Origin of the sequence: Kribbella sp. NBC_00889 (assembly GCF_045207705.1) — a bacterium.
Lineage (GTDB): Bacteria > Actinomycetota > Actinomycetes > Propionibacteriales > Kribbellaceae > Kribbella.
This window is the reverse complement of record NZ_CP108783.1, coordinates 7,484,533-7,597,809: the sequence shown is the minus strand read 5'-3', so window position 1 is coordinate 7,597,809 and position 113,277 is coordinate 7,484,533. Positions and strand designations below refer to the sequence as shown.

General features: G+C 68.9%; 106 protein-coding genes and 1 riboswitch (2 of these 107 cut by a window edge). Of the genes, 54 read left to right on the top strand and 52 right to left on the bottom strand.

Annotation, left to right across the window (positions count from 1 at the left end; all coding sequences use genetic code 11):
- From OG817_RS37245 to OG817_RS37200, 10 genes are all read right to left on the bottom strand, one after another.
- Window positions 1-1,189, bottom strand: partial view of an AMP-binding protein gene (locus OG817_RS37245; protein ID WP_406049641.1) — the 5' portion only. The gene continues 380 nt to the left of window position 1, outside the view; the window shows 1,189 of its 1,569 coding nt (coding positions 1-1,189); it begins with the start codon at window positions 1,187-1,189; its stop codon lies off the left edge, out of view.
- Window positions 1,190-1,238: 49 nt separating this feature from the next.
- Window positions 1,239-2,396, bottom strand: coding sequence for an acyl-CoA dehydrogenase family protein (locus tag OG817_RS37240; RefSeq protein WP_406049639.1), 1,158 nt, complete (start codon window positions 2,394-2,396; stop codon window positions 1,239-1,241).
- A complete protein-coding gene (locus OG817_RS37235; RefSeq protein ID WP_406049637.1) occupies window positions 2,393-4,363 on the bottom strand; it encodes a biotin carboxylase N-terminal domain-containing protein in 1,971 nt (656 codons plus the stop codon). Before OG817_RS37235 ends, OG817_RS37240 begins: the two co-directional genes overlap by 4 nt.
- A gap of 7 nt (window positions 4,364-4,370) precedes the next feature.
- A complete protein-coding gene (locus OG817_RS37230) occupies window positions 4,371-5,924 on the bottom strand; it encodes an acyl-CoA carboxylase subunit beta (protein ID WP_406049635.1) in 1,554 nt (517 codons plus the stop codon).
- Window positions 5,921-7,042, bottom strand: coding sequence for an acyl-CoA dehydrogenase family protein (locus tag OG817_RS37225; protein WP_406049633.1), 1,122 nt, complete (start codon window positions 7,040-7,042; stop codon window positions 5,921-5,923). Before OG817_RS37225 ends, OG817_RS37230 begins: the two co-directional genes overlap by 4 nt.
- Complete coding sequence (locus OG817_RS37220; RefSeq protein WP_406049631.1) at window positions 7,039-8,751, bottom strand: acyclic terpene utilization AtuA family protein; 1,713 nt, start codon at window positions 8,749-8,751, stop codon at window positions 7,039-7,041. Before OG817_RS37220 ends, OG817_RS37225 begins: the two co-directional genes overlap by 4 nt.
- The gene (locus OG817_RS37215; protein WP_396394381.1) at window positions 8,748-9,536 is read right to left on the bottom strand and encodes a TIGR03084 family metal-binding protein; all 789 of its coding nucleotides are present in this window, start codon (window positions 9,534-9,536) and stop codon (window positions 8,748-8,750) included. The genes OG817_RS37220 and OG817_RS37215 overlap by 4 nt, the downstream gene beginning before the upstream one ends.
- 74 nt (window positions 9,537-9,610) lie before the next feature.
- A complete protein-coding gene (locus tag OG817_RS37210; RefSeq protein WP_406049629.1) occupies window positions 9,611-10,723 on the bottom strand; it encodes an FAD-dependent monooxygenase in 1,113 nt (370 codons plus the stop codon).
- 124 nt (window positions 10,724-10,847) lie between these two features.
- Complete coding sequence (locus OG817_RS37205; protein ID WP_131511608.1) at window positions 10,848-11,588, bottom strand: GntR family transcriptional regulator; 741 nt, start codon at window positions 11,586-11,588, stop codon at window positions 10,848-10,850.
- A 360-nt stretch (window positions 11,589-11,948) separates the two neighbouring features.
- Window positions 11,949-13,040 carry an IS110 family transposase gene (locus OG817_RS37200; protein WP_406049628.1) on the bottom strand — a complete coding sequence of 364 codons (1,092 nt, stop codon included), beginning with the start codon at window positions 13,038-13,040 and terminating at the stop codon, window positions 11,949-11,951.
- 225 nt (window positions 13,041-13,265) lie between these two features.
- Between OG817_RS37200 and OG817_RS37195 the strand changes: the two genes are divergently transcribed.
- From OG817_RS37195 to OG817_RS37185, 3 genes are all read left to right on the top strand, one after another.
- The gene (locus OG817_RS37195) at window positions 13,266-13,580 is read left to right on the top strand and encodes a hypothetical protein (protein ID WP_406049626.1); all 315 of its coding nucleotides are present in this window, start codon (window positions 13,266-13,268) and stop codon (window positions 13,578-13,580) included.
- Window positions 13,580-14,161 carry a carboxymuconolactone decarboxylase family protein gene (locus OG817_RS37190; RefSeq protein WP_406049625.1) on the top strand — a complete coding sequence of 194 codons (582 nt, stop codon included), beginning with the start codon at window positions 13,580-13,582 and terminating at the stop codon, window positions 14,159-14,161. The genes OG817_RS37195 and OG817_RS37190 overlap by 1 nt, the downstream gene beginning before the upstream one ends.
- A gap of 67 nt (window positions 14,162-14,228) precedes the next feature.
- Window positions 14,229-14,870, top strand: coding sequence for a hypothetical protein (locus tag OG817_RS37185; RefSeq protein WP_406049623.1), 642 nt, complete (start codon window positions 14,229-14,231; stop codon window positions 14,868-14,870).
- Here the strand turns inward: OG817_RS37185 and OG817_RS37180 are convergent.
- Both OG817_RS37180 and OG817_RS37175 read right to left on the bottom strand, forming a co-directional pair.
- Entirely contained in the window at window positions 14,867-16,234 is a 1,368-nt protein-coding gene (locus tag OG817_RS37180) for an NAD(P)/FAD-dependent oxidoreductase (RefSeq protein ID WP_406049621.1), read from the bottom strand. The genes OG817_RS37185 and OG817_RS37180 overlap by 4 nt on opposite strands.
- Window positions 16,219-16,659, bottom strand: a complete 441-nt coding sequence (locus OG817_RS37175; protein WP_406057598.1) for an Lrp/AsnC family transcriptional regulator — start codon at window positions 16,657-16,659, stop codon at window positions 16,219-16,221. The genes OG817_RS37180 and OG817_RS37175 overlap by 16 nt, the downstream gene beginning before the upstream one ends.
- Before the next feature lie 189 nt (window positions 16,660-16,848).
- On the opposite strand from OG817_RS37175, the gene OG817_RS37170 reads away from it, so the two are divergent.
- From OG817_RS37170 to OG817_RS37150, 5 genes are read left to right on the top strand one after another with little or no spacing between them, the layout of a single operon-like run.
- The gene (locus OG817_RS37170; protein ID WP_406049620.1) at window positions 16,849-18,039 is read left to right on the top strand and encodes a spermidine/putrescine ABC transporter substrate-binding protein; all 1,191 of its coding nucleotides are present in this window, start codon (window positions 16,849-16,851) and stop codon (window positions 18,037-18,039) included.
- 2 nt (window positions 18,040-18,041) lie between these two features.
- The gene (locus OG817_RS37165) at window positions 18,042-19,175 is read left to right on the top strand and encodes an ABC transporter ATP-binding protein (protein WP_396394374.1); all 1,134 of its coding nucleotides are present in this window, start codon (window positions 18,042-18,044) and stop codon (window positions 19,173-19,175) included.
- Entirely contained in the window at window positions 19,172-20,080 is a 909-nt protein-coding gene (locus tag OG817_RS37160; protein WP_406049618.1) for an ABC transporter permease, read from the top strand. The genes OG817_RS37165 and OG817_RS37160 overlap by 4 nt, the downstream gene beginning before the upstream one ends.
- On the top strand, window positions 20,077-20,877 hold the full coding sequence (locus OG817_RS37155; protein ID WP_406049616.1) for an ABC transporter permease: 801 nt from the start codon (window positions 20,077-20,079) through the stop codon (window positions 20,875-20,877). Before OG817_RS37160 ends, OG817_RS37155 begins: the two co-directional genes overlap by 4 nt.
- Entirely contained in the window at window positions 20,874-22,241 is a 1,368-nt protein-coding gene (locus tag OG817_RS37150) for an NAD(P)/FAD-dependent oxidoreductase (RefSeq protein WP_406049614.1), read from the top strand. The genes OG817_RS37155 and OG817_RS37150 overlap by 4 nt, the downstream gene beginning before the upstream one ends.
- A 174-nt stretch (window positions 22,242-22,415) precedes the next feature.
- Here OG817_RS37150 and OG817_RS37145 read toward each other — a convergent pair whose 3' ends face one another.
- Window positions 22,416-23,795, bottom strand: coding sequence for an aspartate aminotransferase family protein (locus tag OG817_RS37145; RefSeq protein WP_406057596.1), 1,380 nt, complete (start codon window positions 23,793-23,795; stop codon window positions 22,416-22,418).
- 129 nt (window positions 23,796-23,924) lie between these two features.
- On the opposite strand from OG817_RS37145, the gene OG817_RS37140 reads away from it, so the two are divergent.
- A complete protein-coding gene (locus OG817_RS37140; protein WP_406049612.1) occupies window positions 23,925-25,583 on the top strand; it encodes an amidohydrolase in 1,659 nt (552 codons plus the stop codon).
- A gap of 9 nt (window positions 25,584-25,592) precedes the next feature.
- Window positions 25,593-27,023, top strand: coding sequence for a gamma-aminobutyraldehyde dehydrogenase (locus OG817_RS37135; protein WP_406049610.1), 1,431 nt, complete (start codon window positions 25,593-25,595; stop codon window positions 27,021-27,023).
- Window positions 27,024-27,142: 119 nt separating this feature from the next.
- Here the strand turns inward: OG817_RS37135 and OG817_RS37130 are convergent, their stop codons facing one another.
- On the bottom strand, window positions 27,143-28,228 hold the full coding sequence (locus OG817_RS37130; protein ID WP_406049608.1) for a glycoside hydrolase family 172 protein: 1,086 nt from the start codon (window positions 28,226-28,228) through the stop codon (window positions 27,143-27,145).
- A 137-nt stretch (window positions 28,229-28,365) separates the two neighbouring features.
- Between OG817_RS37130 and OG817_RS37125 the strand changes: the two genes are divergently transcribed.
- The 8 genes from OG817_RS37125 to OG817_RS37090 all read left to right on the top strand — a co-directional run bounded on the left by OG817_RS37125 (window position 28,366) and on the right by OG817_RS37090 (window position 38,380).
- Complete coding sequence (locus OG817_RS37125) at window positions 28,366-31,026, top strand: hypothetical protein (RefSeq protein WP_406049606.1); 2,661 nt, start codon at window positions 28,366-28,368, stop codon at window positions 31,024-31,026.
- Window positions 31,023-31,946 (top strand): N-acetylglucosamine kinase, encoded by a 924-nt coding sequence (locus OG817_RS37120; RefSeq protein ID WP_406049604.1) that lies wholly within the window; start codon window positions 31,023-31,025, stop codon window positions 31,944-31,946. Before OG817_RS37125 ends, OG817_RS37120 begins: the two co-directional genes overlap by 4 nt.
- A 9-nt stretch (window positions 31,947-31,955) precedes the next feature.
- A complete protein-coding gene (locus tag OG817_RS37115) occupies window positions 31,956-32,624 on the top strand; it encodes an N-acetylmannosamine-6-phosphate 2-epimerase (RefSeq protein ID WP_406049602.1) in 669 nt (222 codons plus the stop codon).
- Window positions 32,625-32,734: 110 nt separating this feature from the next.
- Window positions 32,735-34,114: an N-acetylglucosamine/diacetylchitobiose ABC transporter substrate-binding protein gene (gene ngcE, locus OG817_RS37110; protein ID WP_406049600.1), complete on the top strand. Its 1,380-nt coding sequence runs from the start codon at window positions 32,735-32,737 to the stop codon at window positions 34,112-34,114.
- Between the two features lies 1 nt (window position 34,115).
- On the top strand, window positions 34,116-35,006 hold the full coding sequence (locus OG817_RS37105; protein WP_406049598.1) for a carbohydrate ABC transporter permease: 891 nt from the start codon (window positions 34,116-34,118) through the stop codon (window positions 35,004-35,006).
- Window positions 35,007-35,015: 9 nt separating this feature from the next.
- Window positions 35,016-35,921 (top strand): carbohydrate ABC transporter permease, encoded by a 906-nt coding sequence (locus OG817_RS37100; protein ID WP_396394358.1) that lies wholly within the window; start codon window positions 35,016-35,018, stop codon window positions 35,919-35,921.
- Entirely contained in the window at window positions 35,918-37,162 is a 1,245-nt protein-coding gene (locus tag OG817_RS37095) for a hypothetical protein (RefSeq protein WP_406049596.1), read from the top strand. Before OG817_RS37100 ends, OG817_RS37095 begins: the two co-directional genes overlap by 4 nt.
- 234 nt (window positions 37,163-37,396) lie before the next feature.
- Window positions 37,397-38,380 carry a hypothetical protein gene (locus tag OG817_RS37090; protein WP_406049594.1) on the top strand — a complete coding sequence of 328 codons (984 nt, stop codon included), beginning with the start codon at window positions 37,397-37,399 and terminating at the stop codon, window positions 38,378-38,380.
- A 114-nt stretch (window positions 38,381-38,494) separates the two neighbouring features.
- On the opposite strand, the gene OG817_RS37085 is transcribed toward OG817_RS37090, so the two are convergent.
- Window positions 38,495-38,758: a hypothetical protein gene (locus OG817_RS37085; RefSeq protein WP_406049592.1), complete on the bottom strand. Its 264-nt coding sequence runs from the start codon at window positions 38,756-38,758 to the stop codon at window positions 38,495-38,497.
- A gap of 65 nt (window positions 38,759-38,823) precedes the next feature.
- Between OG817_RS37085 and OG817_RS37080 the strand changes: the two genes are divergently transcribed.
- Window positions 38,824-38,973 carry a hypothetical protein gene (locus OG817_RS37080; protein ID WP_406049590.1) on the top strand — a complete coding sequence of 50 codons (150 nt, stop codon included), beginning with the start codon at window positions 38,824-38,826 and terminating at the stop codon, window positions 38,971-38,973.
- Here the strand turns inward: OG817_RS37080 and OG817_RS37075 are convergent.
- The 4 genes from OG817_RS37075 to OG817_RS37060 form a co-directional block, all read right to left on the bottom strand.
- Window positions 38,970-40,532, bottom strand: a complete 1,563-nt coding sequence (locus OG817_RS37075; protein ID WP_406049588.1) for a molybdopterin-dependent oxidoreductase — start codon at window positions 40,530-40,532, stop codon at window positions 38,970-38,972. The two genes, OG817_RS37080 and OG817_RS37075, sit on opposite strands and share 4 nt — an antisense overlap.
- Window positions 40,533-40,630: 98 nt before the next feature.
- The gene (locus OG817_RS37070) at window positions 40,631-41,182 is read right to left on the bottom strand and encodes a MarR family winged helix-turn-helix transcriptional regulator (RefSeq protein WP_396394353.1); all 552 of its coding nucleotides are present in this window, start codon (window positions 41,180-41,182) and stop codon (window positions 40,631-40,633) included.
- Window positions 41,183-41,310: 128 nt separating this feature from the next.
- Window positions 41,311-42,573, bottom strand: coding sequence for a type IV secretion system protein (locus OG817_RS37065; RefSeq protein WP_406049586.1), 1,263 nt, complete (start codon window positions 42,571-42,573; stop codon window positions 41,311-41,313).
- Complete coding sequence (locus OG817_RS37060; RefSeq protein WP_406049584.1) at window positions 42,573-43,316, bottom strand: hypothetical protein; 744 nt, start codon at window positions 43,314-43,316, stop codon at window positions 42,573-42,575. The genes OG817_RS37065 and OG817_RS37060 overlap by 1 nt, the downstream gene beginning before the upstream one ends.
- Window positions 43,317-43,419: 103 nt before the next feature.
- Here OG817_RS37060 and OG817_RS37055 point away from each other — a divergent pair, with 103 nt between their 5' ends.
- Window positions 43,420-44,217, top strand: coding sequence for a metallophosphoesterase family protein (locus tag OG817_RS37055; protein ID WP_406049582.1), 798 nt, complete (start codon window positions 43,420-43,422; stop codon window positions 44,215-44,217).
- Between the two features lie 81 nt (window positions 44,218-44,298).
- On the opposite strand, the gene OG817_RS37050 is transcribed toward OG817_RS37055, so the two are convergent.
- The gene (locus OG817_RS37050; protein WP_406049580.1) at window positions 44,299-44,943 is read right to left on the bottom strand and encodes a GNAT family N-acetyltransferase; all 645 of its coding nucleotides are present in this window, start codon (window positions 44,941-44,943) and stop codon (window positions 44,299-44,301) included.
- 34 nt (window positions 44,944-44,977) lie between these two features.
- Here OG817_RS37050 and OG817_RS37045 point away from each other — a divergent pair, with 34 nt between their 5' ends.
- Window positions 44,978-45,904: a hydroxymethylglutaryl-CoA lyase gene (locus OG817_RS37045; RefSeq protein WP_406057594.1), complete on the top strand. Its 927-nt coding sequence runs from the start codon at window positions 44,978-44,980 to the stop codon at window positions 45,902-45,904.
- A 40-nt stretch (window positions 45,905-45,944) separates the two neighbouring features.
- The gene (locus tag OG817_RS37040) at window positions 45,945-46,784 is read left to right on the top strand and encodes a helix-turn-helix transcriptional regulator (protein WP_406049578.1); all 840 of its coding nucleotides are present in this window, start codon (window positions 45,945-45,947) and stop codon (window positions 46,782-46,784) included.
- A gap of 3 nt (window positions 46,785-46,787) precedes the next feature.
- On the opposite strand, the gene OG817_RS37035 is transcribed toward OG817_RS37040, so the two are convergent.
- Entirely contained in the window at window positions 46,788-47,174 is a 387-nt protein-coding gene (locus OG817_RS37035) for a VOC family protein (RefSeq protein WP_396394346.1), read from the bottom strand.
- A 5-nt stretch (window positions 47,175-47,179) separates the two neighbouring features.
- The gene (locus OG817_RS37030) at window positions 47,180-47,875 is read right to left on the bottom strand and encodes an EcsC family protein (RefSeq protein ID WP_406049576.1); all 696 of its coding nucleotides are present in this window, start codon (window positions 47,873-47,875) and stop codon (window positions 47,180-47,182) included.
- Window positions 47,876-48,015: 140 nt separating this feature from the next.
- Here OG817_RS37030 and aat point away from each other — a divergent pair, with 140 nt between their 5' ends.
- Window positions 48,016-48,681: a leucyl/phenylalanyl-tRNA--protein transferase gene (gene aat / locus OG817_RS37025; protein ID WP_396394344.1), complete on the top strand. Its 666-nt coding sequence runs from the start codon at window positions 48,016-48,018 to the stop codon at window positions 48,679-48,681.
- Here the strand turns inward: aat and OG817_RS37020 are convergent.
- A complete protein-coding gene (locus OG817_RS37020; protein ID WP_406049573.1) occupies window positions 48,674-49,366 on the bottom strand; it encodes a TetR/AcrR family transcriptional regulator in 693 nt (230 codons plus the stop codon). The two genes, aat and OG817_RS37020, sit on opposite strands and share 8 nt — an antisense overlap.
- A 112-nt stretch (window positions 49,367-49,478) precedes the next feature.
- Here OG817_RS37020 and OG817_RS37015 point away from each other — a divergent pair, with 112 nt between their 5' ends.
- Window positions 49,479-49,952 (top strand): nitroreductase family deazaflavin-dependent oxidoreductase, encoded by a 474-nt coding sequence (locus OG817_RS37015; protein WP_406049572.1) that lies wholly within the window; start codon window positions 49,479-49,481, stop codon window positions 49,950-49,952.
- 7 nt (window positions 49,953-49,959) lie between these two features.
- Here the strand turns inward: OG817_RS37015 and OG817_RS37010 are convergent, their stop codons facing one another.
- Both OG817_RS37010 and OG817_RS37005 read right to left on the bottom strand, forming a co-directional pair.
- On the bottom strand, window positions 49,960-51,753 hold the full coding sequence (locus tag OG817_RS37010) for an ABC transporter ATP-binding protein (RefSeq protein ID WP_406049570.1): 1,794 nt from the start codon (window positions 51,751-51,753) through the stop codon (window positions 49,960-49,962).
- Window positions 51,740-53,551 carry an ABC transporter ATP-binding protein gene (locus OG817_RS37005; RefSeq protein WP_406049569.1) on the bottom strand — a complete coding sequence of 604 codons (1,812 nt, stop codon included), beginning with the start codon at window positions 53,549-53,551 and terminating at the stop codon, window positions 51,740-51,742. Before OG817_RS37005 ends, OG817_RS37010 begins: the two co-directional genes overlap by 14 nt.
- Before the next feature lie 79 nt (window positions 53,552-53,630).
- On the opposite strand from OG817_RS37005, the gene OG817_RS37000 reads away from it, so the two are divergent.
- Window positions 53,631-54,710, top strand: a complete 1,080-nt coding sequence (locus tag OG817_RS37000) for an adenosine deaminase (protein ID WP_406049567.1) — start codon at window positions 53,631-53,633, stop codon at window positions 54,708-54,710.
- Here OG817_RS37000 and OG817_RS36995 read toward each other — a convergent pair.
- The 6 genes from OG817_RS36995 to OG817_RS36970 all read right to left on the bottom strand — a co-directional run bounded on the left by OG817_RS36995 (window position 54,693) and on the right by OG817_RS36970 (window position 59,765).
- Window positions 54,693-55,697, bottom strand: coding sequence for an L-idonate 5-dehydrogenase (locus OG817_RS36995; protein WP_406049566.1), 1,005 nt, complete (start codon window positions 55,695-55,697; stop codon window positions 54,693-54,695). The genes OG817_RS37000 and OG817_RS36995 overlap by 18 nt on opposite strands.
- A gap of 13 nt (window positions 55,698-55,710) precedes the next feature.
- Window positions 55,711-56,499: an ABC transporter permease gene (locus OG817_RS36990; RefSeq protein WP_406049565.1), complete on the bottom strand. Its 789-nt coding sequence runs from the start codon at window positions 56,497-56,499 to the stop codon at window positions 55,711-55,713.
- Entirely contained in the window at window positions 56,499-57,482 is a 984-nt protein-coding gene (locus tag OG817_RS36985) for an ATP-binding cassette domain-containing protein (protein ID WP_406049564.1), read from the bottom strand. The genes OG817_RS36990 and OG817_RS36985 overlap by 1 nt, the downstream gene beginning before the upstream one ends.
- A gap of 151 nt (window positions 57,483-57,633) precedes the next feature.
- On the bottom strand, window positions 57,634-58,329 hold the full coding sequence (locus OG817_RS36980; RefSeq protein ID WP_406049563.1) for a PadR family transcriptional regulator: 696 nt from the start codon (window positions 58,327-58,329) through the stop codon (window positions 57,634-57,636).
- A 57-nt stretch (window positions 58,330-58,386) separates the two neighbouring features.
- On the bottom strand, window positions 58,387-58,812 hold the full coding sequence (locus OG817_RS36975) for a GNAT family N-acetyltransferase (protein WP_406049561.1): 426 nt from the start codon (window positions 58,810-58,812) through the stop codon (window positions 58,387-58,389).
- Window positions 58,812-59,765 carry a GlxA family transcriptional regulator gene (locus OG817_RS36970; RefSeq protein ID WP_396394333.1) on the bottom strand — a complete coding sequence of 318 codons (954 nt, stop codon included), beginning with the start codon at window positions 59,763-59,765 and terminating at the stop codon, window positions 58,812-58,814. The genes OG817_RS36975 and OG817_RS36970 overlap by 1 nt, the downstream gene beginning before the upstream one ends.
- Before the next feature lie 82 nt (window positions 59,766-59,847).
- Here OG817_RS36970 and OG817_RS36965 point away from each other — a divergent pair, with 82 nt between their 5' ends.
- Complete coding sequence (locus OG817_RS36965; protein ID WP_360437623.1) at window positions 59,848-60,117, top strand: hypothetical protein; 270 nt, start codon at window positions 59,848-59,850, stop codon at window positions 60,115-60,117.
- A 71-nt stretch (window positions 60,118-60,188) separates the two neighbouring features.
- Here OG817_RS36965 and OG817_RS36960 read toward each other — a convergent pair whose 3' ends face one another.
- Both OG817_RS36960 and OG817_RS36955 read right to left on the bottom strand, forming a co-directional pair.
- On the bottom strand, window positions 60,189-61,367 hold the full coding sequence (locus OG817_RS36960) for a DUF418 domain-containing protein (RefSeq protein WP_406049560.1): 1,179 nt from the start codon (window positions 61,365-61,367) through the stop codon (window positions 60,189-60,191).
- 202 nt (window positions 61,368-61,569) lie between these two features.
- Window positions 61,570-61,710 (bottom strand): hypothetical protein, encoded by a 141-nt coding sequence (locus tag OG817_RS36955; protein ID WP_360437618.1) that lies wholly within the window; start codon window positions 61,708-61,710, stop codon window positions 61,570-61,572.
- 150 nt (window positions 61,711-61,860) lie between these two features.
- Here OG817_RS36955 and OG817_RS36950 point away from each other — a divergent pair, with 150 nt between their 5' ends.
- A complete protein-coding gene (locus OG817_RS36950) occupies window positions 61,861-62,718 on the top strand; it encodes a DNA-formamidopyrimidine glycosylase family protein (protein WP_406049558.1) in 858 nt (285 codons plus the stop codon).
- Window positions 62,719-62,764: 46 nt separating this feature from the next.
- Here OG817_RS36950 and OG817_RS36945 read toward each other — a convergent pair whose 3' ends face one another.
- Window positions 62,765-63,730, bottom strand: a complete 966-nt coding sequence (locus OG817_RS36945) for a trypsin-like serine peptidase (protein WP_406049557.1) — start codon at window positions 63,728-63,730, stop codon at window positions 62,765-62,767.
- Between the two features lie 72 nt (window positions 63,731-63,802).
- Window positions 63,803-64,612, bottom strand: a complete 810-nt coding sequence (locus tag OG817_RS36940) for a hypothetical protein (protein WP_406049556.1) — start codon at window positions 64,610-64,612, stop codon at window positions 63,803-63,805.
- 116 nt (window positions 64,613-64,728) lie between these two features.
- Here OG817_RS36940 and OG817_RS36935 point away from each other — a divergent pair, with 116 nt between their 5' ends.
- From OG817_RS36935 to OG817_RS36920, 4 genes are all read left to right on the top strand, one after another.
- The gene (locus OG817_RS36935) at window positions 64,729-65,052 is read left to right on the top strand and encodes a rhodanese-like domain-containing protein (RefSeq protein WP_396394328.1); all 324 of its coding nucleotides are present in this window, start codon (window positions 64,729-64,731) and stop codon (window positions 65,050-65,052) included.
- A gap of 148 nt (window positions 65,053-65,200) precedes the next feature.
- Window positions 65,201-68,572 (top strand): phosphodiester glycosidase family protein, encoded by a 3,372-nt coding sequence (locus tag OG817_RS36930; RefSeq protein ID WP_406049554.1) that lies wholly within the window; start codon window positions 65,201-65,203, stop codon window positions 68,570-68,572.
- A 330-nt stretch (window positions 68,573-68,902) separates the two neighbouring features.
- Window positions 68,903-70,178 (top strand): IS3 family transposase gene (locus OG817_RS36925; RefSeq protein WP_406049553.1). Its coding sequence is split into 2 segments (ribosomal slippage): window positions 68,903-69,186 and window positions 69,185-70,178, totalling 1,278 coding nucleotides; the frame shifts between segments, so codons are not numbered across the junction.
- 482 nt (window positions 70,179-70,660) lie between these two features.
- Entirely contained in the window at window positions 70,661-71,569 is a 909-nt protein-coding gene (locus OG817_RS36920; RefSeq protein WP_406049551.1) for an LD-carboxypeptidase, read from the top strand.
- Here OG817_RS36920 and OG817_RS36915 read toward each other — a convergent pair.
- The 3 genes from OG817_RS36915 to OG817_RS36905 form a co-directional block, all read right to left on the bottom strand.
- On the bottom strand, window positions 71,562-73,352 hold the full coding sequence (locus OG817_RS36915) for an alpha/beta fold hydrolase (RefSeq protein WP_406049550.1): 1,791 nt from the start codon (window positions 73,350-73,352) through the stop codon (window positions 71,562-71,564). The genes OG817_RS36920 and OG817_RS36915 overlap by 8 nt on opposite strands.
- Before the next feature lie 63 nt (window positions 73,353-73,415).
- Window positions 73,416-75,194, bottom strand: coding sequence for an ABC transporter ATP-binding protein (locus OG817_RS36910; protein ID WP_406049548.1), 1,779 nt, complete (start codon window positions 75,192-75,194; stop codon window positions 73,416-73,418).
- On the bottom strand, window positions 75,191-76,957 hold the full coding sequence (locus tag OG817_RS36905; protein WP_406049547.1) for an ABC transporter ATP-binding protein: 1,767 nt from the start codon (window positions 76,955-76,957) through the stop codon (window positions 75,191-75,193). The genes OG817_RS36910 and OG817_RS36905 overlap by 4 nt, the downstream gene beginning before the upstream one ends.
- 189 nt (window positions 76,958-77,146) lie before the next feature.
- On the opposite strand from OG817_RS36905, the gene OG817_RS36900 reads away from it, so the two are divergent.
- The gene (locus OG817_RS36900; RefSeq protein WP_406049546.1) at window positions 77,147-78,568 is read left to right on the top strand and encodes an MFS transporter; all 1,422 of its coding nucleotides are present in this window, start codon (window positions 77,147-77,149) and stop codon (window positions 78,566-78,568) included.
- Here the strand turns inward: OG817_RS36900 and OG817_RS36895 are convergent.
- Window positions 78,555-79,577 carry a (p)ppGpp synthetase gene (locus OG817_RS36895; RefSeq protein WP_360437587.1) on the bottom strand — a complete coding sequence of 341 codons (1,023 nt, stop codon included), beginning with the start codon at window positions 79,575-79,577 and terminating at the stop codon, window positions 78,555-78,557. The genes OG817_RS36900 and OG817_RS36895 overlap by 14 nt on opposite strands.
- A 50-nt stretch (window positions 79,578-79,627) precedes the next feature.
- Here OG817_RS36895 and OG817_RS36890 point away from each other — a divergent pair, with 50 nt between their 5' ends.
- The 7 genes from OG817_RS36890 (at window position 79,628) to OG817_RS36860 (ending at window position 86,267) form a co-directional block, all read left to right on the top strand.
- The gene (locus tag OG817_RS36890) at window positions 79,628-80,206 is read left to right on the top strand and encodes a class I SAM-dependent methyltransferase (RefSeq protein WP_406049545.1); all 579 of its coding nucleotides are present in this window, start codon (window positions 79,628-79,630) and stop codon (window positions 80,204-80,206) included.
- Between the two features lie 108 nt (window positions 80,207-80,314).
- Entirely contained in the window at window positions 80,315-81,508 is a 1,194-nt protein-coding gene (locus OG817_RS36885; RefSeq protein ID WP_131362408.1) for an ATP-binding protein, read from the top strand.
- A gap of 167 nt (window positions 81,509-81,675) precedes the next feature.
- Window positions 81,676-82,530 (top strand): DUF3152 domain-containing protein, encoded by an 855-nt coding sequence (locus tag OG817_RS36880; RefSeq protein ID WP_406049544.1) that lies wholly within the window; start codon window positions 81,676-81,678, stop codon window positions 82,528-82,530.
- A gap of 40 nt (window positions 82,531-82,570) precedes the next feature.
- Window positions 82,571-83,431 (top strand): hypothetical protein, encoded by an 861-nt coding sequence (locus tag OG817_RS36875; RefSeq protein WP_406049542.1) that lies wholly within the window; start codon window positions 82,571-82,573, stop codon window positions 83,429-83,431.
- Window positions 83,428-84,090, top strand: a complete 663-nt coding sequence (locus OG817_RS36870; protein ID WP_406049541.1) for an alpha/beta fold hydrolase — start codon at window positions 83,428-83,430, stop codon at window positions 84,088-84,090. Before OG817_RS36875 ends, OG817_RS36870 begins: the two co-directional genes overlap by 4 nt.
- A 20-nt stretch (window positions 84,091-84,110) precedes the next feature.
- A riboswitch (TPP riboswitch) is annotated at window positions 84,111-84,237 on the top strand.
- Entirely contained in the window at window positions 84,231-85,559 is a 1,329-nt protein-coding gene (locus tag OG817_RS36865) for a purine-cytosine permease family protein (protein ID WP_406049540.1), read from the top strand. It overlaps the preceding riboswitch by 7 nt.
- A gap of 27 nt (window positions 85,560-85,586) precedes the next feature.
- Window positions 85,587-86,267 (top strand): class I SAM-dependent methyltransferase, encoded by a 681-nt coding sequence (locus OG817_RS36860; protein ID WP_406049539.1) that lies wholly within the window; start codon window positions 85,587-85,589, stop codon window positions 86,265-86,267.
- 124 nt (window positions 86,268-86,391) lie between these two features.
- Here the strand turns inward: OG817_RS36860 and OG817_RS36855 are convergent, their stop codons facing one another.
- Window positions 86,392-86,958 (bottom strand): methylated-DNA--[protein]-cysteine S-methyltransferase, encoded by a 567-nt coding sequence (locus tag OG817_RS36855; RefSeq protein ID WP_396394312.1) that lies wholly within the window; start codon window positions 86,956-86,958, stop codon window positions 86,392-86,394.
- On the bottom strand, window positions 86,955-87,446 hold the full coding sequence (locus OG817_RS36850) for an RNA polymerase sigma factor (protein WP_406049538.1): 492 nt from the start codon (window positions 87,444-87,446) through the stop codon (window positions 86,955-86,957). The genes OG817_RS36855 and OG817_RS36850 overlap by 4 nt, the downstream gene beginning before the upstream one ends.
- Before the next feature lie 402 nt (window positions 87,447-87,848).
- On the opposite strand from OG817_RS36850, the gene OG817_RS36845 reads away from it, so the two are divergent.
- From OG817_RS36845 to OG817_RS36825, 5 genes are read left to right on the top strand one after another with little or no spacing between them, the layout of a single operon-like run.
- Window positions 87,849-88,409 carry a flavin reductase family protein gene (locus OG817_RS36845; RefSeq protein WP_393386372.1) on the top strand — a complete coding sequence of 187 codons (561 nt, stop codon included), beginning with the start codon at window positions 87,849-87,851 and terminating at the stop codon, window positions 88,407-88,409.
- Entirely contained in the window at window positions 88,402-89,451 is a 1,050-nt protein-coding gene (locus tag OG817_RS36840; RefSeq protein ID WP_406049536.1) for an ABC transporter substrate-binding protein, read from the top strand. Before OG817_RS36845 ends, OG817_RS36840 begins: the two co-directional genes overlap by 8 nt.
- The gene (locus OG817_RS36835) at window positions 89,448-90,284 is read left to right on the top strand and encodes an ABC transporter permease (RefSeq protein ID WP_406049534.1); all 837 of its coding nucleotides are present in this window, start codon (window positions 89,448-89,450) and stop codon (window positions 90,282-90,284) included. The genes OG817_RS36840 and OG817_RS36835 overlap by 4 nt, the downstream gene beginning before the upstream one ends.
- Complete coding sequence (locus OG817_RS36830; protein WP_406049533.1) at window positions 90,260-90,976, top strand: ABC transporter ATP-binding protein; 717 nt, start codon at window positions 90,260-90,262, stop codon at window positions 90,974-90,976. Before OG817_RS36835 ends, OG817_RS36830 begins: the two co-directional genes overlap by 25 nt.
- Window positions 90,973-92,298: an LLM class flavin-dependent oxidoreductase gene (locus tag OG817_RS36825; protein WP_406049531.1), complete on the top strand. Its 1,326-nt coding sequence runs from the start codon at window positions 90,973-90,975 to the stop codon at window positions 92,296-92,298. Before OG817_RS36830 ends, OG817_RS36825 begins: the two co-directional genes overlap by 4 nt.
- A 39-nt stretch (window positions 92,299-92,337) precedes the next feature.
- Here OG817_RS36825 and OG817_RS36820 read toward each other — a convergent pair whose 3' ends face one another.
- Window positions 92,338-93,315 (bottom strand): zinc-binding alcohol dehydrogenase family protein, encoded by a 978-nt coding sequence (locus OG817_RS36820; protein ID WP_406049530.1) that lies wholly within the window; start codon window positions 93,313-93,315, stop codon window positions 92,338-92,340.
- Window positions 93,316-93,445: 130 nt separating this feature from the next.
- Here OG817_RS36820 and OG817_RS36815 point away from each other — a divergent pair, with 130 nt between their 5' ends.
- From OG817_RS36815 to OG817_RS36805, 3 genes are all read left to right on the top strand, one after another.
- Window positions 93,446-94,306, top strand: a complete 861-nt coding sequence (locus OG817_RS36815) for a glycerophosphodiester phosphodiesterase (protein WP_406049529.1) — start codon at window positions 93,446-93,448, stop codon at window positions 94,304-94,306.
- 231 nt (window positions 94,307-94,537) lie between these two features.
- Entirely contained in the window at window positions 94,538-94,954 is a 417-nt protein-coding gene (locus OG817_RS36810) for an ATP-binding protein (protein ID WP_360437540.1), read from the top strand.
- A 60-nt stretch (window positions 94,955-95,014) separates the two neighbouring features.
- Window positions 95,015-95,983, top strand: a complete 969-nt coding sequence (locus OG817_RS36805; protein ID WP_406049528.1) for a DUF5926 family protein — start codon at window positions 95,015-95,017, stop codon at window positions 95,981-95,983.
- Between the two features lie 163 nt (window positions 95,984-96,146).
- Here the strand turns inward: OG817_RS36805 and OG817_RS36800 are convergent, their stop codons facing one another.
- Window positions 96,147-97,358 carry an arginine deiminase gene (locus OG817_RS36800; protein ID WP_396394300.1) on the bottom strand — a complete coding sequence of 404 codons (1,212 nt, stop codon included), beginning with the start codon at window positions 97,356-97,358 and terminating at the stop codon, window positions 96,147-96,149.
- Window positions 97,359-97,549: 191 nt separating this feature from the next.
- Between OG817_RS36800 and OG817_RS36795 the strand changes: the two genes are divergently transcribed.
- The 3 genes from OG817_RS36795 to OG817_RS36785 are packed head-to-tail and all read left to right on the top strand — an operon-like array spanning window position 97,550 to window position 100,238.
- The gene (locus tag OG817_RS36795) at window positions 97,550-98,341 is read left to right on the top strand and encodes a glycosyltransferase family 2 protein (RefSeq protein ID WP_396394299.1); all 792 of its coding nucleotides are present in this window, start codon (window positions 97,550-97,552) and stop codon (window positions 98,339-98,341) included.
- Window positions 98,338-99,924: a DUF2029 domain-containing protein gene (locus OG817_RS36790; protein ID WP_406049525.1), complete on the top strand. Its 1,587-nt coding sequence runs from the start codon at window positions 98,338-98,340 to the stop codon at window positions 99,922-99,924. The genes OG817_RS36795 and OG817_RS36790 overlap by 4 nt, the downstream gene beginning before the upstream one ends.
- Window positions 99,921-100,238 (top strand): cupin domain-containing protein, encoded by a 318-nt coding sequence (locus tag OG817_RS36785; RefSeq protein WP_393386406.1) that lies wholly within the window; start codon window positions 99,921-99,923, stop codon window positions 100,236-100,238. Before OG817_RS36790 ends, OG817_RS36785 begins: the two co-directional genes overlap by 4 nt.
- A gap of 3 nt (window positions 100,239-100,241) precedes the next feature.
- Here the strand turns inward: OG817_RS36785 and larC are convergent, their stop codons facing one another.
- Both larC and larB read right to left on the bottom strand, forming a co-directional pair.
- Complete coding sequence (larC, locus tag OG817_RS36780; protein WP_406049524.1) at window positions 100,242-101,492, bottom strand: nickel pincer cofactor biosynthesis protein LarC; 1,251 nt, start codon at window positions 101,490-101,492, stop codon at window positions 100,242-100,244.
- Window positions 101,489-102,208 (bottom strand): nickel pincer cofactor biosynthesis protein LarB, encoded by a 720-nt coding sequence (gene larB / locus OG817_RS36775; RefSeq protein WP_406049523.1) that lies wholly within the window; start codon window positions 102,206-102,208, stop codon window positions 101,489-101,491. Before larB ends, larC begins: the two co-directional genes overlap by 4 nt.
- 124 nt (window positions 102,209-102,332) lie before the next feature.
- Here larB and OG817_RS36770 point away from each other — a divergent pair, with 124 nt between their 5' ends.
- On the top strand, window positions 102,333-102,827 hold the full coding sequence (locus OG817_RS36770; protein ID WP_396394293.1) for a DUF4446 family protein: 495 nt from the start codon (window positions 102,333-102,335) through the stop codon (window positions 102,825-102,827).
- A gap of 466 nt (window positions 102,828-103,293) precedes the next feature.
- On the opposite strand, the gene OG817_RS36765 is transcribed toward OG817_RS36770, so the two are convergent.
- Complete coding sequence (locus tag OG817_RS36765; protein WP_406049521.1) at window positions 103,294-104,886, bottom strand: diacylglycerol kinase family protein; 1,593 nt, start codon at window positions 104,884-104,886, stop codon at window positions 103,294-103,296.
- A 94-nt stretch (window positions 104,887-104,980) separates the two neighbouring features.
- On the opposite strand from OG817_RS36765, the gene serS reads away from it, so the two are divergent.
- The gene (gene serS, locus OG817_RS36760) at window positions 104,981-106,255 is read left to right on the top strand and encodes a serine--tRNA ligase (protein ID WP_406049520.1); all 1,275 of its coding nucleotides are present in this window, start codon (window positions 104,981-104,983) and stop codon (window positions 106,253-106,255) included.
- Entirely contained in the window at window positions 106,252-107,061 is an 810-nt protein-coding gene (locus OG817_RS36755) for an HAD family hydrolase (RefSeq protein ID WP_406049519.1), read from the top strand. The genes serS and OG817_RS36755 overlap by 4 nt, the downstream gene beginning before the upstream one ends.
- A 138-nt stretch (window positions 107,062-107,199) precedes the next feature.
- On the opposite strand, the gene OG817_RS36750 is transcribed toward OG817_RS36755, so the two are convergent.
- The gene (locus OG817_RS36750; RefSeq protein WP_406049517.1) at window positions 107,200-107,709 is read right to left on the bottom strand and encodes a WhiB family transcriptional regulator; all 510 of its coding nucleotides are present in this window, start codon (window positions 107,707-107,709) and stop codon (window positions 107,200-107,202) included.
- A 612-nt stretch (window positions 107,710-108,321) separates the two neighbouring features.
- Between OG817_RS36750 and OG817_RS36745 the strand changes: the two genes are divergently transcribed.
- Window positions 108,322-109,134 (top strand): HAD family hydrolase, encoded by an 813-nt coding sequence (locus OG817_RS36745; RefSeq protein WP_406049516.1) that lies wholly within the window; start codon window positions 108,322-108,324, stop codon window positions 109,132-109,134.
- Window positions 109,135-109,160: 26 nt separating this feature from the next.
- Here the strand turns inward: OG817_RS36745 and OG817_RS36740 are convergent, their stop codons facing one another.
- The 5 genes from OG817_RS36740 to OG817_RS36720 form a co-directional block, all read right to left on the bottom strand.
- The gene (locus tag OG817_RS36740) at window positions 109,161-109,778 is read right to left on the bottom strand and encodes a bacterial proteasome activator family protein (protein WP_406049515.1); all 618 of its coding nucleotides are present in this window, start codon (window positions 109,776-109,778) and stop codon (window positions 109,161-109,163) included.
- Window positions 109,779-109,860: 82 nt separating this feature from the next.
- Window positions 109,861-110,391: a CGNR zinc finger domain-containing protein gene (locus OG817_RS36735; protein ID WP_406049513.1), complete on the bottom strand. Its 531-nt coding sequence runs from the start codon at window positions 110,389-110,391 to the stop codon at window positions 109,861-109,863.
- Between the two features lie 181 nt (window positions 110,392-110,572).
- On the bottom strand, window positions 110,573-111,628 hold the full coding sequence (locus OG817_RS36730; RefSeq protein WP_406049512.1) for an ABC transporter permease: 1,056 nt from the start codon (window positions 111,626-111,628) through the stop codon (window positions 110,573-110,575).
- A 5-nt stretch (window positions 111,629-111,633) separates the two neighbouring features.
- Window positions 111,634-112,617, bottom strand: coding sequence for an ABC transporter permease (locus tag OG817_RS36725; protein WP_406049511.1), 984 nt, complete (start codon window positions 112,615-112,617; stop codon window positions 111,634-111,636).
- A protein-coding gene (locus tag OG817_RS36720) for an ABC transporter ATP-binding protein (RefSeq protein ID WP_406049509.1) crosses the window boundary here: on the bottom strand, window positions 112,617-113,277 show its 3' portion. Its footprint extends 62 nt past the window's final position; 661 of the gene's 723 nt are visible here — the last part of the coding sequence; the start codon falls outside the window, past its right edge — the gene reads right to left on this strand; its stop codon occupies window positions 112,617-112,619. The genes OG817_RS36725 and OG817_RS36720 overlap by 1 nt, the downstream gene beginning before the upstream one ends.

The following is a 113,277-nucleotide window of genomic DNA, read 5'->3' as shown; positions in this document are numbered from 1 at the left end:
AACCGTCCTGGTCGACGGTCGCGTCGGTGTCCGCCAGGCGGCCCAGGTACCCCTTCATCACCTGCGGTCCGCGGATCCAGATCTCGCCGGTCTCGTCGTCTCCGACATCGTTGCCATCGGCACCGACCAGCCGCATCTCGGTGGACGGGAAGAGCTTGCCGACGGCACCGGGCGGCGGCTCCGGGTCGTCCTGCGGCACGGCATGCGTGCCCGGTGACAGCTCGGTCATGCCGTACGCCTGCAGCACCGCGTGCAGCCCGAGCCGTTTCGCGCAGGCCTCGGCCAGTTCGCCGTCCAGTGGTGCCGCCGCCGAGGTCACGTGCTTCAGCGCGGACAGATCGACTCCGTCGACCGCCGGGTGTTTCGCCAGCGCCAGCACGACCGGCGGAGCCACGAACGCCCGGGTGATCCGCTGCTGGTCGAGCGTGGTCAGGAACTGCTGCAGCTCGAACTTCGGCAGCACGACCACGGTCGCGCCGAGCCGCAGCGGCAGGTTCATCAGCACCGACAGGCCGTAGATGTGGAAGAACGGCAGGATCGCGATGATCCGCTCGTCCTCCCCGAGAGTGATCATCACCTCGGCCTGCGAGATGTTGGTGGCGATGTTCCGGTGCGTCAGCATCACGCCCTTGGCCACGCCGGTCGTCCCGCTCGAGTACGGCAGTACGGCGACGTCGTTCGCCGGATCGATCATCACCTCCGGCTCGGGTGCGGTCGACGCGAGCAGCTCCATCACCGAGCGGTACCCCTCGGCGCTGTCGCAGACGAAGATCTCGGTCACGTCGGTGCCCTCGATCGCCGCGGTCGCGTTCGGCAGGAACAGCGAGATCGTCACCAGCAGCTTCGCCTTCGAGTCGACCAGCTGCTTGTGCAGTTCGTCGGCGGTGTAGAGCGCGTTCACTGTGGTGACGGTCGCGCCGGCTCGAGTAGCGCCATAGAAGACGACGGGGTAGAGGATCGTGTTCGGGCTGTACAGCGCGATCACGTCGCCGTGCCGGATGCCGAGCTCGGCGAGACCGGCCGCCACCCGGCGGGTCATCGCATCCAGCTGGGCGTAGCTGAGCTCCTTGCCGGTGACGCCGTCGACCATGGCCGGCCGGTCGCCGTACTCCTGGGCCCGGCCGAGGACGGCGTCGTGGATGGGTACGTCGAGGACCTCGACGGGTGGGAACTGGCTCGTGATGATCATCGGCGGGGATCCTCTCCTGGCCCGGTGGGTGATCAGACTGTGGCGGACCTCAGTAGGACTTGGGTAGGCCCAGGGAGTGCTGGGCGACGAAGTTCAGGATCATCTCCCGGCTCACCGGCGCGATCCGGGTGGCACGTGCGGCCGCGACCAGCGAGGCGACGCCGTACTCCACCGTCATGCCGTTTCCGCCGAGTGACTGGACGGCCTGGTCGGTCGCGCGGACCGCGACTTCTCCAGCCGCGTACTTCGCCATGTTCGCGGCCTCGCCTGCGGCCAGGTCGTCCCCGGCGTCGTACAGGGCGGCCGCCTTCTGCATCATCAGCCTGGCCAGCTCGAGCTCGATCTTGATCTGCGCGAGCGGGTGCGCAAGTCCCTGGTGGACGCCGATCGGAGCCTTCCAGACCTGGCGCTCCTTGACGTACGCGGTCGCCTTGCCGAGCGCGTGCCGGGCGATGCCGACCGCGAACGCGGACGCCATGATCCGCTCGGGGTTGAGCCCGGCGAACAGCTGCATCAGGGCCGCATCCTCGGCGCCGACCAGTGCCTCCCGCGGCAGGCGTACGTCGTCGAGGAACAGCGAGAACTGCTTGTCCGGGCTGATCAGATCCATCTCGATCTGCTGGAACTCCACGCCCGGTGCGTCGACCGGGACGATGAACAGGGCCGGCTTGAGCTTGCCGGTCCGGGCGTCCTCGGTGCGGCCGACCACGAGGACCGCCTGCGCCACATCCAGGCCGGAGATGAAGACCTTCCGGCCGGACAGCGACCAGCCGTCGTCGGTACGGCGCGCCGTGGTGGTGATCTGGTGCGAGTTCGATCCGGCGTCCGGCTCAGTGATCGCGAACGCCATGATCGTCGTACCGTCCGCCAGGTCCGGGAGCCAGCGCTGCTTCTGCTCGTCGGTGCCGAAACGGGAGATCACCGTCCCGCAGATCGACGGTGAAACGACCATCATCAGCAGCGGGGAACCGGCCGCGCCGAGCTCCTCGAGCACGATCGACAGGTCGGCCATACCGCCGCCTCCGCCGCCGTACTCCTCGGGCAGGTTCACACCGAGGTAGCCGAGCTTGCCGGCCTCCAGCCAGAGCTCGGTGGTGTGCCCACCGGTCCGAGCCTGCTGGTTGAACCAGCCGTAGCCGTACTTCTTCCCGAGCTCACCCACCGCCTTGCGCAGCGCCTGGCGTTCCTCGGATTCCACGAAGCTCATGCTTCCTCCCCAACGACGGCCAGTACGGCGCCGACCTCGACTTGTTGACCTGCTTCGACCCTGAGCTCACTGAGTACGCCGTCGGCCGGGGCGGAGATGGTGTGTTCCATCTTCATCGCCTCCAACCAGAGCAGCGGCTGTCCCTGCTTCACCCCGTCACCCACCTGCACGCCGACTCGGATCACCGTCCCCGGCATCGGCGCCACCAACGATCCTGCGGAGATCTGCTGCGATGGGTCCACAAACCGCTCCACCGGCGTCAACGCCACCGATCCGAGCGACGAGTCCACACACACCAACCCGTCGTAGGCCGCCACGTCGAATAACCGGCGTACGCCGTCAACCTCCAGCACTACCCGCTCCGGCTGGGAGTCCACGAGCACTACGTTGCCCTCGACAACCAACCCGTCCCGGGTCAGCCGGTACTCGACCTCCACGGTCGCAGCACCGACGCGATAGGCCTTCCGCTGCGGTTGCGACGGCACGTTCCGCCACCCGCTGGGCACCCGCACCACCGGCATCCGCCCCGCTGCATCAGCCAGCGCAGCCGCCAACGCCGATGTCCTGACCACCCCGGCGTCGACCTCCGGCGAGATCCCGTGCCGGTCGAAGAACCCGGTGTCGGTGTCTCCGTTCAGGAACGCCGGATGCCGCAGGATCCACACCAGCAGGTCGCGGTTGGTCCCGACCCCGTGAATCCGAGCCCGCTCCAGTTCCCCCGCCAGCCGCCTGGCCACGACCGCCCGATCCGCCCCGAACGCGATCACCTTGGCCAGCATCGCGTCGTAGTACGGCGAAACCTCCGAACCATCCTCGACCCCGGAGTCCACCCGAAGCCGAGGCGACCCTCCTGCCCCGCTTTCCGGAACCTTCTCGCCACCAGGCGCCAACTTCTTTCCGGAAACCTCCCCGCCGACCGCGAACCGCCGAACCACCCCCGTCTGAGGCCGCCAGTCCTGCGCGGGGTCCTCGGCGTACAACCGCACCTCGATCGCGTGTCCGACCGTCGGGGGTGGCTCGGGTGGGAGGTGAGCGCCGGTCGCGACCGCGAACTGCAGTTCCACCAGGTCCAGCCCCGTGGTCTCCTCGGTGACCGGGTGCTCCACCTGGAGGCGGGTGTTCATCTCGAGGAAGTAGAACGCGCCACCCTCGTCCGCCAGGAACTCGACGGTGCCGGCGCCGACGTATCCGATCGCCGCCGCGGACTTCCGAGCCGCGTCGAAGAGCTCCGCCCGCAGGGACGGGATGCGTTCCACGAGCGGCGACGGGGCTTCCTCGATCACCTTCTGGTGGCGGCGCTGGATCGAGCATTCGCGTTCGCCGACCGCCCAGATCGTGCCGTGCTGATCGGCCATGATCTGCACCTCGATGTGCCGGCCGGCCGTGAGGTACCGCTCGCAGAACACCGTCCCGTCACCAAAGGCAGACAGCGCCTCCGCCGACGCAGCCTCGATCTCACCCGGCAGCTCCGCCAGCCGCGAGACCACCCGCATCCCACGCCCGCCACCGCCGGCCGATGCCTTCACCAGCACCGGCAGGTCGGCTGCGGACACCTCGGCCGGCGTCAGCTCGGCGAGCACCGGCACCCCGGCGGCCGCCATCAGCTTCTTCGCCTCGATCTTCGAGCCCATCGACGAGATCGCGTCCACCGGCGGCCCGATCCACGTCAGCCCGGCGTCGATCACCGCCTGCGCGAATCCGGCGTTCTCCGACAGGAATCCGTACCCGGGATGCACCGCATCCGCGCCCGCCTTCAACGCCGCCTCGATCACCAGCTCACCACGGAGGTAGGTGTCGGCCGGCGCGTTCCCCGGCAGCTGCACCGCCGCATCCGCCTCACCGACGAACGGCATCGCGGCGTCGGCGGTCGAATGCACCGCCACCGTCGACAGACCGAGCGACCGTGCGGTCCGGAAGATCCGCCGCGCGATCTCGCCACGGTTCGCCACCAGAACACTTGTCAGCATGAGCCCCTCACATCCTGAAGACGCCGAAGGAGGACGTGCCCTCCACCGGTGCCGAGTGGATCGCGGACAGACAGATGCCCAGGACTGTTCGGGTGTCGCGAGGGTCGATCACGCCGTCGTCGTACAGGCGGCCGGACAGGAACATCGGCAGCGACTCCGCCTCGATCTGGCCCTCGACGTACGCGCGCATCGTGGCGTCACCGTCCTCGTCGTACGGCTGGTTCTTCGCCGCCGCGGCGGCCCGCGCCACGATCGAGAGGACACCGGCGAGCTGCTGGGGACCCATCACCGCCGACTTCGCCGACGGCCAGGCGAACAGGAAACGTGGATCGAAGGCGCGGCCACACATCCCGTAGTGGCCGGCGCCGTACGACGCGCCCATCAGGATCGAGATGTGCGGGACCTTGGAGTTCGCGACCGCGTTGATCATCTGCGCGCCGTGCTTGATGATCCCGCCCTGCTCGTACTCCTGCCCGACCATGTAGCCGGTGGTGTTGTGCAGGAAGATCAGCGGCGTGTTTGCGCGGTTCGCCAGCTGGATGAACTGGGCCGCCTTCTGCGACTCCTCGCTGAACAGGACGCCGCGCGCGTTGGCCAGGATGCCGACCGGATACCCGTGCACCGACGCCCAGCCGGTCGCCAGCGACGACCCGTACAGCGGCTTGAACTCGTCGAACACCGACCCGTCCACCACCCGGGCGACCACGTCCCGCGGATCGAACGGGATCTTCAGGTCCCCCGGAACGATCCCGAGCAGGTCGTCCTGATCAAACAAGGGCGAGGCGTACGCCGGAGTCGGCGGCGGACCGAGCTTGCGCCAGTTCAGCCGGGACACGATCTGGCGGCCGAGCCGGATCGCGTCCTGCTCGTCGACCGCGAAGTAGTCGGCCAGTCCGGACTTCCGGGCGTGCATCGAGGCGCCGCCGAGCGACTCGTCGTCGGCGTCCTCGCCGGTCGCCATCTTCACCAGCGGCGGACCAGCCAGGAACACCTTGGCTCCGCCGTCGACCATCACCACGTAGTCACTCATGCCGGGGATGTACGCGCCACCCGCGGTCGAGTTGCCGAACACCAGCGCGATCGTCGGAATGCCCTCCGCCGACAACCGGGTCAGATCGCGGAACATCGCGCCGCCCGGGATGAAGATCTCCTTCTGCGTCGGCAGGTCCGCACCACCCGACTCGACCAGGCTGATCACCGGCAACCGGTTCGCCCGCGCGATCTCGTCCGCCCGCAAGGCCTTGCGCAGGGTCCACGGATTGCTGGCGCCGCCCTTGACCGTCGGATCGTTCGCCGTGATCAAACACTCGACGCCTGACACCACGCCGATCCCGGTCACCAGGCTGGCGCCGACGGTGAAGTCCGAGCCCCAGCCGGCCAGCGTCGACAACTCGAGGAACGGCGAGTCCGGGTCGAGCAGCAACTCGATCCGCTCCCGGGCCAGCAACTTGCCGCGCTTGTGGTGCCGGTCGACGTACTTCTCGCCACCGCCGGCCAGCGCCTTGGCATGCTCGGCTTCCAAGGCCGTCAGCTTCTCCAGCATCGCCTCGCGATTGCTCATGCACTGAACCCCAGTCGTTTCGAGGCGAGGCCGGTCAGGATCTCGGTGGTGCCGCCGCCGATGGCGAGAATCTTCTGGTCGCGGTACTGGCGCTCGACCTCGGCCTCCCGCATGTAGCCGAGACCGCCGTGCAACTGCAGCGCCTGGTCGCACACCCACTGCCCGGCCTCGACCGCGGTGTTCTTCGCGAAGCACACCTCGGCGATCACGTCCTCGCCGGCGTCGGACCTGCGGGCGACCTCGTGTACGTAGACCCGGGCAACGTCGATCCGCCGGGCCATCTCGGTGAGCGTGTGCTGCACGGTCTGTCGCGAGATCAACGGCCGGCCGAACGTCTCCCGCGCCCGGCACCACTCCACGGTGAGGTCGAGTGCTCGCTGCGCTCCGGCGTACGCCTGCGTCGCGAGCGTCAGCCGCTCGGCCACGAAGTTCGTCGCGAGCTGGACGAACCCGGTGCCCTGGGCCCCTATCAGGTTGGCCACCGGCACCCGGACATCGGTGAACGACAACTCGGCCGTGTCCGAGCACAGCCAACCCATCTTCTCCAGCTTCCGGGACACCACGAAGCCCGGCGTCGCCTTCTCGATCACCAGCAGGCTGATCCCGTGTGCGCCCGGCCCGTCCGTCCGGACCGCGGTGGTGACGAAGTCCGCTCGGCAGCCCGAGGTGATGTAGGTCTTCGCACCGTTCACGACAAACTCGTCACCGTCGCGCCGAGCCGTCGTACGGATCGACGCGACATCCGAGCCGCCGTCGGGTTCGGTGATCGCCAGCGCGCCGATCAGTGCGCCGTCGAGCGTCGGCCGGACCCATCGATCGATCTGCTCCTGGTTGCCTGCCGCAACGATATGCGGAAGCGCGATCCCGCAGGTCAGCAGCGAGGCGACCAGACCGCCGGACCCGCCGGCGTAGTGCATCTCCTCGACCACCGCGATCGCGTCCAGCAACGAACCGCCGCCACCGCCGACCGCCTCCGGGAACCCGACGCCGAGCATCCCGATCTGGCCGGCCTTCTTGTGCAGCTCCCGCGGCAGCTCGCCGTCCCGCTCCCACCGGTCCAGCTGCGGCAGCACCTCGGTCGCCATGAACCGCCGTACGGTCTGCCGGTAGTCGTTCACAGCAGCACCTCTGGTACGTCGATGTACCGGGAGCGCAGCCATTCGCCGACCGCCTTCGCCTGCGGGTCGAAGCGTGCCTGCGACGCGACGCCCTCACCCAGCAATCCCTCGACGACGAAGTTGACCGCCCACAGATTCGGCAGCACGTAGCGCGTCACGGTCAGCGGCTGAGTCTCCGGGAGCAACTCCTGGAACAGTTCGACCGTCAACGTGTGCGCGATCCACCGCCACGTCTTCTCGTCCCGCACCCATACACCGACGTTCGCGTCCCCACCCTTGTCGCCGGATCGCGCGCCGGCGATCCGTCCGAGTGGGACCTCCCGGGTCCGCGGGCGCCCGCTGGACGCCAGTTGCGGCAACGGGATCGGCAGTTCGATGTCGTCGACCGGACTCAGGGGCTGCGTCTCCATCGCCGGCTCGACGACGGTCCGCGACCCGTCCGGCAGGACGACGGTGTGCTCGACCTCATGGATGTCGACGTACCCGGCCCGGAAGACGCCGTACGGCGATCCGTCGCCAGGCGGCGCGGTGACGTGGAAGCCGGGGTAGCTCGCCAGCGCCAGCTCGATCGCGGCGCTGGAGAACGCGCGGCCGACGACCTTCGGATCCGGGTCCTTGACCGCGCACCGGAGGAACACGCTGGCCTCCTCCTCGGACGCCGCGTTCGGCTTCTCCGTCCACGCGAGAGTCCACCGAAGATCCGCCGGCCGCTTGGGCAGCGCCTGCTCGAGCTGCTGCTGAACCAGCTCGGCCTTCTGCTCCAGTTGCAGCCCGGTGAGCACGAAGTCCACCTCGTTGCGGAACCCGCCGACGCTGTTGAGCGACACCTTGTACGTCGGAGGTGGCGGCTCACCGCGAACGCCGGAGATTCGCACCCGGTCGGGTCCGTCGGTGTCGAGCTCGATCGTGTCCAGCCGCGTGGTCACGTCCGGACCGGCGTACCGGGCGCCGGTGATCTCGTAGAGCAGTTGCGCCTTGACCGTGTCGATCGTGACCGCGCCCCCGGTGTTGTCGTGCTTGGTGATCACGCTGCTGCCGTCGGCATGGATCTCCGCGATCGGGAACCCGGGCCGGACGAGGTCGCGGATCTCGCTGAAGAACGCGAAGTTCCCGCCGGTCGCCTGGCAGCCGCACTCGATCACGTGACCCGCGGCCACGGCACCCGCGAGTTCGTCGTACTGCGTCCGCTTCCAGCCGTGGTGGGCGGCGGCGGGTCCGACGATGACCGAGGCGTCGGTGACGCGGCCGGTCACGACGACGTCCGCGCCGGCCTGCAGCGCCTCGGCGATCCCCCAGGCACCGAGGTAGGCGTTCGCGGTCAGCGGCTCGCCGAGGTCGAGTTCGGCCGCGCGTGCCAGGAGGTCGTCGCCTTCGACGTACGCGATCTTGGGGTGCAGACCGAGCCGGTCCGCGAGCTCCTGGATCGCCTGGGCGAGGCCGGACGGATTCAAGCCGCCGGCGTTGCTGACGAGCTTGACGCCGCGGTCGAGCGCTTCGCCGAGGCCGGTCTCGAGTTGTTTGAGGTACGTGCGCGCGTACCCGAGCGACGGGTCCTTCAGCCGGTCCCGCCCGAGGATCAGCATGGTCAGCTCGGCCAGGTAGTCGCCGGTCAGGACGTCGAGTGGACCGCCGGTGAGCATCTCGTGGACCGCGCCGAAGCGGTCGCCGTAGAACCCGGACGCGTTGCCGATCCTGATGGGCGCGGTCATTCGAACTGCCCTCGCTCCCGGCCCTTCCCCGGCAGCCCCGCGAACGCCTGGATGATGCCAAGCCACTCCTCCGCGTCCGCGCCCTCAGCCTGTACGGCGAGGTCGTCGCGATGCCGGCGCTGTGTTGCCAGCAGGCAGAAGTCGAGCGCCGGGCCGGTCACCCGTTGCGCCGCGTCGTCCGGACCCCAGGTCCAGGTCTGGCCGTCGGGTCCGGTGAGTTCCACGTTGAACGGATCGGCCGGCGGGGTGCGGTCGTTCAGCATGTAGGCGAAGTCGCGGGTCCGGACCGCGAGGTGCGCGACGTGACGCAACCGGCTGCTCGGCTGGCGGTGGACGCCGAGCGCGTCGAACACGTCCTGGCCGTGCGCCCACGTCTCCATCAACCGTGCCGTCGCCATCGAGGTCGGGCTCATCGGCGGGCCGTACCAGAGGACCCTCTCGCCCGGCGCGACCTTCTTGAGCGCGTCAGCGAGCTCGGCGCGGGTCTCGCGCCAGTACGGCAGGAGTTGGTCGGGTGGCAGCGCCGCGGTTTCGGCAGCACCCTCGTCGACGTATCCGGTCGGGTTGGCGGCCGCCTTCTGTAATGAGGCCTTGAAGCCGTCGGGATCGGTGGCGGCGAGATGCGCGGCCTCGTCGGTCCAGGCCAGGTGGGCGATCTGGTGTGCGATCGTCCAGCCCTCCGCCGGGGTCGGCGTCGCCCACGCGTCGGCGGCGAGTCCACCGACCAGCCGGTCCAGCTCCGCACTCTCGGCCCACAGGTCCGCCAGCACTTCGTCCAGTTGCACGCTGCACTCCCTGGGTGGGGATCGTGCAGCCGAGACTGGCACGCCCAGGAAAAAGAAGCAAGGGTGCTTGTTTTCTAGGTCGGCAGCTTCGGCGGGGTCCAGTCGGCCCACTTGGCAGTGGCCTTCCGCCACGCCTTCGGCGGGATGAACCGGGCCGCGAGGGTCAGCCCGAAGTGTGCGACCGCGGTCGTGTTGGAGTTCCGCTTGACCGAGTCGCGGGCTTCCGCCGCCATCGGCTGCACCCGCGCGCGCCGTTCCCGGTCGTACCGCGGCAGATCGTCGTCGGCCAGCGCCGCGGCGAGCACCACGGCATCCTCGATCGCCAGGCACGCACCTTGGCCGAGGTCCGGCGGCATCGCGTGCGCTGCGTCGCCGAGCAGCACGACGCGATCCTTCACGTACGTCGGCAGCGGATCGATGTCGATGATGTCGTTGTGCAGCACCTGGTCCGGTGGCGTCGCCGCGACCAGCGCCGGGATCGGGTCGTGCCAGTCCCCGACCCGATTCAGCACCTCGCGGCGATCGTCGGCGTACAACTGGTTGGGCTGATCGGCGTTGACGGTGACGAACCAGTAGACGCGCTCCCTCGGCAGCGGGAGTACGCCGACCTGCACACCACGACCGAGCGTGAGTGACTCCTGGACCGGCCACACCGACTCCGGTGGCGTCACGCCCCGCCAGACCGCCCTGCGCTGGAAGACCGCGTCGCCGGACCACAACGTCCGCCGCGTGATGCTGTTGACGCCATCGGCGGCTACGACCAGGTCGGCGGTCAGTTCCTCGCCCGAGCAGGTCACCGTGCCGTCGGACGACACCGCGGTCACCTCGGCATCCGTGTGCAACACCGAGTCAGGCAGGTGCTCTCGCAGTACGTCGTGCAGCTCCGCGCGATGGATCGCGAGAACGCCGACGTCCTCCGGGTGATTGCGCCGTACCCAACGGCCCTTCGGAGTCAGGATGTTGCCGCGCGAGACTGTCTTGACGGTGCGGTCGGTGACATCCAGATCGAGTGCTTCGAGCGCCCGAACCGCATTCGGCCAGAGCGTCAGGCCGGCGCCCACCTCGGCGATGATCGGCGCCCGCTCCAGCACGCTGACCGACCACCCGATCCGCCGCAGCGCCACCGCCGCAGCCAACCCGCCGATCCCCGCCCCGACAACAAGCGCACTCCGCTCACCGATGCCCATGCGCCGGACGTTACTTGCTAGGGGTGTCTGATGGTCCCCCGCCTACTGCGCGGGACCATCAGACACACCCTGCCCGGTCCCCGCACGCACCGGGGCAAGGCACTCTGGTCCACTCGAATGTGGTTCAGAGGCCCTTGGCGTTGGCTCGGGGAGTGGGGGTGGTGCGGAGTTCGGTGGTGAAGGCGTAGCGGTCGCCGCGGTAGAGAGCGGAGGTGTACTCGAAGACTCGGTCGCGGCGGTCGAAGCTGACGCCGTGGAGAGCCAAGCACGGCTGGGTGGTGGGGATGCCGAGCCAGGAGGCGGTCTTGGCGTCGGGCATGACGGGCTCGAGGCGCGAGGTGCCGCTGACCAGGTCGATGCCGTAGCGGTTGGTGAGCAGGTCGTAGAGCGAGCCGTTCAGGTCCTCGGCCTGGAGGCCGGGGACGTACGCCGCGGGCATCGTGGTGCGCTCGACGACCATCGGAAGATCGTCGGCGAGACGGAGGCGGGTGAACGCGATGATCGGGTCGCCGACCGGGATCCGCAGCCTGCGCGCGGCGGCCCGCTCGGCCTTCTGGTGGCGGAACTCCAGCATCTTGCTGCCCGGTCGCATGCCGCGCCGGCGGATGTCCTCGGAGAACCCGATCATCCCGAGCCAGCGGGCGACCTTCGGGCGGGTGGTGTAGGTCCCACTGCCGTGGCGGCGGACCAGGAGCTCCTCGATCACGAGCTCGTCGACGGCACGGCGCAGCGTCATCCGGGCGACGTTCCAGCGCACAGCCAGTTCGCGCTCCGGCGGGAGTGCGGCACCCTCCGGCAGCGTGTCGATCAGGCTGAGCAGCAACGCCCGGATCTCAGCAGCCTTTCCGGGCAGCGAACTGTGCATTGGTCTTGCGTAACACTCCGCGGACCCCACCGTGAACCCTTTCCACCGCCGTCGAAGCCAGATCAACTGATATGGAGTGAGTTTCTGTCAAGGGGCAGGGTGAGGCGCCCGTCGCGGATGTGTTCCGTGGCGGGCGCCTCGGGGCTTCGTCAGGGGTGTTGGTGGTGAGCGTGTCGTTGGCGACGCGCGGTCAGACTGATATGCGCGGGTTGGTTACCGCAGGATGGGGTGTTCGGCAGGAGCGGGTCCGCGTGTCTAGGGTCGAGCGTGGCCGGGTATCAGCTGCTCATAGTTGAATCGCGGGTCGCTCCACGCGCTGCTTGCACCACGCTGGTCGACGAAGCCGGATCGGGTGGGTTGCTAATCCTCGAGCACGGCCAGGGACCAGCACCAGCCGGCGAGTTCGCGGGCGATCGCGACGTTGGCGATCACGTGGCGTTTGTGGTGGTTGGTGAAGCGGGTCCAGCGTTGGTGAAGCCGCTGGTTGCCGGCATCGCCGCGGGCCCGGGCGGCGGGTGTGGCCAGTTCCCATCGGTCGCGCATGGTCTTGCTGGGCCGGTAGCGGGCGCGGTGGTGCCAGGCAGCCTCGATGAGGAGTCTGCGGACGTGGGTGTTGCCGGTCTTGGTGATCGAGCCCTGGACCCGCGACGCTCCGGAGGAGTACTCGCTGGGCACCAGGCCGACGAACGCGCCGATGGTGTTGCCGGTGAACCGGTGCCAGTCGCCGATCTCGACGGCCAGCGCGAACCCGGTCAGGGTGGACACGCCACGCAGACATCCCAGTCGCCGCACGATCGGGGTGAACTCGCTGTCGGTAGCGATCTTCTCGATCGCGGCGTCGAGCCGGTCGCGGCGGGCCTGCACACTCAGCACGGCGTCATAGCCGGACTCGAACGTCAGCTGCAGCGGCCCGGAGTTGAACGACTGCCGGCCGATCTGCCGCAGCCACGCATCGTGCGCGCCGGTCCAGGCCTGCCCGCCCGAATAGACGATGCCTTGGCGCAGCAACAGTTTCGACAGCCGGTGCCGGGCCCGCATCAGGTCACCACGGCAGTCTTCTCTGGCCCGGACCAGGTCCCGCGCGGTCTCCTGCTCGACCGTGGGCACCGCCACCGCGGTGACCTCGTCCAGGCGCAGCAACCGGGCCAGGTGAATCGCGTCCTTGGCGTCGGTCTTGACCCGATCTCCTGACGGGCGCTGCAACTTGCTCGGCGCCGCGACCACACACCGAATCCCCGCCACGTTCAATGCACGCGACAACCCGAACCCCGTCGGACCCGCCTCATACGTCACCGCAACCGGCCCCGGCAGACCCTGCAACCACGACCGGATCTCACCATGCGACGGACTCAGCCTGGCCTGCACCAGCTCACCGGTCACACCATCGATCGCCGCGGCCGCGACCGACCTGGCGTGCACATCCAGCCCAACACTCGTACGCTCGGAAAACACCGGGGCCTCCCACACATGTCGGATAGGCCGAGCAGGCGGCCCCTGCTCGGTAACCCACGAATCTGTGTGAGTGAGGCCCCGGCCCGCAACCCCGTCACGACGACGGCGTCACGTCATACCGTCTAGACCAATTACCACCTTCTTCGGGTGGATGTCGTGTTCGGCGGCGCGCCGATCGTCATATACATGTGAGCAGACGACCGAGATCGAGAAGCGGAGTGCGCCGTGCCGGATGAGGACAAGAAACGAGTAGCGCACCAGGCCCTGGTGGATCGCGTGCTGACCGGAGAGGGAACGGCATCCGCCGAGGATCGGGCCCGTGCCTTCGGCAATGCCGACGTACCTCCGCCTTTGCAGGCGCTGATCGGCAAGGTCGCGATGACGCCGTCGCAGGTGACCGACGCGGACTTCGCTGCGGCCAAGGCAGCCGGCTTCAGCGAGGACCAGTTGTTCGAGCTGGTGGTGTGTGCTGCGGTCGGTCAGTCAACCCGGCAGTACGAAGCGGGGCTGGCGGCGCTGGCCGAAGGGGAGGTCGGCTGATGCGCCCCGAGATCCTGAACAGCGGTTACAAGCCCGGAACCAAGCTGCTCTTCGCGATGATCCGGCTGTTCTCGCGGCAGCCGGTGCCAGACGCCGCCAAGCTGGTCTTCTACCGGCCCGATTTCTACGGCAATCGCGCCAAGGTGTTCACCCACGAGGCGATGCGCGGCCCGTCCGAGTGGTCGGTCGGCGACCGGGAGCTGATGGCGGCGTACGTGTCGAAGGTGAACGAGACCGCGTTCTGCATCGGCGCGCACACCGCGACCGCGAGCCAGGCCTATCAGGACCGGCCACGGGTTGCTGCGGTCCTCGACGACCTGGAAACGGCTCCTGTCGAGAACGGGCTTCGGGCAACGCTGCGGATGCTCGGCCAGCTGACCCGAGAAGGAAAGGTGGGCGCCGAGGACATGCGGGAGGTGCTGTCCGCAGGTGTCTCACCCCAGCAGATCAAGGACGCACTGGCGGTCTGCGCCGCCTTCAACATCACCGACCGCCTCGCCGACGCGTTCGCTTTCGAGATCCTCACCCCGGAGGGCTTCGAGGCGGGAGCCAAGTACCTGCTGAAGCGCGGCTACCAGTAGGGCAAGGTGGTTGACGGATCACGGTGATTACGGTGAGTGGGGGTGTGATCACTAGGGTGGTCGGGTTATGGATCTCAGGACCCCGATCAGTACCGTCGTGCCATCGCTCGATGGTCCCGTGCTCCAGGTGCTGGCCCGCAGTGACGAGGGGCTGTCCGGACGGCAGATCCACAAGCTGGCCGGCACGGGCAGCGTCGCCGGTGTGCGGCTGGTGCTGCAGCGGTTGGCGGCGACAGGACTCGTGCATGTGGATGACCTCGGCAACTCGTTGCTCTATCGACTCAATCGCAGACACCTGGTCGCCCCGGCGGTCGAGTTCCTCGCGGATCTTCGCAGTACGTTGGTCAGCCGGCTCGCGGACGAGATCAGCGCCTGGCGGATACCGCCGGTGCACGCCAGCCTGTACGGCGCGATCGCCCGAGGTGACGGCGACCTGGACAGTGACGTCGACCTGCTGCTGATCCGCCCGGACCACCTCGACGCCGGTGATGTGCTGTGGGAGGAACAGGCCGGTCGACTGATGCAGACCGTCGTCGACCTGACCGGCAACCCGGCCCACGTCTTCGAGCTGAGCCGGACCGAGCTGTCCGATCACCTCACCACCGAGGAGCCGATCCTCAACGATTGGATGCGTCCCAGCATCCAACTGACCGGCCGCCCGCTCGCATCCCTGCTCGAAGAAGGCACCACGCAACTAGCGCTCCGCTAGCGACCGATCAAGGGCGCCATCAGACGAGCGATCCGGCTGTCCCGACCGGTCACGCGTTCCTCCGTGTCGGCGAACGTCATCGCGCGCAGCCCGGCGTTGATTCCGAGCCAACGCAGCGGCTCCGGCTCCCAGCGCCGCGACCGATGCCCCACCCATGGCAGCCGCACCAGCGCGGTGTCGCGCCCGAGGATCAGATCCGTCAATGTCCGCCCAGCGAGATTCGTCGTACTGACGCCATCCCCGACGTACCCACCCGCCCACGCCAGCCGGGATCCACGATCGAACCCGACCGACGCGCACCAGTCCCGGGGTATGCCGAGCGGCCCACCCCAAGCATGCGTGAATTCAACATCGTCCAGCCCGTCGAACAGATCGCGCAACGTCGCCTGCAACACCTTGAACACACGCGGCACCTCGTCGTACGACGCCTTGACCCGCGACCGAAAGTGGTACGGCGCCCCGCGCCCGCCGAAGGCGAGTCGCCCGTCGGCCGTGCGCTGCCCGTAGATGATCAGATGCCGGTGATCGCTGAACGTCGGCCGGTCCGCCAGCCCGATCCGCTCCCAGATCGCCTCGTCGAGCGGCTCCGTCGCAACCATCAGCGAGTACACCGGCGCCACCGCCCGCGACTGCCCATCGAGCGCCGGCGTGAACCCCTCGGTCGCCCGGACCACTACCTCGGCGCGGACGACGCCGTACGGCGTGATCGCGCGGCCGGACTCGATCGCGGTCACCGGAGTGTTCTCGTGGATCGTCACGCCGAGGCCCTCGACCACAGTGGCCAGTCCACGCACCAGCTTGCCCGGATGGATCGCGGCACAGTGTGGCGTGAACGTTGCCCCGAGCACCTTTGTGGCCCGCACCTGCGCCGCGACCTCGTCCGGCTCGAGGAACCGCAGGTCACCAGGACCCCAGTCGTGCGCCTCGGCCACCTCGGCGCGGGCCCGGGCGAGCTGCGCCTTGGTCCGGGCGAACACGATCGTGCCGCCCTTGTGGTAGTCGCAGTTGATGCCCTCGGCAGCGGTCACCAACCCGATCTCGTTGACCGTCGCCTGCATCGCCCGGTGCAACTCGATCGCCGACTCACGGCTCGACCCGGGCAGCGCCGCCAGCCGCCGCGACGAGACCGGGAACAACGCGGAACACCAACCCCCGTTGCGACCAGAGGCTCCGAACCCGGCTGTCCGAGCCTCGAGTACGACGATGCGCAGCGAAGGATCGGCCTTCGCGAGGTAGTACGCGGTCCACAGGCCGGTGTATCCGGCGCCGACGATCGCCACGTCGGCGTGCCGGTCACCCGCGAGCCCCGGGCGTGCGGTCGCGGGCTCGGTCGTCTCGGCCCAGAGGATCAGCGCACACCCCACGAATACGTCTGTTTGACCAGCTTCAGGTAGACGAACGTCTCGGTCGCCTTCACGCCGTCGATCTGCCGGACCCGCTCCGACAGCACTTGCAGCAGGTGCTCGTCGCTCTCGCACAGCACCTCGGCCAGCAGGTCGAACGAGCCGGCCGTGATCACGACGTACTCGACCTCGTCCATCTTCGCGAGTTCGTCGGCGATCGGCTCCAGCGAACCCTCGGCCTTGATTCCGATCATCGCCTGCCGCTCGAAGCCCAGTTCGAGCGGATCGGTGACCGCGACGACCTGCATCACGCCGGCCTCGGTCAGTCGCTGCACCCGCTGCCGCACCGCGGCCTCGGACAGTCCGACCGCCTTGCCGATCGCGGCGTACGAACGGCGGCCGTCCTTCTGGAGTTGCTCGATGATCGCCTTCGAGGTGTCGTCCAGCAGCGCCTGGTTCTTGTCGGAGTTCCCCGTTCGCACAGCCACCCGGAGATCCTTTCAGGGTTACCTGGTGTAAGCAAGTCAATGCAGCGGAATTCGTTGCAAATCGGGCTATTAACTACGGAATCCCTTGTCTCGATCCATTCTGTTTGACAGTATCGCCCGCGACAGACGCATCCGGGGAGGCGTGCGATGAGTCTTCGGCAACAATCCGTCGTGGGGCGCCGGGCGGTTCTTCGCGGGATGTCACTGTCCGCCCTCGGTCTGGCCGGGGGTTCCGCGCTGGCGGGGTGCGGCATTCCCCCCGCGAAACAGAGCGCCGGCTCGTGTGTCAGCACCGATCTGTCCGGTGAGCAGAAGGAACTCATCTTCTCGAACTGGCCGAGCTATATCGACGAGGACGAGGAAAACAGCAAAGCGCCGCCGCCCACGCTCGCCGCCTTCGAGCAGCAGACCGGGATCAAGGTCACCTACACCGCCGACGTCAACGACAACGCCGAGTTCTACGCCAAGGTGCGCGACCAGCTCGGCACCTGCCAGCCCTGCGGCCGCGACCTCTTCGCGCTGACCGACTGGATGGCGGCCCGGATGATCGGCCTGGGCTGGATCCAGAAGCTCGACCACGCGAAGATCCCGAACGTCGACGCCAACCTGCTCGAGCAGCTCAGGGCGCCGAGCTGGGACCCGAACCGCGACCACAGCGTGCCCTGGCAGACCGGTCTGACCGGGATCGCCTACAACGCCAAGGTCACCAGCGAGGTCGGGAGCTTCGAGGATCTTCTCAGTCGCGAGGATCTCAAGGGCCGCATCACCTTGTTGTCCGAGATGCCCGACACGATGTCGTTCATGCTGCGCCTGGTGGGTGCGAACCCGTCCAACTTCACCGACGCGGAGTGGAGCAAGGCGCTGGAGCGGCTCGAGGACAGCGTCGCCTCCGGTCAGGTCCGCCGGTTCACCGGCAACGACTACGTGCAGGACCTGAACGCCGGCAACATCGCCGCCTGCGAGGCGTGGTCGGGTGACGTGATCGCCATGCAGGCAGACAACGCCGACATCAAGTTCGTCGTGCCGGAAGAGGGCCTGGCGCTGTGGTCGGACAACCTGATGGTGCCGAACAAGGCCTCCCACAAGGCGAACGCCGAAGCGCTGATGAACTACTACTACGAGCCGGAGGTGGCCGCCACGCTCGCGGCCTGGGTGAACTACATCTGTCCGGTCGAGGGCGCACAGAAGGCGATGGAGGCGGTCGACCCCGAGCTGGTCGAGGACCCGCTGATCTTCCCCGACCAGGCGATGCTGTCCAAGACGTTCGCCTTCATGCCGCTGGACACGAACCAGGCGAAGCTCTACGAAACCGACTTCAACCTTGCGATCGGGGGCTGACCATGACGAGCGACCTAGTCCTCACCGGGATCAGCAAGCAGTTCGGTGCGCAGTACGCGGTGCAGCAACTGGATCTGACTGTGCCGTCCGGCTCCTTCTTCGCGTTGCTCGGACCGTCGGGATGCGGCAAGACCACGACCCTGCGGATGATCGCCGGGCTGGAGGAACCGAGCAGCGGCAGCATCAGCCTGGGTGAGCAGGAGATCACCCGGCTGCGCCCGTACAAGCGGCCGGTGAACACGGTGTTCCAGAACTACGCGCTGTTCCCGCACCTCGACATTTTCGAGAACGTCGCGTTCGGGCTGAAGCGTCGTGGCGTCAAGGACTTCAAGCCGAAGGTGACGGAGATGCTCGACCTGGTCGAGCTCGGGACCTTCGGCAAGCGCCGGCCGTCTCAGCTGTCCGGTGGCCAGCAGCAACGGGTGGCCCTGGCCCGGGCGTTGATCAACCGGCCGCAGGTGCTGCTGCTCGACGAACCGCTCGGTGCGCTCGACCTGAAGCTGCGCCGGCAGATGCAGATCGAGCTGAAGCGGATCCAGACCGAGGTCGGGATCACCTTCGTGCACGTCACCCACGACCAGGAAGAGGCCATGACGATGGCCGACACCATCGCGGTGATGAACGCTGGCGTGGTCGAGCAGCTCGGGTCGCCGGCCGAGCTGTACGACCTGCCGGCCACCACCTTCGTGGCGAACTTCCTCGGCCAGTCCAACCTGATCCGGGCGTCGATCATCGGCCGGGCCGAGCAGAACCTGATCGTCGAGGTGCAGGGGCGCAAGGTGACTGTGCCGTTGCCGCGCTGCCGGGTGACCGAGGGCGACGTCTGGATGGGGATCAGACCGGAGAAGGTGTTCCTGGCCGCGGCCGGTACCGAGCAGAGCAACGGCGTGAACCAGCTCCGCGGCGCGGTCGTCACCGACGTCAGTTACGTCGGCGTGAGTACGCAGTACCTGGCCAGGCTGCCATGGGACCAGGAGCTGACGGTGTTCGAGCAGAACACCGGTGCCCGGGGCACGTTCGCGGTCGGTGACGAGGTCGACCTGCACTGGCAGCCCGAGCACACGTTCGTGCTCGACGCCGAACAGGACGCGCTGGCAGGAGTCGAGCACGTCGTCGACCCGGGTGGCGCCGGATGAGTGCGGTCGGCCAGCTGGGCGCGACCGCCACCGCAGCCAAGCCGCCGCCCCCGCCCCAGCGATCCGGCCGGCGGGTGACGGCGTACTTGCTGCTGCTCCCGGGTGGGCTGTGGCTGCTGCTGTTCTTCGCCATACCGCTGGTGTCGTTGCTCGCGGCCAGCCTGTACGACCCGAACGGGTCCATCGAGAACGGATTCTCGATGACCTGGCACTGGCAGAACTTCACGGACACGATGGCGGACTACTGGCGTCCGTTCGGTCGGTCGCTGTGGTACGCGTTGATCACCACGGCGTTGTGCCTGCTGCTCGGCTACCCCCTCGCGTACGCGATCGCGATCAAGGCCGGCCGGTGGAAGAATCTGATGCTGGCATTGGTGATCGCGCCGTTCTTCACCAGCTTCCTGATCCGGACACTGTCGTGGAAGCTGCTGCTGAGTGACAACGGCTTCGTCGTGGACGCGCTGAAGTGGCTGCACATCCTCGGCGAGGACGGGCGACTGCTCGCCACGACGTCCGCAGTCGTCACCGGGCTGACGTACAACTTCCTGCCGTTCATGGTGCTGCCGCTGTACGCCAGCCTGGAACGGATCGACCCGCGGCTGCTCGAGGCCGGCGGGGACCTGTACGCCGGGCCCTTCACCACCTTCCGGAAAGTCACGCTGCCGCTGTCGATGCCGGGCGTGATCGCGGGCACGTTGCTCACCTTCATCCCGGCGGCCGGCGACTACATCAACGCGCAGCTGCTCGGTACGCCGAAACAACGGATGATCGGCAACGACATCCAGCGGCTGTTCGCGGCCGGCGCGTACCCGACAGCGGCGGCGTTGTCGGTGACGCTGATGGCGGCCATCGTCGTACTCGTGCTGCTCTACATACGCCGCGCGGGGACAGAGGATCTGGTATGACCAGGGTCGGGCACTGGTTCGGGCGGAACGTGGTCATGCTGGTCGCGATCCTCGTCCTGCTGTACCTGTTCGCGCCGATCGCCGTCGTGATCCTGATGTCGTTCAACCAACCGGCGAGCAAGCTGTCCTACACCTTCGACGGTTTCACCTGGGACAACTGGCAGCACCCGTGCCGGCCGCTCGGTCTGTGCGACGCGGTCAGTACCAGCCTGCGCATCGGGCTGCTCGCGACCGTGATCGCGACCGCACTCGGGACGCTGATGGCGTTCGCGATGGTGCGGCACCGGTTCCGCGGCCGGACGACGGCGAACCTGTTCATCTTCCTGCCGATGGCGTCGCCGGAGATCGTGCTCGGCTCGTCCTTGCTGGCGCTGTTCGTGTCCAGCGGATTCGGCGGGCAGCTCGGCTTCTGGACGGTCCTGATCGCGCACGTGATGTTCTGCCTGTCCTTCGTGGTGGTGACCGTGAAGGCCCGGTTGGCGGGCATGGACCTCCGGCTGGAACAGGCCGCGATGGACCTGTACGCCACCGAGTGGCAGGCGTTCTGGCGGATCACGTTCCCGTTGGTGCTGCCCGGCATCGTGGCCGCCGCGCTGCTCAGCTTCTCGCTGTCGTTCGACGACTTCATCATCACGAACCTGAACGCCGGTACGACGGTGACGTTCCCGATGTTCGTCTGGGGGTCGGCGCAGCGCGACATCCCGCCGCAGATCAACGTCGTCGGTACGGCGATGTTCCTGCTCGCTCTCCTGCTCGTCGTGGGTGGCGAGCTCACCCGCCGCCGACGGCCGCGATGAAACTTGCGGCGCTGGCGGATGCAGAACCGCGAGTGTTCTGGCTCGACGACAAGGCCGCGCCGGAACATTCGCCCTCGCTCCTCGGGCCGACCAAGGCCGACCTGGCCGTGGTCGGCGGTGGTTACACCGGCCTGTGGACGGCGTTGCGGGCGAAGGAACGGTACCCCGAACTGGACGTCGTACTGCTGGAATCGGAGATCTGTGGATCCGCGGCCAGCGGACGGAACGGCGGGTTCTGCGACGCCAGCCTCACACACGGATTCGCCAACGGTCTCGCGCGCTGGCCCGAGGAAATCGGTCAGCTCGAGCAGCTCGGCGCCGACAATCTCGCTGCCATCGGTGACACGATCGGGCGCTACGGAATCGACTGCGACTGGCGACTGAGCGGCGAACTCACCGTTGCCACCGAGCCACATCACCTCGACGAACTGGCCGAGGAGGCAAGTGAGCGCGACGGTGTCACGCTGCTGGACCAGGACGCTGCCCGTGCTGAGGTCAACTCACCGACGTACCTCGGCGCACTGTCCGACCCGAGTCGCATGGCTCTGGTCGAGCCGGCCCGGCTGGCCTGGGGTCTGCGCCGTGCCTGCCTGCAGCACGGCGTACGCATCCATGAGATGTCGCAGGTGAACAGGATGCACGGCAAAACGTTGTCCACAGCAACTGGTTCGGTCCGGGCGGACCGGATCGCCCTGGCCACGAACGCGTTCCCGTCCCTGCTCCGGCGCCTCCGCCGCTACACAGTCCCCGTCTACGACCTGGTCCTGGTCACGGAGCCCTTGTCCGCCGTACAGCTCGACTCCATCGGCTGGCGCAACCGCCAAGGTGTCGGCGACGCGTCGAACCTCTTCCACTACTACCGCCTGACCCGGGACGATCGCATCCTGTGGGGTGGCTACATCCCGCTCTACTACTACGGCAGCCGGATCGATCCCCGCCACGAGCTACGCCACAGCATCCACGAGATGCTCGCGCGCCACTTCTTCACGACGTTCCCCCAGTTGGACGGCCTGCACTTCACCCACCGCTGGGGTGGCGTGATCGACACCAGCACCCGCTTCTGCGCCTTCTTCGGTACAGCGCACGCCGGCCAGGTCGGGTACGCCCTCGGCTACACCGGCCTCGGCGTGGGCGCCACCCGCTTCGGCGCCGACGTCATGCTCGACCTCCTGTACGACGAAGACACCGACCGCACCCGCCTCCGCATGGTCCGCGAACGCCCCATGCCCTTCCCACCCGAACCCATCCGCGCCGCCGCCATTCACCTGACCCGCTGGTCCATGTCCCGCGCCGACACCCACCAAGGCCACAGAAACCTCTGGCTGAGAACCCTCGACAAACTCGGCCTCGGCTTCGACTTCTAGCCGTACTCCGCCGGACAGGTTCTGGGGACCGCGGACGGGATCTGGGGCCGCGGACAGAATCTGGGGCCGCGGACAGAATCTGGGGGCCGCGGACAGGTTATTTCCTGTCCGAGGTCCCCAGAAGGTGTTCAAAGCCACTGCATAGCACGCGTGGGCTACCACAGTTGTCCGGGACTACAGCTTGGATTCGGCTTCGGTGAGGACGGATCGGATGATCTGTTCCATTTCGTCGAAGTGGGGCTGGTCGCAGATCAGGGGTGGGGAGAGTTGGATGACGGGGTCGCCTCGGTCGTCGGCTCGGCAGTAGAGGCCGGCGTCGAAGAGGGCTTTGGACAGGAATCCGCGCAGTAGGCGTTCGGATTCGTCGTCGTCGAAGGTCTCCTTGGTCGCCTTGTCCTTGACAAGTTCGATCCCGTAGAAGTACCCCGCACCGCGGACGTCGCCGACCAAGGGCAAATCGAGCAATCTTTCGAGCGTCGCCCGGAACTCCCCCTCCCGGGCCCGGACGTGCTCGTTGATGCCTTCGTGCTCGAAGATGTCCAAATTGGTCAGCGCGACCGCGGCTGATACCGGATGGCCACCGAAGGTGTAGCCATGGGCGAATGTGGTGTCCCCGTGCCTGAACGGCTCGAACAACCGGTCGGTCGCGATCATCGCGCCGAGCGGTGCGTAGCCGGAGGTGATGCCTTTCGCGCAGGTGATCATGTCGGGCTGGTAGCCGTAGCGTTCGGCGCCGAACATGTGCCCCAGCCGGCCGAACGCGCAGATCACCTCGTCACTGACGAGCAGTACGTCGTACTCGTCACAGATCTCGCGGACCCGGTCGAAGTAGCCGGGCGGTGGCGGGAAGCAACCGCCGGCGTTCTGCACGGGTTCGAGGAAGACGGCGGCGACGGTGTCGGCGCCCTCGTTCTCGATCGCGACCGCGATCTGGTCGGCGGCCCAGCGGCCGAACGCGGCCGGGTCGTCGCCGTGGATCGGGGCGCGGTAGATGTTCGTGTTCGGGACCCGGAACGTCGACGGCACCAGCGGCTCGAACGGCGCCTTGAGATCCGGGAGACCGGTGATGGACAGGGCCCCCTGGCTGGTGCCGTGGTACGCGATCGCACGGCTGATCACCTTGTGCTTACCGGGTTTGCCGGTCAGCTTGAAGTACTGCTTGGCCAGCTTCCAGGCGGTCTCGACCGCCTCGCCGCCGCCGCTGGTGAAGAAGACCCGGTTCAGGTCGCCCGGCGCGTACCCGGCGACGCGTTCGGCCAGCTCGATCGACTTGGGGTGTGCGTACGACCAGAGCGGGAAGAACGCCAGTTCGGACGCCTGTTTGGCGGCCGCCTCGGCGAGCTCGGTGCGCCCGTGTCCGAGCTGGTTGACGAACAGTCCGGCCAGACCGTCCAGGTACCGCTTGCCGCCGGCGTCGTAGATGTAGGCGCCGTCGCCGCGGACGATCACCGGGATGTCGGCCGTCTCGTAGCTGGACATCCGGGTGAAGTGCATCCAGAGGTGGTCGCGCGCCGACGTCTGCAGGGTGGTGAACTCTGCGGCGTCGAACGACATGGTCAGATCCTTCGTCTCCGGGTGCGGTGTGTAGTTGGTCATCCTGCCTGGGAAAAAGCGTTCAGGCAAGTGATTTCGTGTCCATCCAGCCGATATGGTGTCGATGTCATCGGTTCGCATAGGCTTCTGATGCGAAATCCGTACCACGGGAAGGTTGCCAAGGTGGACACCCTGTTCGTGAACGGATCGATTTTCGACGGCCACCGCCACCGACCGGGCCTGACGGTCGGTGTGCGGGCCGGCCGGATCGCGGCGGTCACCGCCGACCCCGCCGGCCTGCGTGGTCCGCGGACCGAGGTGGTCGATCTCGCCGGCGGCCTCCTGCTGCCCGGATTCGTGGACGCCCACATCCACCCGGTGCAGGGCGGCCTCGAACGCGCCCACTGCGACCTCTCACCCGCTCACGGACTCACGGCGTACCAGGAGACGATCGCGCGGTACGTCGCCTCGCACCCGGACGTCCCGTGGATCCACGGCGGCGGCTGGCATCAGCCCGACTTCGCCGGCGCCGCCCCGCTCAAAGCCGACCTCGACGCGGTCACCGGCGACCGCCCAGCCTTCCTGGTGAACGCGGACCACCACGGCGCCTGGGTCAACACGAAGGCGCTCCGGTACGCCGGGATCGACGCGACCACACCGGATCCACCGGACGGCCGGATCGAGCGCGGCCCGGACGGTACGCCGACCGGAACACTGCACGAGGGCGCCATGAGTCTCGTCGGCCGCCTGGTCCCGCCGACGACCCACGAAGAGCAGCTCGCCGCCCTCCTCGACGCGCAGGCCTACCTCCACTCGCTCGGCGTCACCGGCTGGCAGGACGCCATCCTCGGCGACTACGCGAACCTCAGCGACGCGACCCCGGCGTACGCCGAACTCGCGCGCGACGGGCGGCTGACGGCACGAGTCGTCGGCGCGCTGTGGTGGCAGCGGGACCGTGGCGTCGAGCAGCTGCAGGAGCTCGTCGAACGACGGGACGCGGTGAAGTTCCCGCGGTTCCGGGCGGACAGCGTGAAGATCATGCAGGACGGTGTGGCGGAGAACTTCACCGCCGGGATGCTCGAGCCGTACTTCGACGGCTGTGGTTGCCGGACCCCCAACGCGGGTCTCTCGTTCGTGGACCCGATCGCGTTGCGGAGCCATGTCACGCAGTTGGATGCCGCCGGATTCCAGGTCCACGTGCACGCCATCGGCGACCGCGCGGTCCGGGAGGCGCTGGATGCGTTCGAGGCGGCCTGGACGGAGAACGGCGACAGCGACCTGCGGCACCACATCGCGCATCTTCAGGTGATCCACCCTGACGACATCGGCCGGTTCGCTCGCCTCGGAGTCGCCGCGAACCTGCAGGCGTTGTGGGCGGTGTACGACCCGCAGATGGTCGAGCTGACCATCCCGTTCCTTGGTCCGGAGCGGACCTCGTGGCAGTACCCCTTCGGCGACCTCGCCCGCTCCGGTGCCCGGCTCGCGGCCGGTTCCGACTGGCCGGTGTCGAGCCCCGACCCGCTGGCCGCCGTCCACGTCGCGGTGAATCGCCGGGCGCCAGGCGATCCCGACGCTTTCCTTCCCGAGCAGGCCCTGGACCTGAGTACCGCGCTGGCGGCGTACACGTCGGGGAGTGCCTGGCTGAACCATGCCGACGGTTCCGGCCGGATCGAGGGTGGAGCGCTCGCGGATCTGGTCGTCCTCGACCGGGACCCGTTCACCGGCCCGACCGACGAGATCGGAGCCGCCCGAGTGCGGGCCACCTATGTCGAGGGCGAGTGCGTCTTCGGTGATCACTCAACGAGATAAGGGACGGTCATGGAGCAAACCCTCACCAACCTCGTGGACGGCAAGCCGGTCCCGGCCCAGAGCGGAGCGACGTACGACGTGATCGCGCCGGCCACCGGCGAGACGTACACCCGTGCGCCGCTGTCGGGTCCGGAGGACGTGGATCAGGCGATGACCGCGGCGGCGCGGGCGTTCGAGACCTGGCGCGACACCACGCCGGCCGAGCGGCAGCTGGCCCTGCTCCGGATCGCCGACGCGATGGAGCGACGCGCGGACGAGTTCATCGCGGTGGAGAGCCGCAACACCGGCAAGCCGCTGGCGATCGCCGCGACCGACGAGGTGCCTCCCTGTGTGGACCAGTTGCGGTTCTTCGCCGGTGCGGCCCGGGTGCTGGAGGGCCGCTCGGCGGGCGAGTACCTGGCCGGCCACACGTCCTGGGTACGCCGCGAACCGATCGGCGTCGTCGGTCAGGTGACGCCGTGGAACTACCCGCTGATGATGGCGATCTGGAAGATCGCGCCGGCGCTTGCCGCCGGCAACACGATCGTGCTCAAGCCGAGCGACACCACCCCGGCATCGACTGTCCTCCTCGCCGAACTGTGCAACGAGTTCCTGCCACCGGGTGTGTTCAATATCGTCTGCGGCGACCGCGACACCGGCCGTGCTCTGGTCGACCACGAGATCCCGCAGTTGGTTGCCATCACCGGTTCGGTCCGGGCCGGGATGGAGGTCGCGTCGTCGGCGGCCCGGCAGCTCAAGCGCACCCACCTCGAACTCGGTGGCAAGGCGCCGGTCGTGGTCTTCGACGACGCCGACCTGGAGCAGGCCGCGGAGGCGATCGCCGACGCCGGCTACTACAACGCCGGGCAGGACTGCACCGCCGCGACCCGGGTGCTGGCCGGTCCCCGGATCCATGACGACTTCGTCGACGCGCTCACCGTCCGCGCCAACCGCACCCGTACCGGCCGCCCCGACGACCCTGACATCGCGTACGGCGCCTTGAACAACGAGGCCCAGTTGCACCGGGTGGACGGCTTCGTCCATCGCCTGCCCGACCACGCGTCGGTGCGGACCGGCGGTGCGGTGGTCGGCGAGCGCGGGTACTTCTACGCGCCGACGGTCGTCTCCGGTCTGCGCCAGGACGACGAGGCGATCCAGCAGGAGATCTTCGGCCCGGTCATCACGGTCCAGCGGTTCACCGACGAGGACGAGGCGCTGCGGTGGGCCAACGGCGTCGAATACGGCCTGGCCTCGTCGGTGTTCACTCGCGATCACGGCCGCGCGATGCGGATGGCCCGCCGCCTCGACTTCGGCTGCGTCTGGATCAACACCCACATCCCGATCGTCGCCGAGATGCCGCACGGCGGCTTCAAGCACTCCGGCCACGGCAAGGACCTGTCCATGTACGGCCTGGAGGACTACACCCGCATCAAGCACGTCATGTCCAACCTCGAGGTCTAGGGCAGATCCGTGCAGCTCGACAGGAGGTGTCCGTTCAATTCGTCCGCCGAGCAGGTTCGACGAGCGTCACAAGCTCGTGCCACAGGTGACACCTCCTGTCCGTTTGCACGGCACCAGGTCTAGACGACCTCGAGGTAGTCCTTTCCCGGCAGCGAAGGGAACGGTGCGTGCGGCTCGGTCTGGTACCAGTACGACGTGGAGGCCACGTCGTCCTGGAGTTGCAGCAGCCGGCCGTCGCGCCGCCAGCCGAGGGCCTGGACGGTGACCCTCAGGTCCTCGGTGAAGCGGATCGTGTCGGCGATGTGCCAGCGGTAGAGCCCGAACCGCTGCTGGTTCTTCATGAACCCGTCCGGCTGGATCGCTTGTGGCATCCCGAGGTACGGCGTCGTGAACGTCGCGTACACGCCCTCCGGATGGATGAACCCCCACGCGCCGCCGAAGTAGTCCTCGGTCCCGGTCCCGCAGATGGTCGGGTACTCGTCGTCGCCGTCGAGGTAGAACTTGAACTCACCCTCACCCCACCACCCCGAGTTGTTGCAGCCCCACGCGAGGTACGTGCCGACGTACTGCCCTTGGCCGCGGACGCCGTCCAGCAGCGTGTGCACCTCGCCGTACGGGATCGGGTTGCTCCGTCGCCACTGCGCGTGCAGGTACGCCGTGTCGTCCGGGATCTCGGTCTTGACGTAGTCGACCTGGTAGAAGAGCTCCGGGACCTCTGTCTCCAAGAGGTTCTCGATCGTCAGCCTGGCGCGGCCGCGGAACGGCATCTGCCAGTAGCTGTTGAAACCGCCGGACGAGTTCACCGCGATCGGCACCGAGCTGACCTGGCAGTGCTGACCCCAGCCGTTGCAGAAGAAGTCGCCCAGCGGTACTTCGATCGACGGCGTCTCCTCGTCGTCCCAGTACGCGCGCAGCACCAGCGACCGCCACAGCTTCGAGTCGACCGTCATCCACACGTGCGTGATCGCTCCCGGTCCCTCGATGTCCGCGATCGTCGTGGTCGACTCCGGTGCGAGCGGGATGCACGGCGCCATCTTCCAGCCCGGGCCGAGCTCGCGGGCCTGCCGTGAGTACGCGCCCTCGGTCGCCCGGGCGCCGCCCGCCTTCGCGCCGTCCGGATTCTCCGCACTGATCGAGTAGGTCCGTGCCGCCGACAACCGCGCCACGTTGCCGAGATGAACGTCGAGCCCGTTGAAGTCACCCATGGCGAATGACCCTAGAGGCCGTGGCCGGTCAGCAGGCGCCCATCGGCGGACCGGGTGAGACCGGCGTGTCCCGGAAGCCCCGAGTGGTCTACTCAAGGTGCTTTACCCGGCCGGGCGGAGTCGGCGACAGTGAACCGGTGACCGCATCAGCGCCTGTCGCCGTCATCGGACCACCCGGCCCGGCGGCCACGCTCACCGGTGCCCTCGACCGGGCCGGACTCCCCTACGTCCAGTACGACGCCCAGCCCGCCGAGCTCACCGGTCATCGTGCGGTGTTCGTCCTCGCCGGCCGCTATCCGGAACCCGACCACCTCGACACCCGCGCGCTGGCGCGGTACGTCGCTTCAGGCGGATCGGCGTACGTCGAGTTCGCCCTCGACGAGACCGGGTTCCTGCCGGCCGGGGACGTGCGGGAGGCGCACATCGAGCGGATCTTCACCACGGCGGCGCTGCCAGGGCTGGAGCCGCTCAGCATCCTGGACGAGCACCTGTCCCGCGCTCAGGAAGTAGCCGCCCCGAACAACGCGGTCGAGCTGCTCAGCTACGGCACGGTCGCCGGCACGCACAAGGCCGTCTTCGGCCCACCCGAACACACCTTCCCAGCCCTGCTGGACATCCCGGTCGGCGACGGCCGATTGCTCTACGCCACGACTGCACTCAGCCACCACCTCGAAGGCCGCTACAAGCCGGTACGCCGCTGGCAGCGCCTGATGCAGGTGATCGTCGCCGAGGTCACCGGCACCGAGATCCCACCGGGCGTCGAGGTCTTCACCGAGCCGCGCGTCTGGGTTGCATCCGGCGAACCGGTCCGTCTGGTCGCGCGGTCCGCGACCAAGCCGTCGTCCCCGGATCTCGACCTGACCGAGACCGCGACCGGGAGGTTCGAGTCCGAGCCGCAGTACCTCGACGACGGCGAACACACCTTCACCGTCGGCGACCAGCAGACGACCGTCAGGGTCGGGCCGCGGGCGGAGCGTTATCGCCGGATGGTCGACAAAGGCATTGCGTGGTTCGACCGGGCCGGCATGTTCTACGACCGGCCGGACGGGTCCAAGGGCGTCGCGGAAGGCTTCTCCAACGAGGTCGACGTCGACGGCAGACTCCCGTTCCGTCCGGTGCCGCGCGGCGACTGCTTCACCCAGACAGCGCACGCCTTCCGGATGTACGCCGACCTGGCGGACTTCCCGCGCGGTCACACGATCGCCGACAACCTGATGCGTCTCGTGGTCGAGGAGGAACAGCTCACGGACCGCAACCAGCTGTACGGCGCCTGGGAACCGCGTGGAGCTCGCACCGACCTGACCGCGACGAACAACCTGTTTGCCGACGACAACGGCTGGATCTCCCTCTTCGCGCTGATCTCCGGTGCGACCGAGGCCGGGCTGCGCGGCGTCGAGTCGCTGATGCGGACCGCGAGCGAGGAGCTCGGCCTGCAGGTCGACCCGTGGCGAACCCCGTCGACGATCCTGGTGAAGGGCTGGGAGGAGATCGCCCGGACCCCGATCGAGGACGGCCTCGACCTGACCTCGCACTGGCAGAGCTCGGCCCAGTGCGCCTACCTGTACGCGTACGGCCTGACCGGTGAGCAGCGGTACCTCGACATCGCCACCCGCGGACTGGACCACATGGCGAGCCATCATCCGCGCGCCCGCCTGGAGACCAGCCGGACCTGTGAGGCCGGCCGCTTCCTCCTGCCGCTGGTCGGCGCCTACCGCTACACCCGCAAGCCCCTCTACCTGGACACGCTCCGCTCGCTGGCGGAGTACCTGAAGAGCCGGCAGGGCCCGGACGGCGGGTTCGCCGAGTGGGACGGGAAGTGTCCGCCGAGCAACGAGGCGTACGGCGTCGACGAGGCGTCCATCTTCCAGGCGAACGGCGACCCGATCACCGACCAGCTGTACGGCACACCGTTCGCGGCCTGGGCGCTGCCGCTCGCCTACCAGGTCACCGGGGAGAAGGTGTTCGAGGAGCTGGCGCACGGCGTACTCGACTATCTGAGCCGGATCCAGATCGACGACCCGGACGACGAGCAACTCGACGGGACCTGGCAGCGGGCGTTCGACTTCGAAGCGTGGGAGTACTTCGGTTCGAACGCGGACCTCGGCTGGGGACCGTACTGCGTCGAGACCGGCTGGTCCGTGGCGCCCGCGCTGATCGGCGCGATGCTCTACCTGAACGGCGACCCCTTCTTCCCGCCCGAACCCAGCACCGAGCACAGCGCCACCGTCGGGGAGGTCCAGGCAGAGTTCGACGCGATCCTCACCGGACGCCCGGCACCGGTCAGTTTCGCGCGGCGTGACGACGGCCGGATCGTCCGTACCCAGGACGGCGCTCGGGCAGTGCTCGGCGATCTGGTCGCAGCCGGTGAACCGGTCTGGGCGCGGAACGAGCCGGCCCGATCGACCGAGATCTATGTCCGCGGCGCGGACGGCCACCTGCACCACACCTACCTGGACGACCGCGTCGGTCAGGGCCGGTGGCAACAAGTTGGCGAGCTGGAACTGGCCGACGACCCGGTGGTCGCCTTCAACCCCGGCGCCGACGCGGTCGAGGTGTACGTGCTCGGTGCGGACCGCCGGATCCACCACTGCTCGATGATCGACGTGCGTGGCGGCCACACCCCGTGGGAACCTGTCGGCACCTTGCACTTCACCGGTTCGCCGGCCGTGCTGTACGACGAGACGCTCGGAACTGTCCGCCTGGTCGCCAACGACATCGCCGGACAGGACCGCCGGACCCGCAAGGTGAACCGTTGGCACCTGCCGTGGCAGGACTACTCATACTGGATCACCGCATGACTCACCTCGCGATTGACGGCGGTCAGTCCGCTCTCCGACTCTGCGCCCTCCCGTCCCGGCGTACCGGCACCGGCCCTGGGTACACCCACGGCCCGGACGCGCTCCGACGCATGCTGACCGCCATCGGAGCGGCCGCCGCCGAGGCAGGTGTGAGCGGACCGGTCGAGGTGGTCGCTCTCGGGTTGACGGGCTACCCGCCTGCTCCGGGAGCCGCGGAAGAGTTCGCGGCGGACGTCGGCGAACTGCTGGACGCCGACGAGGTGCGGCTGACCCAGGACATGGTGACCGCACACGCCGGCGCACTGCCCGACGGGTACGGCGTGGTGGTTGCCGCAGGCACCGGACTTGTCAGTCTCGCGGTTGATCACGACGGCAGTTGGCACAAGCTCGACGGACACGGGTACCTGTTCGGCGACGCGGGCAGTGCCTTCGCGATCGGCCGTGCCGGTCTGGTCGCCGTCCAGCGCGCCCGCGACGGCCGCGGCCCGGTGACGAAGCTCGCGGACACCCCGCTCGATCCGGTCACGCTCTATCGATCCGCGACGCTGGTCGACGACGTTGCCCGCTTCGCTCCCGACGTACTGCGCTGTGCCGCCGAAGGCGACCCGGTTGCCGCGGACCTCGTCGTACAGGCGGCCGGGGACATCGGCGAGACGATCAACGCGGCCGTTGCGCAGTTGGCCGGAGAGGGATCGGTGCCGGTCGCGTGTGTCGGCGGGCTGTTCCGCGGTGCCGGCGATCAGTTGCTGGAGCCGGTCCGCGCGGCGCTGTCGGCCCGTGCACGGCTGACCCCCGCCGTCGGCAACTCGCTCGACGGCGCCGAGCGGCTCGCGACCGGATCGCTGCAGCCGTATGCCGACCTCACCGTGATCCACCGCAAGACACAACAGAAAGGGCGCCCTCGCTTCGCTCGGGGGTGATAACAGACGATGAGAGTTCTTGCCCACGGCACCCTTGTGGTGTCCTGCCAGGCCGGGCCAGGCAATCCGTTCTACTCGCCCGACGCGATGGCGCTGATGGCCCGCGCGGCCGAGGCGGGCGGGGCCGGGGCGATCCGGGTGAACGGGGCGCTCGACGTGGCAGCGATCCGGGCAGTCACGGACCTGCCGATCATCGGGCTGAACAAACTCGGCGATCCGGCCGGCGTATTCATCACCCCGACGTACGACTCGGCCGTCGGGGTGGCCCGGGCCGGGGCCGACCTGATCGCGCTGGACGGCACGATGCGGCCGCGGCCGGCCGGGCAGCGGCTGGACCAGCAGATCGCCCGGATCCACGAGGAGCTCGGCGTACAGGTACTGGCCGATGTGGACAGCGTCGACGCGGGTCTCGCGGCCCGTGCGGCGGGCGCCGACCTGGTCGCGACCACGCTGTCCGGGTATACCAATGGCACGTCGCCGACCGGACCTGACGTCGAGCTGGTCCGGCAGCTCGCGGCGAAGCTGGACTGCCCGATCGTTGCCGAAGGCAGGATTCGTACGCCCGAACACGTCCGCGCTGTGTGCGATGCGGGCGCGTACGCCGTCGTGGTCGGTCACGCGATCACGAATCCGATGGACATCACGGCCCGATTGGTCGAGGCGATCCCGGGTACATAGGCCATCCGAGTGGTCTAGCCCACCTTGTCGACGAGGGTCGAATCCTCTTCCGCGCGAGTGCCGGGCGGCGTATCCATGACGCAACTCAACCCTGGGAGAGGACGCGACACATGAGCATTGCCGGCAAGGTCGACCGCCGTACCCTCCTCCGCGTGGCGCTGGCCGCGCCCGCCGTTGCGGCGCTCGCCTCCTGTGCGAAGCCGGTCGCCGACAAGTCCGCGCCGGCCGCGAGTACCGGCGCCTCGGTGGACGGCTCGAAGCCGCTGGAGTTCTTCAACTTCGACGGCGGCTACGGCAAGGAATGGACCACGATGCCACTGGACCTCTACCGCAAGGAGTTCCCGCAGGCGGAGGTGAAACTGACCAGCGGCCAACAGCTCCAGCAGCAGCTCCAGCCCCGGTTCATCCAGGGCAACCCGCCCGACCTGATCGAGAACGTCGGCCTCGACGGCGCCACCCTGGCCGCCAAGAAGCAGGTCATGGACATCGGCGCGCTGCTCGAGATGGACGCGTACGACGAGCCCGGCAAGAAGGTCAAGGACACCCTGCTGCCGGGCGTCGCCGAGGCCGGCCGGTACGACGGCGTGAAGTACGAGATGCCGTACGTGTTCGGCGTCGGCGGGATCTGGTACAGCAAGCCGCTGATGGACAAGCACGGCTGGACCTACCCCAAGCACTGGGACGAGATGCTCGCACTCTGCGAGGAGATCAAGAAGACCGGGATCGCGCCGTGGACCTACCAGGGCAAGTTCCCCGGCTACCTGACCAACCCGATGCTGATGACGGCGTACAAGGCGGCCGGGCCGGACCTGAAGAAGAAGGTCGACAACCTCGAGCCGAACGCCTGGCGGGATCCGGCCCTGATCCAGGCCGCCGAGGGCTACCAGGAGCTGGCCGCGAGGGGCTACCTGCTGGAGGGTTCGCAGGCGCTGTCGCACACGCAGTCGCAGACCTACTGGGCGCAGGGCAAGGCCGTGTTCATCCCGTGCGGCGGCTGGCTGGAGAACGAGCTGGGCGCCATCGCGCCCAAGGACCTCGGCATGACGATGGTGCCGGTCCCGGGCTGGTCGAAGGACGACAAGGCGCCGTTCGAGACGGTGACCGGCGGCCCGGGTGGGGCCCTGATCGTGCCGGCCAAGGCGAAGAACCCGCAGGGCGGCCTGGAGTTGCTGCGGATCATCCTGTCCAAGCAGTGCATGAAGAACTTCACTCAGGTGACCAAGTCGCTGACCGTGGTGCAGGGAGCGTCCGACGGCGTCGAGCTGTCGTCCGCGAACAAGTCCATGCAGGACGTGATCACCGCCGCCGGCGCGAACATGTTCGCCGACTGGTCGTTCCGGCTCTGGTACAAGAAGCTGCTCGACAACTCGGACAAGGCGATGGCGGCGCTGATGAACCGCGAGGTGACGCCGGACGAGTGGAGCAAGCAGATGCAGAAGTACGCCGACGAGACCGCCAAGGACTCGTCGATCAAGAAGTTCCACGTCTGACATGCACCACGGCAAGTACCGGTTCGTCCTCAGCCTGCTGCTGGTCCCGCTCGGCTTGTACGCGGTGTTCGTGGTCTCGCCGTACGTGCAGGCCTTCCCGATCGCGTTCACCGACTGGGAGGGCCTGTCGGCGGACTACCACTACATCGGGTTCGACAACTTCGTCACGCTGTTCCACGACTCGGTGTTCTGGGTGGCGCTGCGGCACAACCTGTTCCTGCTGGTCAGTCTGCCGGTGATCATCGTCACGCTGTCGCTGTTCTTCTCCGCGATGCTGAACTACCGCGGCGGCGTACCGGGCGCGAAGTTCTACAAGGTCGTGTACTTCTTCCCCAGCGTGCTGTCGATCGCGGTCGTCGGCGTGCTGTGGCAGTTCGTCTTCGAGCCGCGGAACGGATTGCTGAACGGGTTCCTGCGGGCGATCGGGCTGGACCGTCTGGCCCAGCTGTGGCTCGGCGACGGGAGGACCGCGCTCGGCTCGATCATGGCTGTGGTCGTCTGGGGTGGCGTCGGCTTCTACGTCGTCCTGTTCACCGCGGCGATGGCGGCGATCCCGCGGGAGTTGTACGAGGCGGCGCTGCTCGACGGCGCCGGCGCGTTCCAGTCGTTCTGGCGGCTGACGCTGCCGCTGATCTGGAACACCGTCCAGGTCGCGCTCGCGTTCCAGGTGATCGGCGCGCTGGACCTGTTCGCGCTGGTGAAGATCCTGTCGGTCGGGCCGGGTGGACCGGGCGACGCGACCCAGGTGATCTCGCTGTACATGTACACGAACGCCTTCACCTACGGGAAGTTCGGTTACGCCTCGGCGATCGGGGTAACGCTGTTCGCCATCAACATGATCCTGACCCTGCTGACGTTCCGGCTGACCCGCCGCGAGCGGGTCGAGTACTGAGGAGCACAGGTGGCCACACTGACGGATCCGGCCCGGATCGACGCCGCCCCGGCTCCCGCCGTACCGGACCCACCGACAGGGCGGACCGTGGGATCGCGGGTGCTGGGCGGCACGTCGCAGGGGTTCGTGCTGGTCTGGGGCGCGATGGTGGTGTTCCCGCTGCTCTGGGCGGTGCTCAGCTCGTTCAAGTCCGACGCGGACATCTTCAAGAGTCCGTGGAGTCTGCCGTCGGTGTGGCACTGGGACAACTTCTCCCGGGCCTGGAACGAGTCCCACATCGGCACGTACTTCTTCAACAGTGTGATCGTCGTCTGCGGCGGCGTACTGCTGACCCTGCTGCTGTCGTCCGCGGTCGCGTACGTGCTCGCGCACTTCGAGTTCCCGGGCAGCCGGCTGCTGTACTACGTCTTTGTTGGCGGCATGGTGTTCCCTGGGTTCATGGCCCTCGTGCCGTTGTTCTTCGTGGTTCAGAACCTGGGTCTGCTCAACACGTACCTCGGCCTGATCCTGGTGTACGCGACACACGGCATGTCGTTCTCGGTGTTCTTCCTGACCGCGTTCTTCCGAACGCAGTCCAAGGAACTCGCCGAGGCGGCGCTCGTCGACGGCTGCTCACACTGGGGTGTGCTGTTCCGGATCATGCTGCCGCTGGCCCGCCCCGGTCTGGTCAGCATCGGCATCTTCCAGTTCCTCGGGATGTGGAACGAGTACCTGCTCCCGCTGGTGCTGAACACCGACGAGAGTCGCTACCTCGTCACCCAGGGTTTGGCGAACATCGCGGTGACGCAGGGGTACCACAGTGATTTCTCCGGCCTGTTCGCCGGACTGACCATTTCGATCCTCCCCGTGCTGGCGGTCTATCTTGCCTTCCATCGACAGATCAGCACCGGTATGACCGCTGGAGCCCTCAAGTGACCGATCTCCTGCTCGCCGCGACGTCGCTCGACGTCACCCCGCCGCCCGGGCACCGCCTGGACGGGTACGCGGCCCGGACCGCTCCCGCGACCGGTGCCGCGGACCCGTTGCGAGCCACCATCATCTGGCTCGGTACGGCGGACGACCCCGGGGTGCTGTGGCTGACTCTGGACGCGATTGCTGTGGGCAAGCAACTGACCACGGAACTGGCCGCGGCCGCCGCCAAGGTGGCCGGGATCCCGCCGGCGAACGTCGTGGTGTCCGCGTCGCACACGCACTCCGCGCCGTCCGGATGGACCGGCCAGATCCACCCGGTCATCCCGGCGGAGCGGGAGCGGGTGCTGTACGAGGCGCTGAGCGCGTCGATCGCCAATGCAATGTTGGAGCGCCGTCCCGTGACGGCTTCCTGGCGATCGATCGAGGTGGTCGGGGTCGGCACCAACCGGCACCGGCGGAACGGTCCGCACGACAACACCGCCGGCATCCTCGCGCTCCACTCCCACGACGGCTCGCTGGAGGCGATCCTGCTGGACTTCGCCTGCCATCCGACAACCCACGGCCCGGAGAACCTGCAGTACTCCGCCGACTGGCCCGGCGCTGCTCGTGCAGCACTGGCACCCGCGGTGGTCGGTTACCTCCAAGGTGCCGCCGGCGACGTCAGTCCGCGCTTCACGCGCCAGGGCCGCGGCGCCGTCGAGGTCGCCCGGTTGGGCGGTCTGCTCGCGTCCCGGGTCCGCGAGGCCTTGGCCGGCCCGGGCCTCGAGCTGCCCCGGTCGGCTCCGGTCATCCGCCGTACGACGATCAGCCTGCCGGTCCGCGATCTACCCTCGGCCGACGATCGGGCCTCGGCCGTCGCGACGGCCGAGCGATCCTTGCGTGACGGCGTCGACGACCCGTCGTCCCGGATCGCGCAGACCCGGCTCGACGGTGCGCGCGGCCAGGCGCTGATGGCTGCTGCATCGCTGCCGGAGACGCTGGACCTGCCGGTCAGCGTGGTGACGATGGGCCACGTGTGCTGGGTCAACCTGCCGGTCGAACTGTTCGCTCTGCACGGCGCCTGCCTGCAGGCGGACAGTACGCACCCGATCACCCGCGTCGTCGGCTACACGGACGGCTACTACGGCTACATCGTCGACCCGTCCGCCGCCGACTCCGGCGCCTACGAAGCCCTCATCACCTTCTTCGACCAGCCCACCACCAGCCGCCTCCTCTCCGAAACCGCCGCCTTCGTCAACAGGTAGCTCGCACGGGCCGTGGGTTTGGGCAGGAACCAGGGGCAACCAAATTACTTCCGGCGCCGATGTAACGCTCCGTGTTCCCAAACCGATGTGACCCCGGAAGCTCCTCCCGGTCTAGTCCGGCAGGACACCACAACGGGGGCGCTGGCGGTCGGTTGCCAGGTGCAACGTCCGGGTTTCGATGCCCGGCGCCCCACGATCCGGCCACGCGGGCCGGACACCAAGAGGGGGAGCACGATGCACAAGCACACTGGCCGCGCTGCGGTACTGGGGGTGGCGGCGATCGTCGCCACGGTGGGGCTGACTGGGGGTGCGTCCGCGAGTCCTGCACCGGCACCGCGTACGGCTGCGGCCGTCGTCCCGGGGCCGAACACCGTCGGCACGGCGCAGCTGAAGAACCAGGCGGTCACTGCCGCGAAGATCGGCCCGTCTGCGGTGTGGGGTTCGATGATCCACACCAACACCATCCCGCTGGACCGGATGGGCTGGGACTTCCGGCAGGCCATCGCGGCGGCCGACGTCAGCAAGGCCGACGCCATCAAGAGCAGCACCCAGATCAAGGCCGGGACGATCGACGAGTCGGACCTGAACGCGGCCCTGAAGGCGAAGATCGACGGCCCGGCCGGAGCGACGTACCTGAAGAACTGGGGAGAGATCTTCCGCAACACGATCGGCAACGCGCGGGCCGAGCTGGGGCAGTCGTCGTCCGGTGAGGGCCTGAACTTCAACATCCCGACCGGCCAGGACGCCGTCATGTGGGGCAACGAGGCCGACTTCGCGGGCAAGCCGGTTGCGGGTGCCCTGTCCGCGGTCAAGTACGAGGTCTTCCAGACGGGTGAGAACTCCGCGATCGCGGGCAACATGCCGTCGATCAAGTTCGAGATCTCGAATCCGGCGACGGGCGCGACGTACACGACGCTGGTCTACACGCCGGACAACTCGGCGTCGAACGCCTGGACCTCGATCGACGCGAAGGCCGACACGGGGAGCCACTGGGGCTTCACCGGTACGTACTTCAACACCGGCACGGACCGGTGCGGCATCAACGGTTCGCGGTGCACGCTGACCGAGGCGCTGTCCAAGCTGGGCGACGACGCGAAGTTCATCTCCGCCGGCGTCGGCAAGGGCCGGGACAACGCCTGGCACGGCGCGATCCGGTCCCTCACCATCGCCAACACCACCTACAACTTCACCGCCGCTGGCGTACTCGCCGCCAACTGACGGCCGGCGACTAGCGATCTCGTCGACTTTGTGCACCGCGTGCGTACCGATCCGCCGCTGGGATGCGGATCCGGTGCACAAAGTCGACGCTGAACAGGACGTGGTGGGCGCGGGTTAGAGGGCCAGCTCCGGTTGGAGCTTTTTGGCGGGCCAGACTCGTTGGGTGCGGGCGGCTAGGGTGAGGCCGCTAGGGCTACGGCGAACCATGTGGCCAGCCAGGAGGTCGCGGCCTAGGGAGGTGCCGGGGCCGCCGTACATGAGGTGGCGGACGCCGTCGATCGCGTAGCTCATCGGGAGCGCGTGGTGGAAGAAGTACAGCGGCGCCGGGATCGTCTGCCACGGGAAGGTACCGCCGGCGCTGACCAGCTGGATCACCATCAGGACCAAGCCGAGGAACTTGCCGACGGCACCGAACCGAGATCTCCGAGACCAGCGGGATGCGGATGAGTGTCCCGGCGGAGCAGTTCGTCCGGCTCGTCATCGCCGTACACGAAGGTGCGCGGTCACAAAGCCTGCTGGAGCCCCGGAAGGTCCCGGCCGGCTCGCTCGAACGCACCTTCCTGCCGATGGTCCTGACCGCGGTGACCGACTAGTTGACCTTCACGCTCACCGTGTGGAGGCCGGTCGAGCCGTTCGGCGCGGGTGGTGCCGAGGCCTCGACCTGTGGGTTGCCCTTGGCATCGAACGCGCGGGACTGGAGCATGTGCATCCCGTGCGGCGCGTTGTCCCAGGTCCAGTGCCACTGCCGCCAGGTGTCGATCGACGCGTCCGTCGCCAGTGTCGCCTCGTGCCACGGGCCACCGTCCACCCGGACCTCGACCTTGGATACCCCGACGTGCTGGTCCCACGCGACCCCGGCCACCGTGACCTGACCCGCCGGCACCTCCTTGCCACCCGGTACGTCGATCCGCGACGACAACTTGATCGGCCCGAGCGCCGACCAGCCGCGCGGCGTCCAGTACGCCTCGAACTGGTCGAACCGGGTCACCTCGATGTCCGTCAGCCACTTCGTCGCGGACACGTATCCGTACAGCCCGGGCACGACGATCCGCACCGGGAACCCGTGCTCGACCGGCAACGGCTGCCCGTTCATCGCGTAGGCCAGCATCGCCTGACGATCGTCGAGCAGCGTGCTGAGCGGCGTTCCCGCGGTGAAGCCGTCCTTCGACGTGGACTGGATCGCGTCGGCGTCCGCAGACGGGCCGGCCTCCTGCAGCAGGTCCTTGAGCAGTACGCCGGACCACAGCGCGTTCCCGATCAGGTCGCCGCCGACCTCGTTGCTCACGCAGGTCAGCGTCACCCACTTGTGCAGGACCGGGTGCTTCAGCAGGTCGTCGAAGCTCAGTTCGATCTCGTGGTCGACCATGCCGTGGATGCGCAGTTTCCAGTCCGACGGCAGGATCTGCGGCACCGACAGCGCCGTGTCGATCCGGTAGAAGTCGTCGTTCGGGGTGACCCACGGCACCGCGCCCTCCGCCTGCGCACCCGCCGGCGCGTCGAGGCTCGGCGGTTTCGGCAGGTTGAGCGCCTTCCGTGCATCGGCGACGGCGGCACGGTTCCCCGAGACCACCCGGCCGAGCAGGCCAACCGCCGCCGCGCCGATCGCGACTCCGGCCGACAACTGCAGGAATCCGCGCCGGCTCACGCCGTCGTCGAGTCCTTGGAGGAGCGGCTCGAGCCGCCTGCTGAAGAGCCGCAGAATGATCAGGGCCGTGATCCCGGCGACCGCTGACGGCAGGAACCCGGTCTGCCCGGCGTCCGCCCGCGTCGCCGCCGCGATCACCGCCGCCCCGGTCAGTACGACGATGATCAGTGCGCCGGCCCAGTAGCGCCGTACCGCGAGAATGCCGCCGATCGCGGCCAGGGCGAGCAGGACGATCACGATGCCGACGCGCAGCGCGGTCTTGTCGTTGGTGCCGAACCAGGAGATCGCCAGGTCCTTGAGCCACGGCGGGACCCGGTCGATGAACGCCGACCCGATCGCCACCACGGGTGTCTGCGAGGTGCCGAGGAGGCCGGCGGCCACGCTCCCGGCCGCCAGTCCGGACACAGCGGCGAGGATGCCACCGAGGGCACCACGCCAGCGGATCCCGTTCCTGTTCTCGGTACGACGTTGGGGCACCCGCGGCTGGTCGACGAGTTGCTGGTTCACCTCTCAACCATTACGCGGCGGGGCGCCCGGCACCAGCCGGGCGCCCCATCCGTTAGTCGCGGGTAATACAAATATCGAGTTTTGCCCCGGATACTGCGTCAGATGCGCTCGGGAGAGATCGGACCCAGCGATGGCCGGCCGTTCGGCCAGCGGCGGGCGTTGTCGCGAACCCGGCGCAACTTGCCGAGCACAACCTCCCGCTCGTCGGCCAGTTGGGACATCCAGAGGCTGTCGATCTCCAGGAGGTGATCCGGCAGTGCTTCGCGCAACCGCCGCTTCCCCTCCTCGGTGAGAACCGCGAACGAACCGCGGGCATCGTCGGGACAGGGTTCCCGGCGTACCAGACCGAGGTTCTCGGCGCGGTCGACCAGCCGGGTGATGCCGCCGGTGGTGACGGTCAGCTCCCGGGCTAGAGAGGTGAGACGCTGCTTCTCCCCGTGACTGCGGGCCAGCCGCAGCAACAGTTCGAACATTGCCATTTGCAGACCACTGCGCTTGAGGGAGTGACGCATCACATGATCGAGTTCGGCCGCTGCTTCTCGCAGCAGACCGTACGCGGTGAGGACGTCGCTTTCCCATGGTTCCGCGGCGCGGGTGGGTTCTGCATCGGCGAGCGCTAGGGGCGAGCAAAGCGAAGGCGCGATGGTCATGCGCGGACTCTATTAGCTGACTAGGTCACTTCGCTACACGGGGTGACCTTTCGGCTACAGATCGACCTTGAACCGACGAGTTCTGAGCGTAACCCGGCCACCGCCGAGCGCCCTCGGCGGGATCCGGTCTAGCGCGGTGCGGACGGCGTACTGCCACTCGGACCCTTCCTTTCGCGACGGGGTTCGCGGGATCCGCCGGCCTGGGAGAGCGGACCGAAGGACGAGGTCGGAGTGGTCGATCCGCCGCCCTGCTCACCGGCCGAGTGCGCCGCGGCGCCGGCCAGACCGCCGGCGAACTTCCGCGCGCCGTTCACCATCCCGCCGGCCGCGACGACGCCGGGATGCGACCCGACTCCGACCGCGCCCGACGCACCACGGCCCGAGGATCCACCGCCGGACCGGCCCGATCCGCCGCCCCCTCGGCCGAAGACCGAGCGGCCGACACCGACGGCCCCGGTCGCCATGCCGCCCGGATCGGCCACTGCGCTGCCCATCCCCGAACCGCCGCCGGCCACCGCGGCAGTGACCGGAACCAGGAAGCGGAGCAGGGCCGGTAGCGCGAAGATCGCGAGGAACAACATCATCAGGCCGGTGGTGGTCTGCACGAAGCTGTTGCCGGACTGCCCGATGCCGCTCTCGTTCATCTTCAGCGCGGCCGCGTAGATGAGCGCCGCGGCCGGCTTGTACGCGATGAACGCCAGCGACCAGCCGCAGTACTTGCGGAACCAGGACCGGCCGATCTCGGTGTTGGTCGCGGCCGCGGCGAGCGGGAACGTGCCCGCCAGCAGGATCAGCATCGCGGACCGGATCACCATCAGCACGACCTGGATCAGCGCGGCCAGAATGACGGCGACGCCGGCGAACATCATGATCAGCGTGGCCGGCTTCGTTCCCGTCACGGTGCCCAGGCTGCCTTGCAGCATCACGTCGGCGAGTGCGGTGGCCAGCGTCGTGTCGTTGGGATGCGCGGAGCGGATGATCGCCTCCGCGAGCTTGTCCGACCACTCGGCCAGCAGTTGCAGTGTCGCGGACCCGGCCGCCCCGACGGCGACGAACACCATTGTTGCCTTGAGCAACTCTTGGAGCGGCCGGGCGCGTTGCTCCCAGGCCAGCCGCATCCCGGCGACCAGCACCGCGACGGTGAAGATGGCCGCCGACACCCACAGCACGTTGCCCTGGAGGAAGTCGACGATCGCGCTGTTCCGCGGACTCGAGCTGTCCGCGCCGACCGAGAGCGCCGGGCTCGGCTGGTGGATCCAGAAGGTCGCGATCGCCTGGATGCCCTCGTACGCCGCTTGTCCGATGCTCTTCGCGATCTGCTCCAGTGCATTGCCGGCGACGTCGTTCAGACCTCTGCTGATGCGGCACTCGATCTCCGTCGGCCCACACATCAGACACCGCTCCACGGCACGAAGTCGCTCAGGTCCCGGTGCTGGGAGTACGGCGCTCCGACCGCCCCGCCGGGAGGTGGTGACTGAAGGCGCCAGTCGCCGTCGTACCAGCGCATGGTCAGCGTGATGCTCATGTACGCCGACTCGACCGGAAGTGCGAGCATGATCGTGGCTCGGTCCCCGCCGGCGTCGAGCACGCGGAAGCCGGCCACCTGCGAGGCAGCCGAGCCGGATGGCTCCGACTCGCTCTGCGCACGCGTCAGGGCCTCGGTGTCCGGACCCGGGACCATGAGTTTGCGGATCGTGGCGAGCGCCTGCTCCTGGTCGGCGAAGGCGGCGACCACGTTGTAGGCAGCGAAGACGGCGCCTGTCGGTGAGTGGGCGAAGCAATGCCGGAAGCCGTCGGGATCGGTCCGGGCAGGTCCGGTCGCGCTCGATCGCGGTACGACGACGCGACGGCTGACGTCCCAGGCATCCGCGGTCGGCGGCTTCGTCGGGATCGTCTGATCACCACCGGGCGGACCGCAGTTGCCCTCTCCAGTTGCGGCAGGCTGGGAGTCGGGCGCCGCGGACGCCGCGGGTGGTGCTGTGGGTGCGGTTTGCGCCGCCGCCTGATGGTCGTCGTCCGAGGTCAGAGCGCTGACCAGCAGCAGAGCGCCGCACAGCAGCACCGCGCTGACGACCACACAGGCGGTGACGAACCCGCGTCCGAACGGTGACTTGTCTTCGTGCTCCGGCCTCATGGATCAAGGCTGGCAAAGATCGGCCGATCGCCGCGGAAGTTATCCACAGGCCTGGGGCCGCCGTGGGAAAACCGGTGTCGGTGGGGTGCGGCAGGGTGGAACCATGACGGACATGGGGCTGGAGCGGATCGCGCTGATATCGGACGTGCACGGGAACCTGACGGCGTTGGAGGCGGTGCTCGCGGACATCGAGCGGCGGGGGATCGGGCGGATCTTCAACCTCGGTGACTACGTCGGGAAGGGACCGCGCGGGCAGGCGGTGGTGGACCGGTGCCGGGAGGTCTGCGAGGTGAACATCCTCGGCAACTGGGACGACTCGCTGCCCGACCCGGACCGCGAGTTCGACACCGAGGGTTTGCGCTGGTGGCAGAAGGAACTGCGCGAGGACCAGGGGACCTGGCTGCGAGGGCTCCCGTTCTGCCACGACTTCCTGCTCAGCGGCCGGCAGATCCGGTTGTTCCACGCGTCGTCGACGAGCGTTCACAAGCGCGTCCGGTTCGATCACGACGAGGCGGAGTACCGGCTGATGTTCGAGAACACCGAGGCCACCGGCGACGGACCGATCCCGACGATGGTCGGCTACGCCGACACCCACGACCCGTTCTACGAGGTCGATCTCGGCCGGACGCTGTTCAACATCGGCTCGGTCGGCAACAGCCTGGACGATCCGACTCCGGTCTACGCGATCCTCGAAGGCGTGCCGGACTCACCCGATCCGGCGACGTTCTCGATCCAGTTCGTCCGCGTCCCGTACGACGCGCACGCCGAGCTCGAGATCGCCCGCGAACTCGGCATGCCCGAACTCGACGGCTACGAGGCCGAGATCATCCGGGGTCTGTACCGCGGCAACTTCTACACCGGCGAACCGCACACCTACCACCGCCGGCTCCGCACCGCCTGAGGAGGTTGTCCCCAACGTTGTCCACAGGTGTGGATTAGGTGCCCCGAGCAACGGTCCGACCATCGGATGTTCACCCGGTGGTCACTTGACCAGGAGAGCTTCCGAACCTACAGGCCGGTATCCGGCCGCGAGGAACGTGCGCATCGATGCAGCATTGCCCGGTGTGACCTGCGCCCAAACGTGTGCATTCGCAGGAATCAAGGCCCGCGCGGCCCGCGCCAGCCGGCGCCCGTGTCCCTTGCCGCGGGCGTCTTCCGGTACTTCGATCGCACACTCGACGCGATCCGCGAGACCGCGTCCGGTCAGCACGAACCCGCCGTACTCGTCCACGTACACACGGACGTCGTCGCGGGTGTGCAAGGCGTTCTCGATCCGGGGGTGCTTGTGGTCGGTCACTTCGCTGAGACCGGCGGTCGCCGCGCCGCGCTCCGCCGGGTCGGTGACTGCCGGCGCGAGGAGCATCGCGTCGAGGGAGGCCACGTGGCGTCCGGTCGCCGCCTCGAGAGCCGACAGGAACGGCGGGTTCGTCGGTGCGCACAGGTCGCCTGGTGGCAGTCGCTCCGCGACCCAGGCGGCGTCGACATCGGCGGCGATGACGATGTGGGCGGTGAACGCGAGCAGGCAGGACGCTCGGTCCGACGGCGGGGGCACGACGGTGGTGCCGAGGTCCGGGGGCGGGAACGCGCCGCGTTCGACGCCACGCAGAATGTCAGCAAGAGTGTTCATCACGACCATTGTCGGCGGTACGGAGGGCAAGGACATGCGGAAGCCGCAGGTGGAGCGGGCCGACGGACTGCCCGGCCGGGTCACGATCTACGAGGTCGGCCCCCGCGACGGACTGCAGAACGAGTCGGCGATCGTCGACGTGGCGGTCAAGGCGGAGTTCATCCACCGGCTCGTGGACGCGGGGCTGACGACCATCGAGACGACCAGTTTCGTGCACCCCAAGTGGGTGCCGCAGCTCGCCGACGCCGCGGAACTGCTCGAGGGGCTGGACCTGCCGGAAGCCGTCCGGGCGCCGGTCCTGGTCCCGAACGAGCGCGGCCTCGACCGAGCCCTGGCCGCGAACGTGCGGGAGATCGCGATCTTCGCCAGCGCGACCGAGACCTTCGCCGCGAAGAACCTGAACTCCACGCTGGACGACCAGTTCGCGATGTTCACCCCGACGATCGACCGTGCCCTGGCCGAAGGGCTGACGGTCCGTGGCTACGTGTCGATGTGTTACGGCGATCCGTGGGAGGGCGACGTACCGATCGACCAGGTCGTGAAGGTCGGCGCGCGGCTGGTCGAGCTCGGCTGCCACGAGCTGTCCCTCGGCGACACGATCGGTGTGGCGACGCCGGGTCAGGTGACCGCGCTGATCGCCGCCTTCGGTGCGGCTGGGGTGGGCGTCGACAAACTGGCTGTGCACTTCCACGACACGTACGGCCAGGCTCTGGCCAACACGCTGACCGCGCTCCGCGCCGGCGTCACCACGGTCGACAGCTCGGCGGGCGGTCTCGGCGGATGCCCGTACGCCGAGAGCGCGACCGGCAACCTGGCCACCGAGGACCTGCTCTGGCAGCTCGACGGCCTCGGCATCGAGACGGGCGTCGACCTGGAGAAGCTGGTCGCCACCAGCGTCTGGATGGCCGGTCAGCTGGGCAAGCCATCGCCGAGCCGGGTGGTGCAGGCGCTCGCCGGGTAATCCGCTGGGAAATGTCGGTAGGTGCGGTCAGGATGGTCGGGTGACTGATCGCCGGACCGAGCTCGGGGAATTCCTGAAGGCGCGGCGCGCCCGGGTGTCCCCCGAGGACGTCGGCCTGCCGGTCGGCGGTCGGCGTCGTACGCCCGGACTGCGCCGTGAGGAGCTCGCCCAGCTCGCTGGGGTCGGCGTGACTTGGTACACGTGGCTCGAGCAGGGCCGGCCGATCAACGCCAGTGGGCAGGTGCTCGACGCGGTCGCCGGGACGCTGCGACTCAGCTCGATCGAACGCGAACACCTGTATCGCCTGGCCGAGGCGACGCCGGCGCGGCCGCCGCGCGTGACCGATTGTGCGAACGAGAACGTCTTCGCCGAGATCCTCGGCGCGCTCGACCCGTTGCCCGCGGTGATCACGAACACCCGGTTCGACATCGTCCGGACCAACGCGGCGTTCAGCGATCTGTTCCACGACTGGCATGCACTGCCCTGCATCCACAAGAACCTGCTCTGGTGCCTCGTCACCGAGCCGACCTCCCGGCAGCAGTTGCTCAACTACGACACCGAGGTCCCGTATCTGGTCGGCCGGCTGCGGTCGGCGTACGGCGAGCATGTCGGCGATCCCGACTGGGAGACGGACCTGGAGCGGCTGCAGAAGCTGAGTCCGGAGTTCGCTCAGCTCTGGTCCCGGCACGAGGTCGCCGCGTGCAGTCCGCGTCCGCGCCACATCCTGCACCCGTTGGCCGGTGAGCTGCATCTGACCGTCACCGAGCTGGCCGTGCCCGCGCATCCGGAGCTGGTGTTGTTCGTCGAGACACCGGCCGACGAACAGACGCGCAGCCGGCTTCCGATGACCCGCCGCTCGGTGGCGGCGGCTGGGATCTGACGGTCAGCGGGACTTGGGTGGACCGCTCGGCGTACGCCAGGTGGTCAGGCAGAACGGGTGTCCGGCCGGGTCGAGGAAGACCCGGAACACCGATGGCTCCGGCTGGAGCGGGGTCGGGGTCGCGCCCGCCTCGATGACGCGGGTCTGCTCCGCGTCCAGGTCCGCCGCCATGAAGTCGAGGTGGCACTGCTGCGGCACGCGCGGATCCGGCCAGGTCGGCGCCCGGTAGTTCAGGTCGCGCTGGAAGCCGATGCTGTACGTCTCGAACCTCAGCTCCACGAACGCCTCGTGGACGACGGCCAGCTCACCACCCGCGACGCGCTGGTAGAACTCGCCCAGCTCCAGCGGATCCGGACAGTCGAGCGTCGGGCCCCAGAACGGCGCGACCACGCTCGTCAGGGCTCGATCGGGCGACGGATCCGGCGGACCAGACTCTTGTCGGCGTACTGGCCGACCCGGTACGTCGACCAGCCGTCGACGGTGGCGGCGACCGCGCCACCGAGCAACGGAACCCGCCGGGTGAAGGTGAGCGCCATCTTCTTCCCGCTGATCCGCGCGATCAGCTCGCCGACGACCTCACCGGCGACCTGCCGGTCCAGCTCGGGGTCGAACACCGGGGCGGTCGCGATCGCCAACGGCGACGTCGGGAGACTCGACTTCTCCAGCCGGTCGGTGATGCCGTCCTCGCCGAGCAGGCAGGTGATCACCGCGGTGCGGACGCGCGGGTCGCCGAGATCGTAGCCGCGCAGGTGCGCGATGGCCGCGACCATGCGTGCCTGGACGATCGCGATGCCGGTCAGGTTCGCGGGCAGCGCGACCGGGAGGGTGACCAGTCCGCCGAGGCCGGTGGCGAAGCCCTGCACACCGGCCAGCCGGATGTGCTGGTCGATCACCGCGTCAATCGCGAGCTGTGGGTCACCGCCGACCTTGGCCAGCTTGGTCTCGGCGATCCGCTCCGCGCCGGGGAACCGCTGATAGCCGTCGATCGCGATCTCGAGAACCTGGCGCAGGGCACCCGCTGCGGCTTGCGGCGCAAAGCGCTGCGCGGCGGGCGCGAGACTGCTGGCAACGAACCTGGCTACTCCGGCCACGGTGCTCCTTCCGGCCCTCCCCGCGACGGAGTCGGGGCGTGCTCCAACTCTACGTGGCTCCTGGTACCCCGCCACTCGGGAGAAACCCTTGGTGTCCCCTAGGTGGGAGGGGACGATGGGTCGTGGTCCAGGATGGTGGCGTGCCTGTCGAACCTGCTGGGTCTGTCTGGGAGTTTCCGCCGGTTGCGGTCGCCGGGGCGAGTGACGTGGTCGCGGGCGGCGCGGATCTGGCCCCGGGGACGGTACTGGCGGCGTACCGGGCGGGCCTGTTCCCGATGCCGGACCACCGCGGTTCGGTGCTGTGGTGGTCGCCGGTCGATCGGGGCGTGATCGAGGTGGCCGGGTACCGGCCGTCGCGGACGGTGCGGCGAGCCCGGAGCAAGTTCGAGATCCGGGTCAACACCGCGTTCGACCAGGTCATCCGGGCCTGCGCCGATCCGCGCCGGCCCGGCTCGTGGATCGACCGGGACATCATCGCGTCGTACACCGAACTGCACCGGCTCGGCTGGGTGCACTCGGTCGAGGCCTGGGACGGCGACGAGCTCGCGGGCGGCCTGTACGGCGTCGCGATCGGCGGGCTGTTCGCCGGGGAGTCGATGTTCCACCACAAGACCGACGGGTCGAAGGCCGCAGTGGCCGGGCTGATCGAGTTGCTGGACGACGAGTACGCCGCTGACCGGGTGCTCGACATCCAGTGGGTGACGGACCACCTGGCGACGCTCGGCGCGGTCTCGATACCGCGCGAGGTCTATGTACGCCGGGTCGCGCAGGCCGTCACGGTGCCGCTGCCCAAGGCCTTCAGCTGAGGCCGATGAACTTCGCCATCTGCCGGGTGGCCGCGTCGTAGAAGTCGTCCGCCGGATCCATCGTCCCGACCAGCTGACCGAAAAGCTCGAAGCTGATCATCCCGAACAGCTGCGTCCAGGCGATCACCACTCGCAGCAGGATCCGGTGCGGTACGCCGGGAGCGATCGCGGCAATCACGTCGAGCTGTTCGGGCAGCTTGCCGGTGGGCTCCGGCGCGTCGCCGAGAAGCTTGAGCCAGCCTTCCGCGTGGGCCCGGCTCACGATGCGCAGCAGGACGATCGGCGTCCGCGCGGCGGGCTCGACCGTCGCCTGCGGTGCCTGGTAGCCACTGATCGGTGAGCCGTAGATGAGGGCGTACTCGTGTGGGTTGGCCCGTGCCCACTCGCGGAGGGCGGCGCACACCGCCAGCCACGCCTGGATCGGGTGCTCGTAGTCCTTCGCCGCGGCCGACTCGGCCGCCGTACCGAGAGCGTCGTACGCGTCGATGATCAGGGCGGTGAGTAGGTCGTCGCGGCTCGGGAAGTACCGGTAGAGCGCGGACGAGACCATGCCGAGCTCGCGGGAGATCGCGCGCAGCGACAGCGACTCGGCTCCCTCGGTGGCGAGTTGCCGGCGGGCGGCTGCCTTGATCTCCTCGGTCAACTCGGCGCGGGCTCTCTCGCGTGCGGTGCGTCCGGCGTTCATAGAGGCAGTGTGCCACAAAATCGAGAGCAGTGCTCTTGACAGGGAGCGGTGCTCCGGTATTCACTGATCACAACAGAGAGCACCGCTCTCGCAGACTTGGAGGGGCACCACGATGCCGGAGTACAAGCAGACCTACGACGCCAACCGCGTGATCACCGCTGCCGACGGCAGCATGCGGATCTTCAACCGGATCGTCGCGCGCTTCACCAAGCTCGGGATCAGCCTGATGGGCAGCCGGGTCCTGTCGGTCCGCGGCCGCAAGACCGGCGACTGGCGGAGCACCCCCGTCAACCTCCTGGTCCTCGACGGACAGCGCTACCTGGTGGCGCCCCGCGGCCACACCCAGTGGGTGAAGAACCTCCGCGCCAGCAACGAGGGCCGGCTCCAACTGGGCCGCAAGATCGAGACCTTCCGCGCCGAAGAGGTCCCCAACGCCGACAAGCTCCCCGTCCTCCGCCTCTACCTGAAGAAGTGGGCCTGGGAGGTAGGGACCTTCTTCTCCGGCGACGTCACCAAGAACTCCCCCGAAGAAACCCTTCTCCACATCGCCCCCGGCGTCCCCGTCTTCAAGATCCACGCTGTCTGAGCCGGCATCAGTGGTACGCGGTGGCCTGGATCCGATACAGCTCGGCGTACTGACCGTTGCGCGCCATGAGCTCGTCGTGCGTTCCCGTCTCGACCAACCGGGCACCGTCCAGGACGACGATCAGGTCGGCCATTCGCACCGTCGAGAAGCGGTGTGAGACCAGAATCGTGATCCGTCCGTCCGTGCTGTTCCTGGCCGCCGCCGCATAGCGTTCGAACAGGGCATGTTCGGTCTCGGCATCCAGCGCGGCGGTCGGTTCGTCGAGCACCAGAAGCAGTGGCCGATCCCGCATGAAGCCCCGGGCCAGTGCCAGCTTCTGCCACTGCCCGAAGCTGATCTCGGCTCCATCCGGCCAGGTCGAACCGAGCTGGGTGTTCAGCCCGGCCTCGAGCCGCTCCACGACGTCCTCGGCCCCGGCGCGGCCGACAGCGGAGGTGACGGCCGCTTCATCGTCCAGCCTCGGCAGATCCCCGAGCCCGACGCTGTGGTCGGCCCGGAACTCGAACCGGAAGAAGTCCTGGAAGGCACCGGCGATCTTCAGCCGCCACGCCTCGGCCGGCATCCGGTCCAGTGGCAGGCCGTCAATCAGAACCCGTCCGTCGGTCGGCTCGTACATCTTGCAGATCAGCTTCACCAGGGTGGACTTGCCGGCGCCGTTCTCCCCGACGACGGCGATCACCTTGCCCGCCGGCAGTCGCAGCTCGACGTCATCCAGCGCAGGCTGGTCGGATCCGGCATAGGCGAACGAGACGTGCTCCAGCCGGATGCCGTCGGTGAGCTGGTCGGGCGCAGCCAGATCCGCGGTGGTGTCGAACGAGGCCGCGTAGTTCTCCAGCCAGACCAGCCGCCGGGATCCGTCCAGCCAGATCCCGCGCAGGAAGCCGATCTCGCCGACTGTCGCACCGATGTACGACGACAACCGCGCACCGGCCGCGAGGATCAGCAACACCTGACCGACCGAGCCGTTCAGTCCGGATGCGACGAACAGCACGGCACCAACGTAGGCCGCGCCGAACACGGCCCAGGCGGCGGCATGCCAGGCGGCGCTGGTCCAGCGGGCCGCGGCCATCGGGGCGTACCACCGCTCCCACTCGCGACGACGGTTCACCACCAGGTCCCGGCCGATGCCGAGCACGCGGACCTCTTTGCCGGGAGCGGGTGTGGTCGCGGTCTTGAACAGGTGCTCGGCCAGGCGGCTGTCGGCGGCGTACCGCTCCTCGACCTCGCGCTCGACGCCCGGCCGCCAGCTCGAGCTGAGGACGGTGGGCAGCGCGAACACCAGCAGGAGCACCAGCACCGGATCGATCGACATCAGCAGAGCGACAGTCACCCCGAGCCGCAGGATCCAGCCGCAGGTGGAGAACAGCGACATGTACATGTGGTCGAGCACGAACACCTGTTTGCGCAGGACCGACAGGCGGTCCAGGAAGTCGCGGTGTTCGTGGTGCTCGACGGTGGCGACGGACGCCTGCAGCCGGGCCACGTGCGCCTCGAGCATGATCGTGACGCGGTCCCGGAATCGCCGGGAGACTCGGGCCGACAGCGTCCGCAGGAACCAGGTCGCCGTGACGGAGAGCGCGAGCCCACTCACGGCCAGCAGAACGGCTCGCCTGTCGTCCTGGAGAACACCCTCAGCGAGCACCGCGAGCCACAACGCGAGCAACGCGTCCGGCAGTGCGGCCAGCAAAGTCATCCCGAAGGCGAAGACCAGGAGCCCCGGCTCGTGCTGATAGCCCAGTCGGCACAGCCGCCACATCGCCGGCAGTGCCTTCGGCAGGTCGTCGATCTCAGAGCGTGTCATAGCTCATCCCTTGTTCGTCGACCTCCGCGGTGAAGCGTTGGGCCTGGAGATCGAACATCGTCCGGTATCGCCCACCGAGGTCCATCAGTTCCTCGTGGCTGCCGAGCTCGACGACCCGGCCGGCCTCGAGGACACAGATCCGATCGGCATGGCGGACGGTCGAGAACCGGTGCGAGATCAGGATCGTGGTGACATCGCGGGTCGCCGTCAGAATGCGGTCGAAGATCGCCGCCTCGCCCCGGACATCCAGTTGGGCCGTCGGCTCGTCGAGCAGCACCAGTCCGGCGCCCTGCCGGACGGCGCACAGCGCCCGCGCCAGCGCGATCCGTTGCCACTGACCTCCGGACAGGTCGATGCCGTCGCCGTAGCCCGTGGCCAGCCGGGTGTCGAGGCCGGCCAGGTCGCCGGCACCGGCGTCCGCGAGTGCGGCCAGGATGTCCGCCTCCGGAGCACCGGCCGGTGCGACGTTGTCCCGCACGGGGAGCTCGAGCCGCAGGAAGTCCTGGAAGACCGCGGTGACTCGGGTCCGCCAGCCGTCGGTGTCGAGGTCACGCAGGTCGTCCCCGTCGACCTCGATCGATCCGGCGTCCGGGTCGTACAACCGGCACAGCAGCTTGGCCAGCGTGGTCTTGCCGGCGCCGTTCTGGCCGACGACGGCCAGCGACGAGCCGGCCGGCACGGTCAGATCGAGTCCATCGAAGACCGGCTGGGTGGCGTGCGGATACCGGAAACTCAGATCACGGATCTCGATCGCGACCGCTCCCCGGCGCACGGGCGTCGCATCGCCGGCCGGTCGCCGGGCGGGCGTCAGCGCACCGGCCGGTGCCATCGCGGGCTCCAGCCGCCGTACTGCGACCACGGGTGCCGCCGCTCCGTCGAGGACCCAGTTCAGCCCACCGAACGCGATCATGCTGACCCCGATCGCGACCTGGGCGAAGACGACCAGCCGGTCGAGATCCAGCCGGCCGTCGATCGCGGCCGCTCCGAGCGCCCAGAAGACGAGGCCGTTGGCCACTGTGACGATCAGCAGACACCAGATCATCGGGCGTTCTCGCAGTCGCGTCGCGGCGTGCTGCAACTCGAACAGGCGCCGGCGCCGATCGGTGAACCGCTGCACGGTCCAGTCGGCCAGCCCGAACAGCCGCACCTCCTTCGCGGCGTCCGGCTCGACGGCCAGCCGATAGGCGTAGTCGGCGTGCCGCTGCGCCGATCGAACCTCGGTCGTGTTCCGGTCCCGCCAGACACCACTTTCCCGGAGCAGCCAGTGCGTCGCCGACCAGGCGCCGACGAGCAGCAACGGCGCCCACCAGTTGAACCCGAACAGCACCACCGCGGACGCGACACCGCCGGCGAGCTCGACCAGGCCGCCCGCGGCGAAGTCGACGTTCATGTACATCGGTGGCCCGGTCTGGCCGCGGTCGAACTCCCGCGCCACGGTCAGGTCCTCGGCGAGCTCCGGGTCCTCGAGGTGGCCGATCCCCGGCGGTCCCACACAGGCCTCCGCGAGCGCGTCGTTGAGCCAGGCGGCGACCCGGCTGCCGAGGTTGGCGCTGACGGCCTGGTGAACGGGCGTGAGCACTTGGAGCAGGACGAACGTCGTACCCATCAAGGTCAGCGGAGCGGCCAGAGCAGACCCGTGCTGGACCGCACCGACCATCGACCCCATCGCGATCGCGAACACCGCGGGCAGCGCGCCACGGGCCAGCAGCAGCAGCCACCAGACCGTGGCCAGCACCGGATCCGCCTTGGGCAGAACCGCGAAGAACTGCCATTCGGGGCGGCGACGCAGGCGGCTCATCATTTCCTCACCATGGCACGCCGCACCGACGGAAATCTTGAATATTTGCCGGATCCCTCGGTGCTGGCACCATGGCGGCATGATTACTCCCGAGCAGTTGAGCGCGGCGCCGAAGGTTCTTCTGCACGACCACCTGGATGGTGGGGTGCGGCCGGAGACGGTGCTGGAGCTGGCGAAGGAGATCGGGCATGTGCTGCCGCGGTCCGATGCCGGGGAGCTCGGGGAGTGGTTTGTCGAGTCGGCGGACTCGGGATCGCTGGAGCGGTACCTGGAGACCTTCGACCACACGGTCGCGGTGATGCAGAACGCCGACGCGATCAAGCGCGTGGCGAGCGAGTGTGTGCAGGACCTCGCTGCGGACGGCGTGGTGTACGCCGAGGTGCGGTACGCGCCCGAGCAGCACCTGAACGGCGGGCTGTCGCTGGAGGACGTCGTCGACGCGGTCCATGAGGGTTTCGAGCACGGCATGGCGAGAGCGGAGCGGCCGATCGTCGCGCGCCAGTTACTGACCGCCATGCGGCACAAGGCCCGTTCGATGGAGATCGCCCAGCTCGCGGTCGCGTACCGCGATGACGGGGTGGTCGGGTTCGACATCGCCGGCGCCGAGGCCGGTTACCCGCCCACCCGCCACCTGGACGCGTTCGAGTACCTGCAGCGGGAGAACGCGCACTTCACCATCCACGCCGGCGAGGCGTTCGGCCTGCCGTCGATCTGGCAGGCGATCCAGTGGTGCGGCGCCGACCGGCTGGGCCACGGCGTCCGGATCATCGACGACATCAACTACGACCCGGACACCGGCAAGGCTGAGCTCGGCCTGCTGGCGGCGTACGTGCGGGACCGGCGGATCCCGCTGGAGATGTGCCCGAGCTCGAACCTGCAGACCGGCGCGGCCGAGTCGATCGCCGACCACCCGATCGGCCTGCTCGCCAAACTCCGGTTCCGGGTCACGGTCAACACCGACAACCGCCTGATGAGCGGTACGTCGATGAGCCGCGAACTGACCCTGCTCGCCGAGGCCTTCGACTACGGCCTGGCCGACTTCCGCTGGTTCGCCATCAACGCGATGAAGTCCGCGTTCCTCCCCTTCGACGAACGCCTCACGATCATCGACCAGGTCATCAAGCCCTGGTACGCCGACGCCCTAGCCGAGGCGAAGTAGCATCTTGCCCGCGGTGGATCCGGCCGCCCGGATCGCCGCGGGAGCGTCGTCCAGGTCGGCCGTACCTGCGATGAGCGGCGACAGATCGATGCCCTTGGCAAGTAGCTCGACCGCCTCGGTGATCTCGTCGACGAAGCGGTAGGAGCCGGTCCAGGTGATCTCGCGGGTGACGAGGTCGGCCAGTACGGCCGGGGTCGGGGCGATCGGCAGATTGCCGACCTGCACGACGGTCCCACCGCGGGCGGTCGCGCGCAGGAGTGGACCGAGGGCAGCGGGTACGCCGGATGCCTCGACAACGAGCTCGACGTCCTCGGGCAGCTCGGTCGAGGAGAACACGTCGTCGGCGCCCACCATCCGCGCCTGATCCAGCGCTGCCACGCTCACATCCGCCGCGACCACCCGGCCCGCGCCGCGGGCCTTCAAAGCCGCAACCACCAGGCACCCGATCGACCCGGCGCCATTCACCAGCACCTCGCGGTCGTCCAGCGGACCGAGCCGCCCGACCGCATGCAACGCCACACCCAGCGGCTCGGCCAACGCGCCGAGCCGAGTGGAAACGCCGGCCGGGAGCAAGCGCAGTTGCGACGCCCGCAACACCTTGTACGTCGAGAAGGCGCCGTCGACATGCGGATCGAAGGCGGCGGACCCCAGATACCGGACCGCACGGTGCAGGTTCGTCCGCCCCATCAACCGTGCGGGCAGCGGCTCGTCCGACGGAGTCGCCGGATGCACAGTCACCGCATCACCAACGGCGTACGACGTCACTCCTTCACCCAGTACGGCGACCCGCCCGGCGACCTCATGCCCGAGCACCAAGGGATGGCGCAGTACGGCGGTCCCGGACGAGCCGTGCAGCGCGTACGAGATGTCGCTCCCGCACACCCCGCCCCACTCCATCGCCACCAGAACATCGCCACGGCCGGGTGACGGATCGGGCCGTTCCTCGACCCGTACGTCACCCGGTCCGTGGACCACGACTGCTCTCATGCACCGATCATGCTCACACCGAGCGCTGGTAGGTGCGGAACGCGCGCGTCGACAGCCAGCCGACGAACAGGGTGAAGGCCAGCAGCGAACCGGAGTGGCGCAGGACCGACGACCAGTCCGGGTCGGCCGCCAGGGCTTGGCGGGCGGCGATCGCGGCCCAGTCCACCGGGTTGAAGCGCGCCGCGACGCTCACCCAGTGCGGTGCCACCGACGGGTCGATCATGATCGACGACATGAACGTCAGCGGCAGCGAGACGAACTGCGAGATCCCGATCAGCGCCTCCTGCTGCCGCGTCAGCAGCGCCACGGCGTTGGACAGCGAGCCGAACCCGATCCCGACCAGCATCGACACCCCGATCGTGACCAGGTAGCCGACCGCGCCGCCGTCGTACCGAGCGCCCGCGGCCATACCGATCGCGAACACCAGGATGGTCTGGATCAGCGTCGTGGTCGCGTTGCTGATCAGCTGACCGGCCATCAGGCCGCCACGGCTGACCGGCGAGGCGAGCATCCGGTCCATCACGCCGCGCTCCATGTCCGCGATGAACGTCGTACCGCTCCAGCCGCTCGTCATGAGCGCGGTCATCATCACGATCCCGGGCGTCAGGAACGCGATGTACGACGAGTCGCTGAAGCCCGGGATGTTCACGACACCCTCGAACAGTTGCCCGAACAACAGCAGCCAGATCGCCGGCTGGACCAGGGTGAACGCGATCAACGCCGGCTGCCGGTACTGCGCCCGCAGCCACCGGCCGGTGATGAAGCGAGTGTGCGACGTGAATCCCGGAACTGCAGTCGACATCACGCAGCCTCCTCTTCCACCGCACGGAACGTGCGTCCCGTGTACTGCAGGTACACGTCGTCGAGCGACGGCCGGGACACAGTCACCGCGGCGACCGGAATCGCCTTGTCCTCAAGGGCTCCCAGTACGGCGGGGACCGCGGTCGCACCTCGGTCCACCCGGGCGCGCAGCGCGTTGCCCTCGACAACGATCTCGCCGATGCCGGCGAGCCCGCTGAGCAGCGCGCGGACGCTGCCGTCGAGGTCCGGGTCGACCAGCTCGACGTGCACCGAGTCGCCGCGCAGCTCCGCCTTCAGCGCCTCCGGGGTGCCTTCGGCAACGATCTTGCCGTGGTCGACGATGGCGAGCTGACCGGCCAGCCGGTCCGCCTCTTCGAGGTAGTGGGTGGTGAGCAACACCGTCAGGCCTTCGTCCCCGGACAGCCGGCCGACCTCGTTCCACAGATCGGCGCGGGCCTCGGGATCGAGACCGGTGGTCGGCTCGTCCAGGAACAGCACCCGCGGCCGGTGCACCAGCCCCAGCGCGACGTCCAGCTTGCGCTGCATGCCGCCGGAGTACGTCTTGACCTGACGATCGCCGAATTCGGTCAGCCCGAACCGCTCGAGCAGTTCCGCGGCCCGGCGTACGGCGTCCGTCCGGGACAGGCCGTAGATCCGGCCGCTGAGCACGAGGTTCTCGACACCGGTGGCCATCGGGTCCGAGCTGGACTTCTGCGGTACGTACCCGATCGCGCGACGGACCTGGTCCTGTTCGCCGCCGACGTCGTACCCCGCGACCCGCGCCGTACCGGAGTCGGCGCGGGACAGCGTGGTGAGGATCTTGACGGTGGTGGACTTGCCGGCGCCGTTCGGGCCGAGAAGGCCGAGGACGATGCCTTCCGGGACACTGAACGTCAGCCCGTCCAGTGCGCGCAGCGGAGGCTTCTTGCGGCCGGCCGGGTACGTCTTGACCAGGTCAACCGCCTCGAGGGCATGCGTAACCATCTGGTGGCTCCCTTGTGGGTGATGGGAGCCGGTCCGCTGCTGGCTATCCTGATGGTTGCGCCTTGGGTGCCAGGTCTTGGGACCGACTCGAGGAACTGCGGCCCTTGACCCTGGTGTTGCCGCACCGTGGGTCGAGGGCCGTCTCGTACAGTTACTGGGCTTCCGGTGGCATCGCCCGCATCCACTCGAACTCGGTCCCGAAGTACTTGACCGGGTCCTTGAGCTGCTCGGCCGGGGTGATGCCGTCCTCCTCGAAGAGCTTCCAGGCCTTGCGCCAGAAGGCGGAGCCGCCCAGCGTGTCGGTGCGGATCTCCTCGGCGAGTTGGTGCACGTACTCCGACTCGGCCTTGAGCAGCGCGAGCCGGAACTCCGACTCGACCCAGAAGATGCGCGGGAAGTCGATCGACGCCATTTGCTCGTGCAGTGCGGTCGTCTCCTCGATGTCCGCGTCGATCGCCCTGGCGCGCTGCTCCAGCAGCTCGGCCGCGCGGTCGGGTCGCAGGCCCGGCAGGTACGCCAGGCCGGCCTCGAGGGGATGGAACTCGCGGGTGGCCGTGCCGACCAGCTCGGTCAGCCAGTCGTCGAACTCGGCCTGCCCGGTGCCGGTGATCTGGTACACCGTCCGCTCCGGCCGATTGCCCTCCCGGACCGTCTCCAGCGCCTCGATGAAGCCGTTCTTCTCCAGTGCCGCGACGACCGAGTAGAGCGAGCCGTAGTTCATCTTGATGCTCTGGTCCTTGCCACGGGCCCGGAGCATCGTGGAGATCTCGTACGGGTGCATCGGCCGCTCGCCCAGACTCCCGAGCACGGCGAAAGCCAGGGGATTCCCGACCTTCCGCTTGGCCATCGGACCTCCTCGATCTCAATTACTCGAAATCGAGTATTAGTCCGAGGGTATCCGATGTCAAGTATTCGAGAGCGGCTTGACCCAGCGGGACCACTCGGGCTGCGGCGCGTACCCGGCGGTCGACCAGACACCGTGTGCCTGGGCGTTGTCGTCGAGCACCATCGCGTCCGCTCGCGTCCCGCCGTACGCCGCGAACCGGGCCTCGGCCCTCGCGACAAGCTCCCGTCCGATGCCTCGGCGGCGGTGGGTCGGGGCGACCGCGAGGCGGTACAGGTGGCAGCGCCAGCCGTCCCAGCCGACGATGATCGAGCCGACGACCGTGTCGTCGTCGACGGCAAGGATCAGCGCCTCGGGGTCGCGGGCGATCAACCGCAGCACGGCCTCGGGTGAATCCGGCGGGCGGTGAGAGTCCTCGGCGGCGACGGCCCAGAAGGCCATTACGTCGTCCGCATCGGCAGCGACCGCGGCGCGGTAGGTGAGCATCAGCTGGCGGTCTGGAACGTACGGCGATAGTCCTGTGGCGGCACGCCCACCACCCTACGGAAATGGTGGCGGAGCAAAGCTGCCGTCCCGAATCCTGATTCGGCGGCGATCTGCTCGATGCCCATCCGCGTCTGCTCGAGCAGGGTGCGGGCGCGGAGGACGCGCTGGGTGGTGACCCACTTGAGCGGCGTGGTGCCTGTCTCGGCGACGAAGCGACGTGCGAACGTGCGCTCGGACATCTGGGCGCGGCGGGCCAGCGCGGGCACGGTGTGCTCGATGGTCAGGTTGTCGACCATCCAGTCGAGCACCGGCTGCATGCTCTCGCTCGACGACTCCGGCACCGGGACGTCGACGTACTGCCGCTGGCCGCCGTCGCGCTGGGGTGGCACGACCATCCGGCGGGCGATCCGGGTCGCGACCGCGCTGCCGAGCTCACGGCGGACCAGGTGCAGGCACGCGTCGATCCCGGCCGCGGTGCCGGCACTGGTGATGATGTTGCCGTCGTCGACGAACAGCACGTCCGCATCCAGCTTCGCCAGCGGGAACTGCTCCTGGAACTTCTTCTCGTAGCGCCAGTGCGTCGTACACGGCCGCCCGTCCAGCAGGCCCGCCTTGCCGAGCACGAACGCACCCGAGCAGACCGTCAGCAGGATCGCCCCGCGGGCCTCGGCCCGCCGCAGCGCCTCGAGAATGCGCTCGTCGTACTCCTCCCGCCAGGTCGTCGCCGGCAGCGCGACCAGGTCGGCGTCCTCGAGCTCCTCCAGCCCGTACGGCGCGATCACGGCGGAGTGACTGCTGCTCCGCAGCGGCTGGCCGGGTGTGGTCGAGCACACCTTGAAGTCGAACGCGGGCACACCGTCATCGGTCCGGTCGAGGCCGAACACCTCCGACACCACCCCGAACTCGAACATTGCGACGTCTTCCATCAGCACGACCGCGATCTTTTCCAGCATGGAACCAGTATGGCAGTAATTAGTGGAACTATGTCAATAGTGCCAATGGTGGCTGGATCTAGTTGGTAGCATGATTACTGCCATGACCGGATACATCGTTTTCGTAGTACTCGTGCTGGCCGTGATCGCGGCTCTGGAGTTCAGCAACAGGCGCCACTCGACCGGTCTGTCCACCGGTCCGGACGGTTCCTGGGTTGCTGACGACCGCGACCTGGCCCGGACCAAGCTCGACCTGCTCGCTCTCGGCAGCAAGGCCGAACCCTTCAACCACAAGCCCGTGACGACCGCCGGCTCCGTGCACACGATCCGCCGGACCCGTCTCACCACGCACCACGGCCGCCACGCGGCCTGACCGATACATCAGAAAGGCCCGCCGGGACTTCCCGGCGGGCCTTCTGTTTGATCAAACCCCGCCTACTTTGATCAAACCCTGCTTAGCCGGCGCCGCCAGGTCGGCGTGGTGGCGTTGGTGATCGCCCGCAGTACGCCTTCCACGGGTCCGTAGCCGTAGCGGTTCAACCAGAGGTGGCTCAGCACCACCTGTACGGCGAAGATCGCCACCGCGATGCCCATGGTCGCGAGCGGCGACACCTGCCCGACCAGGCCCAGTCCGACGCCGGTGAAGATCAACACCGTCGCCACCGATTGACCCAGGTAGTTGGACAGTGCCATCCGCCCAGCCGGTGCCAGCAGGCGGCGGACGTCCTGGCCCCGGTCGGAGTGCATGACCCTGAGCAGCGTTGCGACGTACGCCGCGGTCAGGAAGGGCGCGGTCAGCACGCTGGCCAGTACGGCGCCGGTGTCGCCGTTCCCACCCGCGGACGCGTAGACGATCCCGCCGGTGATGCCGATGGTGAAGCCGAGCAGTTGAATCAGCCGTAGTACTGCCTCGGTGCCGGTGACGTTCGTGAGCATCCGCCGGCGGCCGAGCACCATGCCGATCAGGAACGCGGCCAGAGTCGTCGGGCCTTGCACAGCCAGCAGCGACAGGCCGTACGTCGGCATAGCCCGGACATGCTCGCCGATGACATCGCTGAACGAGCCGGCCAGGTTGGCCGCGGTCTGCTGTGCCGAGGCGACGGCCGTGGTCGGGTCGATGACAGCCGACGTGTCCATGAACAGCGTCGCCGCACCCAGCGTGATGAATAGGTAGGCGTAGATGGAGCCGGCGACGATCAGCGCCGTCCGGTCCGACACCCGCCGCATGCCGAGCAGGACCAGACCGATCAGCGCGTACACGCTGAGGATGTCACCGGTGATCAGGAAGATCCCGTGCAGTGCCCCGATGACGAACAGGCCGCCGAGCCGCCGCAGCATCCGCGGCTTGAACGCGGCGCCGGCCTTCTGCGCCGCCTCCAGCTGCAACTGGAAGCTGTACCCGAACAGGAACGAGAACAGCAGATAGAACTTCATGTCGACGAACGCCGCCGACAACCAGTGCACCGTCTGATCCAGCCACGAGTGGTACGCCGGATCCTCGGCCAGGTGGATCGGGAAGCCCGAGGCGGCGAAGGTGATGTTCACGATCAAGATGCCCAGCAGGGCGAAACCACGCAGCGCGTCGATGTCCTGGATCCGCGTCCGATCGAGTCCCTGGCTCATGTGCTCCAGCACACCAACCCCAACCCCCGGACACACTCACCCTGCCCCCTCCCCTAGGGGTGGACTTTCACCTACCCCGGGGAATCGGCGCGCTGAAGCGGCCTCCCGGTCTGATGACCGAGGACGAGGCCGGAGAGTGGCGTCTGACGGAGAATCCGAACCGGCTCTCCGCCACCTACACCCTCCAGGCCCACAAGCCTGCCTACTGCGCCCGCCGCTGCTGCATCTTCTGGAACGCTTCCTTGATCTTCCGCTGGTTCTCCGGCTTGCTCAGCTCACGCTGGGCGATCTGGGCCAGCTTGGCGACGACGGCGCCCTTCACCAACGTCTTCACAAACCCCATGAGGGCCTCCCTACTCTGTTGCCACTGACGGTATCCGCCCGAAGCAAGCGTCTCCAATAGGTGATTCACCGGAGAAACCCGGAACCTGACCGGGGCCGGCGGGGTGGGGAGAGCGGAGACACTGTCCCTGGCTTGCGGCACACTGGGACGGTGCCAGAGTTGCCGGAGGTGGAGTCGCTGGCGGTGTTCCTGCGGGAGCGAGCCGTCGGCCGGGCGTTCGTGCGTGCGGACATCACCGCGATCAGTGCGTTGAAGACGTACGATCCGCCGATCTCGTCGCTGGTCGGGCTGCTGATCGACGACGTCCAGCGGCACGGGAAGTTCCTGGACATCTCGGCTCAGGGTGTGCACCTGGTGATCCACCTGGCGCGCGCCGGCTGGCTGCGATGGCGCGAGGAGCAGTCGACCGGGCTGGTGCGGCCGGGGAAGGGTCCGATCGCGCTGCGGACGGTGCTGGACGACGGCTCCGGGTTCGACCTGACCGAGGCCGGCACGCAGAAGAAGCTCGCGGTGTACGTCGTTCGCGACCCGGCCGAGGTCCCCGGGATCGCGCGGCTCGGGCCGGATCCGTTCACCCTGTCACCGGCCGATTTCAGCGACATCCTCAAGCGCCAGGGCCGGGTCCAGCTCAAGGGCGTCCTGCGGAACCAGTCGGTCATCGCCGGCATCGGCAACGCCTACTCCGACGAGATCCTGCACGTCGCGAAGATGAGCCCGTTCAAACCCGCCTCGAATCTGTCCGAGGACGAGCTGAAGACCCTGTACGACGCGATGCGCGAAACCCTCCAGGACGCCGTCGACCGGTCCGCCGGGCTCGCGGTCCAGGACCTGAAGTCGGAGAAGAAGTCCGGCCTGCGGGTGCACGGCCGCAAGGGCCAGAACTGCCCGATCTGCGGTGACATCGTCCGCGAGGTGAGCTTCGCCGACTCCGCGCTGCAGTACTGCGCCACCTGCCAGACAGGCGGCAAGCCGCTGGCCGACCGCCGCCTGTCCAAGCTCCTGAAATAGGAGCAGTCAAGCTCTTGAAATAGCAGTCAAGCTCCTGAAATAGCTGCTACGTCGTCATCAGATCGAACATCGTCTTCACGTCGGCCGAGTTCGGTGTCGACAGCAACGTCGGCGTACCGCTGGTCGTCCGTCGCGACGTCACCGCGAACACGTACCCGAGGTTCGCGTCGATCCGGTCCTTCAGCCACGGACCTCCGCTCGCGCCACCGTTCATCGAGCAGGTGAGAGCGGCGTCGGAGCCGCCCCACGCGAACGTGTCGCCGTCGCAGTAGTACGGCACCTCACCGTTGTACGGCGGCTCGGCCGGCCAACCCCAGATCCGGGCACCAGGCTGGTTCTGGCTGTTGCCCCAGACCAGTCCGTTCCCGCCGACCGCGTCGATCAGGTTTGCGCCGTTGCGCTGCTGCAGCGTGACGAACGCCTGGTCGTGGGTGAAGTCGCTGCTGGTCATCCACGAGTTGAACGTGCGCGCCTGGCTCCAGTTCCACAGGCCGTAGCCCGACTGGCCGTTGTAGTACGCCGGCGCGAACACGATGTTCGAGTGCCACGCGCCACCGCCGCCGCTGTGGACGCAGTGGCCGGCGGTGATGATCAGGTTCTTGTAGTTGTTGTTGATCGTGGATGCCGAGCACACGTAGTTGAGCCCGTTGTCGACGAAGAACAACTTGCCCGCCGTACTCGGAACGACGTCGTTCGCGAGCGTGTGGCCGAGCGGCGCGACCGGCTTCGAGGCGATGCCACTCGACGTGGAAGGCCTTTGTTTTGCTGAGGTTGCGGCGTCACCCGGCAGATCGGCCGGAATGGCGTTCTTCAGCTTCTCGGCGGTCCAGTAGCCGGTCGCGTCGAGCGCACCGGCCGGGACCTTCGACGGCAGCGCAGGAGCCTGTACGGCGGTTGTCGCGGCTGCTGGTGTGGATGGGGGAGAGACTGCGGCGGCTGTGCTGACGACGCCGCCGGTGAGCAGGATGCCGGCGGCCACAAGCCGGAGGGTTCTGGGCAGGGCATTGCGCATGGGTGACTCCTCGATCGGGGCGGAAGATCGATCAGCCTCAGTACAGGGGAACCGTTGCCGGAATTCAACCCATCACAGGTGAATCGACAACGGCGACGAGGCCGAGCGGCGCCCGGCGTCCAGCCGGGCTTCGAGGACGTACACGCCCGGCCGTCCGGTGATCGCGGCGGTCCACCCCGTCGACCCGCCGGGCTCGAGCTCCTCGAAGGTCCAGCGGCAGGTCCCCGTGGGCAGGGCCAGCTCGACCTCCCCCTGAGCGACCGTGCGGCCGAAGTTCGTGACGCGGACAACCAGCTCGCCGGCAGAACCGCAGGCGTGGATCGACGCCAGTACTGTGCCGACCGGCGCGACGAGCACCCGACGTACGCCGGCCGGAAGCGTCAGCGGGACGACGAGGCCGGCCGGCACCTGGAACGGACCGATGGTCCGGCCGAGGTAATCGATGGGCAGCGACTGGTTCGCCAGCTCGATCTCGCCGGTCGTTTCGCCGAAGACGCGGACTGCGACGTCCGCGGAGCGGCGGGCGACAAGGTGGGCCGTCTTACCGGGCGGCGTGAGGTCCCAGACGCCGTCCGCGTTGGCGGTGACCGTGTCCGGCGGGACGATCCGCAGCTTGCCCTCCAGCGAGACCCGGACAACGGCGCGCTCGGTGGACTCGGGCAGGCGGACGAGCAGATCGTCGCCATCGTGCCGCCAGGTCAGCGCCTTGCCGGTACCGTCCTCGACCACGTGCCGCGGCGTGGTCGCCAGGCCCGGCAGCCGGACCTCGTGGTTGGGGGGACGGCGGGTGATCCGGAGCAGCAGGAGCTCGCCGTTCCGCAGGATCGCCTCGCCCCACGGCTGCGGCCCGAACTCGCCGGGGATGCCCTGAATCAGTGCCAACGCCGCCGCCTCCTCCGATCTACGTTCCGCAATCGGGTCTGCCGGTGTCAACGCGATTTCACGCCTCGGCCCGCCGTGGCCGGATCGCGTCACCGGCGTCTGGGATGATCGGAGGCATGTTCCAGAATCAGCAGATCCCCTCGGTCGTGGTGGCCGAACTCGACGACACCTTGCTGGCGGAGGCGTTCGTGCTCGACGTACGCGAGCCCGACGAGTGGGACCGCGGGCACATCCAGGGCGCCGTGCACATCCCGCTCGGCGACCTGCAGCAGCGGGTCGGCGAGGTGCCGGCGGACCAGAAGGTGCTCTGCGTCTGCGCGGTCGGCGGACGGTCCGGGATGGCCACCCAGTTCCTGAACTCGATCGGCCGCGAGGCGATCAACCTGGACGGCGGCATGCACGCGTGGCAAGTGTCGGGGCGCCCGGTCAGCACCAACTGATCCGATCAGTAGAGAAGAAAACCTTCCGGTCAGCCTCTGGAGACGTTACTTTGTCACCGGTCGGTTGACCGGCGTACACCTGTGCCTCATGTGGCGGTAGAGCGCACCACGTCGGATGGCCGCGTCCGTCCACGTTGGGGAGGCTCCCGTGTCGCTCTTCCGTCCCTTGACCACAGCTATCGGCGTGGGCGGCCTGCTGGCCGGTGTCGTCGTCAGCCCGTCCCACGCGCAGACCGCGGACGGGCCGATCCCGGACGCCGGCATCGCCGGTGACGGCGTACTGACGACGCGCGAGGACAGCCCGGTCGCGCCCGGCGTGAACTACACGTCGTTCGAGCGACTGGACCCCAAGGGCTGGCAGCGCGGCGACATCCTGACCACCGACCTGGACAAGCACGGCGTGACGGTCGACTACGTCAACACCGGCAAGGTCTCCGGCGGTACGCCGCTCAGCCAGCAGCTGGCGAGCCGAGGTGCGATCGCCGGCGTCAACGGCGACTTCTTCGACATCAACGACACCACCGCACCGCTCGGTGTCGGCGTCCAGCGGGACGGCCGGCTGATCAACGCGCCGGCCACCGGCCACAACGACACAGCGGTGATCGGCAAGGACGGCCTTGGCCAGATCGCGCAGCTCTTCCTGCAGGGCAGTGCGACCGACGACGACGCGACCAAGCTCGAGCTGACCAACCTGAACTCGCCGGCCGTCAACTCCGGCGGCATCGGCCTCTACACGCCGGAGTGGGGTGACGCGGCCCGGACCCGGACCGTCGACGGCCTGCCGACCGTACGCGAGGTGATCCTTCGCGACGGGGTGGTCGTCTCCTCGGCCGCCACTCCGGGCACCACCCCGCTGGCCGCGAACGAGCAGGCGCTGATCGGCCGGGAGGCGGGCGCCGACGCCCTCACCGCCTTCGAGGTCGGCGACAAGGTCGACGTCGAGTACGGCCTGCGCCCGGATGCAGCGAACGTCGCGGTCGGCATCAGCGGCAACTACCAGTTGGCCAAGGACGGTGTGGTCCCCGCCGACGTACCGGACGCCGACCTCGCACCGCGCACCGCGGTCGGTTTCGACAAGGACGGCAGCAGGATGTTCCTGCTGACCGTCGATGGCCGGGCGACCGGCTCCCGCGGCCTGTCGCTCAAGGAGATGGGCGAGCTGATGATCGGCCTCGGTGCCGACGATGCGCTCAACCTGGACGGCGGCGGCTCGTCCACGATGCTGGCCCGCTCGCCCGGAGGGGCCGGCCCGCACGTGGTGAACGACCCGTCCGACGGCGGCGAACGCTTGATCCCGAACGGCCTCGGACTCCTTCCGGTGAAGGGCTCCGGCAGGTTGAAGGGCTACCAGGTCGAGGCTCTGGGTACGGCGGCCGACGGCCCGGACGCCGATGTGTCACGCAGCTCCCGCGTCCTCACCGGCCTCAGCCGAGTTCTCACCGCCACCGGCCACGACGAGACCTACGCTCCCGCGACAGGTACGCCGTACTGGTTCGCCGGGAGCAATGTCGGTGTCGACCAGCAGGGCGTGGTGACAGGACGGCGAGCCGGCGATGTGGTGGTCACGGCGGCTCGCGGTTCCGCGAACGGGAGGTTCCCCATGACGGTCCTCGGTACGCCGGCCCGCCTGGCACCGTCGACGCGGCAGGTGTCGCTGGCGGACTCCGCCGCGAAGGGGTTCTTCGAGGTCGACGGGTACGACGCCGACGGGTTCTCCACCTGGATCGAGCCGCGGGACGTCGAGCTGACCTACGACCCGGCCGTCGTCAAGGTGGTTGCCAAGGGCAATGGGTTCGAGGTCAACGTGCTCAGCGACGAGGCGGTCTCGACGGTGGTCACGGCCAAGGTCGGTGACCTGACCACGCAGCTCAGTGTCACCGCCGGTCTGAGCAGCACGGTCGTGGACGAGGTCGACGACCTGACCAAGTGGGCCGCGAACGCCGTACCGGTCGGTGCGGCGACGGCATCGGCGTCCGCCGCCGAAGGGCATGACGGCGGCCAGGCGATCGCGCTCGACTACTCGCTGACCGGCAGTACGGCGACGCGTGCGGCGTACCTCTCGCAGACGCCGCAGCAGACGCTGCCCGGGCAGCCGCAGAAGCTCGGCGCCTGGGTCTACGGCGACGGCAAGGGCGCGTGGCTGCGGGCGAACGCGTACGACGCTGCCGGTGGTACCGCGCAGACGCTGAACCTCGCGGCCACCGTGGATTGGACCGGCTGGAAGTATGTCGAGGCGGACATCCCGCCCGGTCTGGCCATGCCGCTGCGGTTCTGGCGGATCTATGTGGTGGAGACCGTGCCGACCCGGCAGTACTCCGGACGGATCATCGTCGACGACCTGACCGTTCGCAGCGCGCCGCCGGTGACCGTGGCGCCGCCGGCGAAGGTGATCGACCCGATGGTGGTCACGGACGGCACGGTGACCGGCGGTGGTCGCTGGCGCTTCGCGGTGATGTCGGACGCGCAGTTCACCTCCGACGACCCGAACTCCGACTACGTCAAGCAGGCCCGGCGCACCATCCGCGAGGCACTCGCGCAGCACCCGGACTTCCTGGTGATCAACGGCGACTTCGTCGACCGGGCCTTCCCGAACGACATCGCGCTGGCCAAGCAGATCATCGACGAGGAGGTGGCCGGCAAGGTGCCGGTCCACTACGTGCCCGGCAACCACGAGAGCTACGGACCGGGTGACCTGTCCGAGTGGACCAAGGTGTTCGGGTCGCCGACCAGCACCTTCGATCACAAGGGCACGCGGTTCGTCCTGCGTGACTCCTCGCTCGGTTCGCTGCGGGCCGGTGGGTTCGATCAGATCCGCGACCTGCGCGCGCAACTGGACGACGCGGCCCGGAACGAGTCGATCCGGAACGTCGTGGTGATGGCGCACCACCCGATCGACGACCCGTCCCCGACGGCCAACTCGCAGCTCGGTGACCGCAAGGAAGCGGCGATGGTGGTGAAGTGGCTGGCCGACTTCCGCGCGCAGACCGGCAAGGGAGCGGCGTACATGGCAGCGCATGCCGGGACGTTCGCCGCCACCCGGACGGACGGCGTACTGCTGCCGCTGACCGGCAACTCGGGCAAGAGCCCGGCCGCGGCACCGGACGCGGGTGGCTTCACCGGCTGGGCGCTGGTCGGGATCGACCCGAACGCCGCGGCCGCGCCGGCCGGCGAGCGGAAGTGGTCGGCGCCGGAGCGGTCCTGGTTCCAGGTCGAGCTGCGGCCGCACGTGGACTCGCTCGAGCTCGCGGCGCCTGCGACGCTGCACCGAGGTGAGACGGGTACGGCGGCCGCGACTGTGGTCCAGGACGAGCGCCGGGTGCCGGTTGCGTTCCCGGTGTCGTCCGACTGGTTCGGCTCGGCGCTCCTCCACATCGGTCCGGCCAACACCGCGCCGTTCTGGGCCGTCGCGTCGTACGACCCGGCCACCGGCAAGGTGACCGGCATCCGCCCAGGCTCGGTCCAGCTGGGCGTCACCGTCAACGGCGTCTCCAAGACCACCACAATCGAGGTCACTTGGTAGCCCTCTCGTGGGTTGACCCATGGCGTGCGGTTGGCCAACCCACCGGCTGGTGGGCCTACCCATCGGAGGGGACGGGCGGGGGCGGCGTCGGCCCCTGTCGTGGGTTGACCCACGAGAGTGTGGGTTGACCCATGGCGTGCGGTTGGCCAACCCATCGGCTGGTGGGCCTACCCATCGGAGGGGGACGGGCGGGGGCGGCGTCGGCCCCTGTCGTGGGTTGACCCACGAGAGTGTGGGTTGACCCATGGCGTGCGGTTGGCCAACCCATCGGCTGGTGGGTGAATCGCCCCGGGTCTGATGGAGGCTCTCAATCCATGGAGGATGAGAGTTATGGCTGCACCGAGGAAGTATGGCGACGAGTTGCGTGAGCGGGCCACGCGGATGGCGGTGGACGCGCGCAAGGACCCGGCGACGAGGTCGGGGGCGATTCCGCGGATCGCGGAGCAGCTCGGCGTGCACCGCGAGACGTTGCGGGGTTGGGTCCGGCAGGCTGAGATCGACGAGGGGACAGTTCCGGGCACTGCCACCAGCGATGCCGAGCGGATCGCGCAGTTGGAGCGGGAGAACCGCGAGCTTCGGCGGGCCAACGAGATCTTGAAGACAGCGTCGGCTTTTTCGCGGCGGCGGAGCTCGACCGCAAGGTGAAGTAACCGAGGTGCCGACGGCGGTGCTGGTCGACTATATCGACCAGCACCGCGGCCGGTTCGGGGTCGAGCCGATCTGTAAGGTCCTGGCCGCTGCCGGGATCAAGATTGCCCCGAGCACCTACTACGCCGCCAGGAGCAGGCCGCCGTCGGCCCGGGCGGTCAGAGACGCCGAACTGGTCCCGGCGATCCGCCAGTTGCACAAGGACAACCTCGAGGTCTACGGCGCGCGGAAGATCCATGCCGAGCTGAATCGAGGCGGCATCGGAGTTGCCCGGTGCACCGTGGAACGGCTGATGCGCGCCGAGGGCCTGCGAGGCATCTTGCGGGACAAAACCCGCAAGACCACCCAGACCGAAGGTGCTCAGACACCACGTCCAGCCGACCTGGTGCAGCGGCAGTTCGTCGCCGACGCACCCAACCAGCTCTGGGTGGCGGACCTGACCTATATCCGCACCCACTCCGGCTGGGTCTACGCCGCGTTCGTCCTCGACGTGTTCTCCCGCTTGGTCGTGGGCTGGCAGGTCTCGACCAGCCTGCGCACCGACCTGGCCCTGGACGCCCTCGACATGGGGCTGTGGGCCCGGCAGCGGGCCGGCCACGACCTCACCGGGCTGATTCATCACAGCGACCGCGGGGTCCAATACCGAGCTGTCCGCTACACCGAGCGGCTCGCCGAGGCCGACGCCGTCGCGTCCGTCGGCAGCCGCGGCGACTCCTACGACAACGCGATGGCCGAGGCATTCAACTCGCTGTTCAAAGCAGAGCTGATCCGCAACCCCGCCACCCGACCCAACACGGGCTGGAAGTCCATCAACGACGTCGAGATCGCCGTCGCCGAATACGTCGACTGGTTCAACCACCGACGCCTACACGGCGAGATCGGGCACGTTCCACCCGCCGAGTTCGAAGCCAACCACTACAGTGAAATCCCCGTCCTCACCAAGGCCGGAACCAAGTAATCGGGTCTCCACGAAACCCGGGGCGATTCAGGGCCTACCCATCGGAGGGGGACGGGCGGGGGCGGCGTCGGCCCCTGTCGTGGGTTGACCCACGAGAGTGTGGGTTGACCCATGGCGTGCGGTTGGCCAACCCATCGGCTGGTGGGCCTACCCATCGGAGGGGACGGGCGGGGGCGGCGTCGGCCCCTGTCGTGGGTTGACCCACGAGAGTGTGGGTTGACCCATGGCGTGCGGTTGGCCAACCCACCGGCTGGTGGGCCTACCCATCGGAGGGGACGGGCGGGGGCGGCGTCGGCCCCTGTCGTGGGTTGACCCACGAGAGTGTGGGTTGACCCATGGCGTGCGGTTGGCCAACCCATCGGCTGGTGGGCCTACCCATCGGAGGGGACGCTCGTGGGGCTACCCATCACAGGCGCGCTCGTGGGCCTACCCATCGGAGGGGGACGGGCGGGGGCGGCGTCGGGCGGGGTAGCGTTCCGCGGATGACTGACGTGACGACGCCCGCGAGGCTGCAGGCTGGAGACCGGGTGGCTGTGGTGGCGCCGTCCGGGCGGGTGCAGGCGGATCGGCTCGAGGTGGGTACGGCGTACCTGAGGGCCTGGGGGCTCGAGGTCGAGGTGATGCCGTCGGTGCTGGTCGGGCATGAGCGGCTGACCTACCTGGCCGCCGACGACAAGGCCCGGGCCGAGGATCTGCGGACGGCCTGGCTGGACTCACGCTTCGCCGCGGTCTTCTGCGCCCGCGGCGGGTACGGCGTCCAGCGGATGCTCGAGTACGTCGACTTCGACGATCTCGTGGCCGTGCCGAAATGGTTCATCGGGTTCAGCGACATCACCGCGCTGCACGAGCCGCTGAACGCCCGCGGACTCGTCACCATCCACGGACCGATGGCCGCCGCTGTCGAGCAGCTGGGCGCGGCGGACGGCCGGGAGCGGCTGCGCGAGCTGCTGTTCGAGCCCGAGAAGGTGACCGACCTCCTCGCGCCCGCAGGTGCCCGGACTGTGGTCGGCGGCGTCGCCGAAGGACCGCTGCGCGGTGGCAACCTCGCGATGCTCGCAGCAAGCATCGGTACGCCGACCTACGAGCCGCCGACCGGGATCGTGGTGCTGGAGGACGTGAGCGAGGACGCGTACCGGGTGGACCGGCTGCTGACGCAGCTGCTCCGCTCTGGCTGGTTCGCGGGCGTCACCGGGTTGGTGATCGGCGACTTCAGTGGAGCGGACGACGCGGACCTGGTGAACGCGGTGATGCGCGATCGGTTGGATCCGCTCGGTCTGCCGATGGTCGAGGGCGCCGCGATCGGGCATGAGGACCTGAACCTCGCCGTACCGCTCGGACTGCCGTCGCGACTGGACGCTACCGCCGGAACACTCGCACCGCTGTTCAGCTGACCAGATGCCGGCGTAGGAACGCCAACGCCTGCGGGTACGCATCGAGCTTGTTCTTCAGCTTCGCCAGGCCGTGGCCCTCGTCGTCGTACACCAGGACCTGACAGGGCACGCCGCGCTTCGTCAGCGCATCGCCGACCTGCTCGGTCTCCGACAACGGCACCCGCGGGTCGTTGGCGCCGTGGATGACGAACAGCGGCGCACGGATGTCGTCGACCCGGTGCAACGGGCTGGCGGACTCCAGGAACTCCCGGTCGGTGGCGAGGTACCCGTACTCGCGCTCACGCATCGCACGGCGGTAGTCCGAGGTGTTCTCCAGGAACGTGACCAGCGAGGCGATCCCGACGATGTCCACACCGGCGGCCCACAGCTCCGGCTGGAACGCGAGCCCGGCGAGCACCATGTAGCCACCGTACGAACCACCCCACAGCGCTGTCCGCTTCGGGTCGGAGCCGATCGTCGGCAGCCACGCGTGGATCGCGGCCAGGTCCTTCACCGAATCCAGCCGCAGCTCCCGGTCGTCCAGCGAGTACCACCGCTTCCCGTACCCCGCCGATCCGCGCACGTTCGGTACGACGACCGTGTGGCCATCGGCGGCGAGGGCGGAGACGATCGGAGCCCAGTTGCGCATCGCCGCGCCCTCCGGACCGCCATGCACGTGGACGATGGTGGTCCCCAGGTCGGGGCCGGTCGGCCGGAACACGAACACCGGCACCTGCTCACCGTCGAACGACGGCACCAGCAGGCTCTCCGGGTGCGTGAGTTGCGCCGGCGGCTCCGGCATCTCCGGCGGCCGCACCTCCAGCAGGGCCCGGGACGCCGGGACGTAGCGGAACACGGTCGGCGGACAGACAGGCGAGCTGTACGTGATCGCCGCGAACGAGCCGTCCGGGGACCAGTGCGGATCAGGCGTCAGCATCAGCAGCCCGGCGCAACCGCCCGCGGGCAGACCGACCGGGGCGACCTCGGAGCCGTCGTCGAGCCGATGCAGGGCCAGCGCCACCTCACCGTCGTGCAGCACGCCGACCAGCAGGTCCTCGCCATTGGGAGAGGCCCAGCCGGCCAGATCGCGGGAGTCGTCCACGAGTACGTCGCTCCACGCCCGGTCGCCGAGGTCGTACCGCCGTACGGCCATCCGGTCCCGGTCCGCGTTCGTCGACACCAGGAACCCGGTCGAGTCCGGCAGCCAGGACACCGCCGCCTGGTCGTTGTGCGCGTCGTACGGCGTGAGCTCGGTGACGGACCGGGTCCCGGAGTCGACCAGGAGGAGCTGGATGGAGTTCGCCGGGGCGCTGGCCAGCGACAGCACCACCCACTTGTCGTCCGGGGACGGGGTCACGCCCATCACCGAGCCGCCGCCGTCGTACAGGGCCGTGTCCCTGTCGCTGCCCAGGTCGTGGGCGACCAGGTCGAAGTCCGTGCCATTGCGCCGGTTCGTGGTGAACAGGACGCGGCCGGGCTTGGCATCGACGAGGTGGTGCACGTACTCCGGGTCGTGGACGAGCGGGGTCAATGTGGGGAGACCGGGCTCGTCGAGGTCGAGCAGTGAGAGCTGACCGAGCTCACTGCCGCCGTCGTCGTGCTCCACGACGACCTGGCTGCTCTCCGGGACGAACCGTGCGCCGCGGACGGTGTCGTCCAGCGCGGTCAGCGCCCGCCAGGTCCCGTCCGGTGCCACGTGGTGCACCTGCCGGGTGCCGCTTCCGTCGTACAGGACGAGCAGTGCACCCTCGTCGTTCACATCGAGAGCGGTCGTGGACGGGAGTGAGAACAGCGTTGTCAGCACAGGTTCATCCTCACACGCGACAGGTCCGGGGGCAGGCCCAACGACCTGCCCCCGAGCCTGGCCTCAGCGATCGCCGTGCCAGGAGTGCCAGAGCGCCGCATAGGGGCCCTGGGCATCGACCAGTTCGTCGTGACCGCCGAGCTCGACGATCCTGCCGTCCTCGACGACGGCGATCACGTCCGCGTCGTGCGCGGTGTGCAGCCGGTGCGCGATGGCCACCACGGTCCGGCCCTCCAGTACGCCGGCCAGCGACCGCTCCAGGTGCCTCGCCGCGCGCGGGTCCATCAACGAGGTCGCCTCGTCCAGGACCAGCGTGTGCGGATCGGCCAGCACCAGCCGCGCCAGCGCGACCTGCTGCGCCTGCGCCGGCGTCAGCGAGATCCCACCGGAACCCACCTCGGTGTCCAGCCCGTTGTCGAACCCGGCGACCCAGCCGTCGGCGTCGACGGAGCGCAGCGCAGCCCAGAGATCGGCATCGGACGCCTCCGGCCGGGCCAGCCGCAGGTTGTCCCGGACGCTGCCCACGAACACGTGGTGCTCCTGGTTGACCAGCGCCACATGGCTGCGGACCTGCTCGGCCGACATCTTGTCGAGGGCGGCACCACCCAAGGTGATGTCACCGAGCCGCGGCGAGTAGATGCCGGCCAGCAACCGGCCCAGGGTCGACTTCCCCGCACCGGAAGGCCCCACGAGCGCGACCCGCGCACCTGGCTCGACCGTCAGCGTCACGCCGTGCAGGACATCGCGGCCCTCCAGATAACCGAACCGCACCTCGTCGGCGAGCACCCGCCGGCCCTCGGGCTCGGCCTGCTCGTCGGCCGCGGCCGCCTCGATCTCACGGACCCCGACCAGCCGGGCCACCGACACCTGCGCCACCTGGAGCTCGTCGTACCAGCGGATCATCATGTTGACCGGCTCGACCAGCATCTGGATGTACAGCGCGCCCGTGGTGAGGGCGCCGACGGTGAGCCAGCCCTGGATGGCGAAGCCGCCACCGATCACCAGCACCGCGGCCAGCGCGACCGTGTGGGTCATGTTGATCACCGGGAACAGAATCATCCGCAGGTACAGCGTGTACCGCTCCCAGGCGACCCACTGACCGATCCGGGTGTCGCCCAGGTTGATCCGGCGGTCGCCGAGCCGGTGCGACTCCACGGTCCGGCCGGCGTCGACGGTCTCGGCCAGGCCCGAGGCCACCGCGGCGTACCCGGCGGCCTCCGACCGGTACGCCGACGGCGCCCGGCGGAAGTACCAGCGGGCACCGACGATCAGGATCGGCATCGCGATCACCACGGCGACGGCCAGCGGCGGCGCGGTGATGATCAGCGCACCGATCAGCAGCCCCGCCCAGATCACCGCGATGGTCAGCTGCGGTACGGCGTCCCGCATCGCGTGCGAGAGCCGGTCGATGTCCGTGGTGATCCGGGACAGCAGGTCACCGGTCCCGGCCCGCTCCAGGACACCCGGCGGCAGTCCGACCGCGCGGACCAGGAAGTCCTCGCGCAGGTCGGCGAGCATCTCCTCGCCGAGCACCGCACCACGCAACCGGGTCAGCCGAACGAACACCGTCTGCACCAGCAGCGCGCAGACGAAGCCGACCACGACGTACGGCAGGTCGACGTCGCTCTTGCCCTGCGACAGCTTCTCCACCACGTTGCCGAGCAGCCAGGGCCCGACCATCCCGCTCAGTGCCGCCACTGTGTTCACGAGCGTCAGCCAGGCGAACGCACGGCGGTGCCGGCGGAACAGGATCTTCAGATAGGCGCGCACGGTCGCGCTGCCTGCCACCGGCAGCCGCGCCGCTTCCTGCGGCGCCGCCGGGTCGTACTCGGGGCGCTTCATGCCGACTCCTCTTCGAAGGTTGGCTCGTCTTCACGGGTGACCGCCGCGCGGTAGCGCGGGTTGGTGTGCACCAGCTCGTGGTGGGTCCCGACCGCCTCGACGCGGCCCTCCGGCACGAACACCACGCGCTCTGCGCGGTCAAGCATCAGCGGGCTGGAGGAGAACACCACGGTGGTCCGACCGCCCCGCAGCAGTCGGAGACCGTCGGCGATCCGGGCCTCGGTGTGCGCGTCCACCGCACTGGTCGGCTCGTCCAGCACCAGCACCTGCGGGTCGACGTACAGCGAACGGGCCAATGCCACTCGCTGCCGCTGCCCACCGGACAGGGACCTTCCCCGCTCGGTCAGCACGGCCTGCATCGGGTCCGACACGCCAGCCGGCAACGTCTGCCGCAGTACGTCGAGGATGTCCTCGCACTGCGCCGCGTCGAGTGCCGTCTCCGGAGAGACCGCACCACTGGCCGGTACGTCGAACAGCTGGCGCACTGTCCCGGACAGCAGCACCGGGTCCTTGTCCTGTACGAGTACGACGGTCCGCGCGGACTCCAACGGGAGGTCGTCCAGCGGTACGCCGTCCAGCAGCACCGACGCCTGGTTGTCCTCGGCGCCCGGGCTGTGACCACCCAGACGATCGGCCAGCCGGCCGCCCGCGTCCGGGTCACCGCAGACGACCGCGGTGAAGCTCCCGGCCGGCACATGCAGACCGGTGACCGGGTCCAGCAGGTCGCCCTCGGGTAGCTGCGCCTCGGCGGTGCCCATGGTCTCGTCGGTCCGCTGCAGCGCCAGCACGCGCGCGGCCCGGCGGGCCGACACCTTCGAGAAGATGAAGGCGCTCGCCGTCTCCTCGAACGTGTGCAGCGGCACCAGCATGAACGTGATGAACCCGTACGTCGTGACGAGTTCGCCGACCGTGATCCGGCCGGACGTCACCAGCCGGACACCCATCCAGACGACCACCACCAGGAACAGTCCGAACAGCAGCACCTGGAGAGCCGCGATCAGCGACCACATCCGCGCACTGCGGACCGCACTGGCGCGGTAGTCCTGTGAGGCGTCCCGGTAGCGATCCAGGAACAGCTGCTCGCCACCGATGCCACGCAGTACACGCAGACCGGCCACAGTGTCCGCGGCCAGCTCGGTCGCGCGGCCGCCCTTGGCGCGTTGCACGTCCGCACGACGCTCGGCCGGCCCCATCAGCGGGACGATCGAGAAAGCCAGCACCGGTACGGCGATGGCGACCACCAGGCCGAGCTGCGGCTCGTAGAACAGCAGCCCGATGACCACGGCGAAGCACGTCAGCAGTGCGGCCGCGAACCGGCCGAGCACCTCGACGAACCAGCCGATCTTCTCGACGTCGCCGCTGCTCACCGCAACCACTTCACCGGCAGCGATCCGGCGGGTGAGCAGCGAACCCAGCTCCGCGGCCTTGCGGAACAGCAGTTGCTGCAGGCGTGCCGCCGTACTGATCCAGTTGGTCACCACGGCGCGGTGGAAGAACGAGTCGGCGCCGGCCTTGGCCGCGCCGAAGACCAGCAGCAGCACCCCGGCCAGGATGAGCTTGGGCCAGGACAGGTCGATCACCGCCTGGACGGCGAGACCGACGGCGACAGGAGCGGCGGCGATACCGCCGAAATAGAGCAGCCCCCAGAACACGGCGAGGGCTTGCCCGCGCAGCTGCTGGTGCTCCAGCCAGATGATGAGTCGGAGACCGGACCGGGTGTCCGGCACACCCGGGTCGGCGAACGGAATGAGGCGCAGGGACATGACGTCTCACAAAGAGGCATAGAAGGATGGAGAAGGCACCTGACCAGGCGAATGGATCAAGCCTAGGCGGGGCCGCCGACAGTCCGCCAACCGTTTTCGGCCGGGCCGGTCCCGGCGGCTGGGCCACCGGAAATCGCTCCCGGCCGACGGTTGTACAGTCTTCAAGTAGATGGTGTCGGAGGGAGCCGGGTGGAGGAACTGACGCGCAGGCGGCGGTTGCTGATCCTCGGTATCTGCTGCTCCAGCCTCTTCATCGTCGGCCTGGACTCCACCATCGTGAACCTGGCCCTGCCGGCCATCCGGTCCGAGCTGGGCGCCTCGGTCACCAAGCTGCAATGGACCATCGACGCGTACACGCTGGTGCTGGCCAGCCTGCTGATGGTCTCCGGCTCGACCGCGGACCGGGTCGGCCGGCGACGGACGTTCCAGGCCGGGCTGGTGGTGTTCGGGCTCGGGTCGCTGCTGTGCGGAGTCGCGCCGACCATCGACCTGCTGATCCTGTTCCGGATGCTGCAGGCGATCGGTGGCTCGATGCTCAACCCGGTGGCGATGTCGATCATCACCAACACCTTCACCGACCCACGCGAGCGCGCCCAGGCGATCGGGGTCTGGGGTGGCGTGGTCGGGCTCAGCTTGGCGGTCGGGCCGGTGGTCGGTGGAGCACTCGTCGACGCAGCGGGCTGGCGGTTGATCTTCTGGATCAACGTGCCGGTGACGGTGGCCGCCGTACTGATGACGGCGCGGTTCGTGCCGGAGTCGCGGGCCGCGGTGCCGCGGCGAATGGATCCGGTCGGGCAGATCCTGGTGGTCCTGCTGCTCAGCGGGCTGACGTACGGGATCATCGAGGGCCGGTCGGCCGGGTGGACCTCGCCGCTGATCATCGGGTGCTTCGTGGTGACGGTCGCGTCCTTGGTGTCTCTGGTGTTGTACGAGCGGCGACGGGAGCAACCGTTGCTGGAGCCGCGGTTCTTCCGGAGTGCGCCGTTCTCGGGTGCGACGCTGATCGCGGTCGCGGGATTCTCGGCGCTGTCCGGATTCCTGTTCCTGAACTCGCTCTATCTGCAGTCGGTGCGTGGGTTCTCGGCGCTGCATGCCGGGTTGCTGACGCTTCCGATGGCGGCGATGACCGTGGTGTTCGCACCGCTGTCGGGTTGGCTCGTCGGACACCGCGGGCCGCGACTGCCGCTGGTCGTTGCCGGCAGCATGCTTACTGTTTCCGGGCTGGTGCTGTCGCGGTTGAGTCTGACCACGTCGACCGAGATGCTGCTGGTCGGCTACCTGATCTTCGGTCTGGGCTTCGGGATGCTGAACGCGCCGATCACCAATGCGGCGGTGTCGGGGATGCCGCGCTCCCAAGCCGGCGTCGCCGCGGCGATCGCGTCGACCAGCCGTCAGGTCGGGGCCTCCCTGGGTGTGGCGATCGCGGGGACGATCCTCACCGCCCATCTGGTGGGCACGCTGGAGAGCGGCTTCGTCGACGCGGCCAAGCTGTGTTGGTTCGTGATCGCCGGCTGCGGCGTACTCGTCCTCGTGCTCGGCCTCATCACCACCGGAGCCTGGGCCCGCCGTACCGCCGAGGCCGTCGCGGAGGATCTGGTCAGGACTCGGTGATCCCGGCGCGGGTGAGTGCCTTGAGGCGGCCGCGGAGGATCTTCTGGCGGCGTTCCTCGTCCGGGAACAGGTCGACGTACGCCGTACCCTTCGCGGCCAGCAGGTCGTCGTCGAGGCGGCGGACCGTGCCGGCCGGGAAGCGGTGGGTCATCGCGGCCTGGACCGCGGAACTGTCGATGCCGGTCAGGAGTTCGGTGAGCTGTTCCTCGGTGGTGACGCCGAGCCGCGCCAGGATGCCGAGGATCCACGTGTAGTGGTTCGTCTTGGCGTGCGGCGCGTCCGGATAGCGCCGGGTCAGGTACGTCGTCAGCGTCGCGGTGGTCAGGTCGCGCGGGGTCTTGTCCGGTTCGGCCGCCGCGAGCTCGCGGTACAGCCGGTCGATCTCCGTGAACTCGTTGTCCACCAACTCCATCAGCGCCGCCGCCAGCAGGAACCGCCGGTCGAACTCCGGCTTGCGGCCCGGCGGGATGTCCAGCTTGTACCGGATGTCGTGCTCGAACTCCGCCCACGCGTGCTGGACCGCGGTCCGAACCTGGATCTCCATCACCAGGTTCTTCAGTACGGCGTACTCCGGCAGCTCGCGGCGAGTCGCGTTCAGCCGGACCAGGTAGTGCTTGCTGGCATACCCGAACACACCCTGCGCCCGGGTGTGCGCACCCATGTCGGTGTGCTCGACGATCTCGAACTCGGCCTCGATCACCTCGCAGACCCGGTCCACCGCCTCGGCCAGGAACGTGATCACCCGAGCCGCGACCAGGTCGGTGATCTGGTTCAGCGGGTCGTCGTACTTCGGCCGGGCCGGGTCGTCCGGATGCGGCTTCGACGCCTTGTCCAGGAACGACTCCGGATCCTTCGCCCGGGCGGTCGCGCTGAGGTAGTTGATGCCCTCCTCGTCACCGATCAGCTCGTCGATGAGCGCCTCGAGCTTGCGCGCACCACCGACGTACTGCTGATGCATCCGCTCGTACAGGGCCCCTGCCTGCCGAGCCCATTCCACCCGCCCAACCATGACAGGACGATAGTGCTCCCGCGGGCCTAGTCGCCTGCAAGACTCCCCCTATGCCCGACTTCACCGACTGGGCGCCGTACGTCGCCTTCACCTCCGGCGATCCGCCCCGCCCACTGCACCAGGCCGCCCTCGCCTGCTTCACCGAGCCTGGTACGGCGGTCGACCTCGGCTGCGGCGCCGGGAACGAGACCCTCGATCTCCTCGATCGAGGCTGGCAGGTCCACGCCGTGGACTCGAGCGCGGCTGCTCTCGCGGAGGTCTCCCGCCGTGCCCGCAGCGGGCGACGGCTGACGCTGGAACGCAGCGACCTGTGGGACGCGCGGCCTCCCGTCGCCGACCTTGTCTATGCGGGCTTCAGTCTGTTCTTCGCGCCGCCGGAACGGTTTGCGGAGACCTGGGCGGTGGTGACGCGGGCAGTGCGGCCGGGCGGCATGTTCGCCGGCCAGTTGCTCGGCGTGCGTGACGACTGGGCACAGCAGCCGGAGATCTCCGCTCAGGACGACGCAGAGGTCCAGGGATTGCTGGAAGGGTGGGCTGTGGAGCGCCTCGACGAGGTGGAGTACGACGGGCGGGCGATGAGCGGGCCGAAGCACTGGCATCTGTACGAAGTGCTGGCTAGGCGGGTCTAGGAGTTTCTAGCGGAATTGCTAGAAAGCTGTAGACAAGGGTCGCGACACGCTCTGGCGGTTGCTAGCGAAATCTAAGGAAAACGCTAGACGCGCTCATACAGTGAAAGCATGGATCCGATCCGGAATCCCTATGCGCCCGGCGCCGGTCAGCGGCCGCCTGAGCTGGCCGGACGCGACATCGAGGTGCGGCAGTTCGAAGTGGTACTCGAACGGGTCGCGGCAGGCAGGCCGGAGCGGAGTCTGGTGCTGAGTGGACTCCGCGGCGTCGGTAAGACCGTGTTGCTGAACACCTTGCGCAGCCAGGCGATCAAGCGCGCCTGGGGTACCGGGAAGATCGAGGCCCGGCCGGACCAGAGCATCCGGTTGCCGATCGCGCAGGCGCTGCACACCGCCATGCGCGAACTGGGCCACCGGCATCGCGACGACGAGCGGGTCGACAGCTTCAGCGCCGTACTGAAGGCGTTCGCGCTGCGCACCGCCGCCAACGACCGCAAGGGCATCCGCTGGCATCCGCCGGTCGACGTGGCCGCTGCGAAGGGCCGCGCGGACTCCGGTGACCTCGAGATGGATCTGATCGAGTTGTTCACCGACGCGGCCGACCTGGCCGGCGATCTGTCCGTCGGCGTCGGATTGTTCATCGACGAGATGCAGGACATCAGTCCCGACGACCTGTCCGCGCTGTGCGCCGCCTGCCACGAGATCTCCCAGCAGAGCGCGCCGCTGGTCGTCGTCGGCGCGGGCCTCCCGCATCTGCCCGCCGTACTGTCCGCCAGCAAGTCGTACTCCGAGCGGTTGTTCCGCTACATCCGCGTCGACCGTCTCGCCCGCGACGCGTGTGACCGCGCGCTGATGATCCCCGCGGAGAGCGAGGGCGTCCAGTACGACGACGAGGCGCTGGACGAGCTGTACGCCCAGACCGACGGCTATCCGTACTTCGTCCAGGCCTTCGCGCACGCCACCTGGGACCACGCTCCGACCTCGCCGATCACCATCAAGGACGTCGCCGTCGCGGGCCCGGAGGCCTCCGCCGAACTCACCGTCGGCTTCTTCGGCTCCCGCTATGAACGCGCCACCCCGGCCGAACGCGAGTACATGCGCGCGATGGCCGAGCTCGGCATCGGCGTCGACGACGGCTCGGTCCCCACCGCCGAGGTCGCCAGCACGCTGAACCGCAAACCGCAGTCCCTCTCCCCGGCCCGCGACGGCCTGATCAAGAAGGGCCTCGTCTTCTCCGCCGAACGCGGCACCGTCGCCTTCACCGTCCCCCACTTCGGCAAGTTCCTCCGCACCCGGACAGCCTGAGGTACGCCGCACACTGGTCGAGCCGGACGAGCAGGAGCGGGTCACCGACCTGATGACGGGCTGGTTCGTCGACCTCTGATCGGCCACGTGGCCTTCGGTTCGTTGGTGTTGCAAGTCATGAATCTGCCCTTTCGTGGAGTGGTGCTGGCTCTGTAGGGTGAATCGTCATGACCACCGGGCGGACTGGCCAGCAGGCGGACGCGCGTGTCCGCAAGCGCGGTGGCCGTCACAGCCGGAAGAAGTCGCACAAGGCGCAGTGGTTCTCGGTGACCGCGCTGGCAGTGCTCGGGACCGTGGTGGTCATGCACCCGGACGCCGCCGGCCGGCGGAGCCTCGCGGCCGAGATCGTTGCCGGCACCAGCACTCCGGTCACCTCGACTCCGGTGGCGACTCCCGCACCGGCACCGATCGCCACACCGACGCAGAAGTTCACCACCCCGTTGCGCCCGGCACCGAGTCTGACCCGGAAGCCGAAGAGCTCGAAGCCGAACGTCACCGTCTCCACCGGCCGGCTCGCGGTCGTGCCAGGGTTCGCCAAGGCCAGCGGCGTGAAGGACAAGCTGACCTACCGGGTCGAGATCGAGCAGGGCCTGTCGCTGAACGGCGCCGCGGTCGCCGCGATCATCCACCAGACGCTGACCGATCCGCGCGGCTGGCAGGCGATCCACCCGGTCAACTTCGAGCGCACCGACAAGGTCGACGCCGACCTGCGGATCATCCTGGCCACGCCGGTCCTGACCGACAAGCTGTGCCTGCCGCTCGACACCGGCGGCGAGGTGTCCTGCCGCGTCGACGACCGCGTCGTCCTGAACGCCAAGCGGTGGGTGTACGCGGTTCCGGCGTACGGCGGGAACGTCGCCCTGTACCGGAACTACCTGGTCAACCACGAGGTCGGGCACGCGCTCGGCCACGGCCACTCCACCTGCACCCAGGCGAAGACCCCCGCGCCGGTCATGATGCAGCAGACCAAGGGCCTGGGCGGCTGCCTGCCGAATGCGTGGCCCACGATCAAGGCAACCTGAGCCGTCCGTGAGAAGCTGAGTCGGAGGGGAGGGAGCAGCGATGTCGTCACAGGATTTCCCGACCTACGGCCGGGGCGATGAGCCCGAGCAGTCCGGCGAGGACCACCACTACGCCAAACCTGCCCCGTACGGCGGCGGCACGTTCGGCTCCGGACCGCAGAGCGCCCCCGAGCAAAGCCACTACGCCCCGCCCCAGCCCTACAGCTCCCCGCCAGGCCAGTACGGCGCCCCACCCGGCGGCGCTGGGCCGGGTCAGCCGCAGGGGCAGCCCGACTCCGGCGGACCGCCGTACAACCAGCCGCCGAACTACCGGCCTGGCACTCCGTACGGCCCGCCCGCGCATCCGCAGCAGCATGAGCTGCCGACGTACGGGCGGGACCAACCCGTCGCGCCCCGCGATCCCCGCGCCGCCCGGGTCGTCCTGCTCGCCGCGATCATCGCCGGCGTCTACGGCCTGCTGGTCATCTCGATCCAGCGGGTTGCCCTCCGGGAGATCTCCCAGGCTCCTGGCTCGCCGCTCAACCACCCGCTGCGCACCGACGTGATCGACACGATCGGCCAGCTCCTGCTGCTCCTGGTCGGCGCGGTCGCGCTCTGGATGTGGGGCCGGGACGTGCTCGCCCGCCGGAGGGCCGGCCGCCAGCCGGATCCGGTCGAGCTCGGCGGACTGCTGCTGGTCGCGGTGTCGATGGTCCCGATCCTGATCTGGCTGATCATGATCCTGTCGACCGGCATGGGCGCGATCGACGACTCGCTGCACCGGCTGCCCACGGCGTACGGCTGGGGTGGTCTCGGCCTGCTGATCCTCGCGGCCGGCTTCACCCTCGGCTACCGCGAACTCAAACCGGATCTCGGCAACCCGGTCGTCCAGGCCCGCCCGGACCGGCCACCCTGGGAGTGAACGTCCCCGTCGTCCTGGTCCCGGGTCTCGGCCTCGGGCCGGCGTCGTACGACCCAACCGTCGAGCACCTCACCACGCCGTACCACCTGGTCAGCCTGCCTGGGTACGGCGAACCCGCCGGTGCCAGGGAGGATCTGCGTCCACAGGCTCTCGGGACGGCGCTGGCGGACAAGATCCGGGAGCGGTCGGTCCTGGTCGGGCACTCGGCCAGCTGCCAGATCGTGGTCGAGACCGCGATCGCCTTCCCCGAACTGGTGCACGCCCTGGTCCTGGTCGCACCGACCGGGGACATCCGGGCGTCGAGCTGGGTGGACCTGGCCGCTCGCTGGCTGGGTTCCGCCGTACCGGATTCGCCGCGGCTGATCCGAGTCGTCACCCCGCAGTACGCCCGTACGACGCTGTCCTCGATCGCGCGCGCCGGCGACGCGGCCAGGCGCCACGATCTGGCCGCGGTCATCGGCAGGGTGCGGGCGCCGGTGATGATCGTGCGCGGCCGGCACGATCTGGTGTCCACGGCCGAGTGGGTCGCACGGCTGGCCGAGCTGTGCCACGGTGAGGCGCGGACGCTGCCGACCGGCGCGCACATGCCGGTGGTGACCAACGGTCCGGAGCTGGCCGCTCTCATCCAGCGGGCGGCCGCCGCGCCGGATCCTGCCTGACGCGTTATCGTTGACGCGGTAGCAATCCTTGCGGGAGCTCGCACCGAACGCGCGGGCTGAGAGGGCGACGAGCTGAGGACAGCCGGGTCGCCGACCGCCTGAACCTGACCGGGTAATGCCGGCGTAGGGAGCGGGTCACCATGACCAGTACTGCTGTTCGTCCTGCCGATCAGACCGAGGCGCCACTCGTCCTCACCACGGACTCTCCGCGCACGCTCGGGTTCCTGGACCAGTTCACCCTCTGGGGAAACTTCGGCATCTCGCTGTTCGGCCCGGTCACCGGTGCGCTGGTGGCGGCGTACACGGGCTCACTCGCACAGGGTCTGCTCGCGGTCGTCGTCGGCTGCGGGATCGGCGCGCTCGTGCTCGGCGGCGCAGCGGTGTTCGGCTCGCAGACCGGCGCACCGGCGATGGCGAGTCTGCGCGGTCTGTTCGGCCGCCGCGGTTCGATCGCGCCGACCGTGCTGAACATCGCCCAGAACGTCGGCTGGGCCACGATGGAGATCATCGTCATCGCGCAGGCCGCGGTCGCCGTCACTAGCGAGCGGTGGCGCTGGCTGTTCGTCCTGGTGGCGGGAGTGATCGCCACGGCGATGGCCGTACGACCACTGGGCAGCGTGAAGGTGCTGCGGAAGTTCATGGTCTGGCTGGTGCTGATCGCGTCGGTCTACCTGTTCGTGCAGGTGCTCAGCAAGCCGGTGCATGATCTGCCGCAGGACAGCGTGTTCGGCTTCTGGCCGGCCGTCGACCTGGCCGCCGCCGGTGTGGTGTCGTTCGCGCCGCTGGCCGCCGACTACACCCGGCACTCGCGCACGAACAAGGCAGCCTTCGGTGGCTCCGCACTCGGCTACGGCCTGGCCGCGATCGCGTACTACGCCTTGGGCGTCTTCGCGGTCGCCACTCTGCAGACCAACAGCGAGGACGTGATCACCGCGCTGGTCACGCTGCCCGCCGGTGCGATCGCGTTGCTCGTGCTGCTGGTGGACGAGGTGGACGAGGCCTACGCGAACGTCTACTCGACCACGATGGCCACGCACAACCTGATCGGTCACGTCGACCGCCGGTGGATCTCGGTCGGCATCGGCGTGGTAGCAACGGCTATCGCACTGTTGGTTGACCTAGGCAACTACACGGAGTTCCTCTACCTGATCGGCTCGGTCTTCATCCCCTTGTTCGCGGTCGCGATCGCCGACTTCTTCGTGGTCAGCAAGATGAACTGGGACGTGTCCGGTACGGCGCGCTTCCGCTGGCAGCCGGCCGTCGCCTGGCTGATCGGCTTCGTCTCGTACCAACTGGTCAACCCCGGCACGGTGTCCGGCTGGTCGCTCTTCTGGACCGAGGTCCAGCAGCGGCTCTTCAACGACCAGCCCGTGCCCTCCTGGCTCGGAGCGACGTACACCTCGATCGTCGTCTCGATGCTGGCCGCGGTGGTGCTTGGCCGGATCGGGCGCCGGCCGCTGGACAACTGACCCGGAGTAACCGGGATACTTGCGGTCATGCTGAACTCCGCACTGCGTAGCCGGGCCGAGTACGCGGAACTCGGGGCCGAAGGACTGGCCGCGCGTACTACGCCCGAGCGGGACGCGGCGATCGTCAAGGCCGTCGAGGAGTTGCTCGAGAAGCGCGAGTCGGTGCTCGATCTGTGCTGTGGCTACGGCCGCGTCGCGCTGCCGCTGCGCCGGGCCGGCAAGACCGTGCGCGCACTCGACATCTCCCCGAACCTGATCGAGGCCGGCCGGGCGCAGGCGGCCGAGGAGGAACTGTCGATCGACTGGGCGATCGGCTCGATGACCGACCTGCCGTACAAGTGGGACTCGTTCGACGCGGTGATCTGTCTGTGGACCGCCTTCCACGAGCTGTTCGGCGAGGAGGAGCAACTGTCGACGATCTGCGAGATCTCCCGGGTGCTGAAGCCGGGCGGGATGGCGATCATCGAGGGGCCGGCCTGGGGGCCTGCGACGGCGGGCGAGATCGCCAACGGGATGCGCCAGGGTCCCGAGCACCGGATCGTCACCACCGAGCACTTCGGCACCAGCAGCGTGCACTTCATCCACGACGAAATCAGCTACGGCCGGCTCTGTGCGGCCGCCGGAATTGAGAACTTCAAGGTCTACAAACGGGACTGGGGCGGCCGCCGCCGGCTCATCCTGGAGATCCATCAACCGACAACTGACTGACTCGTCAGGTATTCCACCAGCCCTTGCAGGCAAGGGAAAACAAAGAAGCAGATCCCCACTCCACACTGGGGATCTGCTCCTTTCTATTCCGAGTGTAAATCCCGCTGTGGCGATTCCGGAAAACTCAGCTTTTCGATTCAAGATTCAGCAGAAAACGCTTCGCGTCGAGTCCGCCGGCGTATCCGGTCAGCGCACCGCTCGCGCCGATCACCCGGTGGCACGGCAGTACGACGCACACCGGATTCGCGCCCAGCGCCGTACCGACCGCACGGGCCGCCTTCGGCTTGTGGATCTCCCCCGCGACCCGCCCGTACGTCGTCGTGGCGCCGTAGCTGGTGTGCACCGGCAGATCGGTCAGCACAAGCCGCTGGAACGGCGTCGCCAGTGCGAGGTCCACCTCCAGCTCGAACTCGTGACGGCGTCCGTCCAGATACTCGTCGAGCTGCCGTCGTACGTCGTCCAGTGCGCGGGGCTGCCGCAGGACGCGCGGGGACACCGAGCGGGCCAGGCGGTTGGTCATGGTCTCCTCGTCGCCGAAGGAGCTGGCCACCACGCGGCCGTTCGCGATCGCGAGCAGCATGGTGCCGATCGGGGTGTCGTGCAGGGTGTAGGCGACGTCAGCGTCCGGGAGGACAGGTGGTTTCAGGTCTGGGATGGCGAACCGGGTCAGCCGGCTCTCGAGGTCGTTCATGCGTTCACTCCGAGTTTGCTGCGCAAGGCCGCGAGCGCGTCGCTGACGAGCCGGCGCGATGCGGCGGGCGTGGTGTCGAGGGCGGCGGCCACGCCGTGGTGGTCCAGGTCGCCGACATATTTGAGCGTGATGGCGAAGCGCTGGCGTTCGGGCAGTTCGTTGACCGCCTGCCAGAGGTCGGGATCCGGCCAGTCGGCGGCATCCGGGCCTTCGACCGCGACCGGCGGCGCTTCGTCCAGAGGCCTTTGTGGTTTGCGCGCCCGGTGCACGTCGGTTGCGCAGCGGGCGGTGATGGTCAGGAGCCAGCTGCGCAGGTTCTTCGCCGACGTCAGGCTGGGGTAGGCGGCGAACGCCTTCTCCCACGCGCGCTGGGCCACGTCGTCGCCGTCCACCGGTCCTGCCAGGGCTCGCGCCAGCCGTGCCACGTCTCGCCAGTGCTCGTCGACAAGCGCCTGGAACGGTGGCAGCAAGACCTTCTCCGGAGCCATCACGACAGTAGAACGCATCCCGACCCACGAATGTGAGGGAGCCCTGTCCGCGCGGGCCGTCGAGTCGTGGATTGCGGTCCGGGATCGGGCGATTTGCCGACCCGGATCCACGACTCGGTGCGTGCTCTTCCGTTTGGGGTGGTCCGGATTCCGAGATTGTCGAGTAGTCCAGTAGACATTGGTGAGAAGATGGCTGACATGACGACGACCTTGCTGACCCGCCGTCGCGTCATCGATCTGCTCCGGACGGCGAGCGCCACCTGTCGGTGACCCCCGCCCCCGTTGTCCCGGCGGTGTTCCCGCCGTACGAGGCCTGCTGATCCGCCTCCCACACTCCGCCCGGCCGGGCCGCTTCGTGCTGCCCGCCACCGGTCGCCGCTGTCCCGCCTCCGAGGGAGAGACATGTCTGTTCCTGCCTTGAACCGTCCTGCCCTGTCCGTGGTTCCCGACCGCACCGAGGAGCGGATCGTCGACGCCGACGTCTACCGCTCCGTCTTCCGCCGCCACGCCGCCGGTGTCGTGGTGATCACCGCGGACGCCGGCCACGGTCCGGCCGGGTTCACCGCCACCTCACTGGTGTCGGTCAGCCTGCTGCCGCCGCTGGTCTCGTTCGCGATCGCGACCACCGCGTCCAGCTGGCCGACCGTGAGCACCGCCGGCAGCGTGGTGATCAACTTCCTGTCCGCCGAACAGCACGCCATCGCCGGCCGATTCGCCACCAGCGGCATCGACCGCTTCGGCGAGCCGACCCGCTGGTCGCGGCTGCACACCGGCGAGCCGGTCCTCGACGAGGCGCCGAGCTACCTGCGCGCCCAGGTCGAGCACCGCTTCGCCGTCGGCGACCACTGCTTGGTCGTCGCCCGTCTCGCGACCCACACCGAACGACGTGAGCACGAGCCGCTGCTCTACCACGACGGCCGCTACGTCACCGCCACTCCGAACCCGAAGGCCCACCATGCCTAGAACCCACAAGTACGCCGTACTGGCCGCAGCCCTAGTCACCTTGCTGGCCGGCTGCGGTGGTGCCGCGAAGGCCGGTGGCGCGGCGCTCTCGCTGGACGCCGCGCTGCCGACGACCGTCCCGGACGGCGCCAAGATCGTCGTCGGCGATCCGGCCACGGAGGTGGCCCTGAAGTTGTCCGGTCAGTTCGACAAGGTGTCGAAGTACGTCCAGTTCGCCAATCTGAGCGGCGGTCCACAGACCACCGAGGCGTTCCGGGCGCACGCGCTCGACCTCGGCTCGGTCGCAGAGATCCCGCCGATCCACGCGACCTGGACCGGGCTGCACGTGAAGATCGTCGCGTCGAAGTTCCGGCAGGACCCGCTCGATCACCCGATCTACCAGTTGGGCATCGCACCTGGCGTGACCGTGACGACGCTCGCCGACCTGCGCGGGAAGAAGGTTGCCTACAGCCCCGGTCAGGCGCAGGGCGCGCTGGTGCTCAAGGTGCTGAAGAAGGCCGGGCTGTCCAAGGAGGACGTGAAGCTGGTCGAGCTGCCCAGCACGGGTGACGTGTACTCCAACGCCCTGTCCGCGAAGCAGGTCGACGTCGCTCCGATCGGCGGCGTACAGATCAAGCGGTACCTGGCCAAGTACGGCAAGGACGGTGCGAGCACGATCCCGCACGGACTGCGCGACGACGCCGGGCATCTGTACGTGGTGACCGAGTCGCTGGAGGACCCGGGCAAGGCGGCCGCGATCCGTGCGTACGTCGCCGCCTGGGGCGTCGCCCAGCAGTGGATCGACACGCATCCGAAGGAATGGATCCAGGGGTACTACGTGAAGGACCAGGGCCTGACCGAGTCCGATGGCCAGTGGCTGGTCGACAACGCCGGCCACCCTGACATCAGCGCTGACTGGAGCGATGCGATCGAACGGCAGCAGGAGACGATCGACCTGCTCGCCAAGGAGACCGGCAACCCGGTGATCCAGGCCAAGGACCTGTACGACCTGCGCTTCCAGACCGTGGCGGCGGACGCGATCAAGGCAGGGGTGGCCAAATGAGCGCCACGACGCTGCCCGGTCTGCGGACCGCCGAGCAGGCCACTCCCGTCGTTCGGCGCCGTCGGCTCGGACCGGGTAAGCCGATCAGGTTCGGCGGCGCTCTCGGACCGCTGCTGCTCCTCGTGCTGTGGAGCATCGGGTCGGCCACCGGCTGGCTCGACCAGCGAGTGCTGTCGGCGCCGTGGACCGTGGTCACCACGGCCGGCCACCTGATCGCCGACGGTCGACTGCAATCGAACCTCTGGACCTCTGCTCAGCGAGCCTTCATCGGCCTCGGCCTCGGGATCGTGCTCGGCGTGGCCCTCGCACTGCTGTCCGGGCTGTCGCGCGTCGGCGAGGCGCTTCTCGACGGGCCGATCCAGATCAAGCGGGCGATCCCGTCACTGGCCCTGCTGCCGCTGCTGATCCTCTGGCTCGGCATCGGTGAGTCGATGAAGATCGTCACCATCCTGCTCGGGGTGTTCGTACCGATCTACATCCACACCCACAACGGCCTGCGCACGATCGACAGCCGGTACGTCGAACTCGCGCAGACCGTCGGGTTGTCGCAGTGGGACTTCATCCGCCGCGTCGTCCTGCCGGGTGCGCTGCCCGGATTCCTGCTCGGCCTGCGGTTCGCCGTGACCGGCGCCTGGCTTTCGCTGGTCGTGGTCGAGCAGATCAACTCCACCAGCGGCATCGGCTACATGATGGAACTGGCCCGGACGTACGGACAGACCGACATCATCATCGTCGGCCTGGTCCTGTACGGCGTCCTCGGCCTGCTGTCCGACGGCGCCGTCCGCCTGATCCAGAGGAGGGCCCTCTCATGGCGCCGCACACTGGCCTCCTGACCGCGGCGGTCCAGGTCCGAGGTCTGGTCCGCCGCTACGACGAACGCGCCGTCCTCGACGGGGTGGATCTGGAGATCGCGCCGGGTGAGTTCGTCGCCCTGCTGGGAAAGAGCGGATCCGGGAAGAGCACGTTGCTGCGGGCCTTGGCCGGGCTGGACTCCGATGTCGCCGGCGTCGGGGATCTCGTCGTACCGGCTCAGGTGTCGGTGGTCTTCCAGGACTCCCGGCTGTTGCCGTGGGCAAGAGTCTTGGACAACGTCGTACTCGGGCTCAACAGCGCCGGTGAACGCGGCCGGCAGAGTCTCGAGGAGGTCGGGCTGGCCGGGCGCGAGAATGCCTGGCCGAACGAGTTGTCCGGTGGTGAGCAGCAGCGGGTCGCGTTGGCGCGGTCGCTCGTGCGCGAGCCGGAGCTGCTGCTGGCGGACGAGCCGTTCGGAGCGCTGGATGCGCTGACTCGGCTGAAGATGCACGCATTGCTGCGCAAGCTGTGCGCGGCACACCAGCCGGCCGTCCTGCTGGTGACGCACGACGTCGACGAGGCGATCGTGCTGGCCGACCGGGTGATCGTGCTCGACCAAGGGCGGTTGATCGCCCAGGAACAGATCGAACTGGCCGCGCCGCGCAGCCCGGCCGATCCAGGATTCGCCGCGGTCCGCGCGCGGCTTCTCGACGCTTTGGGGGTTTCGTGGTGAGCAGGCAGTTGCATTTGAACGCGTTCCTGATGAGTACCGGGCACCACGAGGCCTCGTGGCGGCTGCCGGAGAGCAATCCGTTCGCGAACACGTCGGTGGAGCACTATCAGGAGTTGGCGCGGATCGCCGAACGCGGTCGCTTCGACTCGGTGTTCTTCGCCGATTCGCCGGTGCTGATCGGAGATGTCGGCCGGCGGCCCGCCGGGTCGTTGGAGCCGACCGTGTTGCTGACCGCGCTTGCTGCGGTGACGTCTCGGATCGGGCTGATCGCCACGGCGTCGACGACCTACAACGATCCGTTCAACCTCGCGCGGCGGTTCGCCAGCGTCGACCACGTGAGCGGAGGGCGCGCGGGCTGGAACGTGGTGACGACGGCCGGTCCGGAGGCGGCGCTGAACTTCAATCTCGCGCAGCAGCCGGCGCACGCGGAGCGGTACGAGCGGGCGGCGGAGTTCCTCGAGGTCGCCTACAAGCTGTGGGGCTCGTGGCAGGACGACGCCGCGATCGCGGACAAGGGGGAAGGCGTCTGGGCGGTCAACGACCGGGTGGTGCCGATCGACCACGTCGGACGGCACTTCCAGGTCCGCGGCCCGCTCAACCTGCCGCGGTCTCCGCAAAGGCGTCCACTGATCGTGCAGGCCGGGTCGTCCGAGGACGGCAAAGGGCTGGCCGCGCGGTACGCCGAGGCGGTGTTCACCGCGCAGCAGACCCTGGAGGACGCGCAGGCGTTCTACCAGGATCTGAAGGCGCGGACGGCATCGCTGGGGCGTGACCCGTCGACGATCAAGATCCTGCCCGGGATCGTTCCGGTGATCGGCGGCACGGTCGAGGAGGCGCAGCGGCTGGAACGTCAGCTGGACGAGCTGATCCGGCCGGAGTACGCGCGGGCCCAGTTGGCGAAGACGCTGCGGGTGGCGCCGGAGGACCTGCCGCTCGACCGGCAACTCCCGGCCGACCTGCCGGACGAGGACGAGATCGAGGGGGCGAAGAGCCGCTACACGCTGATCGTCACTCTGGCCCGTCGCGAGAAGCTGACCGTTCGCGAACTGATCGGCCGGCTCGGTGGCGGGCGTGGTCACCGGACCTTCACCGGTACGCCGGAACAGGTCGCGGACGCGATCCAGCACTGGTTCGAGGCCGGCGCCGCCGACGGCTTCAACATCATGCCGCCGGTCCTTCCGTCCGGCCTCGCCGCGTTCGTCGACGAGGTCATCCCGATCCTGCAGGCCCGGGACCTCTTCCGCACCGAGTACACCGGCTCGACCTTGCGCGACCACTACGGCCTGGCCTGTCCCATCTCGTTGCAGAAGGCAACGGTCTGAACCAGGTGCCGGGCCCTCCAGGTGGCGGGCCCGGCACCGTCAATCGACCCGGACGACGAGCTTCCCGACCGCCTTGCCGTCCTGCATGATCCGGTGCGCCGCGCCGATCTCGTCCATCCTGAAGACTCGGTCGATCCGGATCGGGAGCTTGCCCTCGGCCACCAGGTCGACGTACCGCTGGAACGTCTCCGCCGGTAGGTCGGTGCTCTCACCGCCGTACGCGGTCAGCCGGACGCCGTTCGGCAGATAGCTGATCGGGTAGAAATCCGGGATCGTCCAGTGGTCACTCAGCATTCCGGTGAAACAGACCGTGCCATCGACGGCGGTCGCCTTCAGGGTGTCCGGCAGGACGTTCGTGCCGACGAGTTCGAGGGCCGCATTCACGCCGTCCGGCAGGATTTCCCGGACCTTCGCCGCAACGTTGCCATCGTCAACGATCGGGTGGTCCACCCCGAGATCCCGCAGTACGGCGGTCCGCTCCGGACTCCGGGTGGTCGAGAAGACCGTCAGCCCGTGCTCCTTGGCCAGCACGGCCGCGGCCACCCCGACCGACGACGTACCTCCCCTGATCAGCACGGTCTGACCGGGCTCGATCGCGAGGCCGGTGTGCAGCGAGCCGTGCGCGGTCTGCAGCATCTCCGGAAGCGCCCCGAGGGTGGCCCAGTCGAGCCCGGTGCGCACCGGGATGACGCAGGCCGCCGGTACGACCGTGTACTCGGCGTACCCGCCGTCGAACTCGCGGCCCATCCCGCCCATCATCGCGACCACCTGCTGCCCCGGCTCGAACTCGCGGCCCGGCGCCGCGTCCACCGTCCCGGTCGCCTCGATGCCCGGGATCACGGGGAACCGGGCGTTCGTCGCCAGGCCGGCCCGCAGGTGGTACTCCGACCGGTTCAGCCCGAACGCCTCCACCTTGATCCGGACCCATCCCGGCTCCGGATCGGGGACCGGGACCCGTCGTACCCGCAGGTCCTCCGGCTCGCCCGGCCCGTCCAGCACGATCGCCCGCATCTCCATGCCGGTCATCCTCTCCTGACGGTCCGACAGGGCCGGGCCGGTGAATGCGGTGGTTGACAAGAAACCGTTTTCCAACGCCCCGGCGAGCCTGCGTGACTTGTTCTCCGAACGGCGTGACAGAGTTTGTTCTATGGCGAAACGCCCCAGGGTGGTAGCTCATCGTGGCGCGAGTGATGTCAGTCCCGAGCACACGCTGGCGGCGTACCGCCGGGCGGTCGCGGCGGGGGCCGACGGACTCGAGTGCGACGTCAGGCTCACCGCCGACGGACATCTGGTCTGCGTCCACGACCGCCGGATCGAACGCACCTCCAACGGGCGAGGCGTGCTCTCGACGATGAGCCTCGATGAGCTCGAGTCGTTCGACTGGGGGTCCTGGAAGAACCCGTGGGCGGACCTCGACGAGGACGCCGACCTTCCGGACCCGGACCTGCGCAAGGTCCTCACCCTGGACGCGCTGCTGTCCGCCGTCCGGGACGCGGGCCGGCCGGTCGAGCTGGCGATCGAGACCAAGCACCCGACCCGGTACGCCGGCCTGGTCGAACGCCGGCTGATCGAGGCACTCGACCGCTACGGCTGGGCGCACCCGAAGGTGGGTACAGAATCCCCTGTCCGCGTGATGAGCTTCTCCTGGCTGTCCCTGCGCCGGATGCGCACGATGGCCCCCGGCCTCCGCACCGTGCTGCTGATGGACCGCGTCCCGCTCCGGTTCCGCGACGGCTCACTGCCGACCGGAGTCTCGTACGCCGGTCCCAGCCTGGAGATCGTCACCGCCCACCCGGAGTACGTCGACCGGGCGCACAAGCACGGCCACCAGGTCCACGTCTGGACCGTGAACGCCGATCCGGACATCCGCCATTGCCGCGACATCGGGGTCGACGCGATCATCACCGACCGCCCGGAGGCCGCCCTCGAGACTCTCGCGGAGCCCCCGGCCGCACCGGTCCCCACTGTGACGTATCCGCCGCGGCGCAGGCCCCGCCGTCACACCTAGTACGTCGGATGTGGGACATGCCACTTCGGATTGAAGTGACTGGTGCGGATACGTAGTGGGATGAATGCGATCCGTTATTGCAACGTTCAATTCTGTCGATTTCGTCTCGGTTTCCTGGCAAAAGCTGTGATCTACGCCGGGGCAATGTAACGGAATGCGTGCGGGTGTTTTCCGGGACCGGAAGCTGGGCAGATCTCCGTATGGCTGTTCCGATGAACGAGGAGACCCTGCTTGTCCTCTGCGACCCTGCCTGCCGACGTTAGCGTCGTGGACGTCGTCCTGCCGCATGAAGTGTCCGCGGTAGCGGACGCCCGTCGCCGTCTGGCCGCCTATCTGAAGCGGTACCGGATCACCGAAACCGCGTCCGACGACGCGCAACTGGTGCTGTCCGAACTGCTCTCCAACGCCATCCGGTACGCGCCGCCGCTGCCGGCCGGTGAGGTGCGCGCGGCCTGGTGGATCGACAGGTCAGGGATCCACGTCGAGGTCACCGACGGTCGTGGTGACACCGAACCGCAGCGCATCAGCGACACCCATCCGGAATCGATCGGCGGCCGGGGTCTGGCCATCGTCGACATGCTCACCTCGACCTGGGACGTCCGTACGGCCGCCACTCACCGCACCGTCCACGCCATCATCCCGAACTGAGCCGGCACCCCGGACTGAGCTGGTTGGCCGCGGGGTGCGGTGGGCTGCAAGACTGCGCCCATGGGAAAGAAGTCGCGGCAGCGCACGAAGAACACGACGACCGTCACGCTGGACCCGGCCGATCTGGTCGATGTCGGGCCGCGGGAGCCCTGCCCGTGTGGTTCGGGCAAGCGGTTCAAGCAGTGCCACGGCCGTGAGCGAGCCCAGGCCGCGGACACCTTCGTGGTGCGGCCGTTCGAAGGCCTGCCGGCCGAGTGCGACCTGATCGCCTTCCGCGAGATCGTTCCCTCGGGTACGGCGGAGGTCGAGCTGACCGGTGATCACGCGGGCACAGTGGTCAACCTGGTCACCCTGCTGCCGATGGCGATGCCGGGCCTGGTCCGCGACGACGAGTCGATCTGGATCGGCCTGCAGACGCACGCGTCGTCGGGCGACCCGAGCCGCGACCTCGGCCACGCGATCACCGCCGCACTGAACACCGAACCGGGCAACCCGATCCAGCTCGGCGACCTGATGAAGGACGGTCCCCGGCTGCAGGACCTGATCGACACCTCGAAGCCGATCGAGGTGAAGGTGCACGAGGGGTTCGACTTCTGGGTCGGCGAGAACGTCGAGGACCCGACCGGCGAGGTCGCCGCGGGCCTGGAGCGCGCGAACGCGGCCGCTGCCCCGACGGTGCGGCTGGAGTCGGTCGACGCGGCGTACTGGACGCAGATCGGTGACCGGCGGTACCTGCGCTGGGTGATGCCGCACAGCGAGGACACCCTGCTCAACGCTCTGGCGCGGCTGCACGCGGCGGGCTCGTCGGCGCTGATCGAGGGCAGCCGCCTGATCGGCTCGTTCCGGGCCTTGGGCGTCCTGGCGCCGGTCTGGGAGCTCCCGGCGGACGCCGAGGCGGCCGATGTCGAGAAGCCGGCGGCCGAGTTCGCCGCGGCGCTCGAGAAGGCGCTCGCCACCGAGGCTCCGCTCACCACCGAGGAGCGGGCTGCACGGGCCGGTCTGGCCAGCCGTCAGCTCACCATCCGCTGACATGCGAAACGCCCGGGTGCACCGCACCCGGGCGTTCGGCTGGAGAATATGGACGGCCCAAGTCCTGCTGACGGGGGAGCAACAGGGCCTGGGCCTAGGCATGAAGAGTACTCAGATCGGTCGTCCGCCACAAGCCCCGATTTCACTGCGCGTGTCGTAGGCCTTACTTGACCGGTGCGCGCAGTACCGGACACGACATGCAGCGGGGTCCACCGCGGCCGGAGCCGAGCTCGGACCCGGAGATCCGGATGACGTCGATCCCCGACTCCTCCAGGCGCGCGTTCGTCTCCACCGTCCGTTCGTAGGCGATGCAGACCCGCGGCGCCAGCGCGAGGGTGTTGTTGCCGTCGTCCCACTGCTCGCGTTCGGCGGTGACCGGGTCCAGCCCGGTATCGATCCGGCGCAGCGTGTCGATGCCCAGCGCCTTCGCCGCGGCCACCAGGAACGGCTCCGGCTCGGCGACGTGCAGCTGGTCGCCGTCGGTGGTCACCGCGAGCGCACGCATCTCCTCGGCCATGTTCGGATACATCAGCACCGCGTCGACGTCGACCATCGTGCACACGGTGTCGAGGTGCATCGTGGCTCGCTGCTGCGCGATCGGTACTGCGAGCACGGTGTGGGCCAGGTCCTTGGCGAACACCCGTCGGGCCAGCCGCTCGACACCGGCGGGCGTCGTGCGCTCGCCGACTCCAACGGCCAGGACGCCGGGACCGAGCGCCAAGACGTCACCGCCCTCGACGTGCTCGAGCTGGTGGTCGTACACCTTGTCGGCGCCGGCGAAGCGCGGGTGGAAGCCGTAGATCAGCTCGGTCAGCTGCGTCTCGCGCATCCGGGCCGGCATCGCCAGCGAGGTGACCGCGACCGAGTCCCGGATCCAGACGCTGGAGTCGCGTGTGAAGAGCAGGTTCGGCAGCGGGTCGATCAGGAAGTCCTCGTGCGCCAGCAGGGATGTCACCAGCCCGCCGGCCCGGACCTCGTCGTTGCGTACGCCGGCCATCAGGGCCTCCGCGAGCCGGGCCGGATCGAGAGCGGCGAGCGAGGAGCGTAGGTAGTCACGCAGGGTGTCGCCCAGCCTGAGGTCCTCGGTGGTGCCCTTCACCGCGCGGGCACGGGCGTCAGGGTCGCCGAGCGCCTCGGTGAGCAGCTCGCCGAGGTACAGCACCTCGACGTCGCGGTCCCGCAGCGCCTGGGCGAACGCGTCGTGCTCCTCCTGCGCCCGGCCGACCCAGGGGATGCCGTCGAACAGCAGCTTGTCGTTGTTCCGTGGGGTCAGCCGGCGGAGCTCGTTCCCCGGGCGGTGCAGCATCACCGTCCGCAGCGGACCGACCTCACTGTCGACGCCGTACGCCCTGCCGGCTTCCTGCGCCTCGGTCATGGGCCTCCCCTTTCGTCCGGTCGTTCCAACCAAGCTACGGCAGCCACGCCCCGAGCGGAGGACGCCATACCAATCTGTCAGATTGTCCGACGATATCCCTGGATCGCCAAGTCGTACGAAAGAACGAGATATCCACAGCAGCCGGACGCTGACGAGGTCGATCGGCTGTGGAGGAACTAGGCTGCGGTGCTGTGTCCGGTCATGACCTGCCTTCCGAGCCGTTCGAGCGTGCCGTCGCCTGTGTGATCCCGGCGAAGGACGAAGCGGACCGGATCGCGGCCACCGTGGACGCGGTGCACAAGATCATCGGGGTGGACCTGGTCGTGGTCGTGGACGACGGCTCGGCGGACGGTACGGCGGGAGCCGCCGAGCGCGCCGGAGCCGTCGTCGTACGGCACGACCGGAACCGGGGGAAGGCGGCGGCGATGGAGACCGGGGCGGCGGCGGTCGCGGCGCGTGACGGCGCCCGGCCCCGGCACCTGCTGTTCCTGGACGCCGACCTGACCGACTCCGCGACCGCGGCGGCGCCACTGATCGAGCCGGTGCAGAACGGTACGGCGGACATGACCATCGGCACCCTGCCGGCGCAGGTCCGGGCCGACGGGTCCAAGGCCGGCGGGCACGGGTTCGTCGTACGGCTCGCTCGTGCCGGCGTCGAGGAGGCGACCGGCTGGGCGCCGGAGCAGCCGCTGTCGGGGCAGCGGTGCCTGACTCGGGCCGCCTTCGACTCCGCGGTCCCGCTGGCGGCCGGGTTCGGCGTCGAGACCGCGCTCAGCATCGACCTCGGCCGCAAGGGGTTCCGCATCCTGGAGGTCCCGATCGAGGTCCGGCACCGGGCCACCGGGACCGACCTGCGCGGCCAGCTGCACCGCGCGAAGCAGTACCTGCACGTCCGTCGCGCCCTGGCCGCGCGGAGCGCCCTGCCCGCCGACGGAGGCGGTCCGTCGCTCCGCAGCCTGTTCCCGCGGAAGTCGGGGCAATGAGCACGCCAGACGTCACCCCGGACACCGTTGACGCGACGATCGACCAGAGGCTGGGCAACCGCTACGGCCGCTGGGCCGTTGCCCTCTACCTCGCCTGTACGGCGCTGATCGTCGGCGCCGGCCTGCTCGGTCCGTCCGTGGTCGTGCTGACGCTGACGAACCGGCACGCGTGGCTTCCGTCGTACTGGTGGGACACGAAGCCGAACGACTGGCTCGTCACGGTGATGATCTACGTGGCCATCCTCCTCGGCGGGTACGGCGTCTTCCTCGCCACCAAGGCCCTGAAGAACGGCTGGGCCCCACGGGTCGACCGATTGATTGCCCTAGGCATCGGTACGACGGCGGCCATCACGCTGGTCCCGCCGATGGCCTCGGGCGACGTGCTGATCTACGCGGCGTACGGGCGGATCATGTCGCTCGGCGGCGACCCGTACACGACCGCGCCGGCGGACACGATCCGGCTCGGGTACGACCCGGTGATCGCGGCGACCGAGCGGCCCTGGCAGGGCGCGAAGAGCGTGTACGGCCCGATCGCGACCTGGGTCCAGTGGCTGTCGTCGCTGATCGGTGGCGACTCGATGCAGCTGACGGTGTGGATGCTGCAGTTGTCGGTAGCGATCAGCCTGGTCGTCACCGGACTGCTGCTGGTCAAGCTGGTCGGCCCCAACCTGCCGAACCGGCGCCGCGTGATCATGCTCGGCCTGGCCAACCCGCTGATCCTGTGGACCGTTCTGGCGGGTGCGCACAACGACGCGATCGCAGTGATGTTCGCGGTGATCGCGCTGGTGCTGTTCCGGCGCCACATCTTCTGGGCCGGCATCATGATCGGCGTCGCCGGCTGCACCAAGCTGTCCATCGGCTTGGTCGGTGTGGCGATGCTTTGGGCGCTGCACAACGACCGGCGCAAGGCTGCGATCTTCTGCGGTGGTGGCGCACTCGCGATGGGCGGTCTGTACGCGTTCGTCGGCCTGCAGGCCTTCCAGCAGGCCCGCTCGCAGACGTCGTTCATCTCCACCGGTACACCGCACAAGGTACTGCTGAGCTTCTTCACCCTGTTCCTGCCGAACGGACTGGTGCGGACGGTCCTGGCGATCCTTGCCTGGGTCGGCCTGATCGTGGTCGCGATCCTGCTGACGCAGGTGTTCCCGAAGTCGCTGGTCCCACAGACCCACCCGGACGACCCGACGCCGGCCGCCATCCGGTACACGGCGATCTACGCGATCGCGTGGATCCTGACCGCGATGTACTCGCTGCCCTGGTACGACCTGATCGCCTGGGTCGCGCTGGCCGCGGTCGCCGCGTCGAAGGTCGACGGGCTGATGGTGGTCCGGACGACCATGCTCGCGATCGCCTACGTGCCCGGACGCGATCCGAACGCTCGGCAGGTGGCGGCGAGCCTGTCCGACTCACTGGAGTGGTTCAGCGCAAGGCTGCGGGACACGATCTGCCCGGCCATCGAGCTGGCGGTCCTGGTCGGCCTGATCATCTGGGCCCGCCGTGGCGGGGCGCAGTGGTGGCCGTACGACTGGCCGCGCCGTAAGTCGAAGTCCGTGCCGCAGCAAACCACTAGTCTCCCTGGATGAAGAAACTGGTGGGGGCAGGCGTCTTCGTACGCCGCGAGCCGAACGACTACGTGGAACAGTTGCGGACCTCGGCCATGTCCGTAGGCACCTACTCGATCCCAGCCGGCGGCTTGGACGACCAGGCACCGCACCACGAGGACGAGATCTACGTCGTCACGACCGGCCGGGCGACCCTGGTGACGCCGGGCGGGACCGAGGCGGTCGGTCCCGGCGACGTGCTGTTCGTGCCGGCCGGGGAGGAGCACCGGTTCACCGACGTGACCGAGGATCTGGCCCTGCTGGTGTTCTTCGCCCCTCCCTACAGCGGTCGCTGAGCCTCAGCTCCAGAGGTCGTGGCCGGCCGCGATCGCCTTGGCCAGCACGGTCTTGACGGGCTTCTTGAGATTCGACGCGGCGGCGGCCACGTCGTCGTACTCCGGCTGGACGTTGACTACCTGACCGCCGTACCGGGCGATCTTGACGCGGATGCGCTGGCCTTCGACGTCGACGCTGGCGAACTCGCGGTCCGCGGCATGCTTGCGGATCGCGAACTCGCGCAGCCCGATCGCCGAGGTCTCGGCCAGGATCACGGAGCGGACCACTTCGGCGTTCGCGCTGCCGACCAGGACCGACAGGGTGTGCGCGGGCCGTCCCTTCTTCATCAGGATCGGGGTCAGCCACGCGTCGGCCGCGCCGGCCTCCATCAGCCGGGCGAGCACCTGCGGCCAGATCCGCGGGTCCAGGTCGTCGACGTTCGTCTCGTAGACGAGTTCGGTGCTTTGGCCGTCGATCGCCTCACCCACCACCACACGCACGAGGTTCGGCACTTCGACCGGGTCGCGGCCGCCCGCGCCCACACCGGTCTGCTCGATCCGCATCGCCGGCAGCAGCCCGAAATCGTCCGCGAGGGAGGCCAGCAGCGCCGCTCCGGTCGGCGTCGTCATCTCGTACGGCGCTGTGCCGCCGATCACCGGTGCGTCGGCCTCGGACAACAGGTGGAGCACCGCCGGCCCCGGAATCGGGATGCCGCCGTGTTGCCCGCGCGCCTGCCGCCCACCTCCGAGCGCGATCGTCGACACCACGACGCGGTCGATCTCGAGGGCCACCGAGGCCGCCGCGACGCCGACGATGTCCGCGATCGCGTCCAACGCACCGACCTCGTGGAAATGCACCTCATCCGGAGACACCCCGTGCGCGGCCGCCTCGGCCCGGGCCAGCCGGGCAAACGTGTCCAACGCCCGATCCCGAACCGCCCCATCCAGCGCGGCCTCCTGAAGCATCCGCCGCACCTCCGCCCAAGGCCGAGTGTGCTGATGGCCATCACCAGCCGGCTCCTCGTGGCCGTGTCCGTGACCATGCCCGTGGCCGGCCGGGCTGTTCTCCGGGTGGGGAGCGCCGTCGACGCGGACGGTGGCTTTGGCGGCGGCTATCTGGTGGCGCGCGGTGCGTTCGAGCGTCACCGAGAGGGACGGGTCCACCGCTGCGACTGCGGTGTTGACCACACCGAGGTCGGCACCGGCGTCCAGGAACGCGCCGAGGAGCATGTCGCCAGAGGCGCCGGCCGAGCAGTCGATCCAGGCAATCCTCATGACTGCTCCTTCGCTTCCCGCGGAGCCGCACGCCGCGCCACCCGGGCCGCGAACACACCGGCCCCGAAACCGTTGTCGATGTTCACCACGGACACACCAGGCGCACACGAGTTCAGCATCGCCAGCAACGCCGCCACCCCACCGAAGGAGGCGCCGTACCCGACCGACGTCGGTACGGCGACCAGCGGTACGCCGACGAGTCCGCCGACGACACTGGCCAGTGCGCCCTCCATGCCGGCGACCACTACCAGGCAGTCGGCCGCGTCGAGCCGTTCCCGAACACCCATCACGCGGTGCAGGCCCGCCACACCGACATCGGTGATGAGATCCACGTCGGCCCCGAACACCCGGGCCGTCGTCGCCGCCTCGGCCGCCACCGGCGCATCCGACGTACCCGCCGAGACCACCGCCACGGTGCCGCGCAGGACGGGCGGCGTACCGAGGACCGCCGTACGGCCGACCGGGTCGACCACCGCGGACGGATGCGCCACGGCGACCGCCTCCTGGGCCTCCTCGCTCAGCCGGGTCGCGAGTACGGCGTGATCCGGGTGGGTCTCGTGCAGCGTACGCAGCAGTTCCACTATCTGGGCAGGCGTCTTGCCGGCTCCGTAGACCACCTCGGCGTCGCCGGTGCGCTCCAGCCGGTCGGTGTCGAGCCGTGCGTATCCGAGGTCGTGGACGCCCGGTTGTGGACCTTGATCAGGCAAATGTGTCACGCCGTGAATCTACGTGGCGCCCGGCCGTGGTACCTCGTCCGGTCCACCGATGAACCAACGCCACGCACTCTCCGCAATCGCCTGAGTACTCAGACATACCACGCGATGCCTTAGGCTCTCGTGCGTGTCTTCGACGTTAGCCGGTGCTCTCGGAATCGCCGCCCTGTTCGTGGCAGTGCTCGCCCTGGTGTTCGCCATCCAGGCCCTCCGAACGCAGTCCGGTACGTCCAGATCGTCCAGACTGCCCGCCACACCGACCCCGGAGGCCGAACCTCAGCCGCACCAGCCGGAGGCCAAGCAGGGCACGGTCCGGTCCGAGCTCAAGAAGCTGGGCAAGGAGCTCGAGGTGACCCGTGGTGAGCTGCGGGGGACGCTGCAGCACCTCGCCGTGGTCCGGTACGACGCGTTCGGCGACACCGGCGGCAAGCTGTCCTGGTCGATGGCGTTGCTCGATGACCAGGGCGACGGCGTCGTACTGACGTCGATCAACAGCCGGGCGGACGCGCGGACCTATGCCAAGGAGATCAAGGCGTTCGCGAGCGAGGCGAAGCTGTCGCCGGAAGAAGAAGAGGCGATCGACACCCTCCGCAAGGAATCCGGCCCCACCGTCGACGACTAGCTCCTCCGCCGCCCACGCCACCGCCCCCGCCCACCTCACCGCACTCTGCGCGCCCGCCCCCGCACCCGCACCCGCGCACGCCACCGCACCCTCCGACCCCCGCCCCCTCTGGTGGGCTGACCCACCACCCTGTGGGTTGGCCAGCGGTACGCCGGTGGCCAACCCACACTCTCGTGGGTCAACCCACCGCGCCCGCCCACCCCACCGCACTCTGCGCGCCCGCACCGGCACCCGCGCATGCCACCGCGCCCTCCGACCCCCGCCCCCTCTGGTGGGCTGACCCACCACCCTGTGGGTTGGCCAGCGGTACGCCGGTGGCCAACCCACACTCTCGTGGGTCAACCCACCGCAGGGCGAGGTGGCGCGGGGCGAGGTGGCGCGAGGTGGCGCGGGGCGCGGGGTGAGGTAGCGCGGGGTGAGGTGGCGCGGGGTGAGGTGGCGCGGGGTGAGGTGGGGCGGGGGCGCGTCAGCGGCGTTTCGGGACGCGGGCGAGCAGGGCGCCGGGCTCGATCTCGGCGGTCAGGGACCGGCCGGGGCCGATCGGATCGCCGTCCAGTTGCCGCTGTACGTCGACCGCCGCGGTGATCTCCACCTTTCGCCCGGTGAACCGCTCCAGGTACATGTCGGTCCGGTTCGTCCGCGTCATCAGCCGCCAGAGCACGATCGGCCACTGCGTCACCCGTCGCGGCGCGATCACCACCACGTCGAGCAGGCCGTCGTCCGGCCGGGCGTCCGGGAGCAGCGGGATGTTCGCCTGCAGCATGCCGACGTTCCCGATCACGACCGTGCGCACCCGCCGCTCGATCGGCTCCTCGTCGTCGAGCGTGAGCTGCACCCGCACCGACGGGTGGTTGATGTTCTTCGCCGCCGACACCAGGTACGCCGTCCAGCCGATCTGCGCCTTCAGATGCGGCGGCGCGCCGGAGATGATCGCCGCGTCCAGCCCCAGCCCGGCCATCACCGCGAAACGGTCGGTGTCGAGTTCGTCACCGTGCACCTTGACCAGGTCGATCCGCCGCTCGCGGCCCTCCAGGATCCGCTCCAGCGCGTCGTCCAGGTCGAGCGGGATGTGCAGGTTCCGGGCCAGCAGGTTGCCGGTGCCGGCCGGGATCACCCCGACCGGGATGCCGGTGTACGCCAGCGCTGCGCAGACCACGCGGACCGTCCCGTCGCCGCCGGCCACCAGGACCAGGTCGGACTCGTTCTCGATCGCTCGCTTGGCCATCGCGTTGCCGGCGTCGTCCACCCGCGTCTCCAGCCACAGCGGGTCGTCGAACCCGCGGACCGCCAGCGCCCGGGTCACCTTCCGGCGGAACGCCACCCCATCGCCGACCTTGATGGGGTTCACGATCACGGCGGCCCGCGGCGGGGTCGTCGTACCGTCGCCGTCCGACGGGGTACGACGCCTGCGTCGCCGGAGTCCCGGCCGCAGCCCGAAGCCGATCGAGGTGGCGGTCAGGATCGCCAGGCCGAGTGCCCAGCCGCCCAGGACGTCCGACACGAACTGCACGTTCAGCGCGATCCGATCCGCGGACGCGATCCACACCACCGCGATGACCGGCACCAGCACCAGCAAGCGGAACCGTCGCCGCCACCCGCGCACCGAGGGCAGGACGACGCCGAGCGCGCCGGCCATCACGAACGCGGCGGTCGCGTGACCGGACGGGTACGAGAAGCCCTCGGCCTCGGCCAGCATCGGCACAGGCCGGGGCCGCTCGACCAGCACCCTGAACACCTGGACCAGCACCAGTTCTGCGACGGCGGAGGTCAGCAGCCAGACCGTGAGCAGGCGAGCCCGGCGGTGCCAGAGGTACGCCGCCACGACCACGAGCACTGCCCGCGAGGTCCACGGCAGAACCACCGCACCGACCACCTGCCAGACGTCGACCACGCTCTCGTGGGAGGCGCCGTACGCGGCGGCCCGGGCGGCGGTGGACTCGTCCCAGCGCTGCAGTGGCGGCCAGCCACCGGCCACCAGCAGGGTGATCACGGTGAACGGGAGCGCACCCAGGACGACCGTCAGCGCACGGCCGACGGTAGTGGGTGGATGGTGGCTCATGACCCGCTCAAATCCCCCTCGATGATCACGTGTTGCCACCACATCATCCCGAATACACTTCGCCGGTTCTGACACGCCCCGATACCCTCGTCGTGTGATTGACGCGAAACTGCTCCGTGAGAACCCCGATGTCGTGCGCGCGGCCCTGACCAAGCGCGGTGAGAGTGCTGACCTGGTCGACCAGATTCTGGTCGCCGACAGTGAGCGTCGATCGTCCATCTCCGCCTTCGAGGCGCTCCGGGCCGAGCAGAAGGGCCTCGGCAAGCAGGTCGCCCAGGCCAAGGGCGACGAGCGGGCCGCGCTGCTGGAGCGCACCAAGACGCTGGCCGCCGAGGTGAAGGCGAACGAGGCCGCCGCGAACGAGGCCGGGAACCGCTTCGACGAGCTCGCCCTCGCCCTGCCGAATCTGGTTTCCGACGAGGCCCCGGTCGGCGGCGAGGACGACTTCGTCCTGGTCGAGGAGGTCGGCAAGCCGCGCGACTTCGCCGCCGAGGGCTTCGAGCCCCGCGACCATCTCGAGCTGGGCGAGTTGCTCGGCGCGATCGACATGGAACGCGGCGCGAAGATCTCCGGCTCGCGGTTCTACTTCCTCAAGGGCGCCGGCATGCTGCTCCAGCTCGGCATGCTGCAGCTGGCCATCCAGCAGGCGGTCGAGTACGGATTCACCCCGATGATCACGCCGACGCTGGTCAAGCCCGAGGTGATGGGCGGCACCGGCTACCTGTCGGCGCACGACGACGTCTACCGGCTCGACGAGCCGGAGCTGTACCTGACCGGTACGTCGGAGGTCGCGCTGGCCGGGTATCACATGGACGAGATCATCGACCTGTCCAACGGTCCGGTCCGGTACGCCGGCTGGTCGTCGTGCTACCGCAAGGAAGCCGGGTCGCACGGGAAGGACACCCGCGGGATCATCCGTGTCCACCAGTTCGACAAGGTCGAGATGTTCTCCTACTGCAGCCTGGACGAGGCCGCCGACGAGCACCAGCGGCTGCTCGGCTGGGAGAAGGAGATGCTCGACAAGATGGAACTGTGCTACCGGGTGATCGACACCGCGACCGGTGACCTCGGCATCTCGGCGTACCGGAAGTTCGACTGCGAGGCGTGGGTGCCGACACAGGGCCGGTACCGGGAGCTGACCTCGACGTCGAACTGCACCGACTTCCAGGCGCGCCGGCTGAACATCCGGCACCGCGACGCCGACGGCAAGACGCAGCCGGTCGCTACGCTGAACGGGACGCTGGCCACCACCCGCTGGATCGTCGCCATCCTGGAGACGCACCAGCTGGCCGACGGCTCGGTCCGGGTGCCGACCGCCCTGCGCCCGTTCCTGGGTGGCCGTGAGGTCCTCGAACCGGTGGGCAGATGACAAACGGCCCGCGGCCCGTGGCCGCCGCGCCGACAGTAGTTGCTCTGGACATCGATGGGACGTTGATCGACCACGACGAGCAGCTGTCCGAGGCGGTCGTCGATGCGGTCCGGCGGACGGCCGCCCAGGTTCCGGTGATCCTGGCGACCGGCCGGGCCTGGTCGACCACCCGTCCGGTGGCCGAGCGGTTCGGTCTGCCCACCGGCGGATTCGTTGTCTGTAGCAATGGTGCGCGCACACTCGAGTACCCGGACGGCCGCGTGGTGGACGAGCGGACGTTCGACCCGACGACGGTGATCGCGTCGGTGCGCAAGTACGCGCCGAACGCCCGGATGGCCGTCGAGGAGCACGACGGCAGCTACCTGGTCACCGCGCCGTTCCCGGACGGCGACCTCGGGATCGGCGCGAAGATCCGCGTGGTCGGCGCCGACGAGCTGGCGCCGGAGCCCGTGACCCGGTTGATCATCCGCGACCCGGAGCAGTCCGAGGCGGACTTCGTCCAGCTCGCCGAACGGCTCGGTCTGCACGGCGTCAGCTACTTCGTCGGCTGGACCGCGTGGCTCGACATCGCGCCGGAAGGCGTGGACAAGTCGACCGGGCTGAAGGTGGCGCTGGCGCAGCTCGGGCTGGAGCCGGACGGCCTGCTTGCCATCGGGGACGGACGCAACGACATCGAGATGCTGACGTACGCCGGCCGCGGGATCGCGATGGGGTCATCGCCGGACGAGGTGAAGGTGGCCGCCGACGAGGTGACCAAGTCGGTGCAGGACGACGGCGTCGCCGCGATCCTCAACCGCTGGTTCTGACCCTTTCGACCAGCATCGAAAGGCTTGACAAGCTCAACTTGCTGTCAGCAACCGAAAGGCCCGGAAACCCTCTGTACACAGGGTTTCCGGGCCTTCGCGTTCAGTGTCCGATCGTCCGCTGGCGGGCCGAAGATCGGATCAGGCGACGCGGCTACCGCCGGTCCGGCGCGGCTGGAGTTGCTGGTCGACCACCGTGTCGAAGGCGTCGAGCACGGCGCTGACCTGCGGGCGCGGGCGCGGCGTCTTGGCGGCCGGGCTCTGGCCGCGGCGGGCGCGGCGCAGGTGGCGCTTGACCGTCGACAGCGAACATCCCAGCCGCATGGCCAGCGACTCCAGGCTGTCGTTCGGGTACTGCGTACGCAGCCGCAGCACCTCTTCGTGGCTGACCGGCCGGCGGGTGCCGCGGGCCCCGGCGAGCTGGTCGAAGTCGTCGGCCTGCACCTCGACGTCGAGCAGGTTCCGGATCGAACGGCGTTGTGCAGCAGTGGTTCCGGCGACGAAACCGCTCACATCGTGTTCGGCAACTGCGCTGTACAAGCAGTCGGTGAACAGCGGGCATGAGGCACAGAGGGTCTTGGCCTCGCGGACGAGCTGTTCGTACCGCTCGCGGGTGCGGCGGGTGGCGGATGCGGGCGGCGGCTCTTCCATCAAGCGGTGCTGGAAGATGTCCGACCGGGCGATGCATCCGGTCGTTGCCCCTTCCGTGGTGGAAGATATGTCCACAGCCGCTCGGGCGCTAGTGCCCCCCGGCCCGGCTAGATTGGCGCTGTTGACGGTCATCGTGGCTCCCCAAGTCATCAGGACCCGAATGAACGAGCGATGAATGCCGCCCGATCACGTGGATCCACTAACTGATGGACCGACGAACTGTTTGCCGATCCACCGTGTCGTCCCGTAAAGGACGTACCGATCCATAACTGTTGACGCCGCCGCTGCGGTTTTGGTTGCAGCCAATTCCGCAACGGTTTCCCGGCGTTTGTGTGTGCTTCAGGGTCGGTGGGCGGCATCAGTCGCGCTGATCCAGAACAGACGTACGACGCGGCCGAATCGCCCCCGGTTCCCCGCCAGACACCGCATGAAATCACGCGTCCTCGGGGCTGCGCAGGGGAACTTGCTGCCTTTGCAGCATCCTGCCGTAACGGTCTGGTGACGTTGTCAAAAGCTCAATCAGATTGGTCAGAAACCTCTGAAGCCGACGTCCATTCGCTTGCGCAGAACGCGGTCGGAGGAGTAATGAGGCCACCGGATACGGTGGGTCGGGTGACGGCATCCCAGCATCTCCGCCTGCCCCGGCTGATCGCCACCGACCTCGACGGAACGTTGGCGCGCAGTGACGGAACGATCTCCGACCGGACCCGGTCGGCGGTGCTCGCGGCACAGCAGGCCGGAAGTGTTTTCGTGATGGTCACCGCCCGGCCACCTCGCTGGCTGCACGACCTGTCCGACCTGGTCGGCGATCACGGAGTCGCAATAGTTGCCAACGGCGCCATTCTGTACGACGTCGTGCGGCGCCAGGCGATCCGGACCCGGTTGATCGATCCGGGCGTCGCACTCGAGGTGGCGCAGGCGATCCGGGCCGAGATTCCCGAAGTGGAGTTCGCGATTGAGCGATCGGACCGTTACGGACAGGAGCCGAACTACGTCAATCGCTGGCCGGTGCCCGGCGATGCGCTCGTGGCGGCCGTCGAGGTGCTGCTGTCCGAGCCGGCCGCGAAGCTGCTCGTCCGTCATCCGAGCTGGCACTCCGACGAACTGCTCGCGCGGGTCGTGCCGGTGGTCGGCACTCGCGTCACCGCCAGCCACAGCGGCGGCACCAACCTGGTGGAGATCTCCGCGAACGGCGTGTCGAAGGCCGCGATGCTGGCCGATTTCGCTGCTGTGCAAGGGATTTCGGCCACCGAGTCGATCGCTTTCGGTGACTCGCTCAACGATCTGCCGATGCTTGCGTGGGCCGGTACGTCGTACGGGGTGGCCAACGCGCATCCCGACGTACTGGCGGTGGTGGACAAGGTGTGCCCCGCAAACGACGAGGACGGCGTCGCCGCCGTCCTCGAAGAATTGTTCCGGTCTTGAGTTGTTTCACCCTTTGACACAAGGGACTACAGGTACATCCCGCCGCTGCCGGGTCCGTCGGTGCCGCCTGCCTGAGGTGCACCGGGGAAGCCGGGCGCCTCTTCGGCGGGAAGCTGCTGTCCGCCGGGCAGTGCGCGACGCATGCCCTCCAGCTGCTGCCGGGCTGCCATCTGCTGCGCGAACAAGGCGGTCTGGATGCCGTGGAACAAACCCTCGAGCCAGCCGACCAGCTGGGCCTGCGCGATCCGCAGCTCGGCCTCGGTCGGCACGGTGTCGTCGGTGAAGTCGAGGCTGAGCCGCTCCAGCTCCTCGACCAGCTCCGGCGCCAGTCCGCTCTCGAGCTCCTTGATGGAGGCCTCGTGGATCGACTTCAGCCGTTGCCGGGACGCTTCGTCCAGCGGTGCGGACTTCACCTCCTCGAGCAAGTTGCGGATCATGTTCGCGACCCGCATCACCTTGGCCGGCTGCTCGACCAGTTCGGTCACCGACCGGGGTTCGTCGTGCTCGTCATGGCCGCGGTCGCTGTCGGAGCGCGGCGGCCCCTCGACGGCCATGCCGTCCGGCCCGACGATCAGCACCTTGCCGTCCTCGGTCCGTGCCCCGGCCATCGGGACTTCCTGGCCCTCGCTGCTGCTCTCGGTCATTTCCCCATCCTAGATCGGCCGGTCCCGGGCCGACGCGCGCCTGACGATCCGAGTGCTGGCTGCCGAGGACGCGCGGCGCTGCCTAGGACGCACGGGCGCGGTGCCGGCGGACCGCGTCCCGGTTCGCGCAGGCGGGGCTGCAGTAGCGTTGCCGGCCGGTCCGCGACAGGTCGGCGTACACGTATTCGCATCCGTCGGTTGCACAGCGTCCCAGGCGACTGATCCCGCGGCCCGCCAGGTGGAGCGCAGTACCCGTGCTGATCAGGGTCGCGACGAGGCGTCCGACCGGCACCTTGTCAGGCCGGTAGTGCACGTGCCAGCCGTCGCCGGCGTGGTTGGTGAGCCGCGGATGCTCGGTGTATTTGGCCAGCATCGCGTTGACCAGACCGACGCGACTCTGCTCGTCCGTCGCGTCCACGACCTCCAGCCACTCGTCCAGAGCGATCCGGACGGCGGCCAGGTCGGCGGCGGTGACGCGGCGCTCGCGAACCAGGCGGTTCTCGACACCGCTCTCCTCGCAGCGCTCGGCCAGTTCCTCGGGGGTGGTCGCCGGCCGGGTGACGAGGTTGACCGCCAGTAGGACCGCATCGGCGCCGTAAGGGTTGAGATGCATGATGGCATTACATCACGATGGACGCATGACGACCAGAATCGATGTCCATCGCCACTACTGGAGCGTGGTGTCCTCCCATCAGGTCAGCGACGGCCTGGTGGTCTACCAGCGGTGTGCTTGCGGTCGATGGAGGGTCACAAGCGCACCGCTGTCCCCCGTTGCGTGCGCCTAGTGCAGGGCACTAGTCGATCCGGCTGACCATGGGGAGGCGCGAACGCGTCATCAGCCAGGCGAGCAATCCGGCGAACAGCGGTACGACGATCACGATGCCGCCGAGTTCCGCCCAGGGCACCATGAAGTGCGGTGAACCGAACGCAGCGTGTGCCGTGTAGCCGTAGAGCGCGCCGACGCCGACACCCAGCAGGCAGCCGAGCTGTCCGAGCACCCAGGCCTGTGCTGCCGCCAGGTTCCGCCGTCGGCGCGGCTGTGCACCGATCGCGGCCAGCGTGGCGAGATCCGCTCGTCCTTCGGCAGCGGACAGCGACACCGAGATCGCGACGCCGAGCAGCGTCACCACAGTCGCGGCTCCGAGGATGCCGAGCAGAAGGAGCCGTGCGGGGCTCTGGTAGCCGCGCTCGACCTGCACGATCTCGTCGCTGCCCAGGAACCTCGCGACTGCGCCCAGTTCGTCCTTCGTGGGCTCGCGGGTCAGCTCGTAGTGGACCTGGTACACCGAGATCTTGCCCAGCTTGCGGGCCGCGTCCTGGCTGATCAGGGCGCTCTGCTGCAGGTAGCTGACCCTTGGCGGGTTACCGGCGTACGCCGCGACGAGGGTGCCGACGATCTGCTCCTGCCCGGACTCGCGTTCGCCGCTCACCTCGGTCTCTTGTCCAGGACCGAGCGTGCCGAGCGGGAAGATCACCTTCCCGGCCCGCAGTTCCGCGGCGGCCTTGGCGCCGTACTCGCCGAAGCGGGCGATGTACGCCGGGTCGACCGCGAGCAGGCCGTACGACGTGGATCCCTCGGCCCGCCCGCTGGCGGCGAAGAGTTGCGGGATGTAGCCGTACTCGTTTGCCTTTGCCTCGGGCAACGAAACCGTGCCGAGCTCGTACTGGTGTCGTACCGGCAGCAGTGCACCGACGCGGTCGACAGTACTGCTGGAGTACTGCACCGAGTCCGTACCGCCGGTGCCGAAGCGGATCGATGCGTCGCCGTAGTGTGCGTCCGCCGTGTAGGTCTTCGCCTCGGCCGCGATCGCGTTGGATCCTGCGAAGGCGACGGCCGCTGTTCCAGCCACGGCCATCATGATCGCGGCCGTCGCCGGACCAGTGCGGTGCCGGTCGCCATCACCAGTCCGAGTTCCCGGGTCTGCCGGCGGGCTCCGACGGCGAACGCCGTACCTGCGAGAAGGACGATCTCGAGCACGCCGAAGCCGATGATCAGGGCCATCGCGGCGTAGGGGCCGATGTCCGTGCTGCCCGTGCCGTACGGGTTCGGCGGTGGGTCGACGATGATTGCTCTCGGCAACAACAGCATGCCGTGGTCGATGAGCTGTGGCACGAGCGCGTCCGGGTCGGCGCCGGCGGGCAGCTTGACCAGGTAGCTCACGGAGATGGTCGGATCAGGCCTGGCCAGGCTGGTGTCGGGGGTGGCGAAGATCGTCTCGGCGCCCTGGAGCGCCATCCTGCGCGCGATCCCGACCACGGTGTAGTTCTGACCGCTCGCGCTCACCACCGTGCCGGTCGGACCGCTGATCCCGAGGCGGTCGGCGAATGCCGGCGAGATCGCGATCTCGTCCCCGGTGGCGGGCAGTCGGCCCTGATCGACCTTCACGGTGCCCTGCGTCAGCGGGCTCTTGCCGTCGCCGGTGACCAGGCTGACCGAGGTCTTCGCATCCCGGCCGTGGATCTCCACGGTGCCGCCGTCCGTGAACTGGCGGGCCAGCGTGGTCCCAGGCGGCAGCAGTGGCAGCGGATCGAACTTGCCGGGCGTCCTGACCGGTTCCTCGGCACCGGCGGCCGGAGGCGGCTCGCCCATCTCGAGCAAGGGTGAGCCCGGCAGCTTGGTGAGCTTGGCGTACTGAGTCACGGTGAGTTGCGCATCGGCTTGGCCGAGGGTGATGTTGGCGAGCGTTTCGCCTTCCGGGCTGGACGTCTTGAAGATCACGCCCATCCAGGTCGCCGCGAGCACCGGCAGACCGATCAGCGCCGCGACCAGGAACGTCCGGCCGAGCGACTTCCTGGCAGTACGGCGGGCGATGCGCAGCGGCGGGCGCCAGCCGCCCATCAGTGGCTCTCCTGCAGCAGCGCATCGGCGTCGGACAGCGGGCCGGACTGGCCTACCAGCACGCCATCGCGCAGGTAAACGACGCGGTCGGCCCAGGCGGCGTGGCGGGCGTCGTGGGTGACCAGGACGCCGGCGATGCCGTGCTGGTCGCAGCGGTCACGGAGGAGCTGGAGGACCGCTTCGCCGGTCTCGGAGTCCAGAGCGCCGGTGGGTTCGTCGGCGAGCAGGAGGCGGCGTTCGCCGACGATCGCGCGGGCGATCGCGACGCGCTGGCGCTGGCCACCGGACATGTCGTCGGGAAATCGGTCGGCCAGGTCACCGATGCCCACCTCCGCGAGGGCTGCTTCGGCGTACTTGTGGGCAGTGCGGGAGCGGGTGCCGTCGAGTTCGAGCGGGAGAGCGACGTTCTCGGCGGCGGTGAGGGCGGGGATCAGGTTGAAGTCCTGGAAGACGTAGCCGATCCGGCGGCGGCGCAGGGCGGCGACGGCGTTGCGGCTCAGGGTGGCGAGATCGTTGCCGTCGACAAGGACTTCGCCGGAGGTGGGTTGGTCGAGGCCGCCGGCGCACGTGAGCAGCGACGACTTGCCCGAGCCGGACGGACCCATGACCGCGACGAGCTCTCCGGCCGGCACGGCCAGATCGACACCGCGGAGCGCGTGG

Bases quoted from the DNA above. Each gene is read 5' to 3' on its own strand.
- OG817_RS36995 (WP_406049566.1), bottom strand. From the start codon at position 55,697: ATGAGAGCAGTCGTGGTCCACGGACCGGGTGACGTACGGGTCGAGGAA.
- OG817_RS36955 (WP_360437618.1), bottom strand. From the start codon at position 61,710: ATGGGGTTTGTGAAGACGTTGGTGAAGGGCGCCGTCGTCGCCAAGCTG.
- OG817_RS37010 (WP_406049570.1), bottom strand. From the start codon at position 51,753: ATGACACGCTCTGAGATCGACGACCTGCCGAAGGCACTGCCGGCGATG.
- OG817_RS37120 (WP_406049604.1), top strand. From the start codon at position 31,023: ATGACTCACCTCGCGATTGACGGCGGTCAGTCCGCTCTCCGACTCTGC.
- OG817_RS37185 (WP_406049623.1), top strand. From the start codon at position 14,229: ATGGATCTCAGGACCCCGATCAGTACCGTCGTGCCATCGCTCGATGGT.
- OG817_RS37045 (WP_406057594.1), top strand. From the start codon at position 44,978: ATGCGGAAGCCGCAGGTGGAGCGGGCCGACGGACTGCCCGGCCGGGTC.
- OG817_RS37235 (WP_406049637.1), bottom strand. From the start codon at position 4,363: ATGCTGACAAGTGTTCTGGTGGCGAACCGTGGCGAGATCGCGCGGCGG.
- OG817_RS37070 (WP_396394353.1), bottom strand. From the start codon at position 41,182: ATGACCATCGCGCCTTCGCTTTGCTCGCCCCTAGCGCTCGCCGATGCA.
- OG817_RS36895 (WP_360437587.1), bottom strand. From the start codon at position 79,577: ATGGTTGGGCGGGTGGAATGGGCTCGGCAGGCAGGGGCCCTGTACGAG.
- OG817_RS36750 (WP_406049517.1), bottom strand. From the start codon at position 107,709: ATGGAAGAGCCGCCGCCCGCATCCGCCACCCGCCGCACCCGCGAGCGG.
- OG817_RS36975 (WP_406049561.1), bottom strand. From the start codon at position 58,812: ATGCTCACCTACCGCGCCGCGGTCGCTGCCGATGCGGACGACGTAATG.
- OG817_RS36740 (WP_406049515.1), bottom strand. From the start codon at position 109,778: ATGACCGAGAGCAGCAGCGAGGGCCAGGAAGTCCCGATGGCCGGGGCA.
- OG817_RS36935 (WP_396394328.1), top strand. From the start codon at position 64,729: ATGTTCCAGAATCAGCAGATCCCCTCGGTCGTGGTGGCCGAACTCGAC.
- OG817_RS36990 (WP_406049565.1), bottom strand. From the start codon at position 56,499: ATGTCGACTGCAGTTCCGGGATTCACGTCGCACACTCGCTTCATCACC.
- OG817_RS36850 (WP_406049538.1), bottom strand. From the start codon at position 87,446: ATGGCTCCGGAGAAGGTCTTGCTGCCACCGTTCCAGGCGCTTGTCGAC.
- OG817_RS37230 (WP_406049635.1), bottom strand. From the start codon at position 5,924: ATGAGCAATCGCGAGGCGATGCTGGAGAAGCTGACGGCCTTGGAAGCC.
- OG817_RS37135 (WP_406049610.1), top strand. From the start codon at position 25,593: ATGGAGCAAACCCTCACCAACCTCGTGGACGGCAAGCCGGTCCCGGCC.
- OG817_RS37080 (WP_406049590.1), top strand. From the start codon at position 38,824: ATGAGTGTCCCGGCGGAGCAGTTCGTCCGGCTCGTCATCGCCGTACAC.
- OG817_RS37145 (WP_406057596.1), bottom strand. From the start codon at position 23,795: ATGTCGTTCGACGCCGCAGAGTTCACCACCCTGCAGACGTCGGCGCGC.
- OG817_RS37210 (WP_406049629.1), bottom strand. From the start codon at position 10,723: ATGGGCATCGGTGAGCGGAGTGCGCTTGTTGTCGGGGCGGGGATCGGC.
- OG817_RS36980 (WP_406049563.1), bottom strand. From the start codon at position 58,329: ATGGCCAAGCGGAAGGTCGGGAATCCCCTGGCTTTCGCCGTGCTCGGG.
- OG817_RS36820 (WP_406049530.1), bottom strand. From the start codon at position 93,315: ATGGAGATGCGGGCGATCGTGCTGGACGGGCCGGGCGAGCCGGAGGAC.
- OG817_RS36910 (WP_406049548.1), bottom strand. From the start codon at position 75,194: ATGAAGCGCCCCGAGTACGACCCGGCGGCGCCGCAGGAAGCGGCGCGG.
- OG817_RS37190 (WP_406049625.1), top strand. From the start codon at position 13,580: ATGCGCCCCGAGATCCTGAACAGCGGTTACAAGCCCGGAACCAAGCTG.
- OG817_RS37020 (WP_406049573.1), bottom strand. From the start codon at position 49,366: ATGAACGCCGGACGCACCGCACGCGAGAGAGCCCGCGCCGAGTTGACC.
- OG817_RS36985 (WP_406049564.1), bottom strand. From the start codon at position 57,482: ATGGTTACGCATGCCCTCGAGGCGGTTGACCTGGTCAAGACGTACCCG.
- OG817_RS36965 (WP_360437623.1), top strand. From the start codon at position 59,848: ATGACCGGATACATCGTTTTCGTAGTACTCGTGCTGGCCGTGATCGCG.
- OG817_RS37170 (WP_406049620.1), top strand. From the start codon at position 16,849: ATGAGTCTTCGGCAACAATCCGTCGTGGGGCGCCGGGCGGTTCTTCGC.
- OG817_RS36920 (WP_406049551.1), top strand. From the start codon at position 70,661: ATGACTGACGTGACGACGCCCGCGAGGCTGCAGGCTGGAGACCGGGTG.
- OG817_RS36725 (WP_406049511.1), bottom strand. From the start codon at position 112,617: ATGGGCGGCTGGCGCCCGCCGCTGCGCATCGCCCGCCGTACTGCCAGG.
- OG817_RS37090 (WP_406049594.1), top strand. From the start codon at position 37,397: ATGCACAAGCACACTGGCCGCGCTGCGGTACTGGGGGTGGCGGCGATC.
- OG817_RS36945 (WP_406049557.1), bottom strand. From the start codon at position 63,730: ATGCGCAATGCCCTGCCCAGAACCCTCCGGCTTGTGGCCGCCGGCATC.
- OG817_RS37015 (WP_406049572.1), top strand. From the start codon at position 49,479: ATGCCGGAGTACAAGCAGACCTACGACGCCAACCGCGTGATCACCGCT.
- OG817_RS36890 (WP_406049545.1), top strand. From the start codon at position 79,628: ATGCCCGACTTCACCGACTGGGCGCCGTACGTCGCCTTCACCTCCGGC.
- OG817_RS37115 (WP_406049602.1), top strand. From the start codon at position 31,956: ATGAGAGTTCTTGCCCACGGCACCCTTGTGGTGTCCTGCCAGGCCGGG.
- OG817_RS37085 (WP_406049592.1), bottom strand. From the start codon at position 38,758: ATGGTGATCCAGCTGGTCAGCGCCGGCGGTACCTTCCCGTGGCAGACG.
- OG817_RS36755 (WP_406049519.1), top strand. From the start codon at position 106,252: ATGACAAACGGCCCGCGGCCCGTGGCCGCCGCGCCGACAGTAGTTGCT.
- OG817_RS37050 (WP_406049580.1), bottom strand. From the start codon at position 44,943: ATGAACACTCTTGCTGACATTCTGCGTGGCGTCGAACGCGGCGCGTTC.
- OG817_RS37155 (WP_406049616.1), top strand. From the start codon at position 20,077: ATGACCAGGGTCGGGCACTGGTTCGGGCGGAACGTGGTCATGCTGGTC.
- OG817_RS36970 (WP_396394333.1), bottom strand. From the start codon at position 59,765: ATGCTGGAAAAGATCGCGGTCGTGCTGATGGAAGACGTCGCAATGTTC.
- OG817_RS36855 (WP_396394312.1), bottom strand. From the start codon at position 86,958: ATGAACGACCTCGAGAGCCGGCTGACCCGGTTCGCCATCCCAGACCTG.
- OG817_RS37150 (WP_406049614.1), top strand. From the start codon at position 20,874: ATGAAACTTGCGGCGCTGGCGGATGCAGAACCGCGAGTGTTCTGGCTC.
- OG817_RS37005 (WP_406049569.1), bottom strand. From the start codon at position 53,551: ATGAGCCGCCTGCGTCGCCGCCCCGAATGGCAGTTCTTCGCGGTTCTG.
- OG817_RS37055 (WP_406049582.1), top strand. From the start codon at position 43,420: ATGACGGACATGGGGCTGGAGCGGATCGCGCTGATATCGGACGTGCAC.
- OG817_RS37140 (WP_406049612.1), top strand. From the start codon at position 23,925: ATGCGAAATCCGTACCACGGGAAGGTTGCCAAGGTGGACACCCTGTTC.
- OG817_RS36815 (WP_406049529.1), top strand. From the start codon at position 93,446: ATGGCGAAACGCCCCAGGGTGGTAGCTCATCGTGGCGCGAGTGATGTC.
- larC (WP_406049524.1), bottom strand. From the start codon at position 101,492: ATGAGGATTGCCTGGATCGACTGCTCGGCCGGCGCCTCTGGCGACATG.
- OG817_RS36765 (WP_406049521.1), bottom strand. From the start codon at position 104,886: ATGAGCCACCATCCACCCACTACCGTCGGCCGTGCGCTGACGGTCGTC.
- OG817_RS36905 (WP_406049547.1), bottom strand. From the start codon at position 76,957: ATGTCCCTGCGCCTCATTCCGTTCGCCGACCCGGGTGTGCCGGACACC.
- OG817_RS37220 (WP_406049631.1), bottom strand. From the start codon at position 8,751: ATGACCGCGCCCATCAGGATCGGCAACGCGTCCGGGTTCTACGGCGAC.
- OG817_RS36880 (WP_406049544.1), top strand. From the start codon at position 81,676: ATGACCACCGGGCGGACTGGCCAGCAGGCGGACGCGCGTGTCCGCAAG.
- OG817_RS36885 (WP_131362408.1), top strand. From the start codon at position 80,315: ATGGATCCGATCCGGAATCCCTATGCGCCCGGCGCCGGTCAGCGGCCG.
- OG817_RS36845 (WP_393386372.1), top strand. From the start codon at position 87,849: ATGTCTGTTCCTGCCTTGAACCGTCCTGCCCTGTCCGTGGTTCCCGAC.
- OG817_RS37000 (WP_406049567.1), top strand. From the start codon at position 53,631: ATGATTACTCCCGAGCAGTTGAGCGCGGCGCCGAAGGTTCTTCTGCAC.
- OG817_RS37165 (WP_396394374.1), top strand. From the start codon at position 18,042: ATGACGAGCGACCTAGTCCTCACCGGGATCAGCAAGCAGTTCGGTGCG.
- OG817_RS37240 (WP_406049639.1), bottom strand. From the start codon at position 2,396: ATGAGCTTCGTGGAATCCGAGGAACGCCAGGCGCTGCGCAAGGCGGTG.
- OG817_RS36805 (WP_406049528.1), top strand. From the start codon at position 95,015: ATGGGAAAGAAGTCGCGGCAGCGCACGAAGAACACGACGACCGTCACG.
- OG817_RS36875 (WP_406049542.1), top strand. From the start codon at position 82,571: ATGTCGTCACAGGATTTCCCGACCTACGGCCGGGGCGATGAGCCCGAG.
- OG817_RS36840 (WP_406049536.1), top strand. From the start codon at position 88,402: ATGCCTAGAACCCACAAGTACGCCGTACTGGCCGCAGCCCTAGTCACC.
- OG817_RS37130 (WP_406049608.1), bottom strand. From the start codon at position 28,228: ATGGGTGACTTCAACGGGCTCGACGTTCATCTCGGCAACGTGGCGCGG.
- OG817_RS36860 (WP_406049539.1), top strand. From the start codon at position 85,587: ATGCTGAACTCCGCACTGCGTAGCCGGGCCGAGTACGCGGAACTCGGG.
- OG817_RS36735 (WP_406049513.1), bottom strand. From the start codon at position 110,391: ATGCATCTCAACCCTTACGGCGCCGATGCGGTCCTACTGGCGGTCAAC.
- OG817_RS36790 (WP_406049525.1), top strand. From the start codon at position 98,338: ATGAGCACGCCAGACGTCACCCCGGACACCGTTGACGCGACGATCGAC.
- OG817_RS36835 (WP_406049534.1), top strand. From the start codon at position 89,448: ATGAGCGCCACGACGCTGCCCGGTCTGCGGACCGCCGAGCAGGCCACT.
- OG817_RS36800 (WP_396394300.1), bottom strand. From the start codon at position 97,358: ATGACCGAGGCGCAGGAAGCCGGCAGGGCGTACGGCGTCGACAGTGAG.
- ngcE (WP_406049600.1), top strand. From the start codon at position 32,735: ATGAGCATTGCCGGCAAGGTCGACCGCCGTACCCTCCTCCGCGTGGCG.
- OG817_RS36830 (WP_406049533.1), top strand. From the start codon at position 90,260: ATGGCGCCGCACACTGGCCTCCTGACCGCGGCGGTCCAGGTCCGAGGT.
- OG817_RS36785 (WP_393386406.1), top strand. From the start codon at position 99,921: ATGAAGAAACTGGTGGGGGCAGGCGTCTTCGTACGCCGCGAGCCGAAC.
- OG817_RS37105 (WP_406049598.1), top strand. From the start codon at position 34,116: ATGCACCACGGCAAGTACCGGTTCGTCCTCAGCCTGCTGCTGGTCCCG.
- OG817_RS36865 (WP_406049540.1), top strand. From the start codon at position 84,231: ATGACCAGTACTGCTGTTCGTCCTGCCGATCAGACCGAGGCGCCACTC.
- OG817_RS37160 (WP_406049618.1), top strand. From the start codon at position 19,172: ATGAGTGCGGTCGGCCAGCTGGGCGCGACCGCCACCGCAGCCAAGCCG.
- OG817_RS36960 (WP_406049560.1), bottom strand. From the start codon at position 61,367: ATGAGCCAGGGACTCGATCGGACGCGGATCCAGGACATCGACGCGCTG.
- OG817_RS37060 (WP_406049584.1), bottom strand. From the start codon at position 43,316: ATGAGGCCGGAGCACGAAGACAAGTCACCGTTCGGACGCGGGTTCGTC.
- OG817_RS37065 (WP_406049586.1), bottom strand. From the start codon at position 42,573: ATGTGTGGGCCGACGGAGATCGAGTGCCGCATCAGCAGAGGTCTGAAC.
- OG817_RS37205 (WP_131511608.1), bottom strand. From the start codon at position 11,588: ATGCACAGTTCGCTGCCCGGAAAGGCTGCTGAGATCCGGGCGTTGCTG.